General features: G+C 70.6%; 98 protein-coding genes and 5 pseudogenes (1 of these 103 running past the window's edge). 46 read left to right on the top strand and 57 right to left on the bottom strand.

Going from position 1 to position 113996, the window contains the following annotated elements; all coding sequences use genetic code 11:
• From AB0N16_RS31590 to AB0N16_RS31580, 3 genes are all read right to left on the bottom strand, one after another.
• Positions 1-631 carry the 5' portion of an alpha/beta fold hydrolase gene (locus AB0N16_RS31590; RefSeq protein ID WP_365802624.1) on the bottom strand. The gene continues 173 nt to the left of window position 1, outside the view, so only the first 631 of its 804 coding nucleotides appear in the window; its start codon is at positions 629-631; its stop codon lies beyond the left edge, outside the window.
• Between the two features lie 89 nt (positions 632-720).
• Complete coding sequence (locus AB0N16_RS31585) at positions 721-969, bottom strand: hypothetical protein (RefSeq protein ID WP_365802622.1); 249 nt, start codon at positions 967-969, stop codon at positions 721-723.
• On the bottom strand, positions 970-1107 hold the full coding sequence (locus AB0N16_RS31580) for a hypothetical protein (RefSeq protein ID WP_365802620.1): 138 nt from the start codon (positions 1105-1107) through the stop codon (positions 970-972).
• Between the two features lie 113 nt (positions 1108-1220).
• On the opposite strand from AB0N16_RS31580, the gene AB0N16_RS31575 reads away from it, so the two are divergent.
• Together AB0N16_RS31575 and AB0N16_RS31570 are read left to right on the top strand one after the other, a co-directional pair.
• A complete protein-coding gene (locus tag AB0N16_RS31575) occupies positions 1221-2315 on the top strand; it encodes a chemotaxis protein (protein WP_365802618.1) in 1095 nt (364 codons plus the stop codon).
• Positions 2316-2381: 66 nt separating this feature from the next.
• On the top strand, positions 2382-3395 hold the full coding sequence (locus AB0N16_RS31570; protein WP_365802616.1) for a Gfo/Idh/MocA family oxidoreductase: 1014 nt from the start codon (positions 2382-2384) through the stop codon (positions 3393-3395).
• A 4-nt stretch (positions 3396-3399) separates the two neighbouring features.
• Here the strand turns inward: AB0N16_RS31570 and AB0N16_RS31565 are convergent.
• A pseudogene (locus AB0N16_RS31565) lies at positions 3400-4752 on the bottom strand (phospholipase domain-containing protein).
• Positions 4753-4891: 139 nt separating this feature from the next.
• The gene (locus tag AB0N16_RS31560) at positions 4892-5305 is read right to left on the bottom strand and encodes an SsgA family sporulation/cell division regulator (RefSeq protein ID WP_351707504.1); all 414 of its coding nucleotides are present in this window, start codon (positions 5303-5305) and stop codon (positions 4892-4894) included.
• A 347-nt stretch (positions 5306-5652) separates the two neighbouring features.
• Here AB0N16_RS31560 and AB0N16_RS31555 point away from each other — a divergent pair, with 347 nt between their 5' ends.
• A complete protein-coding gene (locus AB0N16_RS31555; RefSeq protein WP_365802614.1) occupies positions 5653-7083 on the top strand; it encodes a SpoIIE family protein phosphatase in 1431 nt (476 codons plus the stop codon).
• A 53-nt stretch (positions 7084-7136) separates the two neighbouring features.
• Here AB0N16_RS31555 and AB0N16_RS31550 read toward each other — a convergent pair whose 3' ends face one another.
• On the bottom strand, positions 7137-8636 hold the full coding sequence (locus AB0N16_RS31550) for a hypothetical protein (protein WP_365802612.1): 1500 nt from the start codon (positions 8634-8636) through the stop codon (positions 7137-7139).
• 266 nt (positions 8637-8902) lie between these two features.
• On the opposite strand from AB0N16_RS31550, the gene AB0N16_RS31545 reads away from it, so the two are divergent.
• Together AB0N16_RS31545 and AB0N16_RS31540 are read left to right on the top strand one after the other, a co-directional pair.
• Entirely contained in the window at positions 8903-10042 is a 1140-nt protein-coding gene (locus AB0N16_RS31545; protein ID WP_365802610.1) for an aminoglycoside phosphotransferase family protein, read from the top strand.
• A gap of 302 nt (positions 10043-10344) precedes the next feature.
• Positions 10345-12282 (top strand): peptidoglycan recognition family protein, encoded by a 1938-nt coding sequence (locus AB0N16_RS31540; RefSeq protein ID WP_365802608.1) that lies wholly within the window; start codon positions 10345-10347, stop codon positions 12280-12282.
• Between the two features lie 6 nt (positions 12283-12288).
• Here AB0N16_RS31540 and AB0N16_RS31535 read toward each other — a convergent pair whose 3' ends face one another.
• The 9 genes from AB0N16_RS31535 to AB0N16_RS31495 form a co-directional block, all read right to left on the bottom strand.
• Positions 12289-12786: a hypothetical protein gene (locus tag AB0N16_RS31535; RefSeq protein ID WP_046731250.1), complete on the bottom strand. Its 498-nt coding sequence runs from the start codon at positions 12784-12786 to the stop codon at positions 12289-12291.
• A 72-nt stretch (positions 12787-12858) separates the two neighbouring features.
• Complete coding sequence (locus AB0N16_RS31530) at positions 12859-13581, bottom strand: hypothetical protein (RefSeq protein ID WP_365802606.1); 723 nt, start codon at positions 13579-13581, stop codon at positions 12859-12861.
• Positions 13582-13928: 347 nt separating this feature from the next.
• Positions 13929-16592 (bottom strand): AAA family ATPase, encoded by a 2664-nt coding sequence (locus AB0N16_RS31525; protein ID WP_365802604.1) that lies wholly within the window; start codon positions 16590-16592, stop codon positions 13929-13931.
• A 138-nt stretch (positions 16593-16730) separates the two neighbouring features.
• Complete coding sequence (locus AB0N16_RS31520) at positions 16731-17636, bottom strand: universal stress protein (RefSeq protein ID WP_365802602.1); 906 nt, start codon at positions 17634-17636, stop codon at positions 16731-16733.
• A gap of 151 nt (positions 17637-17787) precedes the next feature.
• Positions 17788-18030, bottom strand: coding sequence for a DUF397 domain-containing protein (locus AB0N16_RS31515; RefSeq protein WP_365802600.1), 243 nt, complete (start codon positions 18028-18030; stop codon positions 17788-17790).
• Positions 18031-18113: 83 nt separating this feature from the next.
• Positions 18114-19280, bottom strand: a complete 1167-nt coding sequence (locus tag AB0N16_RS31510) for a thiolase domain-containing protein (protein ID WP_365802598.1) — start codon at positions 19278-19280, stop codon at positions 18114-18116.
• On the bottom strand, positions 19277-20365 hold the full coding sequence (locus AB0N16_RS31505) for a thiolase domain-containing protein (RefSeq protein ID WP_365802596.1): 1089 nt from the start codon (positions 20363-20365) through the stop codon (positions 19277-19279). The genes AB0N16_RS31510 and AB0N16_RS31505 overlap by 4 nt, the downstream gene beginning before the upstream one ends.
• Positions 20362-21303, bottom strand: coding sequence for an OB-fold domain-containing protein (locus tag AB0N16_RS31500; protein WP_365802594.1), 942 nt, complete (start codon positions 21301-21303; stop codon positions 20362-20364). Before AB0N16_RS31500 ends, AB0N16_RS31505 begins: the two co-directional genes overlap by 4 nt.
• A gap of 130 nt (positions 21304-21433) precedes the next feature.
• Positions 21434-22234: a crotonase/enoyl-CoA hydratase family protein gene (locus AB0N16_RS31495; RefSeq protein WP_365802592.1), complete on the bottom strand. Its 801-nt coding sequence runs from the start codon at positions 22232-22234 to the stop codon at positions 21434-21436.
• Positions 22235-22421: 187 nt separating this feature from the next.
• Here AB0N16_RS31495 and AB0N16_RS31490 point away from each other — a divergent pair, with 187 nt between their 5' ends.
• Complete coding sequence (locus AB0N16_RS31490; protein WP_365802590.1) at positions 22422-24032, top strand: acyl-CoA synthetase; 1611 nt, start codon at positions 22422-22424, stop codon at positions 24030-24032.
• A 111-nt stretch (positions 24033-24143) separates the two neighbouring features.
• Positions 24144-25868: a sulfatase gene (locus AB0N16_RS31485; protein WP_365802588.1), complete on the top strand. Its 1725-nt coding sequence runs from the start codon at positions 24144-24146 to the stop codon at positions 25866-25868.
• Positions 25869-25921: 53 nt separating this feature from the next.
• Here the strand turns inward: AB0N16_RS31485 and AB0N16_RS31480 are convergent, their stop codons facing one another.
• The 3 genes from AB0N16_RS31480 to AB0N16_RS31470 all read right to left on the bottom strand — a co-directional run bounded on the left by AB0N16_RS31480 (position 25922) and on the right by AB0N16_RS31470 (position 29774).
• Positions 25922-26641 (bottom strand): class I SAM-dependent methyltransferase, encoded by a 720-nt coding sequence (locus tag AB0N16_RS31480; protein ID WP_365802587.1) that lies wholly within the window; start codon positions 26639-26641, stop codon positions 25922-25924.
• Positions 26642-26668: 27 nt separating this feature from the next.
• Positions 26669-28189 (bottom strand): metallophosphoesterase family protein, encoded by a 1521-nt coding sequence (locus AB0N16_RS31475; protein WP_365802585.1) that lies wholly within the window; start codon positions 28187-28189, stop codon positions 26669-26671.
• Positions 28190-28271: 82 nt separating this feature from the next.
• A complete protein-coding gene (locus tag AB0N16_RS31470) occupies positions 28272-29774 on the bottom strand; it encodes an acyl-CoA synthetase (RefSeq protein WP_365802583.1) in 1503 nt (500 codons plus the stop codon).
• Between the two features lie 591 nt (positions 29775-30365).
• Here AB0N16_RS31470 and AB0N16_RS31465 point away from each other — a divergent pair.
• The 3 genes from AB0N16_RS31465 to AB0N16_RS31455 all read left to right on the top strand — a co-directional run bounded on the left by AB0N16_RS31465 (position 30366) and on the right by AB0N16_RS31455 (position 35930).
• On the top strand, positions 30366-31844 hold the full coding sequence (locus AB0N16_RS31465; protein WP_365802581.1) for a cytochrome P450: 1479 nt from the start codon (positions 30366-30368) through the stop codon (positions 31842-31844).
• Positions 31819-32835 (top strand): (-)-alpha-amorphene synthase, encoded by a 1017-nt coding sequence (locus AB0N16_RS31460; protein ID WP_365802578.1) that lies wholly within the window; start codon positions 31819-31821, stop codon positions 32833-32835. The genes AB0N16_RS31465 and AB0N16_RS31460 overlap by 26 nt, the downstream gene beginning before the upstream one ends.
• A gap of 185 nt (positions 32836-33020) precedes the next feature.
• The gene (locus AB0N16_RS31455; protein ID WP_365802576.1) at positions 33021-35930 is read left to right on the top strand and encodes an AAA family ATPase; all 2910 of its coding nucleotides are present in this window, start codon (positions 33021-33023) and stop codon (positions 35928-35930) included.
• 17 nt (positions 35931-35947) lie between these two features.
• Here the strand turns inward: AB0N16_RS31455 and AB0N16_RS31450 are convergent, their stop codons facing one another.
• From AB0N16_RS31450 to AB0N16_RS31425, 6 genes are all read right to left on the bottom strand, one after another.
• Positions 35948-37501 carry an acyl-CoA synthetase gene (locus tag AB0N16_RS31450; protein ID WP_365802574.1) on the bottom strand — a complete coding sequence of 518 codons (1554 nt, stop codon included), beginning with the start codon at positions 37499-37501 and terminating at the stop codon, positions 35948-35950.
• Positions 37498-38607, bottom strand: coding sequence for a nitronate monooxygenase family protein (locus AB0N16_RS31445; protein ID WP_365802572.1), 1110 nt, complete (start codon positions 38605-38607; stop codon positions 37498-37500). The genes AB0N16_RS31450 and AB0N16_RS31445 overlap by 4 nt, the downstream gene beginning before the upstream one ends.
• A gap of 126 nt (positions 38608-38733) precedes the next feature.
• Positions 38734-40299 (bottom strand): NAD(P)/FAD-dependent oxidoreductase, encoded by a 1566-nt coding sequence (locus AB0N16_RS31440; RefSeq protein ID WP_365802570.1) that lies wholly within the window; start codon positions 40297-40299, stop codon positions 38734-38736.
• Between the two features lie 159 nt (positions 40300-40458).
• Positions 40459-42687: a serine/threonine-protein kinase gene (locus AB0N16_RS31435; protein WP_365802568.1), complete on the bottom strand. Its 2229-nt coding sequence runs from the start codon at positions 42685-42687 to the stop codon at positions 40459-40461.
• A 119-nt stretch (positions 42688-42806) separates the two neighbouring features.
• Positions 42807-43607: an oxygenase MpaB family protein gene (locus AB0N16_RS31430; RefSeq protein WP_365802866.1), complete on the bottom strand. Its 801-nt coding sequence runs from the start codon at positions 43605-43607 to the stop codon at positions 42807-42809.
• A gap of 693 nt (positions 43608-44300) precedes the next feature.
• The gene (locus tag AB0N16_RS31425) at positions 44301-45479 is read right to left on the bottom strand and encodes an acyl-CoA dehydrogenase family protein (RefSeq protein ID WP_365802566.1); all 1179 of its coding nucleotides are present in this window, start codon (positions 45477-45479) and stop codon (positions 44301-44303) included.
• Positions 45480-45684: 205 nt separating this feature from the next.
• Between AB0N16_RS31425 and AB0N16_RS31420 the strand changes: the two genes are divergently transcribed.
• On the top strand, positions 45685-45879 hold the full coding sequence (locus AB0N16_RS31420; protein ID WP_365802564.1) for a hypothetical protein: 195 nt from the start codon (positions 45685-45687) through the stop codon (positions 45877-45879).
• A 180-nt stretch (positions 45880-46059) separates the two neighbouring features.
• On the opposite strand, the gene AB0N16_RS31415 is transcribed toward AB0N16_RS31420, so the two are convergent.
• The 3 genes from AB0N16_RS31415 to AB0N16_RS31405 all read right to left on the bottom strand — a co-directional run bounded on the left by AB0N16_RS31415 (position 46060) and on the right by AB0N16_RS31405 (position 48774).
• Entirely contained in the window at positions 46060-46341 is a 282-nt protein-coding gene (locus AB0N16_RS31415; protein ID WP_365802864.1) for a hypothetical protein, read from the bottom strand.
• Between the two features lie 150 nt (positions 46342-46491).
• A complete protein-coding gene (locus tag AB0N16_RS31410) occupies positions 46492-47622 on the bottom strand; it encodes an ABC transporter permease (protein ID WP_365802562.1) in 1131 nt (376 codons plus the stop codon).
• A 366-nt stretch (positions 47623-47988) separates the two neighbouring features.
• The gene (locus tag AB0N16_RS31405) at positions 47989-48774 is read right to left on the bottom strand and encodes an SDR family oxidoreductase (RefSeq protein WP_365802560.1); all 786 of its coding nucleotides are present in this window, start codon (positions 48772-48774) and stop codon (positions 47989-47991) included.
• Positions 48775-49043: 269 nt separating this feature from the next.
• On the opposite strand from AB0N16_RS31405, the gene AB0N16_RS31400 reads away from it, so the two are divergent.
• Together AB0N16_RS31400 and AB0N16_RS31395 are read left to right on the top strand one after the other, a co-directional pair.
• Positions 49044-49709, top strand: a complete 666-nt coding sequence (locus AB0N16_RS31400) for a TetR/AcrR family transcriptional regulator (RefSeq protein ID WP_365802558.1) — start codon at positions 49044-49046, stop codon at positions 49707-49709.
• A gap of 41 nt (positions 49710-49750) precedes the next feature.
• A pseudogene (locus tag AB0N16_RS31395) lies at positions 49751-50023 on the top strand (alkene reductase); the annotation flags it as partial.
• Positions 50024-50081: 58 nt separating this feature from the next.
• Here the strand turns inward: AB0N16_RS31395 and AB0N16_RS31390 are convergent.
• Positions 50082-50213, bottom strand: a complete 132-nt coding sequence (locus AB0N16_RS31390; protein ID WP_365802556.1) for a hypothetical protein — start codon at positions 50211-50213, stop codon at positions 50082-50084.
• Positions 50214-50506: 293 nt separating this feature from the next.
• Positions 50507-50881 (bottom strand): ferredoxin, encoded by a 375-nt coding sequence (locus AB0N16_RS31385; RefSeq protein WP_365802554.1) that lies wholly within the window; start codon positions 50879-50881, stop codon positions 50507-50509.
• 136 nt (positions 50882-51017) lie between these two features.
• Here AB0N16_RS31385 and AB0N16_RS31380 point away from each other — a divergent pair, with 136 nt between their 5' ends.
• On the top strand, positions 51018-51380 hold the full coding sequence (locus AB0N16_RS31380; protein ID WP_365802552.1) for a DUF6479 family protein: 363 nt from the start codon (positions 51018-51020) through the stop codon (positions 51378-51380).
• Between the two features lie 2 nt (positions 51381-51382).
• On the opposite strand, the gene AB0N16_RS31375 is transcribed toward AB0N16_RS31380, so the two are convergent.
• Positions 51383-51838 (bottom strand): RpiB/LacA/LacB family sugar-phosphate isomerase, encoded by a 456-nt coding sequence (locus AB0N16_RS31375; protein WP_365802550.1) that lies wholly within the window; start codon positions 51836-51838, stop codon positions 51383-51385.
• Between AB0N16_RS31375 and AB0N16_RS31370 the strand changes: the two genes are divergently transcribed.
• Complete coding sequence (locus tag AB0N16_RS31370; RefSeq protein ID WP_365802548.1) at positions 51837-52055, top strand: hypothetical protein; 219 nt, start codon at positions 51837-51839, stop codon at positions 52053-52055. The genes AB0N16_RS31375 and AB0N16_RS31370 overlap by 2 nt on opposite strands.
• A gap of 206 nt (positions 52056-52261) precedes the next feature.
• Positions 52262-53284, top strand: a complete 1023-nt coding sequence (locus AB0N16_RS31365; RefSeq protein WP_365802546.1) for a DNA-directed RNA polymerase subunit alpha — start codon at positions 52262-52264, stop codon at positions 53282-53284.
• A 183-nt stretch (positions 53285-53467) separates the two neighbouring features.
• Here AB0N16_RS31365 and AB0N16_RS31360 read toward each other — a convergent pair whose 3' ends face one another.
• Complete coding sequence (locus AB0N16_RS31360; protein ID WP_365802544.1) at positions 53468-54388, bottom strand: 2-hydroxy-3-oxopropionate reductase; 921 nt, start codon at positions 54386-54388, stop codon at positions 53468-53470.
• 278 nt (positions 54389-54666) lie between these two features.
• On the opposite strand from AB0N16_RS31360, the gene AB0N16_RS31355 reads away from it, so the two are divergent.
• The 7 genes from AB0N16_RS31355 (at position 54667) to AB0N16_RS31325 (ending at position 63317) form a co-directional block, all read left to right on the top strand.
• Positions 54667-56109: an aldehyde dehydrogenase family protein gene (locus AB0N16_RS31355; protein WP_365802542.1), complete on the top strand. Its 1443-nt coding sequence runs from the start codon at positions 54667-54669 to the stop codon at positions 56107-56109.
• A 43-nt stretch (positions 56110-56152) separates the two neighbouring features.
• Complete coding sequence (gene iolD / locus AB0N16_RS31350) at positions 56153-58117, top strand: 3D-(3,5/4)-trihydroxycyclohexane-1,2-dione acylhydrolase (decyclizing) (protein WP_365802540.1); 1965 nt, start codon at positions 56153-56155, stop codon at positions 58115-58117.
• Positions 58114-58884, top strand: coding sequence for an aldolase/citrate lyase family protein (locus AB0N16_RS31345; RefSeq protein ID WP_365802538.1), 771 nt, complete (start codon positions 58114-58116; stop codon positions 58882-58884). The genes iolD and AB0N16_RS31345 overlap by 4 nt, the downstream gene beginning before the upstream one ends.
• 250 nt (positions 58885-59134) lie before the next feature.
• A complete protein-coding gene (locus AB0N16_RS31340; protein WP_365802536.1) occupies positions 59135-60352 on the top strand; it encodes a Gfo/Idh/MocA family oxidoreductase in 1218 nt (405 codons plus the stop codon).
• 4 nt (positions 60353-60356) lie between these two features.
• Positions 60357-61304: an NAD(P)-dependent oxidoreductase gene (locus tag AB0N16_RS31335; RefSeq protein WP_365802534.1), complete on the top strand. Its 948-nt coding sequence runs from the start codon at positions 60357-60359 to the stop codon at positions 61302-61304.
• Positions 61301-62188, top strand: coding sequence for a sugar phosphate isomerase/epimerase (locus AB0N16_RS31330; protein WP_365802532.1), 888 nt, complete (start codon positions 61301-61303; stop codon positions 62186-62188). The genes AB0N16_RS31335 and AB0N16_RS31330 overlap by 4 nt, the downstream gene beginning before the upstream one ends.
• Before the next feature lie 280 nt (positions 62189-62468).
• Positions 62469-63317 carry a TIM barrel protein gene (locus AB0N16_RS31325; protein ID WP_365802530.1) on the top strand — a complete coding sequence of 283 codons (849 nt, stop codon included), beginning with the start codon at positions 62469-62471 and terminating at the stop codon, positions 63315-63317.
• Positions 63318-63379: 62 nt separating this feature from the next.
• Here the strand turns inward: AB0N16_RS31325 and AB0N16_RS31320 are convergent.
• A pseudogene (locus AB0N16_RS31320) lies at positions 63380-63622 on the bottom strand (RNA-guided endonuclease TnpB family protein); the annotation flags it as partial.
• Between the two features lie 33 nt (positions 63623-63655).
• On the opposite strand from AB0N16_RS31320, the pseudogene AB0N16_RS31315 reads away from it, so the two are divergent.
• A pseudogene (locus tag AB0N16_RS31315) lies at positions 63656-63742 on the top strand (transposase); the annotation flags it as partial.
• 33 nt (positions 63743-63775) lie between these two features.
• Here the strand turns inward: AB0N16_RS31315 and AB0N16_RS31310 are convergent.
• Positions 63776-63961 (bottom strand): annotated as a pseudogene (locus tag AB0N16_RS31310) (zinc-binding dehydrogenase); the annotation flags it as partial.
• Positions 63962-64370: 409 nt separating this feature from the next.
• Here AB0N16_RS31310 and AB0N16_RS31305 point away from each other — a divergent pair.
• Complete coding sequence (locus tag AB0N16_RS31305; RefSeq protein WP_365802528.1) at positions 64371-64691, top strand: hypothetical protein; 321 nt, start codon at positions 64371-64373, stop codon at positions 64689-64691.
• 24 nt (positions 64692-64715) lie between these two features.
• Here the strand turns inward: AB0N16_RS31305 and AB0N16_RS31300 are convergent, their stop codons facing one another.
• Both AB0N16_RS31300 and AB0N16_RS31295 read right to left on the bottom strand, forming a co-directional pair.
• Positions 64716-65735: a Gfo/Idh/MocA family oxidoreductase gene (locus AB0N16_RS31300; RefSeq protein WP_365802526.1), complete on the bottom strand. Its 1020-nt coding sequence runs from the start codon at positions 65733-65735 to the stop codon at positions 64716-64718.
• Positions 65732-66082, bottom strand: a complete 351-nt coding sequence (locus AB0N16_RS31295; protein WP_365802524.1) for a hypothetical protein — start codon at positions 66080-66082, stop codon at positions 65732-65734. The genes AB0N16_RS31300 and AB0N16_RS31295 overlap by 4 nt, the downstream gene beginning before the upstream one ends.
• 83 nt (positions 66083-66165) lie before the next feature.
• Here AB0N16_RS31295 and AB0N16_RS31290 point away from each other — a divergent pair, with 83 nt between their 5' ends.
• From AB0N16_RS31290 to AB0N16_RS31280, 3 genes are all read left to right on the top strand, one after another.
• Entirely contained in the window at positions 66166-67236 is a 1071-nt protein-coding gene (locus tag AB0N16_RS31290) for a LacI family DNA-binding transcriptional regulator (RefSeq protein ID WP_365802522.1), read from the top strand.
• 600 nt (positions 67237-67836) lie between these two features.
• Positions 67837-69642 (top strand): RecQ family ATP-dependent DNA helicase, encoded by a 1806-nt coding sequence (locus AB0N16_RS31285; protein ID WP_365802520.1) that lies wholly within the window; start codon positions 67837-67839, stop codon positions 69640-69642.
• Between the two features lie 165 nt (positions 69643-69807).
• Positions 69808-69981, top strand: coding sequence for a hypothetical protein (locus tag AB0N16_RS31280; RefSeq protein ID WP_365802874.1), 174 nt, complete (start codon positions 69808-69810; stop codon positions 69979-69981).
• A 45-nt stretch (positions 69982-70026) separates the two neighbouring features.
• Here AB0N16_RS31280 and AB0N16_RS31275 read toward each other — a convergent pair whose 3' ends face one another.
• Positions 70027-70629, bottom strand: a complete 603-nt coding sequence (locus tag AB0N16_RS31275) for a DUF305 domain-containing protein (RefSeq protein WP_365802518.1) — start codon at positions 70627-70629, stop codon at positions 70027-70029.
• 81 nt (positions 70630-70710) lie between these two features.
• Positions 70711-71112 carry a DUF6153 family protein gene (locus AB0N16_RS31270; RefSeq protein WP_365802516.1) on the bottom strand — a complete coding sequence of 134 codons (402 nt, stop codon included), beginning with the start codon at positions 71110-71112 and terminating at the stop codon, positions 70711-70713.
• Between the two features lie 424 nt (positions 71113-71536).
• On the opposite strand from AB0N16_RS31270, the gene AB0N16_RS31265 reads away from it, so the two are divergent.
• Positions 71537-72349 (top strand): class I SAM-dependent methyltransferase, encoded by an 813-nt coding sequence (locus tag AB0N16_RS31265; protein ID WP_365802514.1) that lies wholly within the window; start codon positions 71537-71539, stop codon positions 72347-72349.
• A gap of 299 nt (positions 72350-72648) precedes the next feature.
• Entirely contained in the window at positions 72649-73428 is a 780-nt protein-coding gene (locus tag AB0N16_RS31260) for a hypothetical protein (protein WP_365802512.1), read from the top strand.
• A gap of 481 nt (positions 73429-73909) precedes the next feature.
• On the opposite strand, the gene AB0N16_RS31255 is transcribed toward AB0N16_RS31260, so the two are convergent.
• On the bottom strand, positions 73910-74617 hold the full coding sequence (locus AB0N16_RS31255; RefSeq protein ID WP_365802510.1) for an SDR family oxidoreductase: 708 nt from the start codon (positions 74615-74617) through the stop codon (positions 73910-73912).
• 1142 nt (positions 74618-75759) lie between these two features.
• Between AB0N16_RS31255 and AB0N16_RS31250 the strand changes: the two genes are divergently transcribed.
• Positions 75760-77274 (top strand): transposase, encoded by a 1515-nt coding sequence (locus tag AB0N16_RS31250; protein ID WP_365802508.1) that lies wholly within the window; start codon positions 75760-75762, stop codon positions 77272-77274.
• A 73-nt stretch (positions 77275-77347) separates the two neighbouring features.
• Here AB0N16_RS31250 and AB0N16_RS31245 read toward each other — a convergent pair whose 3' ends face one another.
• The gene (locus AB0N16_RS31245; RefSeq protein ID WP_365802506.1) at positions 77348-78661 is read right to left on the bottom strand and encodes a hypothetical protein; all 1314 of its coding nucleotides are present in this window, start codon (positions 78659-78661) and stop codon (positions 77348-77350) included.
• A gap of 186 nt (positions 78662-78847) precedes the next feature.
• Between AB0N16_RS31245 and AB0N16_RS31240 the strand changes: the two genes are divergently transcribed.
• On the top strand, positions 78848-79396 hold the full coding sequence (locus AB0N16_RS31240) for a transcriptional regulator (protein ID WP_365802862.1): 549 nt from the start codon (positions 78848-78850) through the stop codon (positions 79394-79396).
• A gap of 186 nt (positions 79397-79582) precedes the next feature.
• Positions 79583-80329 (top strand): phage Gp37/Gp68 family protein, encoded by a 747-nt coding sequence (locus AB0N16_RS31235; protein WP_365802504.1) that lies wholly within the window; start codon positions 79583-79585, stop codon positions 80327-80329.
• Between the two features lie 34 nt (positions 80330-80363).
• On the opposite strand, the gene tcmP (AB0N16_RS31230) is transcribed toward AB0N16_RS31235, so the two are convergent.
• Entirely contained in the window at positions 80364-81542 is a 1179-nt protein-coding gene (gene tcmP / locus AB0N16_RS31230) for a three-Cys-motif partner protein TcmP (protein ID WP_365802502.1), read from the bottom strand.
• Positions 81543-82137: 595 nt separating this feature from the next.
• Between tcmP (AB0N16_RS31230) and AB0N16_RS31225 the strand changes: the two genes are divergently transcribed.
• The 3 genes from AB0N16_RS31225 to tcmP (AB0N16_RS31215) all read left to right on the top strand — a co-directional run bounded on the left by AB0N16_RS31225 (position 82138) and on the right by tcmP (AB0N16_RS31215) (position 84730).
• Complete coding sequence (locus AB0N16_RS31225) at positions 82138-83400, top strand: hypothetical protein (protein ID WP_365802500.1); 1263 nt, start codon at positions 82138-82140, stop codon at positions 83398-83400.
• A 4-nt stretch (positions 83401-83404) separates the two neighbouring features.
• Complete coding sequence (locus AB0N16_RS31220; protein WP_365802498.1) at positions 83405-83950, top strand: GtrA family protein; 546 nt, start codon at positions 83405-83407, stop codon at positions 83948-83950.
• Positions 83951-84178: 228 nt separating this feature from the next.
• Positions 84179-84730, top strand: a complete 552-nt coding sequence (gene tcmP / locus AB0N16_RS31215; RefSeq protein WP_365802496.1) for a three-Cys-motif partner protein TcmP — start codon at positions 84179-84181, stop codon at positions 84728-84730.
• Positions 84731-84976: 246 nt separating this feature from the next.
• Here tcmP (AB0N16_RS31215) and AB0N16_RS31210 read toward each other — a convergent pair whose 3' ends face one another.
• A complete protein-coding gene (locus AB0N16_RS31210; RefSeq protein WP_365802494.1) occupies positions 84977-85831 on the bottom strand; it encodes a helix-turn-helix domain-containing protein in 855 nt (284 codons plus the stop codon).
• Positions 85832-85901: 70 nt separating this feature from the next.
• On the bottom strand, positions 85902-86693 hold the full coding sequence (locus tag AB0N16_RS31205) for a peptidoglycan-binding protein (protein ID WP_365802492.1): 792 nt from the start codon (positions 86691-86693) through the stop codon (positions 85902-85904).
• Between the two features lie 399 nt (positions 86694-87092).
• Between AB0N16_RS31205 and AB0N16_RS31200 the strand changes: the two genes are divergently transcribed.
• Positions 87093-87539: a peptidoglycan-binding domain-containing protein gene (locus AB0N16_RS31200; protein ID WP_365802490.1), complete on the top strand. Its 447-nt coding sequence runs from the start codon at positions 87093-87095 to the stop codon at positions 87537-87539.
• Between the two features lie 338 nt (positions 87540-87877).
• Here the strand turns inward: AB0N16_RS31200 and AB0N16_RS31195 are convergent, their stop codons facing one another.
• Genes AB0N16_RS31195 through AB0N16_RS31185 form a run of 3 tightly spaced genes read right to left on the bottom strand, consistent with a single transcriptional unit; the run spans position 87878 to position 91025 of the window.
• Positions 87878-88306 carry a MerR family transcriptional regulator gene (locus AB0N16_RS31195; RefSeq protein ID WP_365802488.1) on the bottom strand — a complete coding sequence of 143 codons (429 nt, stop codon included), beginning with the start codon at positions 88304-88306 and terminating at the stop codon, positions 87878-87880.
• Between the two features lie 17 nt (positions 88307-88323).
• The gene (locus tag AB0N16_RS31190) at positions 88324-89325 is read right to left on the bottom strand and encodes an NADP-dependent oxidoreductase (protein ID WP_365802486.1); all 1002 of its coding nucleotides are present in this window, start codon (positions 89323-89325) and stop codon (positions 88324-88326) included.
• A 41-nt stretch (positions 89326-89366) separates the two neighbouring features.
• Positions 89367-91025 carry a transposase gene (locus tag AB0N16_RS31185; RefSeq protein WP_365802484.1) on the bottom strand — a complete coding sequence of 553 codons (1659 nt, stop codon included), beginning with the start codon at positions 91023-91025 and terminating at the stop codon, positions 89367-89369.
• 366 nt (positions 91026-91391) lie between these two features.
• Here AB0N16_RS31185 and AB0N16_RS31180 point away from each other — a divergent pair, with 366 nt between their 5' ends.
• Positions 91392-91676, top strand: coding sequence for a hypothetical protein (locus tag AB0N16_RS31180; RefSeq protein WP_365802482.1), 285 nt, complete (start codon positions 91392-91394; stop codon positions 91674-91676).
• A gap of 58 nt (positions 91677-91734) precedes the next feature.
• Here the strand turns inward: AB0N16_RS31180 and AB0N16_RS31175 are convergent, their stop codons facing one another.
• From AB0N16_RS31175 to AB0N16_RS31155, 5 genes are all read right to left on the bottom strand, one after another.
• Positions 91735-91998, bottom strand: a complete 264-nt coding sequence (locus tag AB0N16_RS31175) for a hypothetical protein (protein ID WP_365802480.1) — start codon at positions 91996-91998, stop codon at positions 91735-91737.
• A 28-nt stretch (positions 91999-92026) separates the two neighbouring features.
• A complete protein-coding gene (locus AB0N16_RS31170; protein ID WP_365802478.1) occupies positions 92027-92263 on the bottom strand; it encodes a hypothetical protein in 237 nt (78 codons plus the stop codon).
• Between the two features lie 37 nt (positions 92264-92300).
• On the bottom strand, positions 92301-92750 hold the full coding sequence (locus tag AB0N16_RS31165) for a hypothetical protein (RefSeq protein ID WP_365802476.1): 450 nt from the start codon (positions 92748-92750) through the stop codon (positions 92301-92303).
• 678 nt (positions 92751-93428) lie between these two features.
• Positions 93429-94193, bottom strand: a complete 765-nt coding sequence (locus AB0N16_RS31160) for a hypothetical protein (protein WP_365802474.1) — start codon at positions 94191-94193, stop codon at positions 93429-93431.
• Positions 94194-94670: 477 nt separating this feature from the next.
• Positions 94671-95630: an ATP-grasp domain-containing protein gene (locus AB0N16_RS31155; RefSeq protein ID WP_365802472.1), complete on the bottom strand. Its 960-nt coding sequence runs from the start codon at positions 95628-95630 to the stop codon at positions 94671-94673.
• Positions 95631-95826: 196 nt separating this feature from the next.
• On the opposite strand from AB0N16_RS31155, the gene AB0N16_RS31150 reads away from it, so the two are divergent.
• Together AB0N16_RS31150 and AB0N16_RS31145 are read left to right on the top strand one after the other, a co-directional pair.
• Positions 95827-96672 (top strand): helix-turn-helix transcriptional regulator, encoded by an 846-nt coding sequence (locus AB0N16_RS31150; protein WP_365802470.1) that lies wholly within the window; start codon positions 95827-95829, stop codon positions 96670-96672.
• Positions 96673-97132: 460 nt separating this feature from the next.
• The gene (locus AB0N16_RS31145) at positions 97133-98242 is read left to right on the top strand and encodes a SpoIIE family protein phosphatase (protein ID WP_365802468.1); all 1110 of its coding nucleotides are present in this window, start codon (positions 97133-97135) and stop codon (positions 98240-98242) included.
• A 30-nt stretch (positions 98243-98272) separates the two neighbouring features.
• On the opposite strand, the gene AB0N16_RS31140 is transcribed toward AB0N16_RS31145, so the two are convergent.
• From AB0N16_RS31140 to AB0N16_RS31110, 7 genes are all read right to left on the bottom strand, one after another.
• Entirely contained in the window at positions 98273-98443 is a 171-nt protein-coding gene (locus tag AB0N16_RS31140) for a hypothetical protein (RefSeq protein WP_365802872.1), read from the bottom strand.
• A gap of 175 nt (positions 98444-98618) precedes the next feature.
• Positions 98619-100778 (bottom strand): beta-galactosidase, encoded by a 2160-nt coding sequence (locus AB0N16_RS31135; protein WP_365802466.1) that lies wholly within the window; start codon positions 100776-100778, stop codon positions 98619-98621.
• Between the two features lie 55 nt (positions 100779-100833).
• Positions 100834-101718: a carbohydrate ABC transporter permease gene (locus AB0N16_RS31130; RefSeq protein WP_365802860.1), complete on the bottom strand. Its 885-nt coding sequence runs from the start codon at positions 101716-101718 to the stop codon at positions 100834-100836.
• Between the two features lie 77 nt (positions 101719-101795).
• Complete coding sequence (locus AB0N16_RS31125) at positions 101796-102734, bottom strand: sugar ABC transporter permease (protein WP_365802464.1); 939 nt, start codon at positions 102732-102734, stop codon at positions 101796-101798.
• An 85-nt stretch (positions 102735-102819) separates the two neighbouring features.
• Positions 102820-104202: an extracellular solute-binding protein gene (locus AB0N16_RS31120; protein ID WP_365802462.1), complete on the bottom strand. Its 1383-nt coding sequence runs from the start codon at positions 104200-104202 to the stop codon at positions 102820-102822.
• 356 nt (positions 104203-104558) lie between these two features.
• Positions 104559-105623: a LacI family DNA-binding transcriptional regulator gene (locus AB0N16_RS31115; RefSeq protein ID WP_365802460.1), complete on the bottom strand. Its 1065-nt coding sequence runs from the start codon at positions 105621-105623 to the stop codon at positions 104559-104561.
• 216 nt (positions 105624-105839) lie between these two features.
• Entirely contained in the window at positions 105840-107228 is a 1389-nt protein-coding gene (locus AB0N16_RS31110) for a hypothetical protein (RefSeq protein WP_365802458.1), read from the bottom strand.
• A gap of 650 nt (positions 107229-107878) precedes the next feature.
• Between AB0N16_RS31110 and AB0N16_RS31105 the strand changes: the two genes are divergently transcribed.
• From AB0N16_RS31105 to AB0N16_RS31080, 6 genes are all read left to right on the top strand, one after another.
• Entirely contained in the window at positions 107879-109264 is a 1386-nt protein-coding gene (locus tag AB0N16_RS31105; protein ID WP_365802456.1) for an alpha/beta hydrolase-fold protein, read from the top strand.
• Positions 109265-109504: 240 nt separating this feature from the next.
• On the top strand, positions 109505-110656 hold the full coding sequence (locus tag AB0N16_RS31100) for a histidine kinase (protein ID WP_365802454.1): 1152 nt from the start codon (positions 109505-109507) through the stop codon (positions 110654-110656).
• On the top strand, positions 110644-111297 hold the full coding sequence (locus tag AB0N16_RS31095) for a response regulator transcription factor (RefSeq protein WP_365802452.1): 654 nt from the start codon (positions 110644-110646) through the stop codon (positions 111295-111297). Before AB0N16_RS31100 ends, AB0N16_RS31095 begins: the two co-directional genes overlap by 13 nt.
• A gap of 463 nt (positions 111298-111760) precedes the next feature.
• Positions 111761-112753 carry a dihydroxyacetone kinase subunit DhaK gene (gene dhaK / locus AB0N16_RS31090; RefSeq protein WP_365802451.1) on the top strand — a complete coding sequence of 331 codons (993 nt, stop codon included), beginning with the start codon at positions 111761-111763 and terminating at the stop codon, positions 112751-112753.
• A gap of 49 nt (positions 112754-112802) precedes the next feature.
• The gene (gene dhaL, locus AB0N16_RS31085; RefSeq protein ID WP_365802449.1) at positions 112803-113402 is read left to right on the top strand and encodes a dihydroxyacetone kinase subunit DhaL; all 600 of its coding nucleotides are present in this window, start codon (positions 112803-112805) and stop codon (positions 113400-113402) included.
• Positions 113395-113805, top strand: a complete 411-nt coding sequence (locus AB0N16_RS31080; protein WP_362564838.1) for a PTS fructose transporter subunit IIA — start codon at positions 113395-113397, stop codon at positions 113803-113805. The genes dhaL and AB0N16_RS31080 overlap by 8 nt, the downstream gene beginning before the upstream one ends.
• Positions 113806-113996: the final 191 nt, after the last annotated feature.

Below are 113996 nucleotides of genomic sequence, written 5' to 3'. Positions count from 1 at the left end.
TGTCCTGGTAGCCGTGCACCATCAGGGTGGGCGCGGTGATCTCCCCGGCCCGGTCGAGGACGTCGAAGGCCCGCATGGCGCCGTACAGCGTCATGACGACCTCGCGCGGAGTGTCCGCGGAGGCTCGGACGTACCCGCGTATCTCCGCGCGGGGGTACCCCGGGGCGAAGGCGCGCTGGATGTTGGCGGCGACGAACAGCTTGAACGGCACCAGGGTGGAGGCCGCCATCAGCAGGCCGCGGCCGCGGCTGTACGCCATCTTGCCGATGGAGTTGACCAGCACCATCCGCTCGACCCGCTCGGGATGGGTGAGCGCGAGGGTCTGGGAGATCATGCCGCCCATGGAGTGGCCGACGGGGACGAAACGATCCACCTCGAGATGGTCGAGCAGGGCGACGACGTCCTGGGCGAGTTCGGCGATCGTCCGCACGCCGGCCCCGGTGCTCTCGCCGTGACCGCGCAGGTCGAGGCGGATCACCCGGCGATCCTCGGCGAAGTGCGCCATCTGGTGGTCCCAGCGGTGCCGGTCGCCGGTCCAGCCGTGGATGAACACCAGGGGCGCGGCGGCGCCGTCCCGGGGACCCTCGTCGTCGTACGTCAGCGCCGCTCCGTCGACCTCGAGCTGCGGCATGGGGGCCTCCTGGGGCACGATCCGGTTACTGCCGGGTACGGTAACCGGCCGCTCCGCCCGCCGTCACCGGGAAGCCGGCCTCAACACGGTTACAGCGTGCGCCTGATGGCCGCCACGACCGCCTCCGCGTCGTCCGCGGACACCGCGAGCCGGGCGAAGGGCGCGGACGGCTCCAGGTCGACCAGGACGACCGGGCCGTGTTCGTGGACGGCGACGAAGTCCCGCCCGCGCGGGTGCTGCCAGGTACCGACACAGGACCGGTCGGGCAGGAAGTGGCCGGGGTGCGGTTCGCCGCGCAGCACCCGCCACCAGTCGGGCTCCACCGAGGCCCCGCGCACCTACGCGAGCGGCACCCTGACCCGGCGGCGGTGGGCGAGCAACCCCTCCCGTCCGCCCAGGCGGACGACGACCTCGTCGCCGTCGACGGTCAGCCGGGCCATCGCGTTCACCTCCGCCGCGCACCGGGCGAATCCCACCGAGTGAATCCCGGGCGAATCCCACCGGGCGAATCCCACCGGTGAATCCCGTGGACCCCATGGAGAGAATTACCCCAAATGCCCCAATCGCGAATCGGCCCTATGGTGCTGATATGGAGCACGCACTCAGTCCTTCGACCCTCGCCGAGCTGCGCCGCCCGCGCCCCTACCCCGCCGTCTCCGTGCTGACGCCGACGCACCGCCGCGAGCCCGACAACGCCCAGGATCCCGTCCGGCTGCGCAATGTCGTGGCCGAGGCGAAGAAGCAGCTGGAAACCGATCCGGCGGTCACCCGGGAGCGCCGTAGCGACCTCTTCGACCAGCTCGACCGGGCCCTCGCCGAGGTCGATCTGGCACATGCCGAAGACGGTCTGGTGATCTTCGCCGCGCCGGGTGAGCACCAGGTGTGGTCGCTGGCCCGCAGCGTGCCCGAGCGCGTGGTGCTCTCGGACACCTTCCTCACCCGCAACCTGGTCTCGGCCCAGGCGTCCGAGCGGCCGTTCTGGGTACTGTCGATCTCGGCCGACCGCATCACCCTGTGGAACGGCGGGGTCGACCGGGTCACCGAGAGCCAGGCCGGCGGCTTCCCGATGACCCGCAGCCAGGAGAACTTCGACGCCGAGCGGCTTCAGCGCATCGGCGACATGCCCAGCACCTTCCGCGACGAGGACACCAAGCGCTTCCTGCGGGACGCGGACACCATGATGGCCGCGCTGCTGCGTGAGCAGCCGCGGCGCCTGTACGTCACCGGTGAGCAGGCCGCTCTCTCCCTGTGGGAGGAGTTCGGCAACGTCGCCAGGGACAGCAACCTCGTACAGCACGGCGGCCTCGCGCACGCCGGTCCGGAAGCCGTGTGGCAGGTGATCCGGCCGCTGCTGGAGGCGGACTCCCGCCGCAACACCGCGTCGGTGACCCGCGAACTGGAATCCGCGCGCGGTCACAAGACGTTCGCGGCCGGTGTCGACGAGGTCTGGCAGAGCGCCCGCGAGGGCCGTGTCCGGCTCCTGGCCGTCGAGGAGAACTACCGCACCGCCGTCCGTGACGACGGCGACCACCTGATCCCGGCCGCGAGCGGCGACCTCGACGCCCGCGACGACATCGTGGACGAGATCGTCGAGCAGTGCCTGGAGACCGGTGCCGACGTCCGCTTCGTCCCGGACGGCACCCTGGGCGACGAGAACGGCATCGCCGGGGTGCTGCGGTACTGACGCATCCGCTCACTCGGCCGACGTCTAGGCTCTGCAGCGTGATCGTCGGCCGAGAGGGAGTGTGGCGTGGCTGAGCTGCTGGGCGTCGCGGTACTGGGTGCCGGGCACATGGGTGCCGACCACATACGGCGGCTCGATCAAGTAGTGAGCGGAGCGAGGGTGACGGCTGTCGCCGACCCGGACCTGGACCGCGCCAAGGAGGCGGCGGCCGGCCTTGACGGGGTCACCGTCCACGCGGAACCGCTGGCCGCCCTGGACGCGCCCGGTGTCGAGGCCGTGCTGATCGCCTCCCCCGGCCCGGCGCACGAGGAGCCGCTGCTCGCGGCCTTCACCCGCGGGCTGCCGGTGCTGTGCGAGAAGCCCATGGTGCCGGACTCCACAGGTGCCCTGCGGGTGGTGGAGGCCGAAGCCGGGCTCGGCCGCAGACTGGCCCAGATCGGGTTCATGCGCCGTTACGACGCCGAGTACCGGCGCCTCAAGACGCTGCTGGACGGCGGCGGCCTGGGTCGGCCGCTGATGCTGCACTGCACCCACCGCAATGTGTCCTCGCCGCCCGGCTTCACCAGCGCCATGCTGATCAACAGCTCGGTCTCGCACGAGATCGACGCGGCCCGCTGGCTGCTCGGCCAGGAGCTGACGGCGGTCACCGTGCTGCGGCCGCAGCCGTCCGCGGGCGCCCCGCAGGGACTGGTCGACCCGCAGCTGGTGCTCTTCGAGACCGACGGCGGCGCCCTCGTCGACGTCGAGGTCTTCGTCAACTGCGGCTTCGGCTACCAGGTGCGCTGCGAGGCGGTCTGCGAGCGGGGCAGCGCCCGGATCGGCGAGGACCACACCATGCTGGTCACCTCGGCGGGCGCCGCCCGCGAGGAGGTGCCCCAGGACTATCTGGTGCGGTTCGCCGACGCCTACGACCGCGAGGTGCAGTCCTGGGTGGACGCCACCCGGCAGGGCCGGGTCACCGGACCGAGCGTGTGGGACGGCTACGCGTCCTCCGTCGTCGCCGAGGCCGGGGTCCGGGCCCTGGAGTCCGGCGGCCGTACGACCGTCGAACTCGCCCCGCGCCCGGACCTGTACGCCTGAGGCGTCAGCCGCTGACGCTCGCGGAGCCCGTCTCCAGGTGGCCGGTGAACCGGCGCGACCAGGTCGCCTCGGAGGCCACCGTGACCGTGAAGTCGTACCAACCGCCCTGGTGGGCGACGGCGTTGAAGTAGTCCTCGACGGAGGCACCGGCGGCGACCTGATAGGTCCAGGGGCCGTCGGTGCGGTAGTTGTTCGACGTGATGGTGAACTTCACCGGCCCTGAGCCGAGTTGGTCATCCTGAACCAGACGGCGAGCTTGCCGGTGCCGGGCTCCACGGTGTAAAGGGTGCTCACCTCGGCCGACTTGCCGGCCTTGGTGGCGTCGCCCTGGAAGCGGCGCAGGAAGCGGTTGGGGCCGACCATGCTCAGGTCGTACTTGCCGCCGCCGTAACCCGTGCCGATGTTGAAGTAGTCGGAGGCGGTGCCACCCGCGGCCACCGTGTACTGCCAGGGCGTGGTGTCACGGTACGCGTTCGGGTGGAGGGAGAAGTGCGCCGCCCGGGTCGCCGGGGCGCCCTGGTTGGCCATGGTGAACCAGGCGCGGATCGTGCCGGACGTCCCGAACTCCAGGCGGTCCAGGTACCCGTTGGGCTGGTAGGGCAGCGCACGGGCCGGGCGGGTGCCGGGTTCCTGGGTCGGCAGGGCGTTGGTGGTGGGCACCGGGTGGGGCAGCGGACCGCAGGTGGAGTAGCCGATGGCGCCGGTCGGGGGCAGGGAGACGGCGCCGTGGACCGGGTTGGCGAAGTCGAAGACGCCGGTCAGGCCGCCGCTCACCGAGCGTCGCCAGGCGCTGATGTGGGGGCAGTTCGCGGGCTTGCCGAGAGCCGTTGTCCAGGTCTCCAGGAAGCGCAGCTCCGAGGTTGTCGGCGAGTGCGTAGTGGAAGGGGATGTCGGAGCGGTCCAGATAGCCGAGGGACCGTACGTTGCCGACTCCCGCGACCCAGTTGTCGAGGCGGCCCTTGTTCCAGGCGGAGTGCTGGGAGGACCACGAGTGCGGCAGGTCGCCGTTGCACTGGGCCAGGGTCTCGCCGTTCTGACCGCCCGCGTCGGGGGTCGCGCTCAGCCTCCAGGGATACTGGCGGCCCGAGCCGTTGGGCTGGTTGAAGACCGGGTAGCCGCCGCTCAGGGTGATACCGCTGCGGTCCGCGAAGCCGCGGACACCCTTGAGGCGCCCGAAGTAGTGGTCGAAGCTGCGGTTCTCCTGCATCAGGACGACCACGTGCTGTACGTCCGAGATCGTGCCGGTCGCCGTGGCCGGGGCCGCAGCCGCCGTCCATGGGCCGGCGGCGCTCACCGCCATGCCCGCCGCCACGGAAGCGCCCAGTCCCACGAAGCCTCTTCGGCTGATCAGTGTCATTCGCCCCGTCCTCGTTACGGGTGTGCCCGTGTGGCACACCGCGCGCAAGAGTGCACGGGGCGTTCATCAGGGTCCGCACCGGAGCGGTGAGAGGGAGTGAACAGAAGTCAAAGTACGCGTCGGTCGCGCCGGATCCCTCTCAGACACCCCCGAACAACGTGCTCAAACCCCGCTCCACGACCGCCTCGACGTCCTCCTCCCCCGGCGCCACCACCTCGTGGGTGCGCTGCAGGAAGCGGACGAGCGCCTGGGTGTCGAACTGGAGCAGGGCGAGCCCGTGCGGCGAGTGGAACTCCACGGCCGTGCGACCCCGGCCGCAGGGCCAGATGTGCACGTCCCCGCGCCCGGCGGGGACATCGAGACCCTGGTCCAGCAGCGAGCGCGCGAAGGTCCAGGTGACCTCCTCCCCGCCGAGGGTGACCTCGGCGGGGAAATCGACGAACACGGCCAGCGGATCACCGGAGGTGTACCGGAGCGTGGCGGGCACCGGGACCTCCTGGTCCTCGGCGGTGATCAGCCGGGCGCGGGCAGGTTGCTCGAAAGTGATGTCCATGCCTGTAGGACTCCACAGGTGCCCCTCGCATGACGCGAAATCCGGACAGAGTTGCCGCGGTTGGCCGAGACCGCGACACTGCGAACACAGACACGTCGAACAGTCGCCCGAGCGCGACACGAACACCCCTGAAAATAGGTCAAGTCGCGTAGTCCGGCTACGACTTGCCTCGCGGGCCGCGTACGTATTTCATAGCGGTCCACCAGCCCGTGAAGACTCTGGCATATGCCAGAAGCACCACCTTATCGTGTGTTGCCAAATCCCTTACGGGGCGTCGCAGGCTGTGCAACAGTCGTAACCGGTCCCCCGCCCGTCCTGGCCGTACCGTCCCCGCATCGGAGTGCGTCATGCCGTCCCATGTCTCCGCGGACCGCCCCGCCGCCCAGCCGCCCGGGCGCGGCTCGGTCGAGGCGTTGATATCGCAGACGCGGCGGCTCAGGGGCGATGTGGACGCCGTACGACGGGACACCCGGAGCGACGGTTCCGACCCCCGGGACCGCTGGCAGCGCGCACTGTACGACCTGGCACTGCATCAGCTCAACGATCTGGACGAGCACTTGGCGCAGCTGCGGGACGGCCCCGCGCCGTTGCCGCCCGGCCCGGACGCCGGGCCGGTGCATCCCTCGGCACCGGCCGGCATCCCGCACGGTTCGCTGCTCAGCCGGGTCGGCAGCGCGGAGTGGAACCTCCTGACAGACGAGGCCAGTTGGTCCGGCGAGCTCTACCAGATCCTCGGCCGCGACCCCGCCGCGCCCGCGCTCACCCTCGACGAACTGCCCGCCCTGGTCCTGGAGGAGGACCGGCCCGGACTGACCGCGATGGTCACCGACTGCCTGGTCGACGCCAAGCCGATCGACGGCGAGTTCCGCGTCCTGCGGCCCGACGGGAACGTGCGGACCGTGCACATGATGGGCGAGCCGGTACTCGGCGGCGACGGCAGCACCGCCTCGATGTGGGCCGTGCTGCGGGACGTCAGCGAACTCCGGCGCAGCCAGCGTACGGTGCGCGAGACCCGCGACTCGATGCGGTACCAGCGCCGTCCGGACCAGACCGAGCAGCGGCTCGCGGCCGAACTGCAGGAAGCCGTGCTGCCGCCGGGGCGCGGCGCGCTGCCGCTGCCGCGCCGCGGCCCGGGCACCCTCGATGCCGCCGCCCACTACCTGCCGTCCGCGGCCAGCGCCCTGCTCGGCGGCGACTGGTACGACGCGCTGGAGCTGCCCGACGGCGACACCCTGCTCAGCGTCGGCGACCTCACCGGGCACGGAGTCGCCGTCACCTCGGGCATGGCTATGCTGCTCGGCGCCGTACGCGGCATGGCGATGGCCGGCGCCCGGCCGGGGCAACTGATGTCCCTGCTGAACCAGTTGCTCGACGGCACCGTGCAACCCGCGCTGGGCAGCGCTGTCTGCTGCCGCTACCGCCCCGCGACCCGCACCCTGACCTGGGCGCAGGCAGGACACCCCGCCCCGCTGCTGTTCCGCGACGGGACGGGGTGCGTGCTGAGCGCGCCGGACGGCGTCCTGCTCGGCGCCACCTCGGGAGCCGGTTACGGGCAGGCCGAAGTGACCCTGGAACCGGGTGACCTGCTCCTGCTGCACACCGACGGGCTGTTGCCCGGGCACAGCGCGGCGGACTCCCTAGACCGGCTCCTCGGCCTCTCCCCACGGTTCGGGGCGGCACGCACCGCCCAGGACTGTGTCAGGGCCGTGATCGAGGAGTTCGGCGAGACCGGGCGCGAGGACGAGGCCTGCGTACTCATCGCCAAGGTGAGTGAATAGGGGCGGCTGCCGCCACCCGGATCAACCGGTGCGCTTGGTCGCGCACAGGCTCCCTATGCCTGCGCGCTGTTGTTCGTCCCCCTGCTCCTCGCCTTGGGCAGGGCGAGCTTGATCTCCTCCCGCAGGTCCTGGATCCTCGGATAGCTGGCGTATTCGGCGGTGAGCCGGTACATCTGGCGCAGCCGGTCCCAGGTGCGGTGGGAGGAGTTCGATCCCATCGACACCAGGGCCAACCGCGCGTAGTGGCCCGCCTGTTCGGGGTCGTCCGCGATGAAGCAGGCGGATGCCATGGAGAGGAAGTCAAAGATCTTCGACCGCTCCTGCTTGCTGTCGGCCCTGAGCATCAGGGCCTTCTCCGCGTAGTGCCGGGCGTGCACGGCCGCGCTCGGGTCATGGTCGGCCAGCGTGCGGTAGGCCAGGGCCTGCATGCCGTACAGGTCCGCCTCGTTGAACATCTGCATCCAGCTCGGCGGCGGCACATCGCCGCGGTCCGAGACGAAGAGGCTCTCCGCCTGACCGAGGGTACGGCGCATCGCCTGGCCCTTGCCCATCGACGCCTGCGCCCACGCCTCGACGGTGTGGAACATCGCCTGGGTGCGGGGCAGCACCTCGTGGCCTGAGCCGGACTGGGCGAGTTTCATCAGGTCGAGTGCCTCGTCGGGCCGGCCGATGTGCACCATCTGGCGAGCCGCTCTGGAGAGCGCCTCCCCGGCACGCGGCCGGTCACCGCCCTCACGGGCCGCGTGGGCGGCGATGACGAAGTACTTCTGGGCCGTGGGCTCCAGGCCGATGTCGTGCGACATCCAGCCCGCGAGCACGGCGAGGTTGGCGGCGACGCCCCACAGGCGCCGCTGGAGATGGTCGGGGTGCCGGTAGGCGAGCATGCCGCCCACCTCGTTGAGCTGTCCCACCACGGCCTTGCGCTGCAGCCCGCCGCCGCGGGCCGCGTCCCAGGCGCGGAACACCTCGACGGAGCGCTCCAGTTCCTCGATCTCCTCGGACCCGATGGGGGCGGCCTCGTAGCGGTCGAACCCGGCGGGGTCGGCGCGCAGAGGGTCGTCGAGGACGGGGGCGTCGGTCTTCAAGGTGGGGTCGGTGTGCAGCCAGTCGTACATGGCGCTGCTGAGTACGGATCCCGCGGTGAGCGCGGCACCCGCGCCCACCAAGCCGCGTCGGTTGAGCATGAGGTCCATTCCCGTGAATTCGGTGAGGACCGCGGCGGTTCGATCGGGCGCCCACGGCATGCCGTCGGGATGTTCCACGTTCCCGTCGTCCGGCCGTTTTCCCGTACGCCCGTGCCGTACCAGACCGAGGTCCTCGATGGTCACGACACGGCCGAGACGCTCGGTGAACAGGGCCGCCAGCACCCGCGGCACCGGATCGCGCGGGATCTCTCCCATGTCGATCCACCGCCGCACCCGGGAGGTGTCGGTCGCCAGCTGGGGGTGGCCCATGGCCGCCGCCTGCCGGTTGACCAGCCTCGCGAGTTCGCCCTTGGACCAGCCGGCCAGGCCGAACAGGTCCGAGAGGCGGGTGTTGGATTGTCCGTTCACGTCAAGCCCCCAGGTTCTCGGCTGAGTTGACAGTAGCCCCGTGACGATTGCCGGGCGACTATTCGCCACGGTTCGCCAGGGTGCGCCAGATGGTGTGCCACTGGGCAACGGGTGTCAGGTAGGAACGCGCCACCCCGACCCGGTCGCCACTCGACGGGCACACTCCCCAGGGTGTGTCCGGGCGGCCGGGCCGGGTGGGCGCCGAGGACCTCTCGCAGGACTTCTCAGGCAGGCACCGCAGGTACACGAAGGGATCTGTATCGCCCATGTACGCAGCATCGTCCTCCGTGTCCGCCCCGCCCCGGACGCTCCGCCCCCGCCCGGCGGGCAGCGGACCCTATCTCGACCCCGCACGCACCGGGGCCGCCGTACCGGTCGTGGGCCGGCAACGGCGCGCCGCGGGTCCGGGCACCCAACCGCTCAGCGGGAGACTCGACCTGTCCGGCCCCCAGGGCGCACAGCTGCGCACCGCGATCGCGTCGGTGCACCGGATCTGCCCGGAGTTCGCTCCGGTGCAGGTGCTGCGGCGCTCCGGGCGGTCCGTGATCCTCGTCGGGACGACGGGGCGCAGCACGGCCGTGGCCAAGTGTCTACTGGACCACTCCCCCGCCTGGGCGGAGCGGATCCGCCACGAAATAGCGGCATACCGCTCGTTCGTCCGGCACCGGCCGCCGATCCGGGTGCCGAGACTGATCGCGGCGGACCCGGACAACTGCACGCTGGTGATCGAGCGGATGCCCGGCCGGGTGGCGGCGGTACAGCGCCACCCGGCGGAGGCTCCGCCCCGGGCGGACATCCGGGCCGCCCTGGGCGCGATCTGCCGGCTCAACGCCTGGCGGCCCCCGGCGGGCACCTTCGACGCGCCGGTGGACTACGCGGCCCGCATCTCCCGGTACCACGAGCTGGGTCTGCTCACCGACCGGGACATGGGTGACTTGCAGAAGCTGCTGCACGGCATCGCGGTCGCGGCGGGCCGGCAAGGGATGGGCCAGTTCTGTCACGGCGACGCCCTGCTCTCGAACATCCTGCTGTCGCCGGCCGGTCCAGTGCTGGTGGACTGGGAGCACGCGGGCTGGTATCTGCCGGGGTACGACCTGGCGACGCTGTGGTCCGTTCTCGCGGACGCCCCGGTGGCGCGTCGTCAGATCAGCCAGATCGCCCAGTCGGCGGGGCCCGCGTCCCGGGACGCCTTCCTGGTGAACCTGATGCTGGTCCTCACCCGGGAGATCCGGACCTACGAGACCGCCGTGCAGCGTTCGATGCACGACGCGGCCCCGGCGGCACCGGGTACGGCCCACCCGGGTGCCGCGCCGACCGGCGAGGAACAGCGGCTGCTGCTCCGGCGGCTGCACGACGACTGCCAGCTGGCCCGTCGGGCCGTGCGCGCAGCGGTCGGCACTCGCTGACGGGGACGAGAATCCGCGGTGCGCTCAGGACGGCTGCGCGCCGCGGATTTCTCGGCTGACCGTACTGTTCACTGGTATACGCCACTGACGCCGCGCAGGCCGGGAGCCTCCGGCGCGAAACTCCCACGATCATCGTATGACATGGGAATTCTCCCTCCACTGGGCATGATTGACGGATCGTCGGCAAGCCGGTACCACTGAGCCACGCTCAGCCCCGCACGCCCCGTCGCGCTCGATCGCCCCAGGAGGCCGCATTGCGAGGATCCGTCACCGAGCCAGCGCCCACTCGCGGCGGCAGACACATGCGGAGGGCGGCGGCGGCCGTCGGGTCCGCGGCACTGCTCTTGCCGTTGCTGGGCGCCGCCCCGCCGCCCGGCGGGACAGCGTCGTCCACCGGACTGCTCCAGCGGGCGTTCGCGTCCGCCGCGACCGAGTACCACGTGCCGCAGAGCGTTCTGCTGGCCGTCTCCTATCTCCAGTCCCGCTGGGACACCCATGACGGCGCGCCGAGTGTGACGGGTGGCTACGGCCCGATGCACCTCACCGACGCGCACACCGCGCTGGCCACCACCGGCGAGCACTTCGCCGACGGCACCGAGGACGCCCGCGGCGACAGTGCCCGGCCGGCCCTGCACCCCGGCGTCAAGGTGCCGGCGGACTCCGCGCTCCCGGCCCGTCTCAAGACCCTCCTCCGGGCCGCCCGGCTGACCGGCATCCCGGCGGGGAAGCTGCGATCCGATCCGGCGTCGAACGTCGCCGGCGGCGCCGCCCTGCTCGCGGCCGCCCAGCGGTCCCTGCACCAGCCGCTCAGCGCCGACCCGGCCGACTGGTACGGCGCGGTCGCCCGCTTCTCCGGCGCCGACGACTCGGCGACCGCGGCGGCGTACGCGAACGACGTGTTCGACGTCCTCCACACGGGCCAGGTACGCACCACGGACGAGGGAGAGCGCGTCACCCTCGCCGCCCAGCCGGACCTGAAGGCCGACACCGCGCAACTGAAGCTGACCGGGCTGCGCACGGTGGCGGCGGACGACACGGAATGCCCGACAACGGTGTCGTGCGCATGGATCCCGGCGCCCTACGAGGAGTTCGGGGACAACGACTACGGCAACCACGACGTCGGCGACCGGCCCTCCTCGCAGAGCATCAAGTACATCGTCATCCATGACACGGAGGGCGCCTGGGACGGGACCATCAACCTGGTCCAGGACCCCACCTATGTGTCCTGGAACTACACCATCCGTTCCACCGACGGTCTGATCGCCCAGCACGTCAAGGCGAAGGACGTGGCCTGGCATGCGGGCAACTGGTACATCAACGCCAAGTCGATCGGCATCGAGCACGAGGGTTTCCTCGCCGCGCCGGACGCCTGGTACACGGAGGCGATGTACCGGTCGTCGGCCCGGCTGGTGAAGTACCTGACCACCGAGTACGGCATCCCGCTGGACCGGCAGCACATCCTCGGCCATGAGAACGTGCCGGGGCCGACCACCTCGACGATCCCCGGGATGCACACCGACCCCGGCCCGTACTGGGACTGGCGGCACTACTTCGAGCTGCTGGAGCACCCCTTCAAGCGCACGGCGGGCAAGAAGGGCGGTCTGGTGACGATCCTGCCGGACTACGCCACGAACCAGCCGACGTACACCGGCTGCGTCACCAGCGGCCAGCCGTGCACCGCACACGGTTCCGGCGAGGTACGGCTGTACTCCGACCATGACGAGAACTCGGCCCTGATCAAGGACATCGGCCTCGGCAGGGCACCGACGGTCGACGTGAACGATCTCTCCTCGCGGGTCTCCACCGGCCAGCAGTACGCGGTGGCGGACACCTGGGGCGACTGGACGGCGATCTGGTACCTGGGGCAGAAGGCCTGGTTCAGGAACCCGGCGAAGGCGCCGACGGCGGTGACCGCGACCGGGCTGGTGGTGACACCCAAGGCGGGCCTGACCAGCATCCCGGTGTACGGCCGTGCCTATCCGGAGGCGGCCGCGTACCCTTCCGGGGTACCCGCGCAGGCGGTGTCGGCGCTGCCGTACACCATCCCCGCGGGCCAGGAGTACGTGGTCGGTGACGTGGTGCCGGGCCAGTACTACTACGCGGTCACCTTCGACACCGCCTCGCACCGGGTCGTGGTCGGCAAGGACCTGTACTACGAGATCCAGTACGGCCACCGGGTCGGGTTCGTCCGCGCGGCCGACGTGACGGTGGCGCCCGCCGGCCGGTGGGGGCGGCGGTAAGCGATGTCAGCCCTGCTGGAACAGCTCCGCCGGGAGTGGTTTCAGCAGGGCGTACAGGTCGTCCGTGATCGGGCGGTCCCAGGCCGCGATGGTGACGAGGACGCCGTCGCTGCGGTCGAACTGGACGCAGGAGATCCGGCTCTCGGAGAGCTTGAGGCGGCGCACGATCAGCAGGTTGTCGCCCTGCAGCACCGGCATGTCCTCGGTGCCGACGACGGTGACGTCCTCGTCGTTCTCCAGCGCGAGCAGCAGCTGGCCGACCTCGAAGGGGACCTCGTCCTCCGCGACCTCGCGGGCCGGGGAGCCCTCGGGGAGGTTGCCGATGATCATCGCGGGGCCGCGGCCGCCGAAGAGGTCGTAGCGCAGGAAGACGCCCTGGCAGGTGCCGTCGGGGGCGGGCAGCAGCCCGGCGCCGAGGTTGCCGGGCCAGTCGCCCGGGTCCATGGCCAGAACGTCGAAGTCGGGGCCGGCGGGAGTGGCGCTGCGGCGACGGAGGAACGACATGCGGTCCATGGTACGGGGCCGCGGCGCTTTCCCCACCGCCGCGCCACCTCGATGGGTGCGCCCGGACATGCGTCATGAGAAGCGCACGTCGCTCAGGTCGATGCTCACCATGACGTGATCGTGGTCGGGGCGTCCGTCGGGCCCGCGCAGATACGCGCGACGCCTGGTCGGGAACTTGATGCCGTCCCCTTCCTCGAAGTCGGTGACGTACTGGGCGGCCGCGAAGCCGCCGGCGATGTCCACGTGGTAGTCGTGCCGTCTGAGGAGAAGGTCGTCCCCGAAGTAGAAGTCCTGGACCGTGCTGTGGCTTGCGATGGTGTCCGGGAAGGTGATCCGCAGACGGCGCCAGGCCTCGGTCGGCGATTCGGTCCACGGCTCCTTCTCCTCCACGGCCATGCCGTCCATGATCATGAAGAACGGTGTGGTCAGGTACGTCCACAGCGCGTAGCCGTTGAAGTAGGCACGGTCCAGCGGATCCCAGGGGGTGTCCAGGACGTGCCCCGAGAACGATGTGCGCGGGTCGAGACGCTCGGCGACGACCGTGCCGTCGCTCCGCATGATCGCTACCCGGCCGGGCGTGAAGTCGGTGTGCTGGTCGGGGGAGCCGAAGGGACTCACCGACGCGCGTTCCTCGTGCAGACCGATGGTCATTCGGCGCGGCTGGAGGTCCTGAGGCAGGCCCTTGGCCGCGAAGAGTTCGCCATCGCTGACGATGGTGGCCGTCGCGGTCGTCAGCTGCTCCCACCGCCGCACGCCGCCGTGGGCCTCGAGAACGTCGGACAGCAGGCCACTCATTCCTTCTCCTCGACCCGTCGACGGGCACCGTCGCGCTCCAGGCACGCGGGGCGGCACCCTCGAACACGACAACGTTCCAACGAAACGCACCCTCCCGCATCCCGGACCGTCCGTGGTCGGCGGACGGCCTCACCACGTGGGACCCGGACGGACCAAGCCCGCGATCGTGACGGCCCATGGCGCCTTCGCCGGCTCCAGCAGCCGGGCGCCCCGTCTCGTCGGGAGCGCCCGCGCCGGCACCGGTAGCGGCCTCGGTCCGGCCGTCGAACTCGCCGCCGGCCCCCGCGCGGCGGAGCCGCATGTCGGATGCGGCCCCGCGCGCCTGGGTGGGTCGTCGCTGACGGCTGCTACCGAGCCGCCGTCTCCACCGCTGCCAGTTGGGCTCGCGCCTCGTCGGCCAGGCCGTCCGCCCCGCACTGCTCGGCCGCCTCCAGGCCCTTGCGGAGGTGGGCGGGGTCGTGGAGCTCTGTGCCCAGGGCCACCAGCGCGCACGCCAGTTCATAGGCTGCCGGGGAGTGTTCCAGGTGGGTCACCGCCTCCTTGAGGTAGGTCAGGCGGGCGGCCCCCGTCGTGACCTCCGCCGCGGTGCGCAGGGCCTGGCCGATCGCCGAGGGGGCGCCGAACTGGCGGGCGCGGCCGACCGCTTCCAGGGCCGTGGCCAGGGCGCGGTCGGGTGTGTCGTGGCTCTCGGCGCGGGCCAGGTGGAGCTGCCAGGGGCACCACGCGGGGTTGCGGATACCGCGTGGTTCGAGACGGCGGCCCGCGGCCGCGAGCTCGGCCGCCGCGTCCTGGGTGAGGCCGCGCGCGAGGAGCAGTTCGCCGTAGACCGTCTGGGCGTCGGGGAAGACCACGGCCGCCGGGAAGGGCTCGTGGAAGGAGTGCTCCTCGGCGACCTGGGTGGCCTCGTCGGTGCGGCCGCGGGCGAGCAGGGTCTGGACGAGGGTGCCGACCGCGTACCAGTAAACGGGGGTGCCGGGGCCGACGCGTTCGGCGAGGCGCAGTCCGGAGCGGACCAGGTCCTCCGCCTCGGCGAGGCGTCCGCGCCGGTAGCGGACGTAACCGTGGAGGGTGTACGCGAAGGAGAGGTGTGCGCCGCGCCAGCCCTGGCGTTCGAAGTCGGCGGTGCCGGTGGCGAAGAGTTCCTCGGTGCGGTCGGGCCGGTCGGCGTACATGAAGGCGAGGGCGACCAGGACGGGCACCTCGAAACCGCGGTCCGACTCGGCCCAGCCCAGGCCGCCGGCGAGGGCGCGCTCGGCGTGGTGGAGCGCGACCTGCGCGGGCTCGCCGCGCTGGACCGCGTCCCAGGTACGCAGGCCGATGATGTACCGCTCGGTGAGGTCGCGGCCCTGGAGCCGGTCGGCGAGCCGGGCCAGCCGGCGGGAGCGGGAGGGGTGGTCGGGTTCGTCGGCGCGGAAGGCGTCCCACATGAACTGTTCGGAGAGCATCCGCAGCCGGACCCGGGCGTCGCCGGTCACCCGGATCTCCCGGGCAAGGGTCTCGGAGGCCTCGGCGAGCCGGTCGCTGTGGGCGAGCACCTGGGAGAGGCGGTAGACGATGTTCTGGCGCAGCCCGGGCTCGGCGATGGGTTCCGCGAGGGCCGCGCGCAGATGGTTGACGGTGGTGGCGGGTTCGGTGAGCAGGGAGGCGCTGCCGAGTTCGTAGAGGACGGCGGCGCGGTCCTTGGCGGACGGCGGCTCGCGCAGGGCCCGGGCGAGGTAGCGGCAGGCGGCGTCGGGAGCGCCGGCCCGCAGGGTCTCGCCGGCGGCGGCGCGCAGCCGCTGGACGACCCAGGGGTCGCCCTCGGGGTGGGTTTCCAAGAGGTGGCGGGCGGCGGTGGCGGCGCCCTGACCGTCGTCGGTGACGCACCAGGCGGCCTGGCCGTGCAGGGCGACCCGGACGCTGGGCGGGATGGCCCGGTAGACGGCGGTGGCGATCAGGGGGTGGACGAACTCCAGGGTGTCGGCGCCGGTGAGGACACGGACGCCGCGCAGGGCGTCGGCGGCGTCGGCGGCCTCCTCGTGGCCGAGGCCGGCGACGGCGGCGGCGAGCGCGGGATGGATCTCGGTGCCGAGGACGGCACAGGCCCAGGCGAACCGGACGGTGGAGGGGCCGAGGCGTTCCAGCCGGGCGATCAGCCCGCTGCCCTTGACGGCGGCGGCGAGGTCACGCAGCAGGGGCGCGCCGGCCTCGGTGGGGTCGAGGCCCCGGTCGTGGACCTTGGCGGTCAGTTCGACGGTCTCGAAGGGGTTGCCGGCGGTGACGGCCCAGCACTCGTGGCAGAAGGCGTCGTCGGCGTGCGCGCCAAGGCTCTCGCGGACCAGGCCGGCGACGGCGTCGGCGCTGAGCGGTTCCAGGTCGTGCGGGCGGCCGCCGGCCCGGCCGGGCAGTCCGCGCAACGACTCGGCGTGGTCCGGGAGTTCGTCCGGCCGGTAGGCGACGACGACGAGCAGCGGGAGTTGCTCGGCGCGGGGTGCGAACGCGGCGAGCCAGCCCAGGGATTCGGGGTCGGCCCAGTGCGCGTCGTCGAGGACGAGGACCATCGGCGCCTGGCGCACCACGAGGTGGGTGAGCACCCAGTCGAGGCCGTCGCGCAGGCCCTGCTGGTCGGGCGGGGCGCCCTCGGTGGGGGCGCACAGGCCCAGGGCGGGGCCGACGATGTCGTACCAACTGCCCAGTGAGGCGCGGAGTTCGGCCTCCGGTGCGCCGGCGAGGCGGGGTTGCAGGAGCTGGCGGGCGACGTGGAAGGCGACGCGCTGTTCCTGGTCGCCGCCGCGGGCGGAGAGCACCGTGCACCCCTGGGCGGCGGCGCGGCGGCGGACCTCGGCGAGGAGCGTGGTCTTGCCGATGCCGGCGCGGCCGGCGAAGGTGAGCAGCGCGCCGTGCGGCCGGTCGGCCGGTGCCGCGCCGTGCGCGCTCAGACCGGTGAGTTCGGCCAACGCCTCGTCGACGGCGGCGAGTTCACTCTCACGTTCGTAGAGCGTCCGTCGGCTCCGAAGGACCCGCTGTCCCATGACCACCCCCTGCCACGGTGATGCGCGAGCGCGGGGAGCGGGCGCGCACCGTGGCGTGCAGGCAGCTCAGCGTACGCCTGATGAGCGTGATCCGCTCCCTACTGACGGTTACTGAGCCAGGGGGCTTGACAGGGCACTTCAGGACTCTTCGGACGGTGGCGGCGGGATCACCGCGATCGGGCTCGCCGCGTGCAGCAGGACGGCCTGGGTGACCGAGCCGATCATGCGGGCCGGGGCGAGCAGGCGCCGTCGATGCCGCCCGACGACGACCAATTCGGCGGCCTTGGAGGCGGCGACCAGGGCGCCGGCCGCGTCTCCGGGCAGCGCGAGGAGCTCGATGGGCAGGTTCGGGTGCTCCTTGAGGTGCGGGGCGAGGAAGCCCTCGGCGAGGGTGCGGGTCTCCTGCTCGACCTCGTCCTGGTCGACGGTCGGCGGGGCGAGCTCTCCGGCCGTGGCCCAGAACTGGACCGGCCACGGGTAGGCGGCGATCACCTGGAGCCGGGCGCCGCGCCGGGCGGCCTCCCCGAAAGCGAACGCGAGGGTGGCGTCGTCGGGGCTGTCCACGTCCACGCCGACGACGACCCGGGGCCCGGGCCGCGTGGGGAACTCGTCGGGGACCTCGCGCCCCGGTCTGGGTACGACGACGACCGGGCACTGGGCGTCGCGGGCGGCGGCCATGCCGTTGGAGCCCAGGATCAGACTGGCGAAGCCGCCGCGGCCCCGGGAGCCGAGCACCAACAGCTGGGCGTCGGAGCCCAGTTCGGGCAGCAGTGCGGACGGAATGCCCTCCATGGCGACGTACTCCACGGCCGGTCCCCCGGCGTCGGCGGCCAGCCGGTCGCCGACCTCGTCGAGGACGGGGTCGCCGGCCGTGTCGGCTTCTCCCGCGACCATGACGTCCGGCTGCCCCCAGGCGGCGTACTGGCGCACATGCACCACCCGCAGCGGAGCGTCCCGTCGCCGGGCCGCGTCGAGGGCCCAGTCCAGGGCGCGCAGGCTGTCGTCCGAACCGTCCACCGCGGCGATGACCGGCGCAGTGCTCATCGTTGCCCACCTCCGGAATACGACCTTCCCTGTCCGGGGCCAGCCTGTCTCAGGCGGCGGCCCCGGAAGGGCGCTGCTGGTCACGTGTCCGGAAATCCTTGCGGAACGCCCCCCGGTTCGCCTCTCTGCCGCGGAAGCGTGGGGGGGATGCTCAGGTCAGGTCGAACTCGCCCTCCCGGGCCCCCGACACGAAGGCGCCCCATTCGGCGGGGGTGAAGATGAGGGAAGGGCTCTGCGGGCGGCCGCTGTTGCGCATCGCGATGAATCCCTCGACAAAGGCGATCTGGACATCCCCCAGGCCACGGCTGCTGGACTGCCACTCGGCCTCGCTGAGGTCCAGCTCCGGCTTGTCCCAGCCCAGTACCGACTGCTGCTGGATGGTGCTCTCGGCCACGTCCGTGCTCCTCCCGAATACGTCGTCCGCGGCCAGCCTAGCTTTCGGTTCCGGCACTCAACAGGCCACGTGACGGGGTCCTTTCAGGAGTCGGGGGCCGTGGCGCCGACCAGCCACATCGAGAAGAACTGGGAGCCGCCGCCGTAGGCGTGCCCGAGCACCTTGCGGGCGCCGTCCACCTGGTGTTCTCCGGCCTGGCCGCGGACCTGGAGGGCGGCCTCGGCGAAGCGGATCATGCCGGAGGCGCCGATCGGATTGGTGGAGAGCACTCCGCCCGACATGTTGACGGGGAGGTCCCCGTCGAGTTCGGTGACGCCCGATTCGGTGAGTTTCCAGCCCTCGCCCTCGGCGGCGAAGCCGAGGTTCTCCAGCCACATGGGCTCGTACCACGAGAACGGTACGTACATCTCGACGGCGTCGATGTCCCGGCGCGGGTCGGCTATCCCGGCCTGCCGGTAGACGTCGGCCGCGCAGTCCTTGCCGGCCTGCGGCGAGACGGCGTCCTTGCCGGCGAACAGGGTGGGTTCGCTGCGCATGGCGCCGCCCAGCATCCAGGCGGGCGGTTTCGGGGAGCGCGCGGCCCCTGCCCGGTCGGTGAGGACCATGGCGCAGGCGCCGTCGGAGGAGGGGCAGGTCTCCGAGTAGCGGATGGGGTCCCACAACATGGGGGACGCCTGGACCTTCTCCAGGGTGATGTCGTGTTCGTGGAGGTGGGCGTAGGGGTTCTTGAGCGCGTTGCGGCGGTCCTTGTAGGCGACCAGCGAGCCGACGGTGTCGGGGGCGCCGCTGCGCCGCATGTAGGCCCGCACGTGGGGGGCGAAGAAACCGCCCGCGCCCGCCAGCAGCGGCTGCTGGAAGGGGATCGGCAGGGACAGCCCCCACATGGCGTTGGACTCGGACTGTTTTTCGAAGGCGAGGGTCAGCACGGTGGGGTGGACGCGGGCGGCGACGAGGTTGGCCGCGACGAGCGCCGTGGAGCCGCCGACGGACCCCGCCGTGTGGACCCGCAACATGGGTTTGCCGACCGCCCCCAGCGCGTCCGCCAGGTAGAGCTCGGGCATCATCACGCCCTCGAAGAAGTCGGGCGCCTTGCCGATGACGACGGCGTCGATGTCGGCCCAGCTCAGCTCGGCGTCGTCGAGGGCGCGTCGCGCGGCCTCCCGGACCAGCCCGGCGATCGACACGTCCCGCCGGGCCGCCACGTGCTTGGTCTGGCCGACCCCTACGACGGCCACGGGCTCCTTGCTCATCGCGGATCCCCTTCCTGAGCGGGGCTCTTCAACGGGTCCCCTTCGAGTACGGCGACCAGGTTCTGCTGCAGACAGGGCCCGGAGGTGGCGTGGGCGAGGGCGCGGTCGGAGTCGCCGCGGTGGATGCGGGCGGCGGCCTCGCCGATACGGATCAGCCCGGCCGCCATGATCGGGTTGGCGGCGAGGGCCCCGCCGGAGGGGTTCACCCGTACGTCGTCGCCGAGCCGCAGCGCCCTGCGCAGGACGACTTCCTGCGAGCTGAACGGCGCGTGCAGCTCGGCGGTGTCGACGGGCCGTTCGAAGGCGCCGGCGCGCTCGGCGGCGAGCCGGGCGGACGGTGCGTCGGTCAGGTCGCGGACGCCGAGTCCGTGCGCCTCAATGCGGTGGTCGATGCCCCGGATCCAGGCCGGCCGGGAGCACAGCGCGCGGGCCCGTTCCCCGGCGGCGAGGATCACCGCGGCGGCCCCGTCCCCGATGGGCGGGCAGTCGCCGGTGCGCAGCGGCCGTACCTGGTAGGCCCCCTGCGGTACCGAACCCCGGAGCTGGGCGTGGGAGTTGGCGCCGGCGTCCGCGCGGCTGCGGGCGCCGACCGCGGCCAGCGCGGGCTCGTCGGTGTGGCCCGCGTCGATGAGGGCCTGCGCCTGGAGCGCGGCGAGGGCGACGGAGTCCGGCCAGAGGGGGGCCAGGTAGTAGGGGTCGAGCTGGCGGGTGAGCACGTCCCGGACGGAGCCGGGTGAGGACTTGCCGTACGAGTAGACGAGGGCGGTGTCGGCGTCCCCGGTGAGCAGCTTGGTCCACGCCTCGTACAGCGCCCAGGCGCCGTCCATCTCGACGTGCGACTCGGAGATCGGCGGCCAGGCACCGACGCCGTCGAGGGCGAGGGTGAAGGAGAAAGCGCGGCCGGCCAGGTAGTCGCTGGAGCCGGAGCAGGTGAAGCCGATGTCGGCGGTGCGCAGCCCGGTCTGTTCGAGGACGTCGTGCAGCACCGGCATGAGCATCTCCACCTCGGAGAGCTCCTCGCTGGTGCGCCGGTGGTCGGTCTGCGCGAAGGCGACGACCGCGATGTCCCGCGTCGGTGCGGTCACAGCAGCTCCTTGTACGTCTCGTAGTCCGCGTCCGGTTCGCCGGTCGGCCGGTAGTGGTCGGGGAAGCGGGCCCCCTCGGTCCACACGGGCTCGACCCTGAGGCCCATCCGCACCTGGTCGTAGGGGATGCCCCCGATCCGGCCGTGCAGGGCGAGGCCGGCGCCGTCGAGGGCGATGTGCCCGTAGACGTACGGCACCTCGATGTCGAGGTTCTTCGCCTTGATGTTGACGATGCAGAAGGTGGTGACCGTGCCCCGGGGACCCACTTCGACCTGTTCTGCTGTGGCCACCCCGCAGGTGGGGCAGGCACCCCTCGGCGGGACGTACACCTTTCGGCAGGAGGGGCAGCGCTCGCCGTAGGTACGCCGGGTGGACAGGGCGTTGATGTAGGCGGACTGGGCACGGCCCGGCGAGTAGGTGTAGTCGAGGCGGGCGTGGGCGACGATGCCGTGCACGGCGTCCTCGAACTCGCCGCTGTGGCCGGCCGGTTCGGTCGCTTCCCCGTCGTACGGTTCGAAGCAGGCGATGTCGGTGATGGCGCCCGACCGCTCCTCGGCCCAGCGGACGCGGACCCGCATGCCGGTGCGGACGGCCTCGGGGCTGGGGGCGTCGAGAGCGTGCAGCAGGGCGGTGCCGGCGCCGTCGAGACGGACCAGGACCCAGGCGAAGGGGGTACCGAGGGGCTGGCCGCGGCGGGGTTCGTGGTTCCAGGCCCAGGTGGTGACGGTGCCGGTGGGGGCGACCTCGACCAGGTCGCGGATCTCCTCGGCGGTGACCGGGTCGTACTCGACGGGCGGCACGAGGACGCGGCCGTCGCCGGTCTTCACACCGAGGACGACGCGTTCGCGCAGTCCGGTGAGGAAGGCGCTCTGGACCGGGCCGAGGGAGCGGGTGAAGGGGAACTCGACGACGAGGGGCGCTTTGAGGACTTCTGGCATAAGGGGCTTGCCTCCTTCAGAAGGTCGATGAATCGCGCCCCCTCAGGGGCACGGGGCGTAGACATCCGCGGCTCCGCCGGGTGGGCGCGACCAGCCACCACCGGCCCGTGGCGTCCGACGCACCTCCGGCTCACGCACGCTTGTAAACAGGCGGTCGCTTCTCGGCGAAGGCACGAGCACCTTCCGTCGCATCGGCCGTGTCGAAGATCGGCCACCCACGCTTCAGCTCCGCGGCCAGCCCGTCCGCCTCCGTCATCTCCGCCGTCTCGTACACCGACGCCTTGACGGCCTCGACCGCCAGCGGCCCACATGCGTTGATCTGTTCGGCGATCTCCAGGGCCTTGTCGAGGGCGCCGCCGTCCGGGACGACATGGCCGACGAGCCCGATGCCGGCGGCCTCGCGGGCGGTGTACGGCCGTCCGGTGAGCAGCATCTCCAGGGCGTGGGTGCGCGGGATCTGGCGTGGCAGCCGGACCGTGGAGCCGCCGATCGGGAAGAGCCCGCGTCTCACCTCGAAGAGCCCGAAGGTCGCGGACTCGCCCGCGACCCTGATGTCGGTGCCCTGGAGGATCTCGGTACCGCCGGCGACGCAGTGGCCCTCGACGGCGGCGATCACCGGTTTGCGCGGGCGATGATGGCGGAGCATCGCCTTCCAGTGCAGGTCCGGGTCGGCCTTCAGCCGGTCGCGGAGGTGCTCGCCCGCCATGCCCCGTCCGGCCAGCGCTTTGAGGTCCATCCCGGCGCAGAAGGCGCCGCCGGCTCCGGTGAGCACGATCGAGCGGACCGCGTCGTCCTCGTCGGCCTCGATCCAGCCGTCGTGGAGGCCGACGAGCATGGAGATCGAGAGCGCGTTCTTCGCCTCGGGCCTGTTCAGCGTGAGCACCAGTGTGGCGCCCTCGCGCCGTACGGTGAGGTGTTCCGTCCCATCCATGGACCGCTCCCCTCTGCCGGAACGAGAACAGGTTGCAGTAGGGCGGGAGGCACTTCAAGGGTTTTCTGACAGACAGTCAGATTTCTTCGCGCGAACCCTTCCCACTTGCCGCGCCCTTTGCTCTGATGACCGGCGAACCGACAAGTGCGCCATTCTTCGCCAGGGTTTGCCGGGGTCAGGAGGAGCGGTGGAGTACAACCTTGCCGATCTGTTCGAGTCGGTCGTCGACGTGGCCGCGGACCGCGAGGCACTCGTCTACCTCGACCACCCCGGCACGGGTGCGGAACGCCGGCTGACCTACGCGGAGCTGGACGCGGCCGCCAACCGCATCGGCCACCATCTGGCCGACAGCGGGATCCGCCCGGGCGAGCATCTCGGGCTGCACCTCTACAACGGGGTCGAGTACCTCCAGACGGTGCTCGGCTGCCTGAAGGCGCGCATCGTGCCGGTCAATGTCAACTACCGCTATGTCGAAGAGGAGCTGGCATACCTCTACCGGGACGCCGACCTGGTCGCGCTGGTCTTCGACGCGGAGTTCGGCGACCGGGTGGCGGCGGCGTTGCCGCGGGCGCCGAAGCTGCGGCACCTGGTGCGGGTGGGCGAGCCGGAGTCCGGCCCGAAGGCCGTGTCCTTCGCGGAGGCCGAGGCGGCGGGCTCGCCCGAGCGGGGCTTCCCGGCACGCTCGGCGGACGACCAGTTCATCATCTACACCGGCGGCACCACCGGGCTGCCCAAGGGAGTGATGTGGCGTCAGGAGGACCTGTTCTTCGCGGGGTTGGGCGGCGGCGCGCCGACCGGTGAACCGGTGAAGCGGCCGGAGGAGCTGGCCGAGCGGGTCGCGGCGGGCGGCACGGGGATCACCTTCTTCCCCACTCCCCCGCTGATGCACGGCACGTCGACCCTCACGACGTTCATCGGCTTCAACTTCGGGCAACGGGTGGTGATCCACCGCCGGTTCGTGCCCGAGGAGGTACTGCGGACCGTCGAGAAAGAGAGGGTCACCAGCATGTCGCTGGTCGGCGACGCGATGCTGCGCCCGCTGATCGACGCCCTGAAGGGACCGATGAAGGGCACCGACTGCTCCTCCATGTTCAGTGTCTCCTCCTCCGGCGCGATCCTCTCCGAGACCGTACGCCGGCAGTTCGGCGAACTCGTCCCGAACTGCATGCTGCTGAACAACTTCGGGTCCTCCGAGTCCGGCTTCAACGGAACCGCGACGAACGACTCCGGGGCCGGCAGCCAGTTCCGCGTCCGCGTGAACTCCCGTACGTGGGTGGTCGATCCGGCCACGCATGAGCCGGTCGCGGTGGGCGAGATCGGCCGGGTCGCGCAGAGCGGCCATGTCCCGCTCGGCTACTACAACGACCCGCGGAAAACGGCCGAGACGTTCTTCGAGAAGGACGGCCGGCGCTGGGTGCTCCTCGGCGACATGGGCACGGTCGACGAGGACGGGGTCGTCACGGTGCTCGGCCGGGGCTCGCAGTGCATCAACACCGGCGGCGAGAAGGTGTACCCGGAGGAGGTCGAGCAGGCGCTGAAGTCTCATCCGGACGTGTACGACGCGCTGGTGGCCGGGGTGCCGGACGCCAGGTGGGGCAGCCATGTGGCGGCCGTGGTACAGCTGCGCGAGGGCGCCGGCCGGCCCTCTCTCACGGACATCCAGACCCACTGCCGTACCCAGCTGGCCGGATACAAGATCCCCCGTCAGCTGGTGATCGCCGAGTCCATCCAGCGATCGCCGAGCGGCAAGGCGGACTACCGGTGGGCACGGGAGGTGGCGGTGGCCGCCGACCGGTAGGGCGCGCGGGTGTGCCACCGCGGCGGGGCGGCCCGGGAGCCGTACTCTGTGCGCACGATTCGATGTGGATCATGCGCACAGTGTTACGACGGCCGTTCGGAAGGACCTCCGGTGCCGCACCTCACGCCTCCTCAGCCGCCGGACGCCGAAGCCCCGTCGAAGGCCCCGCCCGCACAGCCCGGGTCCGGCGGTGACGTCGGCCGGCGGCGGAGCCACCCGCCTCTCGCCCGGGGGGTCGCGGTGGGGGCGACGGTCCTGGCCGGCGTTGTGCTGCTGGGCACGCTGGCGCTGCCGAACCGGCTCGACCTGCTCACGCCGCCGGCGTTCCTGCGGATCCCGGTCGAGGGGATCGTGCTCGCTGCCGTACTGCTGGTGCTGCCCCGGCGGGCGCGGCGGGTCACGGCGGTGGGGGCGGGCGTGCTGCTCGGTGTGCTGACGCTCGTGAAGTTCCTGGACATGGGGTTCTACTCGGTGTTGCAACGCCCCTTCGACCTGGTGCTCGACTGGATCCTGCTGGACGACGCGGCGGACTATGTGCGCGAGTCGTTCGGCCGGACCAGTGAGGTGCTCGCGATCGCCGGGGCGCTGCTGCTCGTGGTGGCCGTGCCGGCCCTCACCGTTCTCGCCACGCTGCGGCTCGCCGACCGGATGGCGCGCAGGCGCCCGCCCGCGGGCCGTATCACCCTGGTGCTGGCCGTCGCCTGGGTCACCTGTGCGACGTTCGGCCTCCAGGTGGGCGGTGCCCCCGTCGCCTCGACGCTGGCCGCGCAGCTGGTGGACGAGCGGGTGCGGGCGGTCCGTGCCGAGCTCGCCGACGCCCGGGTCTTCGATGCGGAGGCCGCCGTCGACGCCTTCGCCAGCACGCCACCGGACCGGCTGCTCACGGGCCTGCGCGGCAAGGACGTGCTGTTCACGTTCGTCGAGAGTTACGGCCGCACGGCGATCGAGGACCCGGCGATGGCCCGGCAGGTCGGCGCGGTCCTCACGGAGGGCACCGCGTCCCTGAAGGCGGCCGGTTTCGACGCGCGCAGCGGCTGGCTGCGGTCGCCGGTGATCGGGGCGGGCAGCTGGATGTGCCACGCCACGCTGCTGTCCGGTCTGTGGATCAACAACCAGCAGCGCTACCGCGACCTCGTCTCCGGCGACCGGATGACCCTCAACAAGTACTTCCGCAAGACCGGTGCGTGGCGCACGGTCGGGGTCGTCCCGGGCGTACGCCGGGCCTGGCCGGAGGCCGGGTTCTTCGGCCTGGACCGCTCCTACGACTCCACCCACCTGGGCTACCGTGGCCCGTACTTCAGCTGGAGCCCGGTCCCCGACCAGTTCACGCTGGAGGCCTTCGAACGCCTGGAGTTCGGCAGGAAGAACCGGCGCCCGATGATGGCGGAGATCGTCCTCGCCTCCAGCCACCAGCCCTGGGCGCCCCTGCCCCGCATGATCGGCTGGAAGGACCTGGGCGACGGCTCGGTCTTCGGGCCGATCCAGGGGGCGGGCAAGGACCCGGCGGAGGTCTGGAAGGACCCGGAGAGCGTACGCACGGAGTACCGGGTCTCCGTCGAGTACTCGCTGCGCGGTCTGATCGGGTTCATGCGGCGCTACGCCGACGAGAACACGGTCCTGGTGTTCCTCGGCGACCACCAGCCCCGCCCGGAGGTCGTCGCGGGCAGCCCGCGCCGGGACGTACCGATCACGATCGTCGCCCATGACCCGAAGGTCCTGGACCGGGTGGCCGGCTGGGGCTGGACGCCGGGTCTGAAGCCGGCCGGGGACGCCCCGATCTGGGCGATGAACCGATTCCGCGACCGCTTCCTGACGGCGTTCGGACCACGGAACTGAGGCCGGGTCGGGAGTCCGGGGAACGGACCCCACCCGTGGTGCGGGCGGCGGGGTCAGGCGCTCGCGACCGGCTTGGTCACCCGGAAGGCGAACTGGCCGCAGAACGTGAGCTTGCGCAGGTTCACCAGGGCCGTGTGCCGTCCGCTCTTGCGTGCCCAGGTGTCGATCTCCGTGTTGAGCGGCGACTCCGTCTGCCAGAACCGGCCGTACTCCTTCTTCCGCGAGGAGTGGTAGGTGCGCATGATCAGGGTCACGCCGTCGAGCGAGGGCCGGATCTCCTCCAGGGCGAGCCCGGCCTCCTCCACCAGCAGCCGGAAGCCGTAAGGGGTGTAGTTCCACAGGCTGAAGGAGTGGTAGGGCTCGAACTGGGAGGTGCTGCCGATGAACAGCCCACCCGGACGCAGCACCCGGCCCACCTCCGCGAGCAGTTCTCTGGGCCGGGCGACGTGTTCGAAGACCTGGTGCGAGTAGATCAGCGGCAGCGCGTCGGAGCGGAACGGCATGTTGACGCCGTCGAAGTACACCACCGGGTCGCCGCCGGGCGAACGCTGCGCGGCCTCCGGGGAGTCACGGATGTCGAGCCCCACCCACCGCACGTCCGGGGCGTGCCGGCGGAAGAGCCCGGCCGAGGTGCCACGCCCGCATCCGAGGTCGACCACCCGGTCCGGGGCCCGCGGCGAGCTCATGGCCTCGTCGAGGTAGTAGCGCGAGGTGACCTGGCGGGCGTGGTCGTCAGGGATGCAGTCGTGCATGAGTTCCCACAGGGTCGACATGCGTCCACGCTACGGAGGCGCCGTGTCTCAGGCCACATCCAGGCGGGGGTTCGGGTCGGCCGTCATCCCTTGGGGCGAACGGGGCGGCGCGGACGGCTGTGCCGGGCGGCGGATGCCGGACAGGTCGTGGACGGCCACGCAGTTGCGGTCGGCGACCGTGCGCCCGAGGGCGTGGTACGGCCACAGTCCCCCGGCCTGCCGTCGGCTGCGCTCGTTCCACTCCAGGGCCTCGGCGTGGCGGGCTCGGAAGAAGTTGAGGGCGTAGCCGCCGGAGTGGATCCGCAGCAGGAAGAACCCCCCGGGGTACTCCTTGGCGGCGCCGACCTCCTGCAGGGTCACCTGGGGGGCGAGAGGCGCACGGGTGCGCTTGTTGCGGTGGGTGTGTCCGGCGTGGTGCAGGAACACACCCGGGGCGGCGGCGTAGGCCCGCAGGATCGCTCGGGCCTGGCGGCGGCCGAGGCGCTGTGCGGGGCTCACCGGGAAGAGGGCGTCCCGGACGGTGAGCGGATGGTGTCCGAAGACCACGGTGGGCTGTTCCCGGTGGGCCCGCAACCGGCGGCGGAACCAGGACAGCTGCTCGGTGCCGAGACCGCCCGCGTCACCGCCGTTACCGCGCTTGTCGTAGGTGTCGAGCCCGATGATCCGCAGTCCGCCCACGTTGTGCTCGAAGTAGCCGGGACCGTCCGGCGTACCGAACGCGCGGCGGAAAGTGTCGTCCTCCGCCACGGTGCGATCGTGGTTGCCGCGGACCACGAAGTAGTCCCGCCGGTGGCTGCCGAAGCCGTCCAGGATCCGTCTGGCCTCGGCGAGGTCACTCGGCCCACCGCCCGCGGAGATGTCACCGGCGGCCAGCAGCAGGTCGGCCCCGCGGCCGCGGGCCTCGCCGACCACGGCGCGGCTCATCAGCTCCGGGTAGGCGGTGCGCCCGGCCCGCTGTGCCACCCCGCGCAGGAAGGGCACGCCGGCCACCAGACCGGCGACGGTCTCGCCGATGTGCAGGTCGTTGCAGAGGGCGAGGGAGAACAGGTGTCGGCCGGGCGGGGGCTGGGGGGTGGTGAAGGAGTAGGGGCCGCCGGGCGAGCCGAGGCCGTGCCGGGAGGTGCCGGCCGCGTTGCCGCGCACCAGGTGCAGCGCGGTGGGTGTGGCGGGCACGCCCCGGGAGCGGGCCTGGTAGTAGTACGTCTGGCCCGGCTCCAGGCCGGTGAGCTCGACATGGTGGTGGGCGGTGGGCCGGTCCTCGCCCACGGTGCGGTTCAGGCGGGCGGGATGGGTGCCGTAGACGACCTCGCCCTCCGTCACGGCGGGCAGCATACGGCCGGTGCCGTCGTCGGTGCCTGGCTGGGCGGTGTGCCAGGTGATGACGGCGCGGTCCTCGGTGAGGGTGACCAGTTCCAGGTGGACGGCCGCGAGGGAGCGGGGGTGACGGGGCGTCGGGGCGGTGGCGGACCTGAGCAGGGCGGGTGCGAGCAGGAAACCGGAGCGCAGCATCTCGCAGGGGCCGGGGATGCCCGCGAGTGCGCCGAGGGGGACGGGGAGGCAGCAGCGCATGTCTGTTATGTGCACACCCCCCGTGAACGGCGGACGTGGTACCGGAAGCCGCGCCAGGTATGGAACCAGACTTCTTGGGTCGTCACGAGGCGTCACCGAACCGCTCCCGCAGCTCCCGCTTGAGGATCTTCCCGCTGGCGTTGCGGGGCAGCGCGTCCACGAACAGCACCCGCTTGGGGGCCTTGAAGGCGGGGATCTTCTCCTTCACATGGGCGATCAGCTCCGCCTCGCCGACCTCGCCGCGCGCCACGACGACCGCCGTGACCGCCTCGATCCACCGCTCGTCGGGCAGGCCGATCACGGCGGCCTCGGCGACGGCCTCATGGGTGTAGAGCGCGTCCTCGACCTGTCGGGAAGCGACCAGCACGCCACCGGAGTTGATGACGTCCTTCACCCGGTCGACGATGGTGAAGTAGCCGTGGGCGTCGCGCACCGCGAGGTCACCGGAGTGGAACCAGCCGTCCCGGAAGGCCTCCTGGGTCTCCTCGGGCTTCCCCCAGTACCCCTCGCACAACTGCGGTGAACGGTAGACGATTTCACCGGGCGTGCCGTCGGGCACGTCCTCACCGTCCTCGTCGACCACCCGCGCCTCCACGAACAGCACCGTGCGGCCGCAGGAGTCCAGCCGCCCCTTGTGCTCCTCGGGCGCCAGTACGGTGGCCAGCGGCCCGATCTCGCTCTGCCCGAAGCAGTTGAACAGGGCCAGTTTCGGCAGCCGTTCACGCAGCCGTTCCAGGACGGGCACCGGCATGATCGACGCCCCGTAGTAGGCCTTGCGCAGTCCGCTCAGGTCGCGTGATGCGAAGTCGGGCCGGTTGGACAGCCCGATCCACACGGTGGGCGGCGCGAAGAGGCTGTCCACGCGCCCGGCTTCGATCAGGTCGAAGAGGGTGTCGCCGTCCGGGCCGTCCAGGACGATGTTGGTGGCGCCGACCGCCAGGTAGGGCAGCAGGAACACGTGCATCTGGGCGGAGTGGTACAGCGGCAGCGCGTGCGCGGGCCGGTCACCGGCGCTCAGGTCGAGGGCGGCGATCGCGCTCAGGTACTCGTGCACCAGCGCCCGGTGGGTCATCATCGCGCCCTTGGGCAGCGCCGTGGTCCCCGAGGTGTACAGCAACTGCACCAGGTCCTCGGTACGCGGTTCGGGGCCGTCGTATGGCGACGCGTCCGTGAGCCGGGCGAGGAGTGAGCCGTCGGCGTCCCGCAGCGGCAGCACCCTCGCCCCGTCCGGGAGCCGGCCGGCGAGGTCCGGGTCGGCGAGCACCAGTGAGCTGCCCGACTGGCCGACGATGTAGGCGAGGTCGTCGCCGGTCAGGTTCTGGTTGACCGGCACGTGCACCAGGCCGGCTCGGGCGCAGGCGAGGAACGTGATCAGGTAGGCATCCGAGTTGTGCCCGTAGGTGCCGACCCGGTCGCCGCGGGTGAGGCCCTGGTCGAGTAGGACGCTCGCCGCCCGGGACACGGCGTCGTCGAGTTCCCCGTACGTCCACCGGCGCTCGCCGTACTCCAGCGCCACCCGTGCGGGGGTGCGCCGGGCGCTGCGCCGCAGCACCCCGTCAACCGTGCTGCCCTGTCCCTGCGTCATGACTCATGATCCTCGGCCCGTCCCCGGGAGAGGTCAAGCACCACGGAACCGCACCGGCCCACCCTCGCGCTCAACCACTTTGTCCCGCAACGACGTTGGGAGACACAGATGCGCACCACCCGCCTGAGACGGCTGCTCGTCGCAGCCGTCGCCCTGCTCACCCCGTCGGCCGCGTCACGGGCCGCCGCGGCCGAGCGGGCCGCCCGTCCTCGAATCCGAACTCGCCGCACCACAGCGACCAGACCCGGCTGTTCTCGGCCGGGAAATGGGTGACGGCGCGATTCTGCGAGAAGGACGTCCTTTCGTTCCCGGCGTTGAAATCCGTCCGGGTGCACGAAAGCTGAGTGCGTGCGGTCCCGTTCCTCATGGGGTGGGACCGCACCTGAGTGACACAAGGAAATCCCGGTCGGCGCGCGAGGCATCAACAGTCGTTCAGACGATCGGGATTCTGCTTCCACGTGCTCCCGTGCGCCCCTCTGGAGAAAGGTTTCGGCAAACCGAGAAACGTGAAACCTGGGCAGGACTCGTCTCGGACGTTCACCCCGAGGCAGGTTCACTCATTTCGCGTATAGCACCGGGCAGGAGGTTTCCATGAACCGTGCTGTGCCTGAACAAAAACGAACATGGACGACAGGTACTGCTCCCGGCATATTCCCTCTCCTCGGCCACGGTATCGCCTTCTACCGTCGGCCGCTCGCGTTTCTGAATTCTTTGCCCGCACACGGGGATCTGGTCGAGATACGACTGGGCCCCCAACGTGCCTGGATGGTGTGCCACCCGGAGCTGACCCACGAGGTGCTCATGGATCCGCACACCTTCGACAAGGGGGGCCCGCTCTACGACAGGCTCGGCAGTCTGATGGGCGACGGCCTCGTCACCTGCCGCCAGCCGACCCACCGCGACAAACGCAGACTGCTGCAACCCGCCTTCCGTCCCTCCCACGTCGCCACCTACACGGACCTCGTCACCGAGGAGGCCGAGTCGGTGTGCGAGACCTGGCAGGCGGGCGAGACCGTGCCCGTCACCGAGGCGATGATGACCCTCACGACCCGCGTGATCAGCCGGGTCCTGTTCTCCGACTCACTGGACGACACGACCACCGCCGACGTGCGGGACTGCCTCGCGGACGTCGTCCGCGGCCTGTTCCTCCGCACGGTCGTCCCGGTCGACGTCCTCTTCCGCGTCCCGGCCCCCGCCAACCGCCGCTATCGGCGCGCCCTCTCCCGCCTGCACGCGATCATCGACACGGCGATCGCCAGACGCCGGCTAGGAGCCGACCGCGACGACGTGCTCGGCGCGCTGCTGGCGGCCGCGCGCGGCGCCGGCGGAGGGGTGGTGATCACCGAACAGGAGATCCACGACCACCTGATCACGCTGCTGCTCACCGGCGCCGAGACCTCGGCACTGGCTCTGGCCGCGGCCTTCGGCCTGCTGGCCCGCAACCCGGAGGCGGAGCGCCGTCTGCACGCCGAGCTCGACGCCGTCCTCCCCGACGGCCGCCGGCCCGGCCCCGACGATCTGCCGCACCTCGTGTACACCCGGTGCGTCGTCTCCGAGACGCTGCGCCACTCCTCGCCCGGCTGGCTCTTCACCCGCGTCACCACCAGGGCGACGGAACTGGCCGGGTGCCGGCTGCCCGCGGGCGCCACCGTGCTCTACAGCCCCTACCTCCTGCATCACGATCCGTCGTGGTTCCCCGACCCCGAGCGCTTCGACCCCGACCGCTGGCTGCCGGGGCAGCCCACCGCCGCACAGCGCCGCGCGACGATGCCGTTCTCCGCGGGCAACCGCAAGTGCCTCGGCGACGAGTTCGCCATGGTGGAGGTCACCCTGGCGCTCGCGACCATCGCCGGCCGCCGGCGCCTGCGCCATCTGCCCGGCGCCGCCGAACGGACACCACGCCCCGCGATCACGCTGGGGCCGCGTTCCCTGGTCATGGCGTGCGAAGCCCGTTCCCGCATGCCGTCGGCCGCGACGCCCCGCGCCGACTCCCCCGCACCCCGAGCCGTGGCCACCCCTCGCGACTCGGGCTCCCGAACGGCAGGTGATCACGTTGTCGGCAACACATGAGGACATCCCGGTCGGTGTCCTGGACGACACCCCGGTCGCCACTCTCCGCGACCTGATCGACACCCACCTCCACATGCCCTTTCCCTTCCGGCGCCACCCCCATGAAGCCGAGGCCGCCGCCGGCGTCGACGCCTGGCTGAGCAGGTGGGGTCTGACCGGCGAACCTGGTGTGGCGGCGATGATCGCCTACACCCGGCCGGCCGAACTCGCGTCCTACACGAGCCCGGCGGTGGACTGCGATCTCCTCCAGATCGTGGCCCATCAGATCGCCTATCAGTTCGTTTTCGACGACTGTGCCGAGGCCGTCGGTCGGCGCTCTCCGGGAAGGCTGCTGCCCATGCTGTGCGAGAGCATTGCGATCTTGCGGGACGGCCAGCCGCCCAGCACTCCCCTCGGGGCGGCCCTGGCCGATCTTTACCGGCAGGTCCGGGAACGGTGCACAGCCGCACAGGCCGCGCGGTGGGCCTGGAAGAGCCGTGAGTACGTGCACGGGCTCCTGTACGAAGCGGTGGCACAGGCCCAGCCCTACCTCGTAGGGGCCGGGGACTGCACCTCGATACGATCGCTGACCGCGGGAGTCGAGCCGTTCTACCCGCTGTGCGAGGCCGCCCAGTCACACGAACTGTCCGCTGCCGAACTCCATCACCCCGGCGTACAGCGGCTGGGTCGGCTGTCGGCCGACGCGGCGGTGTGGATACCCGACCTGTTCTCCGCGGTGAAGGAACAGCGCTCGGGCGGCCTGATCAATCTGGCCCTGGCCCACCAGCGCGAACACCGGTGTTCTCTGCAGGCCGCCGTCGTCCTGGCCATCCAGCAGATCAACGCCACGATCGAGGAGTTCCAGAGGCTCTACGCGGAGGTCGAGCCGGAGCTGAGCCTCTCGGGCGTCGGCTACGTGGAGGGCATGACCGGCTGGATGCGCGGGTGTTACCACTGGTCCCGGACGGTACCGCGCTACGCGGACGTGGTGTCGGTGTCCGCTGTCTCGTAGGGCACCTGACGTGCCCCTCCGCCGACGTCACCGGGACCTGGCCATCCGGGGCCTATACCCGGAGATCGGAGATTATCCCTCCCTCCGTTCATGATTCACCCTATGGTGCTCAATCCGGCCTCCCGCATCTGGTCTGGGCGTACGCTCGGCTCCCCTGGGCCGAACGACAGAAAGCGGTACGGCACATGGCGACGGAGTCGCGGCAATCGATCACCGACCGCCGGACGTTGATCGAGCGTCAACGGGAACTGGAAGCCCTCGACGCCGCGTTCCGGGAGCTTCGGGGCACCACAGAGGGCCTGTCCCGCGCGAGGCGCAGGGGACTGCTCGCCCTGACCGGGCGGGCCGGGCTGGGCAAGACCGCACTCATCACGGAGGCCCGTGCCCGGGCCGCGGCATCCGGACTCACCGTGCTGTCGGGCAGGGGCGGCGAGTCGGAGCAGGGTTCTGCGTTCCGCGTCGTACGTCAGTTGATGCAGCCCTCGCTTGCGAGGATGGACGAGGCGCAACGCCACGCGCTCCTCGGCAGCTGGTACGACATCGTCGCCGCCGTACTCGGCCTCGAAGCCAAGGGAGCCACCCCCGCACCGGATCCGACCGGGGTGCGCGAAGGCCTCGACTGGGTCATGACGCGGCTCACGGTGCAGCAGGCACCCGTCGTCCTGCTCCTGGACGACCTGCACTGGGCGGACGCCGAATCCCTGAGCTGGCTCGCCTCCTTCGCCTCCCGGATCGAGGACCTTCCGCTGCTGATCGTGGTCGCCTACCGGCCCGACGAGCTGCCGCCCGAAGCGGGCGAACTACGCGGCCTCGTCGCGGACCACGGGGACCGCCCGCATGACTTGGCCCCGCTGACCGCCGACGGCGTGGCCCAGATCGTCAGGAGCGAGATCGGGGAGACGGCCGAGGACCAGTTCTGCAAGGAGTGCTGGTTGGCCACCACCGGAAGCCCCTTCGAAGCGGTGGAACTGGCCATCCGGCTCGCGGAGCGGAACCTGGGCGGCACCGCCGACGACCTGCCGGCGATGCGTGAACTCGCCGCGGCGATCACGGGCCCGGGACTGATTGCGCGTCTGGAACGGCTCGGCACCGCGACCGTCCGCTTCGCGCACACCGCGGCCGTGCTGGGGTCGCCCTTCGCACCGCAGCTCGCCGCGACCATCGCCGTGCTCGGCGAACAGGCCGCGGCAGAGGCGACCCGGAAACTGCGGGCGGCCCGGATCCTGGCGGAGGGCCACGGCCCCGAGGGCGAGCTGGAGTTCGTCCATCCGCTGATCACCACGACGATCTACGAGTCCATCAGCACGGACTTCCGGGCCGGTCTGCACGACGCCGCCGCGCAGGCGGTGCTGGCCGCGGGATACGGTCCCGCCGTTGCCGCCCGCCACCTGCTGGAGGTCCCCTGCGACGGCAGTACCGAGACGGTCGAGTGTCTGCGCGAAGCCGCTCGCGAATACCTGCGCGCCGGGGCCACCGAGGCGGCCGGGCGGCTGCTGACCCGCGCGCTCCAGGAACCGCCGCTTCCCAAGGACCGTGCCGCGATCCTGCACGAACTCGCGTGCGCCACCTTCCTGATGGAACCCACGGCCACGGTGAGGCATCTGCGCCAGGCGCTGGCTGAACCCGACGTCGACCCCGATCTGCGCGCCTCCGTCGTCTTCCGGCTGACGCAGGCTCTCGCCCACACCGATCAGATGGCCGAGGCCGTGCGAGTGGCCACCGAGGAGGCGAAGCACGCCCCGAATCCTCGCGTCAAACTGCGGATGCAGGCCGATCAGTTCGTCTGGGGCATGTTCCGTACCGAAGACCGGGACTCGCCCGCGCGCTCCCGGACATTGGCGCGGCTGGCCGAGCACCTGCCAGGCCGCAGTCTTGAGGAGCGCTACATCCTGGGCCTGCGGGCTTGGGACGCCGTCATGCGCGGCGAACCGCGGAAGACCGCCCTCGGGTATGCCGAAAAGGCCCTGCACGGCGGCATGAGCTGGACCGACGAGAACCGGGGCTTCGAGGTACCCGCTTCGGTCGCGCTGGTCTTCATGTACGGCGACCGGCCGCGACAGGCAGAGGAGTTGTTCGAGACGGGGATCGCCGAGTGCGTGGCCAAGGGATGGTGCGGCTCCCATCTGGCCCTCGGCCAGAGTCTCGCCGGCTACATCCGCTACCGCCGCGGCTGCCTGGCCGAGGCCGAGGACCTCGAACTGCAGGGGCTGCGGATCGCCGACCGGGTGGAAGGGGCGGTGCCCGCCCAGTGGTTCGCCGTCGGGATCCTGGTCCAGACCCTGCTCGCCCGCGGGCGCGTGACCGAGGCGCGTGCCCTCGCCGACAGATACCACTTCGGCGAGGCGACCCCGAACGCCGTCATCTATCCCGACCCGCGCACCGTGTACGCGGAACTACTCCTGGCGGAGGGGCGGCACGCCGAGGCGGTCCGGCTGCTGTCCTCGGTCGGGGAGTGGCTGGACGGACGGGCCTGGCGCAACCCCTCCTGGTGCCCCTGGCAGCTGCGGCTCGCCTCCGCACTCGCCCCCACCGCCCCCCAGGAGGCGATCGGTCACGCCCAGGACGCCGTGCGGCGCGCCCGGGAGTTCGGGGCCGCCTCCGCCATCGGCCAGGCTCTGCACACCCTCGCCGAGGTGACCGGCGGTCCCGCGGCCGTCGATCTGTACGCGGAGGCCGTCGACCACCTGGAACAGTCGCCCGCCGCCTACGAACTCGCCCGCGCCCAGGTCGGCCACGGTGCCGCGCTGTCCCGCAACGGGCGGCTCCAGGAGGCCGCCGACCGGCTTTACCAGGGGCTGGAAGGAGCCGTCCACTGCGGGGCCGAGGCGCTCGCCGCCCGGGCCAGGGGGGAGCTGTCGACGGCCGGGATGCGCCCGCTGCCGTTGCGCTATGTGCAGGCGGACACGCTGACCGCCCAGGAACTCCGGACCGCCGAACTGACCGTCAAGGGACACCCGGTGGCCGTGGTCGCCAAGGAACTGCGCCTCACCGAGCAGGGCGTACGGCAGCTGCTGTCCCGCGTCTACCGCAAGATCGGCACCGATGCCGCCGGCCTCGCCGGCTTCCTGGAGGACCGTCCGCGCCGGCACCACTGAGGCCGACGGCAGGGTGCTCACACCGGGCGGGTGCGGCCCTCCCAGTACGGGTCGCGCAGCCGCCGCTTGTACAGCTTGCCGTTGGGGTCGCGGGGCATCTCGGTGATGAAGTCGACGGTCTTGGGCCGCTTGTACCCGGCGAGCTGTTCCGCGCAGTGGGCGAGCAGGGCGGCGGCGAGGTCGGGGCCCGGTTCGTATCCCGGAGCGGGTTCGACGACGGCCTTGACCTCCTCGCCCCAGTCGTCGTGCGGGATGCCGAAGGCGGCGGCGTCGGCGACGGCGGGGTGGGAGAGGAGCGCGGACTCGATCTCGGCGGGGTAGATGTTGACCCCGCCGGAGATGATCATGTCGATCTTCCGGTCCCGGAGGAAGAGATAGCCGTCCTCGTCGAGGTAGCCGAGGTCACCGACGGTGAAGAAGTCCCCGATGCGGTTCTTCTCCGTCTTGGCCTTGTCCTTGTGGTACGAGAAGCCGCCGGTGTTCATCTTCATGTAGACGGTGCCCAGTTCACCGGGCGGCAGCCGGTTGCCGTCGTCGTCGAAGACCGCGAGTTCGCTGATCGGCCAGGCCTTGCCTACCGTACCGGGTTTCTTCAGCCAGTCCTCGGCGGTCGCGAAGGCGCCGCCGCCCTCGCTGGCCGCGTAGTACTCCTCGACGCTGGGCCCCCACCAGTCGAGCATCGCCCGCTTGACGTGGTCCGGGCAGGGGGCGGCGCCGTGGATGGCGTGCCGCATGGAGGAGACGTCATAGCGTGCGCGCACCTGCTCGGGGAGGGCGAGCAGGCGGTGGAACTGGGTGGGGACCATATGGGTGTGGCTGCAGTGGTGTGTGTCGATCAGGCGGAGCATCTCCTCGGGGGTCCACTTGTCCATCAGGACCAGGCGGTGGCCTATGTGGAGGGACGCGCCCGCGAACTGCAGTACGGCCGTGTGGTAGAGCGGCGAACAGACCAGGTGGACGTTGTCGCCGAAGGGCTGGATGCCGAAGATGCCGAGGAAGCCGCCGAGGTAGGCCGCCTCGGGGAGCCTGCCGGGCAGCGGGCGGCGGATGCCGCGGGGGCGGCCGGTGGTGCCCGAGGTGTAGTTCATGACCCAGCCGAGCTCGCGGTCCGCGGGCGCCGACTCGGGCTGTCCGTCGAGGAGTTCGGCATACGGCCGGAAGCCCTCGACCGCGCCGACGGCGTACCGGTGGGTGACCGGGAGGCCGGCCTCGTCGGCGGCGTGGCGGGCGGGGCCGGCGAAGCGTTCGTGGGCGAGCAGCACCTTGGCACCGGAGTCGGAGACGATCCAGGCGATCTCCGGGCCGACGAAGTGGTGGTTGACGGGCACCAGGTAGAAGCCGGCCTGGGTGGCGGCCAGGTACGCGGTGAAGAACTCGGGTCCGTTGGGCAGCACGACCGCGAAGGCGTCGCCGCGTTCCAGGCCCGCGGCGCGCAGTCCGTGGACGAGTCTGTTGGCGTCGGCGTGCAGGCGGCCGGCGGTCCATTCCTCGCCGTCGGGTGCGACGAGCACCGTGCGGTCGGGTTCGCTGGTGGACTGGGCCCAGAATCCGGCGGGGGGCGTGCTGGTCACTTGGCGCTCCTTCCGGCGATGCGGTTGATGCGGTCGACGGCCTGCTCGAAGCCGCGGGTGAGGTCGTCGAAGACGGCCTGGACGCTGCGTTCGCTGGTCATGCGGCCGACGATCTGTCCGACGGGAGTGCCGAGCAGGGGTTCGACCTCGTATTTCTGGATGCGGGTGACGGCCTCGGCGACCAGCAGGCCCTGCAGCGGCATGGGGAGGGTGCCGGGGCCGTTCGGGTCGTCCCAGGCGTCGGTCCACTCGGTGCGCAGCTGACGTGCCGGTTTCCCGGTCAGGGCGCGGGAGCGGACGGTGTCTCCGGAGCCGGCGGCGAGCAGTTTGCGCGTCACGGCCGGCGAGGAGAGATCGGCCTCTGTGGCGGTCAGCCATATGGAGCCCAGCCACACACCCTGGGCGCCGAGACTGAGTGCGGCCGCCACCTGCCGGCCGCTGCCGATGCCCCCCGCCGCCAGCACGGGCAGCGGGGCGACGGCGTCGACGATCTCCGGGGTGAGCACCATGGTGGCGATCTCGCCGGTGTGGCCGCCGGCCTCGTAGCCCTGTGCCACCACGACGTCGATGCCCGCGTCCCGGTGCTTGACGGCGTGCCGGGCGCTGCCCGCGAGCGCGGCGACCAGGACGTCCTGGTCGTGGGCGCGGTCGATCACGTCGGCGGGCGGGGAGCCGAGGGCGTTGGCGAGCAGCCGGATCGGGTAGTCGAAGGCGACGTCGAGCTGGGTGCGGGCGACCTGCTCCATCCAGCCGGTGATCCGCCATCCGGACGCATCGCCCTCGGCCAGCTCGGGCACCCCGTACTTGGCGAGGGTGTCCCGCACGAACTGCCGGTGCCCGTCCGGGATCATCGCCTCGACGTCGGCCTCGCTGACGTTCTCCACCTTCTTGGCGGGCATCACGACATCGAGTCCGTACGGCTTCCCGTCGACATGCTCCTCGATCCAGTCGAGGTCGCGTCTGAGGTCGTCGGGGGCGGTGTAGCGGACCGCGCCGAGCACCCCGAACCCACCGGCCCGGCTGATGGCCGCGGCGACGGCGGGGAACGGCGTGAAGCCGAAGACGGCGTGCTCGACTCCCAGGGTCTTGCTCAGCTCCGTCTGCATGGGCGCAGGATGCCGCAGTCGACCGGCCGACGGAAGAGGTTTTCTGATGCTCCGTCAGATTTCCGCTGTGTCAGATTTCCGCTCCGCCGGATCGTCCGGCGCTCACCGGGCCGGGCGAGCCGCCTGTCACTCCCCCTCCAGCACCGCCATCGCCGCGTTGTGCCCGGGTACCCCGCTCACCCCTCCCCCGCGCACCGCGCCCGCCCCGCACAGCAGGACGTTGGCGTGCCGGGTCTCCACGCCCCAGCGGCCGTTGCCGTCCTGGGCGTAGGGCCAGGAAAGGTCGCGGTGGAAGATGTTGCCGCCGGGGAGGCGCAGGTCGCGTTCGAGGTCCAGAGGGGTCTTCGCCTCGATGCAGGGGCGGCCATCCGCGTCGAGCGCGAGACAGTCGACGAGGGGCTCGGCGAGATGGGCGTCGAGCTGGGCGACGGTGGACTTGAGGAGCTCGGCGCGGACGGCGTCGTTGTCGGCGGCGAAGAGCCGGGCGGGGGTGTGCAGGCCGAAGAGGGTGAGCGTCTGGTAGCCGCGTTCGACCAGGTCACGGCCGAGGATCGTGGGGTCGGTCAGGGAATGGCAGTAGATCTCCGAGGGCGGGGCGGCGGGGAGCCGGCCGGCCGCCGCCTGGGCGTGGGCGGTGGCCAGCTGCTCGTAGCCCTCGGCGATGTGGAAGGTGCCGGAGAACGCCTCGCGCGGGTCGACGGCGGTGTCGCGCAGCCGGGGCAGCCGCTTCAGCAGCATGTTCACCTTGAGCTGGGCGCCTTCGGCGGGTTCCGGGGCCGGGTCGCCGGTGAGAGCGGCGAGTTCCTGCGGGGCGGCGTTGACCAGGACGTGCCGGGCGGCGACGACGCCCTCGCCGTCGGCGGTGCGGTAGGCGACCTCGGCGGACCTGCCGTCCGTCTCGATCCGTACCGCCTCGTGTCCGGTGGCCAGCACCGCGCCCGCCGAGCGTGCGGCGGCGGCCAGTGCGTCGGTGAGGGCGCCCATGCCGCCGACCGGCACGTCCCAGGCGCCCGTGCCGCCGCCGATGACGTGGTAGAGGAAGCAGCGGTTCTGCCGCAGCGAGGGGTCATGGGCGTCGGCGAACGTGCCGATCAGCGCGTCCGTGAGGACGACCCCGCGCACCAGGTCGTCCGTGAAGTTCTCCTCGATGGTGACCCCGATGGGCTCCTCGAACAGGGCCCGCCAGGCCGCCTCGTCGTCGATCCGGCGGCGCAGCTCCTCGCGCGAGGGCAGCGGCCCGGTGAGCGTCGGGAAGACGCGCTCGGCGACCCGGCCGGTCATGCCGTAGAGCCGCTGCCAGGCCTGGTACTCCTGCTTGCCCCCGGTCAGCCGTTCGAACGCCTCGCGGATACGCCGCTCGCCGCCGCCGACCAGCAGTCCGGTCGCCCGGCCGTTGCGCTCCACGGGCGTGTACGAGGAGATGGTGCGGCCGCGGACCCGGAAGTTCAGGCCCAGGTCGCGGACGATCTTCCTGGGCAGCAGGCTGACCAGGTAGGAGTAGCGCGACAGCTTGGCGTCGACGCCGGTGAAGGGGCGGGTCGATACGGCGGCGCCACCGGTGCGGCCCAGCCGCTCCAGCACCAGTACGGTGCGCCCGGCCCGGGCCAGATAGGCCGCCGCGACCAGGCCGTTGTGGCCGCCGCCGACGATGATGGCGTCGTAGGTCCTGGATGGTTCGGTGGCAGGGGGCATGGTTCTTCGTAACACATGATGATCTAGCCGAGTAAGAGGCGTGCCGGTTCGCTCCGCGGGGAGGGCCGTTCGGACAGTGCCGGTTGTGCGTGGCTGGTCCCGCTCGCACGGCGGAGCCGCATGTCGGCACCGCCCCGTGCCCCTGACGGAGCGCCCGTTTCACGGCCGTCCGCCTGATGCGTGCTGTTGCCGTAGTACTGCCACACGTCGGTACAGCTCCACCGCCTCGGCTCCTCGGCCCAATTGTTCAAGACAGTGCGCCTCGTCGTTGCGGCTGGCCAGGGTGTCCGGGTGGTCCGGGCCGAGGACTCGCTCCCGGGCGGTGGCCACCCGCCGGTACTCCGTCAGTGCGTCCGCCCAGCGGCCCAGCCAGCCCAGGCTCACCGCGACCTCGCGGCGGCTGACCAGGGTGTGGGGGTGGTCGGGGCCGAGGACCCGTTCGCGGATGGCGCACACGTCCCGGGATTCCGCGAGGGCCTCCTCCCAGCGGGCGAGGCGGCCGAGGTTCACGCCGAGGCCGTGGCGGGCGCGCAGGGTCTCGGGATGGGCGGGGCCCTGGACGCGGGCGCGGTCGTCGATCAGGGCGCGGTAGAGGGTGAGCGCGTCGGCGCTGCGGCCGAGGCGGCCGAGGCTGATGCCCACCTCGTAGCGGGCGGCGAGGGTGTCGGGGTGGTCGGGGCCGAGGGCGCGGGAGCGTGCCTCGGCGACCTCGCGGTAGGTCCCCAGGGCCTCTTCCCAGCGCCCCAACTGGCCCAGAGCGTAGGCGACTTCGTAGAAAGTGACCAGGGTGTCGGGGTGTTGCGGGCCTAGGACGCGGGTGCGGGCGAGGGCCACGTCGTAGGCCATGCGGTACGAGTCCTCCAGGCGGCCCAGCCTGCTGAGGTTGAAGGCGAGGTTGTGGCGACAGCGCAGGGTGTCGGGATGGTCCGGGCCCATCAGCCGCTGCCGGGCGGCCAGTACGGCCGTGTACGCCTGGTGGGCTTCGAAGTGGCGGCCCAACTGGCCCAGGACGTAGGCCGTTTCCTGGCGGACGGCGAGCGTGTCGGGGTGGTCGGCGCCGAGCAGGCGTTCTCGGGCGCGGGCGACCTCGGTGTACTCGTGCAGGGCTTCGGCGGCGCGGCCGGTGCGGCTCAGGGTGAAGGCGATCTCGTAACGGCTGGCGAGGGTGTCCGGGTGGTCGGGGCCAAGGAGGCGGACGCGCTCGGCGGCGACCGCGCGGTGCACCTCACCGGCCTCGGTCCAGCGCCCGAGCCGCCCGAGCCTGAGCCCGGCGTTGTGCCGGCCGGCGAGCGCGGCGACGGTCTCGGGGGCGGGGGCCGCCGGAAGGGGGTCGGGGGCACCGGCGGCGGGGCGGGCGATCCACTCCCCGGTGAGCCCGGCCGCGGGGTCGGGCGGGGTGGTGCGCAGGCCGGCGCCGGTGGCCTTGTGGCCGGTGGTCATGCCTCGGGTCCAGGACGGTAGCCGGGGCTCGTGGAACACCGCTTCCGGGGCCCGGAGTCGGGGCTGCGCGGTGATGACGGTGGGGACGTACGTGGGCGTCGTACGCCCGGAGGCGATCCGGCGGCCCAGCTCCATGGCGTCGTAGGGGCGTTGCTCGGGCCGTTTGGCCAGCAGGTCCAGGACGACCTTCTCCAACCAGCCCGGCAGTTCGGCGCGGTGGTCGCGGGGTGGAGCGGGTGGGGTGTCGCGGTGGCCGATGAGGATCGCCCAGGCGTCGTCGAGGTCGAACGGCGGTGCCCCGGTGGCGATCTCGTACAGCACGCAGCCCAGGGAGTACAGGTCGCTGCGCTGGTCGACCTCGGTGCCGCCGATCTGTTCCGGTGACATGTAGTGCGGGGTGCCCATGGCGATCCCGGTGCCGGTCAGCCGGGAGGTGAGGCCGATGTCGTGGCCGAGGCGGGCGATGCCGAAGTCGCAGAGCTTCACCGTGCCGTCGGTGAGCCGCATGATGTTGGCGGGTTTCAGGTCCCGGTGCACGATGCCCTGCCGGTGGGTGTAGGCGAGGGCGGCGGCGACCTGCTCGGCGATGTCGACGACGTCGCCGACGGGCAGCGGGTGGTGCTTGTTGTCCTCCATGAGCTGGCTGAGGTTGTGGCCGTCCAGCAGCTCCATCACGAGGTAGAGGATGCCGTCGTGCTCGCCGAAGTCGTGGACGACGGTCACCCCGCGGTGGGAGAGGGCGGCGGCCACTCTCGCCTCACGGCGGAACCGTTCGCGCAGGACGCGGGTGAACGCCTGGTCGTGGTGCGGGCCCAGCGGTTTGAGGCACTTCACGGCCACCTGCCGGCCGAGGGACTCGTCGCGGGCCCGCCACACCTCGCCCATCCCGCCGCGTCCGATCAGGTCGAGCAGCCGGTACCGCCCCTGGACCAGCCTGGTGTCAGCCATCGCGCGCCGTCGCCCCCCGTCGCTACAGCCCCGCCCTCCCCAGGGGGTCGCCGTCAAGGTGCGGCCGCGCCGAACCGGCCCGTTCCATGACACACCCCCTGGTCGTCCAGTATGGCGGCCTAATGCCCGACTTTGTACGGTGCCGGGCGCGCGTGCGGGCCGAGCCTCGCCATGGCGCCCAGGATGTGTTTGGGCGGGAGTTGCCAGCGCAGACGTGCGGGAACGCAACGCAGCAGGGTGCCGGTGGCGCGCAGTCGCCGGGTCACGACGGCGGGTTCGGGGGCCGGTCTGCCGTACAGCTCGTGGGCGTACGGCGGCAGAGAGGCGTACGCCAGGTGGGCCACGCGCCGCCACAGCACCTCGCGCGCCGGTATCAGGAGCGGGTGCGTCGGTGGGCGGAGCAGGAAGTCGTCCACCGCGCGTGCGTCGGCTCCGACGGCGAGCAGTGGCCGTACCTTCCGGAAGTAGGCGGCCATGCCCGCCCGGTCGGCCGGTACGGCTGCGGGGTCGAGGCCCACCAGGCGGGCGCTGACCCGGTGCTCGGCGAGGTAGCGGTCGGCCTGGGCGTCGGTGAGGGGGAAGCCGGAGCGGCGCAGGACGTGCAGATACGAGTCGATCTCGGCGCAGTGCACCCACAGCAGCAGCTCGGGGTCGTTTACGCCGTACTGCTCGCCGGTGTCCGGGTCGGTCGCGGTCAGCATGCCGTGGATCTTCCGCACCCGGGCCCCGGCCCGTTCGGCGGCCTCCGTCGTGCCGTAGGTCGTCGTGCCGACGAAGTTCGCGGTCCGCATCAGCCGGCCCCAGGCGTCCCGGTCGAACGCGGTGGAGTTCTCCATCACGCCGCGCACCGCACGCGGGAGCAGGGCCTGGAGGTAGAGCGCGCGGATGCCGGCGACCCACATCATCGGGTCACCGTGCATCTGCCAGGTCACGGAGTCCGGGGTGAACAGCCCGGGGTCGCCGCCCGCGACCGCAGATGTGAACACAGCCGCCAGGTTTCTCTTGAGCACGATGTTGACCTGCACTTCTGCCAGTCGTCCTCAGCAGGATGCGGAGCTGACCGCCGAGGGTTCTCGGTACATCGGCACCTCATTCTCCCACTCCGGCCCTGTCCATGGCCTCCGCCAGGGTGCGCAGGGTCGCGATGCCCGGTTCGACGTGAAGAGCCGGCCGCCGCGATCTCGCCCGCCAGGCGCATGTTGGCCGGGCCGGCGGCCGCGAGGTAGACCGGTACGTGCTTGCGCCGAGGGCGCATGCCCAGCCGGAGGGCCTTGCCGGGGCCGTCGGGAAGCGGCAGGCGGTAGCGCTCACCGTCGCAGGCGACGCCCTTCCGCCGCAGGGCCATCCGCGGCGACGCCCTTCCGCCGCAGGGCCATCCGCGGCGACGCCCTTCCGCCGCAGGGCCATCCGTGAGGCTGGAGCAGGCGCCCGGCGGACGGGTGAACAGACCGCACGCCTGCCTGCTTGCCCGCAGGCCTGAAAAGCCCTGGACGGGCTCGTTCCCGTCCGGGCCGGTGGCGCGGACCTCGCATCGGCCGGACTTCGGGATGCGGAACGGAGGCGGTCCCGCGACGCGGCGCTCGGGCCATGACGTCCGTGGTCACCCCCGCAGGCTAACGCCGGACCCGCGGCATCCCCAGCCCGATCCACGAGATGATCTCCCGCTGGATCTCGTTGTTGCCGCCGCCGAAAGTGAAGATGACCGCCGAGCGGTAGCCGCGTTCCAGGTCGCCGTGGAGGACCGCGCCGGCCGACCCCTCCTTCAGCGGGCCCGCCGCTCCGGCGATCTCCATCAGCCAGGCGTAGGCGTCGCGGCGGGCCTCGGAGCCGTAGACCTTGACGGCGGAGGCGTCCTGCGGGGTGAGGCTGCCCTCCTGGACGGCGGTCACCATCTGCCAGTTGAGCAGCTTCATGGCGTCGAGGCGGGTGTGGGTGCGGGCGAGGTTGCGGCGCACCCAGGGCAGGTCGACGACGCGGCGGCCGTCGGCGAGCTTGGTCTCCATGGCCCAGCGCTGGACGTCGTGCAGGGCACGGATCGCCATGGTGCCGTGGGCGGCGAGGGTGACCCGCTCGTGGTTGAGCTGGTTGGTGATCAGCCGCCAGCCCTGGTTCTCCTCGCCGACCCGGCGGGAGACGGGGACGCGGATGTTCTCGTAGTAGCTGGCGGTGGTGTCGTGCGAGGCGAGGGTGTTGATCACGGTGCAGGAGTAGCCGGGGTCGGAGGTCGGTACCAGGAGCATGGTGATGCCCTTGTGCGGCGGGGCCTCGGGGTCGGTGCGGGTGGCCAGCCAGACCCAGTCGGCGGTGTCGCCGTTGGTGGTCCAGATCTTCTGGCCGTCGACCACGTACTGGTCGCCGTCGCGTACGGCCCGGGTCTTCAGGGCGGCCAGGTCGGTGCCGGCGTCGGGCTCGCTGTAGCCGATGGCGAAGTCGATCTCGCCGGAGAGGATGCGGGGCAGGAAGTACGCCTTCTGCTCGTCGGTGCCGTACCGCATGATCGTCGGGCCGACCGTGTTCAGCGCCATCAGTGGGAGGGGTACGCCCGCCTGGGCGGCCTCGTCGAAGAAGATGAACTGTTCCATGGCGGTCAGGCCACGGCCGCCGTACTCCTTCGGCCAGCCGACGCCGAGCCAGCCGTCCGTGCCCAGCCGGCGGACGGTCTCCCGGTAGAAGCGTTTCTGCGCGGCCGGGTCGGCGTAGCGGGCGTAGGCGTTGTCCGGCACCAGGCCGGCGAAGTAGGCGCGCAGTTCGGTGCGCAGCCGTTGCTGCTCGGGCGTGTGGTCGAGGTGCACGGCGCCTCCAGGCTCCCGACGGGCGGTCCTGACGGCGCACACCGTAGAACGTGTTCCAGAAATTGGGAATGGCGACGCGGGTCCGTGACCCGGTCCGTTCCGGTTGGCACGCGCAGATCAGCCAGAGCGGCAGCAGCAACGCCATGGTGAGGGCTGAAGTGCGAGGGTGCCCTCGCAGGCCGCGGTGAGCAGACAGGACAGGGCGATGACGTCCTGGGCTCCGGACCGGTCCGCGATCACTCCGCTGACCGGCATGAAGACCAGGGCGGGGGGCGATCCGGGCCGCCAGGACGTGCGACAGGTCCGTGACGGAGCCGGTGAGACCGAGGACGGCGAAGGAGACGGCGACCATCGAGACGGCCGTCGCGGCAGGGGCGAGGAGACGGTCGAGGAGCAGTAGGCGGAAGCCCGGGCGCGTGCTCGGTGGTCGCCGCCAGCCAGACGGCGATCACCGGCAGGGACAGCACCTGGGAGAGGAAGACGACCCGCGCGGCCGGTACGGTCCGCGAGGCCCTGGCGCCGCAGTAGTCCGCCGCGCCCCAGCCGAGCGCCGCCACGGCGGCCAGCAGAGTGGTGACCATCAAGCACCCGTCCGGCTCAGCAGCACGTCGCGTCTGGCGTCGGCCAGGTAGCGGGCCGCCTGGCGGGACGCGCACACGGCGTCCTCCGCGAGCTTCAGCGTCTCCGTCACCAGGTCGCGCAGGGCTCCGCGCACCTTGGCCAGGGAGGAGGCGGCGTTCGGGGCGACATCACCGTAGAGCACCCACCACCAGGCGTTGGTCCCGGAGTTGGCGACGACGTCGGGTACGACGACACGGCCGCGGGCGCGGAGCCGCTCCTCCGCGCCCGCTGTCACGGGCAGGTTCGCCGCCTCCTCCCTGTTCGATCAACTGCACAGGTCACGCGAGGAACCGATGATCCAGCCGGAGACCACAGGCGACACGTCGGCACCGGCGGACGGCGAACAACCACGGCGCGGCCGGGCGGTCTCCGACGGCAGGGTGGCAGGCCGTCAGCGTGCGACCGCGAGGTCCGCGGCACCGGCCGGCTTACGGCGGGCGGCGACGCGGTCCAGGACGTACTGGAGGGTGAGACAGCCCAGGCCCCAGGCGGCCAGGGTCGTGACGGCACCGGTGAGATGCGCGTCGTGGAAGTAGGCGGCGCCCCGGAGCCCGCGTACCGCCGCGGCCGGCGGCAGGACCGAGGCCAGCGGGGAGAGCCACGCGGGCAGGAAGGTGGTCGGCAGGATGCCGCCGGAGGTGGCGTTGCCGAGGATCAGCAGGACCACGGAGGCGACCGGCATGCCGAGCGGCCCGAACACGCGCAGCAGCACGCCGGCGGCCGCGGCGGCCGCCCACGCCAGCAGGCCCACCACGAGGGTCACCACCGCGAACGGGGCGGGCAACGCGTTCAGGGCGGTGTGCCCGATCAGTGCCACCGTCACGCCGGAGGCGGCGGCGAAGACCAGCATCGAGGCGACCCGGACGGCCAACCGCAGGCGTGGCGCTATCTGGTAGGAGGAGACGGCGAAGAGGAAACCGGCGAGCACCACGCCGAAGGCGGCATAGAACACCGACAGGCCGCGGGAGTCGGCCGCCGCCAGGGGCAGGACGTCCTTCACCGGAAGCGGCTTGCCGACCGCCGCGGTCATCGCCGTGGCAAGACTCGACACCGTGGACGGTCCCTGTGCGCCGGCGACCAGCAGTCGCGTGCCCCGGCCGTCGGCGACCAGGGCGGCCGGAACCCGGTCGTGGACGACGGCCCGGCGGGCGGCCGCGGCGTCCGCGTACCGGTAGAAGGTGTAGCCGTCCGGGGCCGCGTTGTTGAGGGCGAGTTCGGTGCGCGCGGCCACCTTGTCGGAGGCGGCGATGCCCACGGGCTGGTGGCGGGCCGCCGGGGCGTGGAAGGCCGCGAGGTACACGGCGACGAACACGGTGCCTATCGCCAGCGCGGTGATCACCGGGACGAGTATCGCCTTCCGGGTGCCGGCGGCCGCCGCGAGCACCGGGGCGGGCAGTCCGGGTTCGGAGTCGACCAGCGCGTGCCTGGCGTGCCGTGCGTGATCGGCGGCGGGGTCGGCATCCGGGGGGTACGGGATCGGCTGGGGCGCTGCGCTGACAGAGGGCTGTATGCCGTGGTGCATGGGGCGAGGGCTTTCGGTTCGGGCGGGGCGCGGGGCCCTCGTGGATTTCCGGTCGGGCGGGGTGCGGGGCCCCTGTGGTTTTCCGGTCGGGCGGGGTGCGGGCGGGGTGCGGGGCCCACGTGGTTTTCCGGGTCACGCTGGGCGCGGGGCCCACGTGGTTTCCGGGACGCGCTGGGCGCGGGGCCCACGTGGATTTCCGGGACGCGCTGGGCGCGGGGCCCACGCGGATTTCCGGGTCACGCTGGGCGCGGGGCCCACGCGGTTTCCGGGACGCGCTGGGCGCGGGGCCTTCGTGGCTTGTCGTGGGTGGACGACCCGCTTCTTCGCCTGTCCGCTTTGCGGCTGTCCGATTCTTCGGCTGTCCGCCTAGAACATCCCGCCGTCGAGCCGCAGCGTGCGGCCCGTCATGTAGGCCGCGTCGGCGGAGGCGAGGAAGGCGTATCCGGCGGCGACCTCCGAAGGCTCCGCCAGCCGCCGCAGCGCGACGCCGACCTTCAGCCACTCGGAGAGGTCCTGCTTCCCGGCCAGATCGGGGTGCAGATAGCTCGCGCCGTTCTCGCGGGCCATGTCCGTGGCGGTGCCGCCCGGGGCGATGGCGTTGATGGTGATGCCCTTCCGGCCGAGTTCCGCGGACAGGTTCAGGACCATCGACTCCACCGCCGCCTTGCTCGCGGCGTACAGCGTGTGCCCGAAGAACGCCTTGGACGCACTCACCGACGAGGTCAGCACGATCCGGCCGCCCTCGCCCATATGGGCGACAGCGTGCTGGACGGCGAACAACTGCCCGCGGGTGTTGACCGCGAAGACACGGTCGAAGTCGGCCGGCGTGACCTTCTCCAGCGCGTCGAAGTGCTCGATACCGGCGCAGGACGCGAGCACGTCCAGCCGGCCGAACTCGGCGACCGCCCGCTCGACGAGTGCTCCGGTCTGCTCCGGAACGGCGACGTCGGCCTGGACGGCGATGGCGCGACCACCGCCGTCACCCAGCTCGGCGACGAGGGTGTCCGCGGCCTCCTGGTTGCCCCGGTAGCCGATCGCCACCGCCGCGCCCTCCTGGACCAGTCGCCTGGCGACGGCGGCGCCGATGCCACGGCTGCCGCCGGTGACGACCGCCACCTTGCCTTCAAAACGTGCCTTCTGCGCGGATGACACCACTGCTCTTCTCCAGGTCTCCAGGGAAACGTCGGGGGCTGTGTCTCTGTGGGCGACGGCCACGGCGCCCGGACCCGGCGGGGCACACACCGCGCCCGGGACATAGGTGTGCGGACGTCGCCGGTCTACGACGGGTAGGCCCACCGTAGCACCAACCGCAGGAAATCCTTCGCTTAGAGGCCTTCGGGAATTCGACTGACGTAATCTCGACCCCGTCGACCCGCGGTGATCACGGCCGGTCGGCGCGGCCGAGAAAGGACGGGCTCACGGTGGCTTCCCGCACCCCTGGCGACAGCGGCAGACCACGGCTGCGGGCGGACGCGGCCCGCAACCGGGCGCAGATCCTCGCCGCCGCCCGCACCGCCTTCCGCGAACTGGGCACCGCCGCCCCCCTGGACGAGATCGCCCGCCGCGCCGGCGTGAACATCGCCACGCTCTACCGGCGCTTCCCCGATCGTGAAGCCCTCGTCCAGCAGGTCGTCCTCGACGGGTTCGCCACGGTGGCCGACGCCGCCCGCCGCGCGCTGGACTCCGCACCGCAGGACCCCCTGGGGTCCGTCGAGGGGTTCCTGCTCCACCTGGTCGGCGAACGGGACACGCTGGTCCTCCCCCTGATCGGCGGGCCGGTCGCCACCAGCCCCGAAGCGGTCGAACTCCAGGGCCGGATCGCACCCCTCCTCGAAGAGGTGCTCGCCCTAGCCCGCTCCCGGGGCGCGATCCGGCCCGATGTGACGCACATGGACCTGATCACCACCGGGGCGCTGGTCTGCCGCCCCATGCCGTACCTGCCCGCGGAACAGGCCAAGGCCCTGGCCACCCGCCATGTGCGCATCTTCGTGGACGGCCTGCGCCCGAACGACCCCCGCCCGCTGCCGCCCTCCCCGACCCACCGGGAGGTCGCCGCCCACCTGCACATGGGGGCGGAGAGCGACTGAGCCCCGGCGCGGCAGGTCGGCGGGACGGAACTTCGCCGACACCCGAGGTCGGCGATCTGACCCTGCGCCTGCGCAAGGCCTGGCCCACCACCTACATCCTCAACCCGTTCACCGACACGGAGCCCCCCGGCCCGGACGCACTGACCCTGGTCGACGACGGCACGGCCGACCTCATCGCCTACGGCGCCCTCTTCCTCGCCAACCCCGACCTGCCCGTGCGCCTCGCCCCGGGCGGCCCCTACAACACCCCCGACCGGGCCACCACCTTCGGCGGCGACCACACCGGCTACACCGACCACCCCGCCCTCGGCTGACCGCAAGCCCGGAACCACGACCGGCACACCTCGGCGCCCATCGACCGCGCCTCTCGAGCTACGTCTTGATGAGGTATACGAAATATGCGAGGCGCCCCAGGACCACAACGAAGAGCGCTGCGGGCGGGGCGAGAAACCAGATGCTCAACCAGCGCTTGGCGACCGGGATCAGCGTGATCAGAACGGTCACGGGTGCCAGGAGACAGACGATGTAGCCGGCGACGACGTCGAAGGGAAACGCCTTGGGCGACAGGTAGGCACCCAGGTGAAGAAACCGGTGACGAAGTTCAGGAACCCCAGCACGGGGATGAAGACAACGGCACCCAGGACGGTGGTGACGGTCAGCCGTCGGGGTACGGGTGTCTCCGGCGATGACATCTCGCCCCCCTGACAGTGACACCCCGCGCGCAGACTAAGCCGTCACAGGGGCAGCTGACGGGGTTCCGCCGAACTGGTGACCGATCCGTTCCCGGAGGCCACCGTTCAGGCCAGGACCGCCATGAAGTCCGTGCAGGCCCGGGCGCACGCCCGGCAGGCGGCCGCGCTCTCCTCGGCACCGGGGCGGGTGTCGAAGGCCTGCGCGCACTGGAGGCAGATCGTCCGGCACCACTCCAGCTGGACGCGCAGACCGCCCTCGTCCCGGGTGTTCTCCTCGGTCAGCGCCCGGCAGGTCGCGTCGCACACCTCGGCGCACATGATGCCCGTACGGCGCACCCGCTCCAGCTCGACCGTCCCGTCGGGATCGAACACGCCGGCGCGCAGCGCACACATCCGAGCACACTCCGTACAGGCCTGAGCGCAGGCGAAACGATCCTCGAGGTATCCGTAGAGCTCCTGTTGAGAAGTCGTCGACGTCATGCACCCCGGGTTGCCGAGGTGCGGTCCCGACAAACCCGTCGCCGGAAACGGGTCCGGTGCCTGCTGTCGCCGCCGTGTACGGACGGCCACCGAACGCGTCCGGTTCGTCCCGTTCTGGGTGGGGTATTCCCTTGCTATGACGGTATCAATGGAGCTGGCCGCTCCCAGCGGCCTGTTGAGTCTCGGGCTGTTCGTGGTGGCGGTGGCCGTATTGGCGATGCTCGCCGGGGGCTTCTGGCTGGGCAACCGTGTCAAGTACCGCGAGTCGCTCCGGCCGCGCCCCGATGAGCAGCCGAAGCTACCGCCGGAGGGCGCGGTCCATGAGATCCGGGAGAACCGCGAGTCGGAGGAGATTCCGCGGATACCCAAGGGCGGACGTCCACTCACCCCCTACGAGCTGAGCAATCAGCAGACCAGGCCGAGTACGTCGACGGACCGGCCGCGCTGGAGCAAGGGCAGCAGCGGCTCGTTCGGGGGTGGCGGGCTCGGCGCCCACTGACCCTACACAGTGCCCCGGCCCGCGTCGAGACGTCCGACGTGGGCCACGTTCCCGAGATCCTCGGCGTCCTGGCTCGGCGTTGCAGCGAACCAGGCGTCGAGGATCTCCTTGAGCACCGGCTGCGAGGTCAGGCGCAGGCTCAGGGCCAGGACGTTGGCGTCGTTCCAGCGGCGGGCGCCGTCGGCTGTGTACGCGTCCGTACACAGGGCGGCGCGGACGCCGGGCACCTTGTTCGCGGCGATCGAGGCGCCGGTGCCGGTCCAGCAGCAGACGATCGCCTGGTCGGCGCCGCCGGCGGCGACCTCGCGGGCGGCCGCCTCCGAGCAGACCGCCCACTGCGGGTCGGCCCCTGGCTCCAGCGCGCCGTACGTGCGCACCTCGTGACCCCGGCGCCGCAACTCCTCGACGAGGAGGCGCGCGACGGGTTCGTCCATGTCGGAGGAGACGGTGATCATCATGGTTCTCTCTCTTCTCCCCCGTCCGGAGGGCCAAACGCTCCGTGCCGACAACACCGTCCGCGTCATCGTGGAGCACACGTCGACACTGAGCCGGTTGTCGAAGCCGCAGAAGGCCGGATCCTTCGCCGCGGAGGGGGCCGCGGCGGCGAACGGGGCGGCGGCGGACGACGTCCTCGCGGGAGCGGGAGCCGCAGCGGCGACAGCGGTCCCTGCCTGACCCTCCTGCAGACCCGGGAGCTGGACCCGGGCAGAGCGGCGACGGGCGTGGGCCGACGGGCCGGAAATGAGGCCGGAAGCCTTTTCGCTGGGACGGAGTCGGGCGGGTCCGTCCCTCTTCGCAGGCTTCATCGCCCGTGCCGCCGTACCCTTCGTGATGACTACGGCGTCACATAGCGGGCGCCAGACCACTGGAGGCAACACCTCGTGCTGATTGCTCAGCGTCCGTCCCTGACCGAAGAAGTCGTCGACGAGTTCCGCTCCCGGTTCGTGATCGAGCCGCTGGAGCCGGGCTTCGGCTACACCCTCGGCAACTCCCTCCGCCGCACCCTTCTCTCGTCGATCCCCGGAGCTGCTGTCACCAGCATCCGTATCGACGGTGTGCTGCACGAGTTCACCACCGTGCCGGGCCTCAAGGAGGACCTCACCGACCTGATCCTCAACATCAAGCAGCTCGTCGTGAGCAGCGAGCACGATGAGCCGGTCGTGATGTACCTGCGCAAGCAGGGCCCGGATCTGGTCACCGCCGCCGACATCGCGCCCCCGGCCGGTGTCGAGGTGCACAACCCCGACCTGGTCCTCGCCACGCTCAACGGCAAGGGCAAGCTGGAGATGGAGCTGACGGTCGAGCGCGGCCGCGGCTACGTCTCCGCCGTGCAGAACAAGCAGGCCGGTCAGGAGATCGGCCGTATCCCGGTCGACTCCATCTACTCGCCGGTGCTCAAGGTCACGTACAAGGTCGAGGCGACCCGTGTCGAGCAGCGCACCGACTTCGACAAGCTGATCGTCGACGTCGAGAGCAAGCAGGCCATGCGGCCGCGTGACGCCATGGCGTCGGCCGGTAAGACCCTGGTCGAGCTGTTCGGTCTCGCCCGCGAGCTGAACATCGACGCCGAGGGCATCGACATGGGCCCCTCCCCCACCGACGCCGCCCTCGCCGCCGACCTGGTACTGCCGATCGAGGAGCTCGACCTCACCGTCCGGTCGTACAACTGCCTCAAGCGTGAGGGCGTCCACTCCGTGGGTGAACTCGTGGCGCGCTCCGAGGCCGACCTGCTGGACATCCGCAACTTCGGTGCGAAGTCCATCGACGAGGTCAAGGCGAAGCTGGCCGGCATGGGCCTGGCGCTGAAGGACAGCCCGCCCGGATTCGACCCGACCGCCGCCGCCGACGCCTTTGGCGCGGGCAATGACGGGGACACGGGCTTCGTGGAGACCGAGCAGTACTGAATGCCGCGTCACGGCCGGGTCACGGGGAGCCGGTGCTGAGGAGACGGCACAGCGGACCCCGAGAGGAGGTGTTTCGGCAGGGGTGACGCGACGGACCCCGCATCACGGACCAGCCGCCCGGCCGGCCCGGTGTTTTCCCGTGCGCCTGGCCCGGTGTTTTCCCGTGCGCCTCCCCGCCGCAGGTCATTCGCTCCGTTCCCGGCCGGAGAGGCGTTCGACGCCTCGCAGGAGTGCCGAGTGGTCCAGGCCGCCGTCGCCGTTGGCCCGGCAGGACGCGAGGAGCTGAGTGACCAGGGAGGCCACGGGGAGGACCGCACCGGTGTCACGGGCGGAGTCCGTGAGGATGCCGAGGTCCTTGTGGTGCAGGTCGATCCGGAAGCCTGGGGCGAAGTCCCGTCCGATCATGCTGTCCTTCTTGCGGTTCAGGACCGCCGAGCCGGCCAGCCCTCCGCCGAGAACGGTGAGGGCGGCCGGCAGATCGGCTCCCGCCTTCTCCAGGAAGACGACGGCTTCGGCCAGAGCCTGGATGTTCGCCGCGACAATGAGCTGGTTGGCGGCCTTGACGGTCTGACCGGCACCGTTCGGGCCGACGTGCACGATCGTGCGGCCCAGGGCGTGGAACAGCGGTGAGGCCTCCTCGAAGTCCACGGCCTCACCGCCGACCATGATGGACAGCACCGCCTCGACCGCACCCGCCTCGCCGCCGGAGACCGGCGCGTCCAGGACCCGTACTCCTCGCTCGCGGCCCGCCTCGGCGAGCTCGACGGCGGTGCGCGGGCTGACCGTGCTCATGTCGATGAGAAGCGTCCCGGGCCGGATGTGCGCCAGTACACCGCCCTCGCCGAGGACGACCTCGGTGACCTCCGTGTCGGCCGGGAGCATGGTGATCACGACCTCGGCGTCCGTGACCGCTTCCGCGACACTTCCCGCACCATGGCCGCCCGCGGCGGCAAGACGGTCGACCGCAGCGCGGCTGCGGTTGTGACCGGTGACCTCGTGCCCGGCCCGTACGAGGTTGGCTGCCATGGGGCCGCCCATGATGCCGAGGCCGATGAATGCGACGGAACGGGGCCGTCCCGCTCGCGAAGTCTCCGTGGTGCTCATGTGTCGTTGTGCTGCCTTCCAGGCTGCGGGGTGGCTGTGTGCTCGTGGCGACGCCTGTTTCGACCGTAGGTCAAGCGCTCCGCTCCTCTCGTGATGATGGGAAAAAGATGCCTCCGATGATGGCGAAATGATGTATTCGAGGGCTTCAGTAACTCCTTGGCGTCGACCTAGCGTTGCGAGCACGTAAACGGCCTGGCCGTTGGCTGTGCGACACCCCTGGCATTCGCGGAGGTGCCGATCACGGCCGTGTTCTGACGGCTTCCTGAAGGGAGAGGGCAATGGCGCCCGTGGAGTTGCTGATCGGCAGCCGGTGGCAGGCGGCCAGGGGAACCGGACAGACTCGGGAGGTCACCTCGCCGTTCGACGGTTCGACGGTGGGCACGGTGGCGCTCGCCGGGACCGCGGACGTCGAGGCGGCACTCGCCGCCGCGGAGCGGGGCGCGGCCCTCTGGCGCCGTACGCCCGCCCACGAGCGGATGCGCATCCTGCTGCGGGCCGCGGAACTCGCCGACGAGCGGGCCCCGAAGACCGCGCGGACCATCAGCGCGGAGTCCGGCAAGACCATCACCGAGGCCACCGGTGAGGCGTCCCGCTCCGGTGACCTGATCCGGCTGGCCGCCTTCGAGGGGACCCAGCTCTACGGCGAGACGCTCCCGCTCGACGCCAACCGCGGCACGGGACAGGACAAGATCGGCTTCACGCTGCGTCAGCCCTGCGGGATCGTCGTGGCGATCACGCCGTTCAACTACCCGGCGCTGCTGGTCCTGCACAAGCTCGCCCCGGCCCTGGCGGCGGGCAACGCGGTGATTCTCAAGCCGGCCACCAGCACGCCCCTGACCGCCCTCGAACTCGCCGAGTGCTTCGTGGACGCGGGGCTGCCGGAGGGCGTGCTATCCGTGCTCGTCGGCTCCGGCTCGGTGCTCGGTGACGCCCTCGTCGCCGACCCCCGGGTCCGCAAGATCTCCTTCACCGGCTCGACGGCCACCGGTGAGCACATCTCCCGGGTCGCCGGGGTGAAGAAGCTGTCCCTGGAGCTGGGCGCGTCCTGCCCGGTCGTGGTGCTGCCGGACGCCGACATCGAGGCCGCGGCGAGCGCGGTCGCGGCAGGCGGATACGTCAACGCCGGACAGGTGTGCATCTCCGTCCAGCGGGTCATCACCCATCCCGCGGTGACCGGGGACTTCCTCGATGCCCTCGTCCCCAAGGTCCAGGCCATCCGCACCGGTGACCCCGCCTCCCCGGACACCACGATGGGCGCCCTCATCACCACCGCGGAGGCGGAGCGCGTCGAGCGGGCCATCGCCCAGGCCGGCGCGGACGGGGCACGTGTGCTGACCGGCGGCGCACGCGACGGGGCGGTGGTGCAGCCGGCCGTCGTCGCCGGCGTCGACCCCCGGTCGCCGTTCAGCCAGCAGGAGTTGTTCGGCCCCGCGGTCGCCGTCAGCTCGGCCGCCGACTGGGAGTCCGCCCTCGCGCAGGCCAACGGAACCGCCTATGGGCTGGGCGCCGGCATCTTCACCTCCGACGTTGCCGGCGCGGTCCGCGCCATCCGGGAGATCGACGCCGGTTCCGTCCACATCAACTGGACGCCCCTGTGGCGCGCCGACCTCATGCCGTACGGCGGCCTCAAGGGCAGCGGCTACGGCAAGGAGGGCCCCCGCGCCGCGGTCAGTGAGATGACCGAGGTCAAGACGATCGTGCTGCACGGCCGTCCCTGGTGACCCGGCCGCGTCCCCGTACACATCCCCGATCAGGAGCCGACTCATGACCGACCGGACGCAACAGGGCACGGTGCGCCTCACCGTCGCCCAGGCCGTCGTCACCTACCTCTCCCGGCAGTACTCCGTGGCCGACGGCCACCGCCGCCGCCTCATACCGGCCGCGCTCGGCATCTTCGGCCACGGCAACGTGGCCGGGCTGGGCCAGGCCCTCGACCAGCTCAGCGACCAGCTCCCCTTCGTTCAGGGCCGTAACGAGCAGGCCCTCGTCCACATCGCGACCGCCTACGGCAAGGCGACCAGGCGGCACGCCACCCTCGCCGTGACCGCCTCCATCGGCCCCGGCGCCCTGAACATGGTGACCGGTGCGGGGCTGGCCACCGTCAACCGGCTGCCCGTCCTGCTGCTGCCGGGCGACACCTACGCGACCCGCCACCAGGGGCCCGTGCTCCAGCAGTTGCAGCACCCGATCGAGGCCGACGCCTCGGTCAACGACGCCTTCCGGCCCGTCTCGCGCTTCTTCGACCGCATCACCCGGCCCGAGCAGCTGCTGACCGCGCTGCCCGCGGCGATGCGAGCACTCACCGACGTGGACACCGGCGCCGTCGTCGTCTCCCTGCCGCAGGACATCCAGTCCCACGCCTACGACTACCCGGTGGAGTTCTTCGCCGAGCGGGACTGGCCGATCCGCCGCCCGGCGCCGGACGCCGACGAGGTCGCGGCGGTGGCACGGCTGCTCGCCGAGGCCGAGAAGCCGCTGATCATCGCCGGTGGCGGAGTCGTGTACGCCGGTGCCGGCGAGGAGTTGGAGGCGCTCGCCGACGCCGCGGGTATCCCCGTCGCCGAGACGTTCGCGGGCAAGGGCGCGGTGCAGCGCCGGGCCTGGTGGCAACTGGGCGGGATCGGCCTCGAAGGCACCCAGGCCGTCAACGCCCTCGCCCAGGAGGCCGACTTCGTGCTCACCGTGGGCTCGCGCCTGACAGACTTCGCGACCGCCTCGCACTCCCTCTTCCAGAACCCCGACGTGCGCTTCGCGAGCATCAACGTCAACGTGCACGACGCGGGCCGCCTGGGCGCCACCGGCATCGTCGCCGACGCCAAGCGGGCGCTCGCCGAGCTGACGGACGCCGTACGCGCGAACGGCACCACCGCGTCTGCGGGTTGGCAGCAGACGGTGCGCGCGCTGGACGAGCGGTGGCAGGCCGAGCGGGCCGCCGCCCTCGACCCGGACACGCCCTTCGACCTGGCGTCGCTGCCCTCGGACACCGACGTCGTGAGCGACACCGACGCGGTGCTCACCCAGGGCCAGTTGATCGGTCTGCTGCAGGAGCACGCCCGGTCCGGTGACACGATCATCGCCGCCGCCGGCGGTCCGCCCGGCGATCTGCAGAAGGTGTGGGACGCCACCGAAGGCCGCTTCGCGCACCTGGAGTTCGGCTTCTCCTGCATGGGTTACGAACTGCCCGCCGCGATCGGCGTCCGCTTCGCCGAGCCGGACCCGTCGAAGCGGGTGCTGTCCCTGCTGGGCGACGGAACCTTCCTCATGGCGCCGACGGAGCTGGTCACGGCCGCTCAGGAGAAGCTGCCGCTCACGATCGTGATCCCGGAGAACCACGGGTACCAGGTCATCCACCGCCTCCAGATGGGGCGCAGCGGACGGGAGTTCGGCAACGAGTTCCGCTACCGGGACGGCAGCCTGGAGATCGGGTCCGGCAAGCCCGCCCGCTTGGAGGGCGACTACCTCCAGATCGACCTCGTCAAGACGGCTGAGGGCCTCGGCGCCCGCGCGATCCGCGCCACCACCGCCGACGAGGTGCGCACCGCTCTCGCCGAGACCCGGGACCACGACGGACCCGTCGTCATCGTCGTCCCCGTGATCCCGCACGCCGACCTCCCCGGCGCCGGCGTGTGGTGGGACGTGGCCCCGGCCGAGATCTCCGAGCAGGAGACCGTCGCCCAGCTGCGCCGCGCATACGAAGAAGGCCTGACGTCTCAGAGGTGGTACGGATGAATCGCTCACCGTTGGATCACGGCCGCCTGCGCGCCCGGCTCGCCGCCGGCGAGGTCGCCCTGGGCACCTTCATCGGCAGTGCCTCCCCGATCACGGCCGAGGTGTGCGCCGCCGCCGGTGCCGACTGGGTGCTGCTCGACCTCGAACACGGCGCCGGGGGCGAGGAACAGGTCCGTACGACCGTTCCGGCCGCCGCCGCCTACGGCGTACCGACCGTCGTACGCGTCGAGTCCGCCGCCCGCATCCGCATCGGCCGCGTTCTCGATCTCGGCGTCGCCGGGGTCATGCTGCCGCGCATCGACACGGCGGCCGAGGCCCGGGAAGCGCTACGGCACCTGAGGTACCCGCCCGCGGGGGATCGGGGCGTGGCCACCTACAACCGGGCCTGCCGCTTCGGACTCGACCCCGCGGCCCTGGACCGGGAGGGCGAGATCCTCGGCATCGTCCAGATCGAGTCGGCGAGCGCCCTGGGCGAGGTCGAGGAGATCGCGGCCCTTGACGGCGCCGACGTGCTGTTCGTCGGCCCCCGCGACCTCAGCCACGATCTCGGCGTGCCCGGCGACTTCACCGCCCCGGTCTACCGGGAAGCGCTGGAACGCGTCCGCAAGGCCGCCGCCGACCACGGCAAGGCCTGCGGGCTCCTCGTACCCGACGGCCCGGCCGCGGCCGCCAAGCGGACCGAGGGCTGGACGTTCATCGGCATCGGCTCCGACTCGACCCTGCTCGCCACCGCTGTTTCCACCGCCCTCGACGAGGCCCGGGCCTAGAAGGGGCGTTTCTGGATCGGTTCGGCCACGCGGGCGACAGCACGCGCTCTCCCAGAGGACGCATCCCAGCCGTGTTGTCGTCGGTCACCGACTCCCCCGCGCTCGGCTCACCAGTGCGGGGGCACCCCATCGCGTCGACTCCCCCTCCGGCGTGCGACTGCACGCACCAGACCCGCTCAGGCCGACTGCCACGTACGGCGCCTCTCCGCCGGCCTGATCCGGCAGACACCCCAGAACTTCAGGAGTCTCCATGACCCCCACCACCCCGGGCGCCGCCCGCGAGATCGGCGTCGGACTGATCAGCGTCGGCTGGATGGGCAAGCTGCACAGCCGTGCCTACCAGGCGCTGCCCTCCGTCTATCCCGAGCTGGGCATCAAGCCCCGCCTCGTGCACGCCGCCGACACCGCCGAGGACCGCGCCGCGTACGCTCGTGACGTCCTCGGCTACGAGAAGGCCTCGACCGACTACCGTGCCGTCCTCGACGACCCGGACGTCGAGGTCGTCTCGATCTGCGCGCCGAACCTCCTGCACCACGAGATCGGCATCGCCGCCGCCAAGGCCGGCAAGCCGTTCTGGATCGAGAAGCCCGTCGGACGCAGCGCCGAGGAGACCGGCGAGGTCGCCACCGCGGCCCGGGCCGCCGGCGTGGTCACCTCCATCGGCTACAACTACCGGCACGCCCCCGCCGTCGAGCGGGCCCGGCAACTGATCGCCGAGGGCAGACTCGGACGGATCACCAACGTCCGCGCCACCTTCTTCTCCGGCTACGCCTCCGAGCCCAGGGGCGCCCTGTCCTGGCGTTTCAAGCGGGACCTGGCCGGTCACGGCGCGCTCGGCGACCTGATGAGCCACGTCGTCGACCTCGTCAGCTACGTCGTGGCCCCGATCAGCGAGGTCTCCGCGCTCACCAGCACCGTCTACACCGAACGCCCGCTGCTGCCCATGGGCTCCGGTACGCACTTCGCGGTGATCGAGGACGGTGAGATGGCGCAGGTCGAGAACGACGACTACACCGCCGCCCTCGTCCGCTTCTCCGGCGGCGCCGTCGGCACCCTGGAGGCGTCCCGCGTCATCGTCGGCCCGCAGTGCGGCATCGGCTTCGAGATCTACGGCACCGACGGCTCAGTCACCTGGAACTTCGAGCGCATGAACGAACTGCGCGTCGCCCTCGAGCGCAGCGGCCCCGACCAGGGCTACACCACCGTCCTCGGCAACAGCCACATGGGCGACTACGCCAGCTTCCAGCCAGGCCCCGGCAACAGCATGGGCTACGACGATCTGAAGGTGATCGAGGCCAAGAAGTTCCTGGCCGCCGTGGCCGGCGTCGAGAACCAGCACTCGACCATCGAGGACGCGCACGCCGTCGCCGAGGTGATCGCGGCGGCCGCCGCCTCCGCGGAGAGCGGCTCCTGGCAGTCGGTGCTCGCGGTACCCGGCGCGACCTTCGGTCATCCGGTGCGGAGTTGATCGTATGAGCCAGCATGTCGTGGTGGCCCTCGGCCCGGTCGACGCCGACACCGTGACTCCCGTCCTCGGCGACGGGGTCACCTTCGTCAGCGACCCCACCCCCGAGGACCTCGCGGTCGCCGAAGGCGCCATCGTCCGCGCCGACCGGCATGTCGACGAGGACTTCCTCCGGCAGACCCCGCGGCTGCGGGTCATCGCCCGCACCGGCGTCGGCGTCGACCTGGTCGATGTGGCGGCGGCCTCCGCCCGTGGCATCCCCGTGGCCATCACCCCCCACAGCGGCAGCCGCGCCGTCGCCGAGGGCGTCTTCGCCATGGCCCTGCACCTGACCAAGCGTCTGACACCCCTGACCGAGTTGGTGCGCGAGGGCCGCTGGGCCGAGCGGGGCACCGTACCGGTCGGCGACCTGGACGGCGCCACCCTCGGGATCGTCGGCTACGGCCGCATCGGCCGCCGGGTCGGCGAACTCGCCGCCGCGTTCGGGATGCGGACCCTGGCCCACGACCCGTTCAGCCCTCCGCCGTCCGAGGTCGCCTGCGCCGAACTGGGCACACTCGCCGAGGCCGCCGACGTCCTGACCCTGCACACCCCGCTCACCGAGGGCACCCGGCACCTGGTGAACGAACGGCTACTGGCCCGTATCAAGCCCGGGGCGATCCTCATCAACTGCGGCCGGGGCGGCCTGCTCGACCCGGACGCCGCCCTGGCCGCCCTGGAATCGGGCAGGCTGGCCGGCGTCGGCCTGGACGTGTTCGATCCCGAGCCCGCCCTCTACCACCCGCTCTTCGACCACCCGAACGTCGTCCTCACCCCGCACCTGATGGGTATGACACGCCGGGCGATGACCCTGACCTTCGTCGACGCGGCGCGTGGCGTCGCGGACGTCCTCGCGGGCCGGCCGCCGGCCGCGGTCGCCGACCCCGAATGGAACCACCGAAAGGCCACAGCATGACCACCCCACCGCTGAACCGGATCGCCGGCGCGCCCATCTCCTGGGGGGTGTGCGAAGTGCCCGGCTGGGGCTACCAGCTGACGCCCGAACGGGTGCTGAAGGAGATGCGCGAGGTCGGCCTGGCCGCCACCGAGATCGGTCCCGACGGTTTCCTGCCCGCGGAACCGGACGCCATGGCCCAGGTCCTCGCCGACCACGACCTGCACGCCGTCGGCGGCTTCACCCCACTGCTGCTGCACGTCCCAGGACACGACCCCCTGCCCGAGGCGGAACAGCTCCTGGAGAGCTACGCCGCCTCGGACGCGGAGGTCCTCGTCCTCTCCGCCATCACCGGCCAGGACGGCTACGACTCCCGGCCCGAACTCGACGCCGACGGCTGGCGGTTGCTGCTGTCCAACCTCGACCGGCTGACCACGCTGGCCGCCGAACGCGGCGTACGGGCCGTCCTGCACCCGCACGTCGGCACGATGATCGAGAACGGTGATGAGGTCCGCCGCGTCCTGGAACACTCGGCGATCTCCCTCTGCCTCGACACCGGACACCTGCTCATCGGCGGTACCGACCCCGCCGAACTGACCCGGCAGGCACCCGAGCGCATCGCCCACACCCACATGAAGGACGTGGACGCCGCCCTCGCCACCAAGGTCAGGTCCGGCCGCCTCACCTACACCGAGGCCGTGCGCGAAGGCATGTACCGCCCGCTCGGCGCCGGCGACGTCGACGTCCGGGCCATCGTCACCCACCTCGGCGCCCACGGATACGACGGCTGGTACGTCCTGGAACAGGACACCATTCTCACCGCGGAACCCAAGGAGAAGGCGCCGGTCGACGACGTGTGGGCCAGCGCCGAGTATCTGCGCTCTGTGCTACGAGGCGTCGCATAACCGCATACAGACCACCGCCCGCCCGGAGTCGGGGGACGCCTGCCGCACGGGCGGTCCCCCCTCTCCGGGCATCTTTCCGCCGGAGGCGTCAATGATGTTGTTTTGACGGCTTCCTGACGATTGACCTCGGGGACAGTCCAACGAAGGATCCCAGGGAAGGCCGGCACCCTGCGTTCTCGGATTTCCACCCATTACGCAGAGCCCTTTCCGACGGCTCGAACCATTTTGTTTGATGCATCAATACAGGTAGGAAATCCCGGAAAGATTAGGGACACGGAAAATGGATACTGAGGATCTGCTGGCCACGTGCTGGACCACCGCAGGCGATGCCGACCCCATCGGGAATGACCAGCGAAGTCCGCTGAGTTTGCGGGAACGGGCCGAAGCGGCGAGTGCCGCCGGGTTCAAGGGCTTCGGGCTGCTGCACGCGGACCTGCTGGTCGCCGAGCGGGAACACGGACTCGCGGGCATCCGGTCGATCTTCGAGGACAACGGCCTGGCCCACATCGAACTGGAGGCCCTGGCGGGCTGGTGGGCCGACGGGCCCCGGCGGGCCGCGTCGGACGCCGTCCGCCACGACCTGCTCAGGGCCGCCGAGGCGCTCGGCGCCCACCACATCAAGATCCACGGCGACGTCGAGGACGGACCGTTGCACCTCGACCTCTGGGCCGAGGAGTTCGCCGCGCTGGCGGCCCAGGCGGACGCCGTGGGCGCCCGAATCGGGATCGAGTTCCTGCCCTGGTCCAACGTCAAGACCGTGCACGACGGACTCCGGCTCGCCGAGGCCGCCGGCCACCCGGCGGGCGGCGTCCTCATCGACGCCTGGCACACCGAGCGCGCCCACACGCCCCCCACCGACCTGGCCCGGGTGCCGGGCTCGCGGATCGTGGGCGTGGAGCTCAATGACGCCGACAGTCAGGTCGTCGGCACCCTCTTCGAGGACACCGTGCGGCGACGCCGCCTGTGCGGAGAGGGCTCCTTCGACCTGCCGGGAATCATCGCCGCGCTGCGCACGGCGGGCTGGCATGGTCCCTGGGGCGTGGAGATCCTCTCGGACGCGCACCGCGCGCTGCCGGTACGGGAGGCCACCGACGCCGCCTACCGGACCGCCGCGGCGCTACTGGATTGACGTGCTCCCTGGCCTGAAGGCCAGGGATTCCGGTCTGGGTCGGCTGACCCTTCCGGGGGCGTGCCGTTCTCCTGGAGGGAGAAGGCGTTGGTGTTGAGGCGGACCGACTGCCGGGTGTCCTTCTTCGACTCGTAGCGGGGCGGACCGGCCTTCCGGCACTGCCGCTTGCCCTTGAGGCTGTCGAAAAAGTTCTTGTAGGCGGTGTCCAGGTCCCGCAGGGACCGCTGCAGGACAACGGCGGACACGTCGGCGAGCCAAGCGCGTTCCTCGATGCGTTTGGCCTGGGTGATGCGAGGCCGGGAGACGAGATGCTGACACGCTGCGAAGAGATCACGCGCAAGGTGTGCGAGGACTTCGAGGCGAAGCTGAAGGAGTTCAACGGCGAACGCGATCACGTTCACCTGTTGGTGCACTACCCGCCCAAGGGCCGGGACGGCTCCTGGCCGGCGTAGATCACATGAGACGCCGACGAAGCCGACGTGCCCGCCGGCACGGGTCGAGCCGATCGCCTGCGGCATCGACTGCTGGGCGCCCACAGCCTCGATGACCGAGTGCGCGCCCACGCCACCGGTCAGCTCCTTGATCCGGGCAACGCCCTCGTCGCCGCGCTCGGTGACGATGTCGGTGGCACCGAATTCGCGGGCCTTTTCTGCACCAAGTCCGGCAGGGCTTATCGCTCACGCAGCGGGTCGTGGTTCGTCGGCGAGAGGGGCGACTCCGAGTCGAACTCGAAAGTCTCTATGGCGGCGTCGGCAGGGAAACTCGGGATGGTCGTGCCAGATTCCAGTGAAGGCAACCAAAAGGTTCCATGAGGCGGCTGCGTGCAGTTCGGTCGCTGCCGCCTGCTCGGGCAGGGAGGACCTATGGAAGCGGACTGCCCCGATCTGCTTGTTTGCAGCCAGTAGCAGGGCGGTGGCAGCGCGACGGCCTTCGCCTTGGCACAAGGCCGCGCATCTATTCGCCTAGCTCGGTGCCAACTATCGCAGCTCGGAGCAATCCCCCATCTGGAGGATGCCGGCCCCTCTGCGCCACCACTGTTGCCGGGGGTGCCCGTTGACGAGCATCGAGCAGGTCGCGCCTCTCGCGACGTTCGGCGCGGTGTGGGCGGTGCTCGCGATCGGTCACAACCTCGCGGACCACGTGATCGGGCAGACCGACCACCAGGCCGAGGGCAAGGCGGCGCCGTCGGCGGCCGAGGTCGCCGACGGGGTGAGCCCGAGGCTGGGTTGGGGCGTGTGTCTGGGACACGTAGTCCAGTACCACCTGGTGATGGCCGTGATGCTGGGGAAATGCCACCGCGACGTTCCTGGGCGCGGCTCGGAAGCGGCGAAACGGCCCGAGCCGGTCGAAGACCGGACCCGGGCCGCAGGTTGAGAGACCGGCTGTCTCTGTTGCTGCTCAGCCGGCGGGCGGGAGCAGGGTGCGTGGCCGGACGGGGAAGCCGGCCGCCTGGTAACACCCGTCGATGAGGCGCATGGTGGTCAGCGCGTCCTCCGCATCGAGCGCCAGCGGTGCACCGTCCCGCAGGCGGGCCGCGAAAGCCTCCAACTGGAAGGTGTACGACGACCTGCGGCCGAGTTCCTCGGTACGCTCGCCGACGGGCGTGCGGACCACCACGCGGTCGTCCAGGTGCGGTTGCACGAAGTTCATCGCCGTGGCCTCACCGCGCGTGCCCACCACACGGCAGGTCATCTGCCACTTGTCGTACGCCATATGGCAGTTGGCTACGCCGGTGACCCCGCTCGGGAACTCCAGATCGGCATACAGCCACTCGTCGACGCCCGCCGCCTTGGCTCGCTCGCCACCGCGCGCGGCGACGAGCCTGGGCGCACCACCGGCCCAGGGAGCGAGCATCCGCAGCGCGTGCAGGCTGTAGCACCCGAGGTCCATGAGCGCACCGCCGGCCAGCGGCAGCGACCAGCGCACGTCGGTGTCCGCGGGCGCGGGCATCGCGACCATGGCCTCGACATGCCGTAGGTCGCCCAACTCCCCGCTGTCCAAGAGCTCGTGCAGGCGCCGGGTGACCGGGTGGAACAGATAGTGGAAGCCCTCCATGAACACGGTGCCCGCCTTGGCCACGGCGTCGCGGACCTCGGTCGCCTCCTCGGTGTTGCTCGCGGACGGCTTCTCGGAGAGAACGTGCTTGCCGGCGGCGAGGGCGGCCAGGTTCCACGGGCCGTGCAGGCTGTTGGCCAACGGGTTGTACACGACCTCGATCTCGGGATCGGCGACCAGTTCGGCGTACGAGTCGGCGACGCGCTCGACACCATGGGCGGAGGCGAAGTCCGCGGCCCGGCCCCGGTCGCGGGCGGCCACCGCGACCAGGCGGTGACCGCCCGCACGGGCGGGCCCGACGATCGAGAGTCCGGCGATGCGGGCGGCGCCCAGGACTCCGATCCGCAGGGGTTCGTTCGTCATCCCTTGCGCACCTCGTCGAGTCGTACGGGCCGGTGCTCGTGGAGCGAGAGGGTGCTCGCCTCGGCACCCTTCAGGACGACGATCCCCGGTCCGTCCAGCAGCGCCCGCGCCAACTCGTCCTGGACGCTGCGACGGCTCTCCGGGGTCGCCGCCAGCGAGCGGAGCCGCCCACTGTCGTACAGCGGAACGTTCTCTTCGACCCGCTCCGCCGAGGGATGGTCCGCGGGGGCGGCGCACTGCTCCACGAGGAGGCGGAACGCTTCGAAATCGCAGTCCGCCTCGGTCGGCCAGGTCCGCGCTCCCGCGACTGTGGGAGACCTCCGGGGGTCCTTTCGCAGTCCGTGCATTTCTGCCAGTCTTGAGAACCCGAAGCCATCATTCAATGCTTGCCAGTACATCAAAAGTCCATCAGAACGTCTTGGGATCAGTCATGAGGCACCCCTACCCGATCAGGGAAATCGCCCGTCAGGCAGGGCTGAGCACTGCCACGGTCGACCGCGTACTCAATCAGCGGGGCAATGTGCGGGAGAGCACCGTCAGGGAGGTGCAGGAAGCCATCAAGGACCTGGACCGTCAGCAGGCCCAGGTCCGCATCGGGGGCCGCACCTTCATGATCGACATCGTGATGCAGACACCGGCGCGGTTCTCCACCGCCGTGCGCGAGGCGCTGGAGGCCGAACTGCCCTCTCTCCACCCTGCCATCGTGCGGTCACGCTTCCACTTCCGGGAGACCTGCCCCGCCGCCGAGCTGATCGGGACCCTGGACAAGATCGCCAAGCGGGGTTCCCAGGGCGTGCTCCTCAAGGCCCCCGACCTGCCGGAGATCGCCGCCGCCGTCGGGCGGCTGGTCGCGGCCGGCATCCCGGTCGTCACCCTGGTGACCGACCTCCCGCACAGCGCACGCCTGGCCTACGTCGGCATCGACAACCGTGCGGCCGGCGCCACCGCCGCGTACCTGCTCGGGCAGTGGCTCGGCGACCGGCCCGGCAACGTGCTCACCACCATCAGCCGCGGCTCCTTCCGTGGCGAGGAGGAGCGCGAAATGGGCTTCCGCAGCGCCATGCGCCTCGACCAGCCCCGGCGGACGCTGGTGGAGGTCACCGACAGCGACGGCCTGGATGCCACCCAGTACGACCTCGTGCTCGACGCACTCAAGCACGACGAGGACATCGTCGCCGTGTACTCCGTGGGCGGAGGCAACCTCGCCACCCTGGAGGCCTTCGAGGCCCTCGGACGGGAGTGCGCGGTGTTCATCGCCCATGACCTCGACCACGACAACACCCGCCTGCTGCACGAGCGCCGGTTGTCCGCGGTCCTGCACCACGACCTGCGCCAGGACATGCGCCGCGCCTGCCAGCTCATCATGCGGGCCCACAAGGCACTCCCCGAAGACGGCCCCGCCCTGCCCTCGACGATCCAGGTCGTCACTCCGTTGAACATGCCGCCGGGCGGCCCGCCCATGCCGGTCCTCGACCTGAACTCACGTACGGCCGGCCCGTGAACGGCTCCGCATCTCGCCGACGTCGGCGGGTCGGTGTGTTCGGCGACGCGGACAGGCCTGCGTGCGTTGCGCCCTTGACCACGCCGCCGAGCACGGAAGCTGCCTGTCGTACCTCCTGGAAAGGCGCTCTGTCGATCACCGCCCCGACCTTTACACGACCCGGGAACCAGAGACGCCGACGTCGCCTTCGACGCGATCGCCTTCGTCCCGCACAACAGCAAGGTCACCACGCGGGCATGCCAACTGAAAGACAGCGGCACGTGAGGGGCAGGGACAAGGGGGTGGTGCTGCTGACCGCGGAAAACTCCTGGGCCGCCCCACACCCGGCCCCCCTCCGCATCAGCGGCCGGTGGCCGATCCTCAACCCTCTGGACAGCGCGCCGGTGTCTGCCTGGTTGTCTGCCCCTGGCAGCGCGCTCCGCAGGATTGGTGTGCGGTCCGCCGGGGCGGTCGCCGGGGGCGCGGCAGAACGACGGGTGGGAAAGGCCGGAAGGAATCCTTCGGCGAACGGTCATGGCGACCGCATCACGTGGAGGCGATATCCCGGCGAACCGGGGTAGCCGCCAGACACACGGCGACGCCCACCCCTCAAGGAGAACCATGTTCGCACTCACGTCCCGTCGTCTGCGCGGCATCGCCCGTCGGGTCTTCGGCTGGCAGCAGTTGCGTCCGGCCCAACTGAGTGCGATGAAGGCCGTGATGAAGGGGCGTGACGTACTCGCCGTCATGCCGACCGGCGCGGGCAAGTCCGCCGTGTACCAGGTGCCTGCGGTCCTGCTCGGCGGTCCGGTCGTGGTCGTCTCGCCGCTGATCGCGCTTCAGCGGGACCAGATGCAAAGCCTGCTCGGATCCGGCGCGCTGCGCGCCGCCGCCATCAACTCCGCGCAGCGCCGAAGCGACAACGAGACGGCATGGGCCCGCATCAGTGCCTCCTCGGTCGACGTGGTCTTCCTCGCTCCTGAACAGCTTGCCAAGCCGGATGTCACGGACCGGCTCGCTGCCGTCCGGCCCCGCCTGCTCGTGGTGGACGAGGCGCACTGCGTGTCGTCCTGGGGGCACGACTTCCGGCCGGACTACCTGCGGCTGCGCCACGCGCGCGAGCGGCTCGGCAACCCGCCGGTGCTCGCCCTGACCGCGAACGCGGCGGCCCCGGTACGCCGGGACATCGCCGAACGTCTCGGCATGAACGACCCGGTGGAGATAGTGGCCGGCTTCGACCGCCCCAACATCCACCTGGACGTGACCACCTTCCAGGACGGAGCCGCCAAGGAGCGGTTCGTCGTGGAGCGGGCCGCCGTCGAGGAGAAGCCGGGAATCGTGTACGCGGGCACGCGGCGCGCAGCGGACAGCTACGCCGAGCAGTTGAGCGACCTCGGACTGTCCGCCGCGAGCTACCACGCGGGCCGGTCCGCCGCCGAACGCGGCCGAACCCAGGACCGGTTCAGCTCCGGTGAACTCGACGTGGTCGTGGCGACCTCGGCGTTCGGGATGGGCATCGACAAGGCGAACGTGCGCTTCGTGCTGCACGCGTCCGTCCCCGGCTCGCTCGACGCCTACTACCAGGAGATCGGCCGGGCCGGCCGCGACGGGGCACCGGCCCGGGCGATCCTCGCCTATCGTCCGCAGGATCTTGGCCTGCAACGGTTCTTCGCCGCCGGCGCTCCCGACGCCGACGCGCTGCGCCGCGTCGCCGAGCGGCTGCGCGGCGAGGAGGGCCCGGTGGGCGCGACCCGGCTCCGGACCGACTGCGAACTCGGCGCGACGGCACTGTCCGCCGTGCTGAACCTGCTGGAGGAGGCCGGGGCCGTCCGTACCGGCCGGGACGGCAGCCGCTTCACCGGCGTGGCCGGCGCCGACGGAGCCTTGGCGGATGACGACGTCGACGCCGCGGTGCAGAGCGCCCTCGACGTCTACGCCACGCACCGCAAGCTCGAACAGTCCCGGGTCGACATGATGCGCGGGTACTCCGAGACGACCGACTGCCGGCGGCGGTTCCTCCTCGGATACTTCGGTGAGTCCGTCCCCGTCCCGTGCGGGGCGTGCGACAACTGCACGGGCCCGGCGGCCCAGCCTGCGAGCGGGCCGAGGCGCGAGCGGTCCGGGGACGCCGGACGGCCTGACAAGGCGGCCACGCAGCCACGCCGGTGGCTCCGGGCCGGTGCGCGGGCGGGCGGCTCCGCGGGTGCCGTCCGCGCGGCGGAGCCGGTCGCACGCCCCACGGCGGACGACCACGCCTACCTGCCGGGCGTCCGCGTGCGCCATGACCAGTGGGGCCAGGGCGAGGTCATGAGCGAGGGCGACGGCAAGGTCACCATCCTGTTCGAGTCAGTCGGCTATCGCACCCTGTCGCTGGCCGTGGTGACGGACAAACGGTTGCTCGCCACGTTGCCCGACTCCCCGCGCTGACGCCGGACCCGCGAGCCCCCGGACGTCGAGAGGCGGCGCTGCCGTAGCGGGCGGCGGGCTAGTGGCGGCCCGCGCCCGTCCGCTCACTCGGCATCGACCTGTCCTGCCAACCTGCCCACGGGCGCCGGCTGACGTTCCCGTAGCGTCCTTCCATGGTCGCTCTCGATGCCTCGTCCGCCTCTGCCCGCCGCCGGCGGAACCGCCGCCCGTGGTGGCGTGGGCGCGCGCCGAGCGCGCCCTGGGCACGGCTCGACGATCCGGCTGGCCCCGCCGCTGACCGTCACGACGGAGGAACTGCGGTCGGCGCTGGGCGTGCCGGAGAAGGTGCTCGCGGTCTGAGCGAGGGGTCGGCCGCGCCGGCGGGCGCGGCCGGCCCCGCTCTGATCAGCCCTTCCCGAGCAGCTTGTTCATTTCCCCGATCTCGGCGTTCTGCGCGGTGACGATGTCGCCGGCCATGCTCGTGGCCGGGGCGTAGTCACCCTTGGACTTCTCCGTGGTGGCCATCTCGACGGCGCCCCGATGGTGCTCGACCATCATGGTCAGGAACATCGTGTCGAAGTCCGTCCCCTTGGCCTTCTTCAGCGCGGTCATGTCCTTGTCGTCCATCATCCCGGCCATGTCGGCGTGGCCGCTGTGGTCCATGCCCGCCATGGGCACGTCCTCGCCCCAGGCCTTGAGCCAGCCGGACATGGTCCTGATCTCCGGGTCCTGGGCGTCCTCGATCCGCGCGGCGAGGTCCTTGACCCGCGCCGAGGATGCCCGGCCGGCGGCGAGTTCCGCCATCTCCAGGGCCTGCCGGTGGTGCGGGATCATGCTCTGCGCGAAGGACACATCCTGGGCGTTGTGCGCGCCGGCCGTGGTGGCCGACGCCGACTGCGTGGCGGGTGCGGAGTGCGCGGTGTCATCGCCACTGCCGCACGCGGTGAGAGCGAGTGCGGCGGTCGCGGTCAGCGCGACGAGAACAGCGCGGGTACGCATGGTGGTCATGCCAGATCTCCTGCGGTGGGTGTGAGTGGGCACGCGGCAGCACGACCGCGGCGCTGTACGCGCACGGCCGGCTCGGTGCCTCTAGATCCGCAGCAGCTGTAGTTCGGCCAGATCGGGAGGCGCACGGGCGCCGTCCGGTGCCGTGGCCGGGCAGGAGCCGGCCGTGTGGGCCGCCGCGGGGACGGGTACCGGGTCCGGGACGAGCGCGGGCAGCGCCGGTCCGCCGCTCACCGCGCCCGAGGCGCAGACCGCGTCGGCGTGATGCGCGTGGTCGCTACCGCAGTGGCCGTCGCCGCCGGGACAGCCGTCGTACGCGGTGGCCATGACGGTCATGTGCGAGACCCGTTCGTGCCCGCCGTGCCCCAGGACACCGCCGGGCGCCAGGGCGTGCATGCCGAGCAGCCCTGCCAGCAGCCCCAGCACGAGCAGGGCTCGCCACCGCCGGTACGGCGGTGGCGGGGCGGGCTGCTCGGCGGGGCGCATCGAGACCATCCTATGCACGGCCTGAGAACGGACCGGCACGGGCACCCCCCGAAGCGCCGCGCTGATACCCCGTCACCGGACCGGCGTCGCACGGCGACTGTGCCGGTCGTGCCGAGCCCGGCAGACGTCGGCTTGGGTACCGGCAGCACCGCGCCGCGCACGCACCGGTTCCCTCGGAGCTGCTCTGCGTGCGCGTGCCGCCCGCCCTGGTCCCGCCGATCGCCGACGGCGTCCCGCCCACGGCTGGTGAGGCCGATCGGGTCAGGCGCGGCGCGCCTCGGGTGTGCGGGCGGTCGTCGGTGGAGGATCGGTGATGCGGCCGCCCTGGGACGGGCCGCACCACCCCGTGAGGAGGCCCGGCCGTGAAACTCCGCGACGATCCGCTGTACCGACCGCTCGGGCTCGGCGGCACTCCGGTGACGGCATGACCACCGCTCCGGGCGGCGGCCACTACGGCGAGGCCGTCTTCCGTCCCGAACAGGCGGGCGAGGGTGAGCGCATCGACGTCGGCGCCCTCGTCTACGACGACCTCACCATGGCGCGGCTGCGCGCGCTCGGGGCCGGCCCGGGCTGGCGTTGCCTCGACGTGGGGGCCGGCACGGGCACGGTCTCCCGCAGGCTCCTGGACGAGGCCGGGGTGGAGAGCGTGCTCGCCGTGGACCGGGACGTACGTTTCCTCACCGAGCGGCCCGGGCTCGACGTGCTGGAGGCCGACATCACCGCCGCCCCGGACTCGATCCGCGGCCGGTTCCGGCTCGTCCACGCACGCTTCGTGCTGATGCACCTGTCCGAGCACGACCGTCTGATCACCGCGTTGGCCGGACTCGTGGAACCGGGCGGGGTGCTGGTGCTGAGCGACGCGGTCGATCTGACGAGCGACCGGACGCCCGGCACCCCGTACTCCACGGTGATGCGGGCGATGTGGCAGGGACTGCGGGCGACCATCGGCACCGACGTCTCCTGGGTGCCGTCCTACCCGCAACTGCTGCGGGGGGCGGGGCTGGTGTCCGTCGCCGCCGAGATCCATGTGCCGCCGCTGCTGCCGGGCAGTCCCATCAGCCGCTTCTGGGCGGACACCTGGGAGCGGAGCCGGGCGGCGATGCTCGCCACCGGCCTGGTCGACGACGCGGCCGTCGACGCGGCGGTCCGCTACCTGGAGTCCGACGAGTGCGCCGCGCTGTCCGCCGGCATGCTGACCGCCTGGGGACGCAAACCCGAGGCGGAGACTGCGCGCTGACGCGCCGCGAACAGCGGGCTCCCGCTTCCGCCGGGGCGCCACCCGCTCAGACTTGCCAACGCCCTGCGCCCGCTCCCGGAGCATGGCGTCGAGCTGCGGGACCTCCCGCGGTTTGCCTGCGGCGGTGACTCGGCGTACCCGGTCGTATCCAAGGGCCGCATCTGCGCAGAAACAACACACAGGCTGCACACTGCCCAGCCAAAGGCTCGCTACCGTTCTGGCCGTTCGATCCCATGTGTGATCGAGATCAGGCCACGGCCGAGGACGCCGCTGGCGCAGTCGAGTCAGGAAGACCGCGGATGGACTACTGCTCCTCGTGCCGTCGGCACCTCAACGGCGCCCTGGCGTGCCCCGGTTGCGGCGCCTACGCCCCGGACATCGCGCCCCGCGCGGTCCCGACGCCCTGGCAGGCCCCGGCCGACAGCGCCTGGCACGACGGCACGGACTACCCGGAAGGCGCGGACGAGGTGGTGGAGTCCGCCGAGGATTCGTACGACGACTCCCCCGCCGTGGCTGCCGGGCCGCTCGGCCGGGCGGCCCGGCGCCGTCAGCGGGTCCGCTGGAAGAAGACCCAGCGGCGGGCCTTGGTGGCCACCGCGGTCGCCCTGGTCGGCGGCGGTCTGACCGTCGCCTCGCTGGACCGGCAGTCCACGGACCGGGCGCAGGCGGCCAGCGCCCCGGACACCACCACCATGGGAGTCGCGGACGAGGAGGCAACCGAGCCCACGCCGTCGGCGTCGACACCGACCGGCCGCCACCGGGCCCCTGACCCCACCCCCTCCGCCCGGTCGACGGCCACCGCCAACGCGCCGCACGAGCAGACCGTCGGCACGCCCCAGGCCACCTCGACACCCCGTCGCCGGCTCACCGTCATATCGGTGCCGTCCACGACGTCGTCCGCCGCCCAGCCCCAGGCCGCGGCCGCGGGCACGGCCTCCGGTAGCACCGCCACCCCGTCGGAGCCGACGGCCACGCCCACACCCACCGCCGATGACAGCACGCCGGCGCAGCCGGCGAGTCCCGCCCCGACCGCGACCGCGCCCTCGCAGCTCTGTCTGCTGGTCATCTGCATCGGCTGAGGGCAGGCACCGCCTCACCGCCTCACCGCCTCACCGCCTCACCGCCTCACCGCCTCACCGCCTCACCGCCTCACCGCCTCACCGCCTCACCGGGCGTCTCACTCCTCGATCCGGTCCACCAGTCCCCAGGCCAGGGCGCGTTCGGCGGGACGGGCCGACCGTCGAGGGCCACGTACAGGGTGCGTCGGCGGCCGATCCGGCGTGGGATGTTCACGGCGACGCGACGCGACGCGACCCGGCCGGCGCGTCGCTGGCCGGACACCTGCCGCGCCCGTGTCGGCCCGTGTCGCCGAGGACTGGGCCCGCGGCGGTGCCCCGTTCTGACCGGTCACCCCGACGGGCCCCCGCTGCTGCCGCCCGGTGTGGCGGCCACCTTCGCGGCCTGGCTGGCCGCTCACATCACCGCCGCCGGTGCCGCGGGGTTCGACGGTGCCTCCCTGCTCGCCGAGCGGCACCGCGCCCCGGCTAATTCAGCTGTGACTCACCAGGCCAGCGGGCCGTTGACGTCGAAGTAGCCGCCGGTCGGTCCGTCCGGGCCGAGCTGCGCCATCCGGACGATGATCTCGGCGCCCTCCGCCACGGTCTGCGTGCCCGTGTTGCCGTTCAGGTCGGTCTTGGTGAAGCCGGGCTCGACCGAGTTGATCCGCATGGCCGGGAACGCCTTCGCGAACTGCACGGTGAGCATGTTCACGGCGGTCTTGGAGGTCGGGTACGCGATGCCCGGGTAGAAGTGAGCGGGGTGGTCGGGGTCGGAGAGGGCCGTCAGCGAGGCCAGACCGCTGCTGACGTTGACCACGACCGGTGCCGCCGAGCGTCGCAGCAGCGGCAGGAAGGCGTGCAGGACGCGGACCACACCGAAGACGTTGGTCTCGAAGGTGTTCCGCATCTGGTCGGCGGTCACGGTCTCGGCGGTGGGCACGCTGTTGTCCGCGGTCCGGGTCTCGATCCCGGCGTTGTTGATCAGGACGTCCAGTCCGCCGTCGGCCTCGACGGTCTTGGCCGCGGCGTCGACGGAGGCGTCGTCGGTGACGTCGATGAGGACGAACCGGGCGCCCAGTTCCTCGGCGGCCCGGCGTCCGCGCCCGGCGTCCCGGGCTCCGATATACACGGTGTGACCTGCGGCGATGAGCTGGCGGGCGGTTTCGTAGCCGATGCCCTTGTTGGCTCCGGTGATCAGTGTTGTCGTCATGCGTCCAGCCTGCGCCCCGGCCGCCCGGTCAGCCAGCAGATCCTTCTTCCTGGGACTGCCGGTACCACCGACGCACCCCTCTGACCTGGGCTTACTGAGGCCGAAACGGCTGTGACCTGCTAGGTCGGGTTGCAGAGGCGATCGAAGGCAGTCAGAGGAAAACACTCTGATTCGACCCCGGTTCGACCCGGGTCGCCCAGAGGCAGTCAGAGGCATCAGCCTCCCAAACTGCCCCTTGAGCGACCGGCGTTGGCCAGTACGATCCAGGGTGGCAACTCTGACAGGCCTCCCGGTCGTCTCCGGTCGAGCCGCGATGGGGACGCCTGCCTCCGACCGGTGCCGGAGCGCACGAAAGCCCCCAGGACGGCAGTCCTGGAGGCTTCGCTGGCACCGATTGGAGGTCGGTTCCGGACACCACCTCTGATTTAGAGGTCCTCGGTGGCATCCATGTCCTTGGGACGACCCCAGAATGCCAGACTCCACAGCCCACCCGCACGACTCCCCGTCGGCTTCACGTCCGGACTTTTCCCACCAGAGGCAACCACAGGCAGCCACACCACGCGGCATGGACTCGCCTCCCTCCCCAAGCCCGCCGCCGACCTGGTCCTGCTCGGCGACCTCACCGGCCGCTACGCGGCAGGCAGCTACAGCAGGCTCAGTGCCGACGGCCGCAGGGTGACCTTGCGCGGCGACCGCCAAGGCATATCGGAGCACGGTCACCGGATCACCGCGGCAATCGCCTGCCACGTGGCTCGCGTCGGCGGAAGCGTCGAGCAGCTGACCCGGCTGCTGCTACACCCCGACCACGAGGGCGGCCGCCACGCCCGGAACATCGCCCTGTGCTCCGGACCGTCCCGCGCATCGGACTACATCCACCGGGTGTGGGCCAGCGCCGTCACAGCCGTCAGCACCAGCATGGTGCTCGGTTCCCGTGACCACGCCTATGAGTTCCTGGCCGCGCTGCGGGACCGGATCGAGACCACACAGTGGCGCGGGGAGCGGGGCCGTACCGCGCTGCGGGTCCTGCGGGCGCACCTGAACTTCGCCGAGTCCGCCGGCGGCCCGCTGCACCACGCCAGCGAGCGGCAGTCCGCCGAGGAGGCCTGGGGCGTCCGGGTCTTTCGCCTGCTCAACTGGCCACCGTGTGTGTGCTGCAGTTCGTGCTGGGTCTGTCGGAGCGGCAGGCTGCCGAGGCGGTCCGCTGCCGCATCGACTTCAAGTACGCGCTGGCCATGGAGCTGGATGACCTCGGCTTCCACCACAGTGTGCTGGCCGACTTCCGCGACCGTCTCGCCGAAGGCGACCGTGCCGACCGCCTCCTCGACCTTGCTCTGGCCCGCCTCAGGGAGGCCGGGCTGGTGCGCGAGCGCACCACGCAGCGCACCGATTCGACCCATGTCCTGGCCGCGGTCCGTGACCTGACCCGCCTGGAGCTGATCACCGAGGCGGTACGCGCCGCGCTGGAAGAAGTCGCCAGCATCTCCCCTCACCTGCTGGACCAGCTGGTCGACGAGGACTGGGGACGCCGCTACGGACGTCCGGTCCGCCTGGGTAAGAACCCCACCAAGCCCAAGACCAGGATCCTCGCGACTGGCAACGACGCCGTCCGGCTCCTGGAACATCTCCACCGTCACGGAGCAGACTGCACGTCCGGCCCTCAAGTCCGGGCCCTGCGCCAGATCATGGTCCAGAACTACCACCATGACACCGCAGGCAGGCTGTGCTGGCGCACCGCCGAGAAAGAGGAGGGGCCCGGGCTGCCGCCCTCGTCCCTGGCGATCGTCTCCCCGTATGACACCTCGGCCCGCTACGCCCGGCACGGACACATCATCAGCTGGAAGGGATTCTCCGCTCACCTGACGGAGACGTGTGCTCCCGACGGCCCCAACGTGATCACGGACGTGGTCACCACCGCGGCCACCACGCACGACAGCCAGGTCCTGCCCGGCATCCACACCCGCCTCGCGCGCCGCGGGCTGCTGCCCGCCGAGCACCTGGTCGACGCCGGCTACACCTCGCTGCCCCACCTGGAAGAAGCCGCCCGTGAACACCAGGTCACCGTGTCCGGGCCGCTCCGGAGCAACGCCACCCGCCAACACCGCCAAAACGAGGGCTTCGCCCGGGACGACTTCCACATCGACTACGACAATCAGCAGGTCACCTGCCCCCGGGGACAGGTCAGTGCGGGCTGGCACGGCCCCTACCCGACCTCCTCGCCCACCGCGGCCCCGCTGATCGTGGCCCGGTTCACCAAGAGCCAGTGCCGACCGTGTCCGGTCCGCACCCGGTGCACCACCACCGCCGACAGCGCCCGGACCGTTGGCTTTCCCCCACGAGAACTCCGCGACCTGCAACTCCGTGTCCGCACCCGAGCAACAGACGCCCGAGTGGAAGGCCCGCTACGCGGTCCGCTCGGGCGTGGAGGGCACGGTCAACGAGTTCGCCACGGACACGGCATGCGCCGCTGCCGCTACCGAGGACAGCCAAAAGCCCACATCCAGCATGTCCTGACGGCTATTGCCGTCAACCTCGAGCGTCTCAGCAGACTGTCGCCGGCCGAGGAAACACCCCGGCCCCGCCGGCCGACCGCCTTCCAGGACTACCTCGACCAGCGCGAGATAGCCCGGCCGAAGTCCTGGCGAACCCTGGGCAGCTGACCTCGGCAATTCCAAGATCCCCGACAGAGTCAAGGTTACTGGTGGCCGGGCGAGTTCGTTACCGCGGCGCGGCTCATTGCTGGGCCTTGATGTCCCACAAGGTCCGCTCGACGGGGCCGGTGGAGAGATTGACGAGACCGTACCGGCTCACCAGTTCCCGTTGGTCCTCCCCGGACAATGGCCTGCTGCCATTGTCGTCCTTGCGTGTAATGGCCGACCACACAGCTGCACCATGCGTGCCGAAGGACCAGTAGACGGTGACGAAGCGCGGTTGCCTGATGGTTTCGTCGATCTCGTTGTTCTCGTGCACCCGGGCACGGTAAAGGAGGGAGTCGGTGCCGTTCTTCTGCTGGTCCTTCACCCATTTCGGCGCGTCACCACCCCAGGAGGTCGTCACGAACTGGAGTGGTGGATCCAGCACGACCTGGTCCTTGCGCGCAAGGCTCGCGCTGGCGTAGAAGGCCAACTGGTCATACCGCGTGTCGATGGGTAGTTCCACCACCAGGCGCGTGGTGAAGGAGTCGCTCGGCTCGATCCAGTTTCCGGGCTGCATCCAGGGTTTTGCCTCCACCAACTGGCCAGTCTGGTGGATCTCCCTGCGGGAGAGCGGGTTCGCCTCCCCCGAGGACTGGGCAAACTGTTCGGCATCGCTTCGCCACTGCGGACGGAGTCGGTCGTGGGGGCTCAGCCCCACCTGTTCCCCCATGGCGTGGACTTCCGTGCCGAGCACGTAGAACCCCACGTCGGCGTGGTTCTGGAGTGTGATGTCAACCGGTACGGTGAACGCCTTGCGGTCCTTGCGTAACACAGCCTTCCCAACAGACAAGGTGATGACAGGCCTGGCCTCACGCCGGTACGGCAGATAAAGGTTCTGGTAGCCGAAATTGGTGACAGCGAGGGCCGAGGAGACCAGCAGCGCAGCGGCCACCCGCTTCGGGGCGGGGACCGTGACCGACGTCCGCCACACGGCGTAGAGAGCCCAAGCCGCCCCCGCCGTGAGTACGGCGAAGAGCACCTTGAAAAGCAGCAGATCGCCGTTCTTCACCGTCCTGAGCAGCAGCAAGGCGTCGGCCAGGAACGCCGCAAACACACCGATCAGTACGACCAGACCAGAGTGCTGGAAGCTGTGCCCGATCCAGTAGTCCAGGACTGCGCCGGCAGCCAAGAGCGTGGTGAACGCGATCGTGATGAGGACGGCACCGGTGAGGCGACCGGGGAAGGTCAGAGCATGGACGAAGTTGCCAATACCGAACCAGCTCAGCAGCACCATCGTCGCGAGGAGGACCAGCAGGATCCCTGCCATGTCGAGCCGGGTCCGCCGGGTATTCAGCGAGGGCCGGAGCACTTTCGGGCGCAAGCCGTTGTGCGGCTTGGGGGGAGTCCGCACTCGATCACCTCCTGAGGTCGCGGGTCGTGCCCTGCGCGTGCGCAGGACGGGTATCTCCACGCGCTGGGCGGGGAAGACGTGACGTGCGTGGGCGGGCCGGCCGCCGGAGATCCGCTGTCGTGCAGGGGGCTCGAACATCATCATCCCGCGGTGAGCCACCGAGTCGCCATCGGTGTGCGCCCGGAGGTGGGAAACCGACGGAATTTCGTGGCCGGGTCTGCCCACCCCACCCACGCCCTGGACGCGCTCGCCGGGTACGTCGCGACCCCGATCACGGCACGGCGTGGCCGGCTCGCCCGCCTGCACTACCTCACCCGCACCGACCACGCCCGGGCCGCCGCCCGCCAGGCCGGCCTGACCGCCACTCCCCGCACGATCCGGGCCTGGCTCGCCGGCACCCGCTCCCCGTCCCGTGCGAACCTCGCCGCGATCGAGCAGGCCTACCGCGCCGTACGACGCGAGAACGCCGCCCGCTACCTCCTTGCCCGCCTCAACCGCGACGGGCGCGGCACCCGCGTGGAGTTCCACCCGCTCAACCAGTCGCAGGTCTCCCGCACGCGCCAGAGGCCCGTCGAGTTCCGGACCCTGAACGTACGGCGGTGGGGCCGGATCGTCGGCGCGTGGGCCGCTGGCGACGAGCAGGAGCTGGCCGACGCGTGGATCGACCAGGTCGTCGACTTCGGTTCCCAGTGGGGCCAGTACGAGTACGTCACCAACATCGGGTTCGCCGCATGACGGCGCCTTTACAGCGGGCCCATCGCCCCACTGGATGGGAACCTCTGTTCTATCGATGGGGTGATGGAAGCCGCACGGAAGCCGGATGGTTGGATGCCGGTACCGGTCGTGAGCCGTCTCGTTGGGCACGACAAGTCACAGCGGTACGGGCGGACAGGCCCGGTTCGAGGGGATGGAGAGCCGGCCGTGGGTGATCGCAGTTCGATCGAGTGGACCGAGGCGACGTGGAACCCGACCACAGGATGTGACCGCGTTTCCGAAGGCTGCGACAACTGCTACGCGTTGACGCTGGCGAAGCGCTTGAAGGCGATGGGCTCGCCGAAGTACCAGGCCGACGGCGACCCGCGGACGTCCGGGCCCGGTTTCGGGCTGACGGTGCATCCAGACGCGCTGACGGTGCCGTACGGATGGAAGAGCCCACGCACCGTGTTCGTGAACTCGATGAGCGACCTGTTCCACGCCAGGGTCCCGCTCGACTATGTGCGCCGCGTCTTCGACGTGATCGCTGACACTCCGCAGCACACCTACCAGGTCCTGACCAAACGGGCGCGGCGCCTGAGGCAGGTAGCCGATCGCCTGGAGTGGCCGGCGAACCTGTGGATGGGCGTCTCGGTGGAGAGCGCGAAGGAACTGCCGCGTGTGGACGACCTGCGGCAGGTGCCGGCGGCGGTGAAATTCCTGTCGTGTGAGCCGCTGTTGGGTCCCCTGGACGGCCTGGAACTGACAGCGATCGACTGGGTCATCGCGGGAGGCGAATCCGGACCGGGGCATCGGCCGCTGAACGAAGCATGGGTGACCCAGATCCGCGATACCTGCCAGCAAGCGCAGGTGGCGTTCTTCTTCAAGCAGTGGGGCGGCCGAACACCGAAGGCAGGCGGCCGTGAGCTTGACGGCCGGACCTGGGACCAGATGCCGCTGCCAGTTGCCGTGTGAGCGGTCCGGGCACAGCGCTGCCCGGACCGGCCCGTCATGCGGCGGCACTCCTGGGATGGACCGTGATCTCCCGGGTCCTCTTCACACCCGCACCGTCGCTCGGCGTCTTGCCCTGCTTGTGCAGGTGCTGTACAGCTTGGCGCGCCGCCGGTTCGGTCACCTGCCCGTAGAAGTCCCCGAAGATCTCCAGCGTGTAGTCCACGAGTTTGACCGGCCGTCGGCTGCGCAGCAGAACCTTCTCCAGGTTGTCTGCGATCTTGGGAATCGCCCCGAGCGCGATCTCCTTCGGGTCCGGGCGCATGGGCCACAGCGCCAGCTTCCCCTCGCTCTCCTCGCGCGCGTCCAGCGTCTTCCACCATTCGTCCCGGGCCCGGGCGACTGAATCGCCGAACACCCACAGGCCGTACTGACTGCGCGTGGCGAAGACCAGCCGGTAGACAGCACGCTTGTGCGCATCGTGGGAGACCGGTACCGACTGCACGAACATGCCGGTGCGCTGGGCAAGCAGACGGGAGTACTCAGCTGCCACGGCCTCGATGGCGTCCTCAGCGGCACCCTCTTTCGCCGTGGGGGCAGCGGCTTCGGCGAAGTACCCCCGCCACCAGGTGCCGCCGCACACGTCGTCGAAGCGCTGTAGCGACCTCTCGTTGCCTTTCGGGGAGCGGACGTGACCACCCAGGCGCCACACGGCCATCATGCTGAAGTTCATCAGCAGCTCGGTCGGCGGCTTCTTCTGCGGCCGCTGCCGTGCCAGCACATCCACGAGCCGACGCTTAGGCAGAACCAGCCCGCACGGGTCCAGGAAGAGGAACAGCGGCGCGCGCGCAGCCCGCTGAACCACGCTGTCGAGAACTGTGTCGACCTCGCCGCGGCGGGCATGGGCCAGCACCTTGCTGGCCTTGTAGTGCTCGACAACCTGGTTCAACCGCTCGAACGACTTCTGCTGTGCCTCCGTAAAGAAGCATTCCATGGTGATTCCATGCCGGGCACGGAAGTAGGAGGCCACCCGCAGGGCGATCTCCGCTGAGGCAGGATCGCCGTTCTCGTATCGGCCCTCACCTGCGTACCCGTCCAGATAGACCACGCGCTTGTCCTGCGACTGAAACCCCGTCATGCCGCCGAACTGAGGCAAATAGCGCTTCAGCAACTCGTGCTTGAACACGCTCGGCAGAGCCTTGTCTTTCCAGTAATCCCCGCCCGTTCCGCTGGACATAGAGCCCCCACTCCATCACGGCTCAACTAACCGTCTGTAATGCATGGTCAGCCACTCACCCGAACCCGACAAGAGGTTCATCACGCCACCCGCGCCCCTCAGCAGCAGCGGCTACGGCGCAAAAGATCACGGAGCCCCTGCCTCCGGTTCCCGACGTAGCCCGTTCGAGTGAGCGCTTACCTCAGTGCCCGGCACCGGCGCAGAAGGCAACAGCCCATCGAGATCTGACCTATCGCGCCGTCTCACCCGGAGCTGTCCTTTGAGAGCCCTCCGCGGCCCCAACCCTCGATGGTGACTGGCCGTCAGTAGCGCCGCAATCGCCCAGTGGGCCACCCAGCGTCATCGCACACTGCGCAGCCAATTGAGTTGGCGCCGCCGGGACCTAAGATCCTAATAGCGGCGCGGGAATTCAAATTGCCCAACTATACCTGTTATGTTCGTCTCCGGCATGCCGCTCCCCCCCCCCGCGAGGTCTGCATTGTCTACACCGCCGCCAGTCTCCGCTGCGTCAGTGCTGCCATGGAGAATTCTGCGACACCTCGCGCCACCGTGCGTCACGGGCTATGGACGAAAGCTTTTTCCGCTGCTCGCACCCGTGATCTTCATCGCGCTCCAATGTCTCGTTGGCCCGCGGTGGACAGGCATCACCGGCGATTCCTATGAGTACGCACGTATCAGTCTGCAGATACTGGGAAAGCCCCACGCTCAGGCCGAACAGGAGGCGTGGAAGTGGTGGTGTGCAAGCAAGGCCTCCGAAGAGGCCCGGACTGCTCGAGTCGACCCCATCCGCTTTCGTGAGCCTTCACCACAAACGGCCTCCTACCGGAGGTGTGCACAGCAGTATGCAGCCTACGCAGCGACCACTCCGACGCAAAGGACTCGTTACCAGGCCATCTTTAACGGCCGCCCTGGTTACCCAGCTCTCGCCTCCCCAGCCATTGCGGCATTCGGGGTGGGCGGCGGGCTGTGGGTGACGGACGTATTCATCACAGCCGCAGCCGCGTTACTCACCGGGCTTCTGCTGCATGCCGCAGGGAGTGGCACACTGGGCATGCTGCTCGGTCAAGGGGTATATCTGCTGAGCCCACTCGGGGTATGGAGTATGCGGCCGCTCGCTGACGGCACGCTCAATGCCACGGTGATCGCCGTGCTGCTGGCAACCTGGTGCCTCCTTGGCCGACGCCACGTGGTACTCGCCAGCGGTGCACTGGCCGCCGGACTAACCGCGGCTTGCGCCGTGAAATACTCTTCTGGTCTTCTGCTGGGTCTTTGCCTGATCTCAGTCGTGGTCCTGTGCTGGATCTTTGTCCCAAACACCCGCCATGCTGGCACCGTAATACTGGCCGCGCTCGCATCCACGGCAGCCGCCGCCACGTTGTCCCTCATGCGGTTGCTGGGACTGCCGGGCACGAGGGACACCCTCCAAGACACGTTCACTCGTCACTTCCACCGGCCCGATGTGGCGAATCCCTGGACACTGCTTGCTGAGCTGAACGTTCATTACTGGTGGGAGTGGCTTCAGCAGCAGGCGGCGTTGCCCTTGTTCCTGGTGCTGACAGGTGTTGCGGGATGGGCCCTACTGCGCTGGGCTCCAGTACTCGGCTACTTGGCCGTAGCCGCGGCGGCAATGGGGGTTTTGACCGTGGTGTCGCATCCGCTAGGTACCGACGGAGACAGACTGGGCGTCCTGATCTGGACACCGGTGGTATTTGGCCTCCCTTTTGCGATCACACGACTGCCGGGACTGCGTACCAAACCAAGCACGGGGACGGCCTGCCCAAGCTACCAGAAATCAGTGATGGTGAGCACGAAACAACAAGCCTCTGACGCCACTGCGGAACCTCAACAGGCACCTTAGAGCCATGAAGAATACAAACAATCGCGGCGCCAAGCCGACGGGACTATGGGGGCGGGTCAAGTACTTCTTCCCCGAGATTACAAAATTCAGTGCCGTCGGCGGGGCAGGCGTCCTAGTCAACATCTCAGTCTTCAACCTAGTCCGGCATGTCATCAACCTGCGCGTGGTCAGAGCCGGCATCATCGCAACCGTCGTCGCCATTGCCATCAACTACTTGGGCTTTCGCTACTTCACCTATCGGGACCGCGACAAGACCAGCCGTGCCCGCGAGCTAAGCCTCTTCCTAACGTTCAGCGGAGCCGGACTGGTGATCGAGAACGGTGTGCTCTATGTGGCAACCTATGCCTTCGGCTGGGACAGTCCGTTGCAGAGCAACATCTTCAAATTCGCCGGCATCGGGCTGGCTACCCTCTTCCGCTTCTGGTCCTACCGCACCTGGGTCTTCAAGGCCGCAGCGCTGCCAATCCACGATGTGCTGCACCAGGCGCCGCCGCTCCTGACCGCTCATGAACCGGGAGCCGACTCGGCATCGGGTGACCAAACTCGATAGCCCCTCTTTCGTCCTGTTTTTGTAGGGGGTTGTCGGCGAATGGGCTGTCTGTCGTTGTCGTCTCTCGGATGAAGCTGCGCGGCATGTCGGTGTGGGTGTGCGGGTTGTGGACAGTCCGGGTGCAGGGGTCCTGGCGTGGCGCCACGGTGCCACTCGGCGTCACAGGACAATAAGTCCCGCAGCGGTGACGCTGGGTGTCCAACCGGTGTGGGGTCAGGGGGAGAAGCCATGCGGCGAGCGGAGGAACTGAAGGAGCGGACGGTCTGGAAGAGCGATCCGCACACTCAGGTCAAGCACCTCGTGTATCGGCACTACCTGCAGTGCTGGATGGGCAAGAGCTGTCAGACGTTTCCCGAGGCCACGATTGTGGACGCCTTCGCCGGCCCTGGCGTGTACACCGACAGCCCGCCCGGCTCGCCCGTCGTGATCGCCAGAACCTTCCTCGAGCACACCGCCTACCAGCGCTTCAACCGGCTCAACCTCATATGCCTCGAAGAACGCCCTGACCGGGTGGAGGAACTGCATCGGCAGTTCGCCAAGCTGCCCAAGGCGCCGAAGCTGCACATCAGCATCCAGCCGCCCGGCAAGTTCGCCGAGCAGCAGCCCCGACTGTCCGCCCTCGCGCGCCGGCCGCGCGGAGACCCCCGTCCTGTGGGTGGTCGATCCGTTCGACCTGAAGAGCGCGCCGTACTCGCTGATCCGGCAGTGCCTTGCCGCACCACGAGACGAGGTGCTGTTCACCCTCTTCACGAACGAACTGCACCGCTTCTGCCAGCGTGAAGGCTATGACGAGGCCATGATGCCGTACTTCGGCGGCACCCACTGGCAGGCGGCCGTACCCGAGAAGCGGGGACAACACGCCAGACCTGAAGCGGCCGCACCTGACCGCGCTCCCCGGAGGTCCGCCCCTGTCGGTGGACTGAACTCAGTCCGGCTGTCGCCCAACCCGTGATCATTTTCACGCACGGCGAGTCGCCCTCACTGTCGCGCAACCCCGGCGTGAGAAGACCACTGACGGAGTGAAGCTCAGGAACCTGCGTTGAAGCACTCCCGGCCCGGTCGGCCAGCTGAGGGGTAGTAGCAGCACCGCAGTCCCGTGGCGTGCGCAGCCGCGATCATGGTGGTGGTGACCATCCCTCCAGCCGTAGGCAGGGCAGTTGGAGTGGTGGCGGCCTGGGCATGTCCGTCAGGGCTGGTGACCTCGATGCGGAAATCGCGGTGTGTGGGCCAGCTGCGTACCCACCCGGCCTGACAGCTCGGGCTGAGACGGATCTCCAGCCGGGTGCCGTCGGCCGCCGTCCGCGAACCCACCGTTACGGGATCTTCGCACGCCGTTGTCATCGGATCGCGGCCCTCGCAGGAGCGCAGACGACAGATAGGCGGCCGGGCGTCGGACGCCCGGCCGGTCCCGTAGGAAGCATGAATGATCGCGGCGGGTACGAGCATCGCCGTACCCAGGAGCAGAACTGCCGCCGTGGTGGCCCGAGGCCGCACGGTGATCAGTGTGGAAACAGCGAGCAGCGCTCGACGCATGGGGCTGCGCGGGGCCTTGGGCTCCTTGTCGTGGCTCCCGTCAGCATGAGCGGTGCTCTGGTCCGGCTTGGGTTCGGCGGGGGATGAGGTGTTCCCGCCTCGGTTCCATTCCGCCTCCGCACGTTCCCACCGCGCCAGGACGGCTTCCTCGTCTACCTGCGCCGCCCGGCACAGCGCCTGCACGGCATGCCTGGGAGGAAAATGCTTGGCGTTGAGATACCGCTCCCAGGACGATTTGCTGATGGCGGTCTTTTGCCCCAGCTCCGTCAGGCTCAACCGGCTGCGGTCCTTGAGGTGACGCAGGTCGTTGACCAGATCCCGGTACGCGGCTGGCAAATTCTGTGGCAACGTCCGCCAGTGGGACCTGCCGGGTAAGTGCCCCATAGCTGGGATCTTCCTTTCTCGACGTGGTTCACGGTCATTCCACGTGGCGCAGCAAAGACCAGGTCTGCTCACCGACGATTCCGTCCGGGGAGACATGGTCCTGCTGCTGCAGCGTCTTCACCTGTGCTTCGGTTCGCTCGCCGTAGTAGCCGTCCACGTCGCCCGGGGACAGGTGATGGCGGCGCAGGAGGCACTGGACTTCCGCCACATCGGGGCCCGTGTTGTTCAATGCGACGAGGCGGGAGTTGGTGGTGCTGTTGCCGGCGAGCATCAGGTCTCCGTGCCTCACGTAGGCGCAGCTGTACCTGCCCACTCCAGTGGCGCTGCCCGAGGGACGGCTGGCGGCGTTCGGGCGGTCGGCGATCAGCCACCCGGAAACGACGGCGGAGACCAACAGGGCGCCTCCGACGATGGAGAGGGCCACCCAGTGCATTCTCTCCGGCCTTTGATCGTGATCTCGGCTTTCGCCCAGGCCCACGCGAGCGGCAGAGGCAGGGCCGGAGGGGGCGGCGGCCTGCTGATGGGCTGTCTCGGCGACACGATCACGATGCGGGCGTTCTGGCATAGCGCCAGATTCCTGTGCTGCGTGTCGCAGGGCCAGCAACCGTGAAGCGTCAGCATCGGTCAGACCGGCGAGGGCTTCAACCGCCGCAGCGGGGGGCAGTGCCTTGCCGTTGAGGTACCGCTCCCACGACGAGCCACTGAAAGGCGTCTTGGCCTGGAGCAACTGCAAGGTGAGACCGCTATGATCCTTCAACCGCCGCAACTCCTGCACGAGTCGTCGGCCGTTGGGATCCAAAGTCTCGGGCAGCTGTCTCCATCTCATGGCATTACCCCTGAGCACGATTCTCCTGGATGCCGAGCCTTCTCTGCGACCCCGCTTGCCTCAAGGCGGTGTCCCGCCACATGAATCAGGCCAACAACGTCACGCCCGCCGACGACGCAGCAGGATTTCCCGGGAAGCCGTTTCCATTCACACATCGCTGCACGTCACGGCCTGGGTCGTCCCGGGATATCGCGAGACGCCCGCTACCTGTGGCGATCGGCACAGCTGCTTCGAGAAGCTCGCTCAGGCCGCACCACATCGAGGGCCCTGGCTCCCGGCGCACCGCGCCCAGTCAGGCTGCCTCAACGCATGGGGGAGCGGGCCGCATCAGCCGTCAGGGAATTCCCGGAGTCGGCGTTTTGGACTCCGAGTCGGGAATTCGTCAAGGGAGGAAGCTTCGTGATTCGTCAGAGCATCGCGGCTGCGGCCGCAGCCGTCTTAATGGCCCTTGGATCAGTAACCGCTGCGGAGGCAGCCACGCCGGCTCTCCACGCCGCACCAGCCTCCGCCCAGGCGTACTCCTGCAGCTACTACTGGACCGTGGACACCTACTACTACGAGTTCGCGGGGCACTCAACGACGTGGTCGGCAGTCCCGTCGACCACGTCAGTGAGCAGCGCGGGTATCGAGGCCCAGTGCCTACTGAAGGACTACGCGAACAGCCACGACTTTCCCTCGTTCAACCCCGGCACCATCGACGGGGTCTTCGGCAGCCACTCCCAGACAGCGATGAAGGCGTTCCAGCGCTACATGAACTCGGCCTTCAGCGCAGGGCTGACCGTCGACGGGCTCCCGGGCCCGCAGTCCTGGTGGTGGCTCCGCTACTACGGAGGCCTCGAGGGCTGACCGGTGAGCCTGGCCGCTTCGCGGTCTGGTGGCGTTATCAGCGCAATTGGCCCCACTTTTCCGGCCCGGCACGGTCCCAGGGCAAATCGGACGCAGCCAGTCCATCCGCCTGACCTTCCGTCGATCACGATGGCCGTCGATATTCGAACGTCATCGTGATCGCGGTGCCGAGGTCCGAGCGGCTCGCGGCCGCCGTGCCGTACCACCCGAGCTGAGCTTGAGTTTTAACCCCCGGGGGTTCGAAGACGCGGCGGCATTGCCCTTGCGGGACGGCCGCGTGCGACGTCGTGCACGAGCGGCAGACTGAGACCACGAACGTCGGCCCGGCAGGTCGCAGATCAGCACTCAAGCTCAGGTGCGGGCACGCTGTCGTTGTGGGGGGTCGGCGAGCCCGGGGCACATTGCGCGCCTCCTGCAGCTGCGGCGAGTTCCTGCCGTAAGCGTGTGAGGCGGGCGATCTCCGCGTCCAGGGCCGCCAAGCGATCGGCCACGACGTCACTGAACTCGCCGGGGCTGCTGGCACAGGATGCCGACGACTGGTCCTGGACGAGGAGGTCCAGGCGGTGGGTGCGGCGGCGGAGGTCCTCCAGGGTGAGGCCCAGGGCCAGAAGGCTGCGAATGACGCGGACGCGGGCCACCTCGGCGGAGCCGTACTCACGTTGACCGGACGCGGTGCGTGGCGGCGGTCGAAGCAGGCCGCGGGCCTCATACAGGCGCAGAGCGCGCGGTGTGGTGCCGGCTGCCGCCGCTGCCTCGCCGATCCGCATGCCTGCTCCGCCCTGTCCTACAACTCCACGATTGCCGCCCCGAAGGAGCGCCCAGCGATCAGTGCGGGCAACGCCCCCGGGGCGTGATCCATTCCGCGGACCGGGGTGTACGGGAAATGGATGTCACCCGCCCGCAGCCAGTCTCCGAAGCAGGCCTCCCACTCCGCCTCGACATCAGGGTGGTGCACGCCGCTGTAGCCGGCGATGGTGATGCCCCGGGTCAGCAATCGGTAGGTGTCGAGCACAGTCGGTGCGCTCCCGCCCGCCCGTTCCGGGGACAGCTGGCCGTCCAACGCGCCGACCAGGGCGAACCGTGCGCCCCGGTTCGCCGCGTGCACGGCGGCCGTCAACTGTTCGCCGCCTACGGTGTCCAGGACGACGTCGATGCCGTCCGGCGCCGCCTCGGCGAGTTGCCTGCCGACGGGGGCCGCTCCGCGCAGCACGAGGGCGTCGTAGCCGAGCTCCCGCTCCAGTCGCTGAGCCTTGTCCGGTGAGCCGGTGCTGCCCACCACTCGGACGGCGCCCAGCAGCCGGGCGATCTGGCCCGCCATGGTGCCCACAGCACCCGCGGCGCCGGTCACGAACACGGTGTGACCCTCCTTGACCTCGGCCAGCCGGGTCAGCGCGCCGTAGGCCGCGGAGCCCTGGGCGAGATAGGCCACGGGGTCGGGCAGGGTGCTGTCCAGCAGCCGGCACTCGGCGGCGGCAGGCGTCGCGTACTCCCGCCAGCCCTGAAGGTGCAGCACCAGCTGCCCCTTACGCAGCGGGCCATCGACCACCTCGCCGATCGCGGGGCCGAACAGGGCGTCGCCGGGGTGCAGCGGCGGCAGCGGGACATCGCGTGTCTCGCCCCCGATGAGGGTGCGCAAGCCCGGGAAGACGAGGAAATGGGTGTTGCGGACGAGTATCTGGCCGACCTCAGGTCGGGGGATGGACGCCTGTTCCAGAATGAAGTCGTCCGGGGTCGGCAAGCCATCGGGGCGGCGGGCCAGGCGTACGAGACGGTGAGTCGCGTTCATGGCCGGACGCTAAACCCTGACCCATGGGTCAGGGGCAAGGCTCAGCACCAGGAAGGTTTCCGCACACCGGCTGGACGGCTCTCCTGCCAGCCTGTGTCCCAAAACTCCTGTGCACCAGCGTAAGCAACACGCAACACCAGTACGCCAAGGGCGCAAACGTAGGGATGGCTCCCGGGGTTCGAACCCCGGAGGTTAAAACTCAAGCTGAGCTTGTTCTTTATCGACCAAGATCTACCGGGTCTGCCGATGGCCTTGAGGGTCTCGGGGCGCTTGACGGTCTTGCCCACGTCGTAGCGGGGTGCGGGACGGCGGTTCTTGGTTCCGAGCGGCCGTCCGGGACCGGCTCCACGAGGTTGGGGAACACGGGCCGGGCAGAGCAGGGGGGCTCTGATGTTCCTGAACCCTCGGCGGACCCGGGCCGGGGTGAGGCGTTCGGGCCTGGTCGGCTTTTCCCAGGGCCGGCGGAGGTCGGCGGCCAGCGGCCGGGCGAGCCTGAGCTGGGTGTGTGCGACGACCAGGAGCCAGGTCCAGCGGTCTGCCGCCTCGGGCGTACGCAGTTTCGGGGTGGTCCAGCCGAGCGTCTGCTTTCCGAACCGGAAGGTGTGCTCCAGGTCGAACCTCCTTAAGAACCCCTGCCACCAGCGGTCCACGTCCGCCGGGGCGGCGCCAGTCTTCGAGGACCACAGCCAGACCGGTGGTGCCTCCCGCTCCTTGGAGAGGTGCTCGACTTTGAGACGGACCAAGGTGCCCTCGATGACGGGGAGTTCGCCGTCGTACTCCAGCCAGGCCGAGCGGTGGGTCAGCCGAGGGTGGACCCGGTCCCATGCCTGCGTTTCGGCCTTGCCGTAGTTCACGGTGTCGGTGGCCGTGGTGACTTCTGGTTCGGGCCAGGTCTCGGGTTTGGCGAAGCGGAACTCCTTGCCGTGCTTCGGCGGTCGCCCACCCTGGGGACAGGCCAGGGCGTACTCCTTGGGCGAGGGCTTCGGCAGCCGCATCACCCGGTCACTGCGGATCCACCCGACCAACTCGACAGGAAGATCCCGCAGGACCCAGGCCAGGCGGGTGACGTCGTAACCCGCGTCCATGACGATCGTGATGTCCGGGTCGCCGGGCGCCACTGACCGGCTGAGATGAGCCGCTCGGCCACGGCCCGGAGTTGGGTGGCGGTGATGGCGGTCGCATCGTCTTCGGGTCCGAGCCGGACCACGTCCAGGATCGACGTCCACGAGGTGGCTCCCGGTTCGAGGACGGCGACGAAGGAGTACGGCCAACCCGGGATGAACTGGGAGGCGGACTTCGCTCGGGCCGTAGACGTGGCAGAACAGCCGGTCTGCCGAGCACGGTGCGTCCGAGCGCAGCCACGGCGACACGTCGACCGCGAGCACCAGTCGCCCGCCGTCGAAACGCGGCAGCGGCAGCCCGGCCAGCACCGTCCGGAGACGGTCGACGTCCATCCCACGGTTAAGGGCGCCATACAACGCGCCGTGCCCACGCCGGTGCTCGGCCACCAGCGTCAGATCCACCGGCGTTTTCACCGGGCCGTCGGCACACAGCACCGCGTCCACCAACTCGAACAACTCGTCGCGCCGGGCACTGAGACACGCGTAGAAGGCGCCCCGGAAGCGTGACGCTTCCGCGAACGCTTCCGGGCGGACATCATCAGGCGGCAGACTCGCCACCACGGCCTTCGTCTCGGTCATGCGCGCTCCTTGGTCGGAGCACAGGATCAGACGAAGGCCGCTCCAACGTCCGGCAAACTCCCTGGTGAGAGACCCCGTTCGAGACGTTGTCCGAGCCCGGAAGAAAAAGAACAAGCTGAGTGCGTGTTTCTGATCCCTCCGATGATCATTCGGGTGTCGCTGCGGTCAGACGCTGGGGAGATTGGCTGGCGTCGTGGAACGGGCGGCTGGTGATAGTCGGCGCCGCGGGGGCCACCGTGGCCCATACGACGAATCGAACCGCAGGTGGTGGGGCAGGGCCGTTCGGGTGAGTCGGCTGGTGATGATCGTGGATGCCGGGGTGGCGGTTGACTGGCTCTGGGCTCCCGATCGTCCAAGGAGGACTACATGCTCAGCAGGACCATGCTCGCCGCCGCCGCGCTCGCCATCACGGCGCTCACCGTGCCCGCCGCAGTGCCTGATGCCGAAGCAGTACCGGTGATGCGCGCCGACGTCCTGTATCTGTCCAACCTGGACAAGGGGAGGGTGGTCGAGGCCGCTGTGGGCGAGACGGTATCCGTCCACCTTCGGCCGGCCACCGTCGCTGGCGGGCTTACCGCGCGCTACGACCACATCCTTAGTTCCGACCCAGCCACTGAGGGCCACTACCGTCGGCGAGTTCAAGGTTTCTAGTGCGGGGACGGGCGATCCAGTCCAGCGTCGCTTCTCTGAAATACCGATCGCAGCCTGATCAGCCATCTGCAGATGGTCCGTTCGCCTCCTCTATGCGTACGGCGATCTGACCGAAGGTCGGCATGCCCAGGCTGACGCTGGTGGACCGGCGGGCTGCTTCGGCATCCAGCTGGGCCAGCTTGTCCTGAGCGCCGGCGAGGCTGACCTGTAGTCCCTCGACCTCGCCCAGCCATCCTTCGCGCTCGGCCTCGGCGATCCGTGCGATGAGGTTGTCGCGGATCTCGACGAGCCGTGCTCGTTGAGCTGGGTCCGGCCTGAGCATCGAGCACCGGATGCAGGCTTCTCTGAACTTACTGCCGAGCCTTGCTCGTGGCCACGATGTCGATGGCGACTCGAAGCGGTGTCTCCGCATTCCCCAGTAGCGCCCGTGTGATTGCGATCGCCTGGATGATGCTCATGCCATGCTCGACCAGGAGCGTCTGGACGGCCTCCATTCCGTCGCTCTCAAGGACTGGTCGGGACTGCTCGACCAGCGCGGTCCAGCGTGCGGCCTCCTCAGGGCTTAGCCCGTTGACGTGGTCAAACACGACTTCTTCCTCCCCGTGATGGGCCGATGGGTTGTATTCACGTCTCGTCAGAGCCCAGTGCTGCACTCAGGACTTTGGCAGCGTCAGCGTATTGAAGGCGGTCGAACTGAAATGGGCCGAACGCCGAATAGTCGCGTGTCTTGCGGTGGGGTTGCTCGAAGGAGTCCCAGGTCACGTGGTCAGGGGTCACTGTGATGCTGGCCATCAGCGGCCAGCATCCCCACTCACCGCATTCACAGCCGAGCACGGGCGTCTTCGGCCCCATCGCGCCGGTGGATCGTCCATGGAAATGGTCGTCCATCGGGCCGAACCGGAAGAACTGCGGGATAAGGCCTCCGTAGGCGTCGCCGGCTGGTTGCATCCCAGCTTCCGTCTCGAACTGGTCGATCAAGTCGGTGAGAGGGGTGCCGCCGATGCACGGGACGACTTCGAGCACGCCCCGATCAGCGTGGCGTCGGCAGACGAAGATGATCCCCTGGTTGTTCATCTTCTGATTCTGGCAGCTCATGCCATCCCCGTTCCTCCTGATTACTGGGCAGTCATGGCCGCGGTGGCGAGGCCGGGGAGACCGAGTGTGGAGTGGGGATATCGAGGTCGACCACGGCCCAATGGTCACGGCGTTGGTCGATCTGAGCCAGCGCTCAGTCAAACGCGTGAATCGCCATCCAGCGCACCCAGCATGGGAGAAGTCCACCATGATCATCGGAGCATCCGTGGCCACCCGGGCCGCTGACCTGATCAGCATGGGTAGGCGGCTCCGGACTTACCCAATCCACAAAATAACCCCTGACCTGCAAGAACAGCGCAACGATGGTTGCCCTAGAGTGGGGCGGCGTACCTCCTCGGGAGGGTCTCCCGTGGCGACCCTCCTGCCGTACGCCAACGCCGGCCCGGACAGTGCCAGGCCGCCCCCGTACAGACCCGGCTGAGGGGCGGCTGGCGACGGCGCGAGGAGATGGCGCCCTGGTTGATCTCGGGGACCAGACCGTACGCGAGTACGCACGAGGCGCCGATCCGGCAGCGGCTGTCGGCCGTCTGTTGACGCGGGGTGGTGGCCTACGACCGGGGCCACCAGCCGTGAACGCGGTCGCCGCCTTCACCGATTCCGCCTCGGCTCGGTTCTTGCCGCTGGCAGCCTTGTTCGAGCGGGCCTCCGCTGGAGCGGTCAGGCAGATCGTGGGAGGGCTGTCAGCGCTGTGATGTGGTGGTAGGCGCGCTCGACCGCGTTACGGCTGTCATGGCTGAGGACGATCTCGTAGCTGGGTGCCGCCGAGGGGGCCATGAAGGGGTTCGGGCTGGGGCGTGTGTCGAGGCACCTGACCGTCGGCAGGTCCTGAAGGCGGTCCACGGGCACGGCGCTCAGCCCTCCTGGCTGCGGGGCTTGCAGGCGGATGCGTGCGATGCGCAGGCCGACGCTGCCGCCGTGCTCTGGCCGGTCAGGGCGTGAGTGTCTCAGAGCGGTGTCGATCGGGTCCACGCCGGTGATCTTCCAGACCGTTTCGTCCGCGCGGGAGCGGTGGGTGGCGACGCCGGCGGAGAGCAGGAGGGGGCCGCGGTCGGGTGCGAAGACGAGTTGGCTGGTGATGGTGCCGTCGTCGACGCCGAGGACGTCGAGGGCGCGGCGCGCCTCGATGGACAGACGGCGGGCCAGGAGATTGTGGCGGTGCAGGAGGCCGTGTCGGTGCGGTTGTCCGGGCGCGGCGGTGCGGTGTGCCCAGATGCCGGTGACCGTGTGCTGGGGGCCGCCGGGGCCGGGGTGGGTGGTGGAGTCGACCAGGTACTCGTGGCCCTGTACCAGTTCCTGGAGGACGAGGTCTTTCGTGCCGGTGTGGCGGTGGGCAGCGTCTTGGATCCGTGGCCAGGCCCGGGCGATCTGATCGCTGCTGTGGCAGTGGGCTAGTTCGGCGGCCGTGCCGAGCACGGCGGGCATGAGTCGGCAGGCGCGGGCCGGGACGCAGCTGGCCCAGGAGAGGGCTTCGGCGAGGCGGCTGGTGCGCAGGGTGTGGGGGTGGCGGTCCCGGTGCGGGCGAGGGCTTTGGCCTGGGCGCCGACGTTGGTGCGCAGGCTGGTCGAGCTGGGGACGCCGGTGGCGGGATGCAGGTGCCAGGCGATCCGTTCGGCGAGTTCGACGCCGGCCGGGCTTGCCGCCAGGACCGTCCCCACTGCGGCCGCTCTGAGTCGCTTGAGTGTGCGGCGCAGGTCGCCGTCGTAGGTGATGACGTGGGCGTAGCCGTCGCCGGCCGCAACGCCGCGGTGGGAGGGCGGCGGTGACCGGGTTGACCGCGATGGGTGTGGTCGCGGTCGTGGAGGGCGTGGGCGTGCCGGGAGCCGGCCTGGGGGGCGATGACGGCGACTGCGGGGCTCCCCGACGCCGGTAGTCCCCTGCCCGGGACGGCGGAGCTGGAGGTCACGTGGTGCAGGTCGTGGTGTGGGCGGGGCGGGAGATGTGCACCGAGAGGTGGTCGGTGACCAGGACGCGGCGCCGGGTGCAGGCTTCGGCGGTGGGGCCGGTGACGATCCAGTGCGCGATGCGGTCGTCGATGCTGGCGTGGGGCGGTGCGGACACGTGGGTGCCGGTAGCACGAGTCCACACGAACCGTTCCAGCCAGACCTGTTCGCGCAGGGTTCCGCGCAGAGCGAGGTGTTCGATGCGGCCTGTGTGTTCGGGGTAGAGGAAGCCGATCGCGGCGGCGTCAGCGCGGCTGGGGGTCAGATCGGGTGTGCCGCCTGCGGCGAGGGTGGCGAGGGCCTTGCGGAGGTTGATGCCGGTGGTCTCTTCGACGAGGAGGGGGATGCGGTCGCCCGCGGGGCGTCCGTTGACCTCGATGATCCGGGGTCCGTCGGGGCTGAGCCGGAGTTCGATGTGCAGGGCGGCCCGGGTGGCGCCCAGGGAGCGTACTGCTGCGGTGACGATGAAGGCGAGGACGGGGTCGGTGAGGAGGGGGTCGGCTGCGTCGACGCTGTGTGCTACTTCCTGGCACTGTGGTTCGGGGCCCAGGGACTTGCGGGTGACGGCGGCGAACGGGAGGTGTTCGGGGTTGTCGAGGACGACGGCCTCTACGCTGATTTCGGGGCCGGGTATGTACTCCTCGACCAGGGCGCCGGGCACGGCCCAGTCTTCGAGGCCGAGGATGCTGTCCGTCAGGGCGCGGTCGACGGCGGCGCGGACGTCGTCGTCGGTGTCGGCTCGCAGGACGCCGGCGCTTCCCACGTGGCCTCGGGGCTTGATGACGACGGGGTAGCCCAGCTTGTCGGCGATCTTCACGGCTTGGTCTGGGTCTTCGGCGAGGTAGGACAGCGCTGAGGGAACTCCGTGCTCGGCCAGGAGGCGCCTCGTGGTGGCTTTGTGCCGGCATGCCAAGTTCACCGAGACGTGGGACACGTACGCGCACCCGCCGGTCGCCGTTCACGGTGTCACGGTGACCACCTTCGGGGGACTCTTCGCCTCCGCAGAGGCGGTCCAAGTTCAACGCGCTGACCAGGGTAAGGGTGGTGTGGCGGACCCGACAGCCTATGACTGCCGGTACCAGGCACGTCCGCGGCCGGCGGTGTTGACTGGGGGCATGACGGCGACGGAACTCGGGCGGGCGCTGCGGCGCTGGCGCGACCGGGTGGCCCCGGACGCGGCGGGACTGCCGGCCGGTGGCCAGCGGCGCGCGGCGGGTCTGCGGCGCGAGGAGCTGGCGCTGCTGGCCGGGATCTCGGTCGACTACGTCACGCGCCTCGAACAGGGCCGGGCGACGAACCCGTCCGTGCAGGTCGTCGAAGCGCTCGCCCGGGCGCTGCGGCTGTCCGCGGACGAGCGGACGTACCTGTTCGGACTGGCGGGGCTGGTGCCGCCGGGCCCGGACATGGTGCCCGGGTACCTCACGCCCAGCGTCCAGCGGCTGCTGGACCGGCTGGTCGGCACCCCGGTGGCGGTCTCGGACGCGGCCATGACCCTGCTGGTGGCCAACCCGATGTACGGGGCGCTGATGGGCGATCCGTCCGGCCTGCGCGGCTTCCAGCGCAACGGCGTGTGGCGCAACTTCCTCGGCTGGCCGACCCGGGTGCGGCACTCCCCCCAGGAACGGCGCGCCTTCGAGGCCGGCTTGGTCGCCGAGCTGCGCTCGACGGCCGCCCGCTACCCCGCCGACCGTCACCTACAGCGCTTGATCACGGAGTTGCGCACCGAGAGCAAGCGGTTCGCCGAGCTGTGGGACGCGGGTGTCGTCGGCCGGCTGGAGGCGTCACGCAAGACCATCGAGCATCCGCAGGTGGGCCTGCTCACGCTGGACTGCGACCAGCTCCGGGTCGAAGAGCACGACCTGCACATCCTCGTGTACTCGGCCGAGCCGGGCACCGAGGCCGCCGAGAAACTGGAGCTGATCTCGGTGCTCGGCACCCAGAGCCTGGCCGAGCGGCACTGACGCAGCTGCTGCTTCGAATCCGAGGGTTGAGGACTCGCGTTCGTGTCCTACGACCGTCAGGGCCGGCGCCCAGCCCTCGCCGGGTGCGCCGACCATCTGGCCCACGGGGGCCCTGGCGCCGTCGAACAGGACGGGATCGTGCTCCTTGGTCACCCCGCTCATCATCGTCAACGGGCGCTGTTCGATGCCGGGTTGGTCCATGGCGACGATGAAGGCGGAGATGCCCCTGTGGCGTGGGGCGTCCCGGCGAGGCCTGGGCGAAGTCATCCATCACCGAGTGCCGTGCTTGCATAAGATGAGAATGCCAATACCGTGAGGGAGAATGTCTCTGCTGGAGAGCAGATACGAGGCTGAAGCGCCCGCGAGGAGCGCGGGGCTGTCCCGCCACCTTCCTGATGCGAGCCATGACCAGCTGCTCGTATCGTGAGAAGACAGACAGCGGCGCGGTAAGCAGGGAATCATGGCAGAACCGGCCGTCGACTACGCGGCGGTGTTCCAGGCTCTTCCCGGGGCGGCGGCGCTGGTGACTCCGCAGCTGATCCTCGCGGACGCCAACGCGGAGTTCCTACGCCTCCGGGGCCTCCCCCGCGAGCGGGTGATCGGTAGCTTCATACCCGAGGACCGCCCCGAAAACGACTCCGCCGAGCCTCTCCTGCTCAGGGTTCTGGCGTCACTTCGCCGGGTCGCGGCCACCGGTGAGCGCAGCATCGTAGCGCTGCAGCGCTACGACATGAAGGACCCCGACCAGCCGGGGATATGGCACGAGCGGTATTTCAACGTGACCAACACTCCCGTGTTCGGAGCTGACGGGCGGGTGACGCTGCTGCTGCAGCGACTGGAGGACGTCACCGAGCTCATCCGCGCCCGTGAAGTCGCGCTGACCTTGCAAGAGGCCATGTTGCCCGCCCCTCGCCCGCACGGCCGGCACCCAACGGCCGTTCGCTACCGGCCGGCCGCCGAAGCGCTCAACGTGGCCGGCGACTGGTACGACCTGGTCGACCTGCCCGGCGATCGCATCGCCGTCGCCGTCGGCGACGTCGTCGGTCACGGCCTGTCCGCGGCCGGTGTCATGGGACAACTGCGCAGCGCCCTCACCGCCGCCTGTCTCGTCCCCGAAGGCCCCGCCCGCGCCCTGGAAGTCCTCGGGCTGTACGCCCGCACCCTCGACGGTGCCGAGAACACCACCGTGGCCACGGCGTTCATCGACTGGGAGAACGACACCATCACCTACAGCAGCGCCGGCCACCCTCCGCCGGCGCTCCTGCAGAGGGACGGGACGGTCGATTTCCTGGACCAGGCAACCGACCCGCCACTGGCCGCCCGTCCTCAACACGGCCCCCGGACCCAGGCTGTCACGCCCTTCCGTGAGGGCGCTGACCTCGTGCTGTACACCGACGGTCTGATCGAACGCCGCGACGAGGACATCGACGCGGGCCTCGCCCGACTCGCCGACGCCCTGGGCCGCCACCAGGCGGACGATCCCGAAGCTCTCGCCGACGCCGTACTCACCGACCTGCTCCCAGCCGGTGATGCCACCGACGACACCGCGCTGGTCATCGTGCGTCTGTGAACCGGCGCCTGTCGCGTCACCGAACGGCGTCTACCGGACCAGTTCCCAGTCCTGGGAGCCGTCCGTGGTCGCCGTCTGCAAGGTGAGCTGCCCTCCTGGGGTTGCTCCGGTCAGGTACAGGCTCGTGTTCTTGACCGCCTGCAGCTTGTAGAGGCCGTCGCCGGTCTTGACGAGGTTCCAGGCCCTTGAGGCACGCCTCACCGCCGAGCTGGTAGATGGTCCCGCCCGTCGGGGCGTACGCCTGGGCGCCGCCGGACGCCGGGATCGCCAGCAGTGCGGCGGCCGCGACGGCGGCTCCCAGCAGGTTTTCTCTTTTTCTGCACAGCCTCTCCTTTGAGGTGGGTGGTCCTCGGGGTGACACCGACGGGCCTTGGTCCTAGGCCCTCGCTCCGTCAGAAGCGGCGGCGACGAGCACCTTCACGTCCCAGGCACCCAGTTCAAGGGCTGTGCCCGCCGGGACGGGAGTGCCGTCGAGAACATCGGTCAGCTCGACGGGAGCCGCGACCCGCGCTGGCGCCCAGCTCCAGTTGTGGATCACGTGCACCCTGCGGCCGTCCGAGGCCGTGCCCGTGGTGGCGGTGACGGACGCCGGAAGGCGCTGCCATCCGCTGCGCGCGGCGGGCGCCAGCCAGTCGGCGAGGGCCCGGGCGAGACCGCGCCCCGGAGCGGTGCCGACGCAGGTGACGCGCCCCTCGCCATGGCGGCGGGTGGTGATCGCCGGCCACCTGCCGAAGTGGGGATGGTCGTACCGGGCGAGTACCTCGGCGTCGTGCACGGTCAGGCCGTCCGCCCAGTGCGTGGCCGTCGCGTCCGCGGGGAGGTCGAGCGGGCCGCCGGGGGTGGCGGTGACCGTGATCCCGGCGGTCAGGTTGCTGAACTCGTCGTACGTCACGCCCGCCGCGGCGGCGAGACCACCGGGGGCCGGCTCCGGCCGGGCCCGTGCCTCGTGGTCGGCGTAGGCCGTCCGCGGGCCGAGGACGAGATGGCCGCCGGCATGGGCGTAGGCGGCCAGCCAGTCCACGGTGGTGTCGTGGGCGAGGTACAGGGCGGGCACCACCAGGACCGGGTGGCGCCGGGCCGCTTCGGCGGGGGCCATGCCCTCCCGGTCGCCGTCCGGGTCGTGGAGCTGCCGGACGTGCACGATGCGGACCTGACGGCCGGCGTCGAAGGCCCCTCGGTAGAACGGGTCGAAGATGCGGTGGTACGAGGCCGGGTCCGGGTCGCCGTCGGCGGTCGCCAGGGGCGGGTACTTCTGCATCAGCCACTTGCTCGGCGTCGAGTAGACCATCGTGATGTCGGCGTCCGGCTTCAGCCCCGCGACGAGCGGGCCGGCCTTCTCGAACTCCGCGCCCAGTCTGGCGATTTCGGCGTACGTTCGGCCCGGGCGGCCGCTGTGCGGGAGGACGCCACCCCAGTAGGTCTCGGCGCCGAAGCGCAGGGTCTGCCACTGCCAGTACTCGATCATCCGGGCGCCGCGCGCCACATGGGACCAGGCCGCCTGGCGCCACTGGCCGTCGAATCCGGGGCGGTTGTCCCAGGGGAAGCCGATGGAGTTCGCGTTGGTCTCGGTGACCAGGAACGGCTCCTGGCGTGAGGAGAACATCCAGTCCGCGGTCTGGTACATCGACCAGACTCCGGTCGTCTTCCAGATCTGTTGGTGCTCGTCGGGCGTGGGGTCGGGGAGCAGCAGGCCGTCCTGCATGTCGTAGTACGGGTTGCCGGACGCGATGTCGAGGCGGTCGGACAACTCGTCGTCCTCCACGCCGTTACGCGTGTAGGAGATGCAGGTGGTGACGAACTGCTCCGGGCGGGCGTACTCGCGCACGATGTCGGCCTGCCAGCCGATGAACTCGGTGACCTGGCAGGCCTGGAACTCCCGCCAGGCGACGTCGTACTGGGGCTGCTCGTTGCCGTCCGGGGTCCACAGGTCGGCCCAGGTGGACAGGCGGTGCGACCAGTAGACCAGGCCCCACTCGCGGTTGAGGGTCTCGACGTCCCGGTACTTGTGGCGCAGGTGGTCGACGAATCGCTCGAACACGCCCCGGTTGTGCAGCAGATGCAGCCCCGGCTCGTTGTCCACCTGCCATCCGATGACCGCGGGGTGGTCGTGGTACCGCTCGGCGATCTTCCGGATCACCCGCTCGGCGTGGAACCGGAACGCCGGGTGGGTGATGTCCACCTCCTGGCGGGCACCCCAGCCGATCCGCTCGCCCGTGCGCCGCTCGCCGGTGATCTCCGGGTACTGCCGGGCCAGCCACGGCGGCACGGCGTAGGTCGGCGTGCCGAGGATCACGGAGATGCCGCGCTCATGGGCGCCGTCGAGCACGGGTCGCAGCCAGTCGAGGTCGAACCGTCCGCTCTCCGGCTCCCACGTCGACCAGACCGACTCTCCGACGCGGATGACGGTGAAGTGCGCGTCGGCCATCAGGTCGAGGTCGGACTTGAGCTGTTCGTCGGGCCGCGTGCCGCCGTAGGCCGGCGTGTACTCGTGGTAGTAGGCGGCGCCGAACAGGACACGGGCGGGCAGGACCGCCATGAAGGGGCCTCCAAGAGGGGGATGGGAGAAAGAGCAGGGGTGTGGTCGCCGGCGCTTACTGCTTGACACCGCCGGCGGCCAGGCCGCTCTGCCAGTACCGCTGGAGCATCAGGAAGGCCACGACGAGGGGGACGACCGAGATCAGCGAGCCGGTCACGACGAGCGCGAGCATGTCGCTGCTGGCGCCGGCCCCGCCGTTCTGGGCCTGGGCCGCCCAGGAGGAGAGCCCGACCGTGACGGGGTACAGCTTCGGGTCGTTGAGCATGATCAGCGGCAGGAAGTAGTTGTTCCAGGTCGCCACGAGCGTGAAGAGGACGACCGTCACGAGACCCGGTGCCAGCAGCCGCAGGGCGATCCGGACGAAGATCCGCAGCTCTCCGGCGCCGTCGATCCGGGCGGCCTCCAAGAGGCTGTCGGGTACGGCGTCCTGGGCGTAGATGCGCATCAGGTAGAGGCCGAACGGGCTGACGAGCGAGGGCAGGACGATCGCCCAGGGGGTGTTGACCAGTCCCACCTTCGCGAAGAGCAGGTAGGTCGGGATCGCCAGCGCCGTGGTCGGGATCATGATGGCGCCGAGGACCAGGTTGAAGGCGGAACTGTTGCCCCGGAACCGGTACTTGGCGAAGCCGTACCCGGCCGCGGTGGCCAGCAGGGCGGCGCCGAGCGCGCTGCCGACCGAGTACAGGACCGTGTTGAGCAGCCAGTGCAGGAAGACGCCGTCTTCGTAGGTGAGGGTCTGCCTGATGTTCGCCGGCAGTCGCGGGCTGTGCGAGAACCACAGGCCGAAGCTGTTGAACAGGTCCTGGGTGCTCTTGGTCGAGGCGACGACGAGCCAGAACAGCGGCAGGAGGAAGTAGGCGAGCACGGCCAGCATGACGATCGTCAGCGGGGTGCTGCGGCGTCGGACCGGGGAGCGGCGCCCGCGCGGGGCCTTGGACACACGGAGGGACGCGGTGGCCCGGGAGGCCGCCGTGGCCGGGGTCGCGGGGGCACGGGTCGAGGACTGGGAGACGACCGTCACGACGTCCTCCTGCGGTTCGCGGAGATCAGCACGGCGTAGGAGAAGACCACGATGACCAGGCCGAGCAGGAAGGAGACCGCGGCCGCGTAGTTCACCTGCTGTCCGGTGAAGGCGAGGGTGTAGGCGTAGAGGTTCGCGGTGTACGAACTGTCGATCACGTCGGGGGCGATGGTCTGCAGCAGTTTCGGTTCGTTGAACAGCTGGAAGCTGCCGATCACCGAGAAGAGCAGGGTCAGCAGGAGCGCCGGCCGGAGCGCGGGCAGCTTGACCGACCAGGCGATGCGCCAGGCCCCGGCGCCGTCCACGGCGGCCGCCTCGTACAGCTCACCCGGGATGGTCCGCAGCGCGGCATAGAGGATGATCATGTTGTAGCCGACGAACTCCCAGGTCACCACGTTCGCCAGGCTGCCCAGCATCCAGGTGTCGCTGAGGAAGTGCGGGACCGGCACGTCGAGCTTGCGGCCCAGTTGCGCGAAGGGGCCGAAGTCGGGGCCGTAGAGGTAGCCCCACATGAGGGTGGCGACGACGCTCGGTACCGCGTACGGGACGAAGATGCCGAGTCTGATGACCTTGGCGAGCCGTAGCAGGCCGCTGTCGAGCGCGAGTGCGAAGAGCAGCGCCAGCAGGAGCATCACGGGGACCTGGATCGCGAAGAACGCCGCGACCCGCAGCAGGCCTTCCCTCAGGAGCGGGTCCTTCAGGGCGGTCACGTAGTTGTCCAGCCCGACGAACGTCGTCCCGCCGATGAGCCGTTCCTGGAACAGGCTGAGATAGGCGGCGTAGCCGAGCGGGGTCAGGAACAGCAGCACGAACAGCACCATGAACGGTGCGATGAACAACGGGCCTGCCGCACCGTGGCGCAGGCCACCGAGCCGGCGGCGCTGCGGCCCTGCTCGGCGCGGGTCCTCGGTGGAGGCCGCGGTCATGGCGGTCATCAACGGGCCTTTCTGGATGGCGGGAGGGCCGGCCGGGGGTCCCGGGGCCCGGGCGGTGAGCGCCGGGGCCGGAACCCGCCTGCGGTCACGCGGACTTGACGGTGAAGCCTTGGCCCTTGGCGTAGGTGGTGAGCCGCTGCTGCCAGGCGTCGAGTGCGGCACCGCTGTCGGTCTTGCCGGCGAGGGACTTTCCGACGGTCTCGGTCCAGTCGGTGGCGGCCTGGTCGAGGAACGGTGGCCACTGGAAGCCGTCGCTGACCGTGTCGCTGATGTCGGCGAAGACCTGGTTCACCTTCTGGCCGCCGTAGAAGGAGGGCGTGGCGCCGCTGAAGGACGCGTCGGCGAGCAGGGCCTTGGTCGCGGGGAAGAACGACTGCTCGGTCGCGAACATCTTGGCGGTCGCGGGGTCGCTGTTCAGGAACTGGGCGAACTGCGCGGCGGCGACGGGGTTCTTGGTCGAGCGGATGACCGCGCTGGTCGAGCCGCCCCAGTTCCCGGACGCGGGGCTCGACGCGTCCCACTGCGGCAGCGGAGCGGCCCGCCACTTGCCCGCCGTGGCCTTGGCGGAACCGGAGAGGAACGCCGGGCCCCACGCGGCGGTGATCCAGGTGGCGTACCTGCCCTTGTTGAGCCCGGCGTACCAGCCGTCGGTGAAGTCCGGGTCGGTGCTGATGACGCCTTCCTTCGCGAGGCCGCCCCAGTAGGTGCCGAGCTTCTTGGAGATCGCGTCGTTCACGTCGATGGTGATGTCGCTCTTGCCGGACAGGGCGTAGGGGTGGGCGCCCGCCTGCCACAGCAGGCCGTGCCAGGCCGCGGCCTCGTTCGCCGCGAGGTTGGTCAGGTAGACGTCCGGGTCGGCCTTGTGCAGCTTGCGCGCGGCCGCGGCGAACTCGTCCCAGGTCGTCGGCGGCTTGATGCCGTGCTGGTGGAAGATGTCCTGCCGGTACAGCATGCCGAGCGGGCCGGTGTCCTGCGGGATCGCCCAGATCTCGCCGCCGGAGCCGCTGACCTGCGCCCAGGTCCAGTCCACGAACTTGCTCTTCAGGCCGGCGGCGCCGTAGGGGTTCAGGTCCAGCAGGCTGTCCGTGATGGTGAACGTGGGGATCGCCTGGTACTCCACCTGCGCCAGGTCCGGGGCGCCCTTGCCGGCCTTGATCGCCGTACGCAGTTTGGTGTAGTGGGCCACGCCCTGACCGGCGTTGACGACCTTGACCTTGATGGCCGGGTACTTCTGCTCGAAGAGGGCGACCTCCTTGTCGATGTTCGGGACCCAGGTCCAGAAGGTGAGCTCGGTCGGCGTCTTCATCGCCTTGTCGATGTCGGCCTGGGAGACGGGCTTGGCGGAGTTGCCGCCGCTGCCGTTGCCGCCACTGCAGGCGGACAGCGCGACGCCGAAGGTCGCCGCCCCCACGGCGGCGAGGAATCCGCGACGGCTCGGAGAGGAGGACGTGACGAAGGATCTGGGCATGGTGAACTCCCGCCGGTTGGGCGAAGGTGAGGGCATGCCTGCGGCGGCATGCCGGGCGACGGAACGCGAGAAGACGACGACCTGGACTTCGGGGTCGGTGCGGGGAAGGGCACGTCGTCATCGGCTGCTCCCGGCTCGCGGTGCGGATGGCGGACCACGAGGGGAGGACGGTCGGAGCAGGCGCCGGTGCGGCGGCCACTGGCGAGAAGGAGATCGTGCGGTGCCCGAGTCCCTGCGGGCGGCTGAGCCGGCGTGGCAGGGAGGGGTGAACCGGGCAGCGGCCCGTGCGGCGGCTGCGTGTGGGGGACAGGTCCGGCCCGGAATCCGTGGTCAGGGCCGACCGGGTCTGAAGTTGCTCAGGAACGGTCGGATGGACCTCCACTCGGCGGCGCGGTCGACGCGCGAAGGACGAGTTCGACGGGCGGATCGTTTGCCGGGGGCAGGTCGGCGCCGGGCTTCTCGATGGCGTGGACGAGAAGTCTCAGCCCTTCCCGGGCCACGGCGTCGAACGGCTGACGCACGGTGGTCAGCGGAGGGGTCACGAACGCGGCCACCGGGATGTCGTCGAATCCGACGACGCTGACGTCGTCCGGCACGGTGCGGCCGGCCTCCGTCAGTGCGCGGATGAGGCCGATGGCCATGTCGTCGTTGGCGGCGAACACCGCGGTCACGCCGGGGTCGGCGGCCAGTTCCCGGCCGGCCGCGTAGCCCGATGCCGCGGACCAGTCGCCCTCGACGACCGACGGCTCGTCGCAGCCTCGTGCCGCCAGTGCCTCACGCCACCCCCGCAGGCGGTCGCGGGCGGCATACCAGCGCTGCGGACCCGCGAGGTGGTGGACGGTCCGGTGTCCGAGGTCGAGGAGATGCTCGGTGGCGGCGCGTGCCAGCAGGTCGGCGCCGACACCGGCGGCCACGGTACCGGGGGCCGTCGTGGCCACGGGCGCACCCAGGACCAGCACCGGTACGCGCACGTCGGTGGGGACCGCTCCCCCGTCCCCCTCCTCGTCGATCGGCTCGGAGATGACGATGCCGTCCACGCCCTGTTCGAGGAGCGAGTCGACGGCTCCGCGGACGCCGCTCGGATCGCCTTCCAGGGTGTTGACGACGCGGAGCGCGTATCCGGTGTCCCGGGCGGCCCGCTCGATGCCGATGAGGAGTGACGCGGGTCCGTACAGTGCCGTCCCGAGCGTCACCACGCCGATGGAGCGAGTCCGGCCGGAGGCCAGCGCCCGGGCCGCGTGGTTCAACCGGTAGCCGAGTGCGTCGGCCGCGTCGAGAACGCGCTTGCGCACCTCTGCCGAGACGTACGCCTCGTCGTTGAAGACCCGCGACACCGTCTTCTGCGACACGCCGGCCAGTTGGGCCACATCCACGCTCCGGGGCGCACCGGAAACGCCGGCCCGTCCTGTAGATCGCGTCATGATGTCTCCCGATGGCCGCGTTCCGCGCCGGTTGCTCCGACGATCTGACTGCGCAGCCATGTCTACGCAGTCAGAAGATGTCCGTCAAGAGTGCGGAACATATTCGCAACAGGACGCTCCCGGGTCCGGCACCGCTCCGGGAGCGTCCATCGGCCTCGTCACCTGCGCAGACGGACTCCGTCCGTCTCATCGCCCCGCAACTTGCGACTCCGCCTCTCAGTTCAGGGACTTGCCGAGGCGTTCGATCCGTGCGGCGACCTTCTCGGCGGTGCCCTCGACATAGAAGCCATCGCGTGCCTCGTAGGTGAAGTTGTCGTAGTTCCAGCGGTCGGGCATGTTCTTGGCGCCGCCCTCGAACATCGACATGACGAAGGTGCTGGCGAACGGGGACGCCTTGCGAATGGCGTCCGCCGTGCTGGTGGACAGTTCCGGCTCCACGCCGGCGAACAGGCCGTTGCCCACCTGGAAGACCCAGATCGGCACCTCGACGGTGTCGGTGGGGGTGTAGGTGGTGGTCTTCACCGGGCCCGTGGGATGGTCGGTCTCCATCTCGGTGGTGGTGACCTGGTCGGTGAGCAGACGCACCGTGACGTTCTTTCCGCTCTCGTACCTGGTGATGGCCTGGGACACCCGCACGATCTCGTTGCCCAGGCGCTCGCCCTGTGCGGTCAGCAGGGCGAAGCCGGCGTCGTGCAGGTCGACGCCGTAGGTCCACGCCTTGTTCCTGTCGATCGTGTACCGCTTCGAGCGGTAGGCCGGGAACTGGTCACCGCAGGCACCGACGAGCCAGAAACCGATGGCGCCCGGGAACTCGCTCTCCACGTGCGCGGTGGCGGCGCCGGCCAGGTCGGCGGTGATCGGCAGGTTGCCGTCGCTCATGACGGAGTCCTGCATCACACAGGACTGCACGTTGTAGTTGGTCAGGACGGCGATCGGGTCGCCGTCGAGATCGTTGAACCGGGCGACGTACACGCCGTGGTCGGAGTTGCCCCGCTCGTTGACGCCCAGCCAGTAGCCGTCCGCGGTGAGCACGTTGCGGTTGACGTTGATGTCGGCCTCACCGCGGCCGTAGCCGACCTGGGCGTCCTGAAGGTTCCTGACCGCGTCGGCGACCGCGCTCTTGGTGGCGCTGACGATGTTCTGCACGTACGTCGCGGCGCCCGCCGACGAGCCACTGTCCGCGACGTGCGGTGCGGAGAAGCAGTGCGTGACGGTGACCATGATGTTCGCGGCCGTGATGCCGGTGGCCGCGGTGATGGCCGCGCGCATCAGCCCGATCGCCTCGCCACTGATCGAGGTGAGGTCCAGCACGGCCAGGGCGATTCGGCGGGTGCCGGACTCGACCAGCAGGACACGTGCGTACAGGTCGTCGTGCACCGAGGTGAAGTTGTCCAGGGGCAGGATCGAGGCGCCGGGCGTGAACGCGGCCTTGCCGGCGCCCACCTTCAGCCCGGTCGCCGTCTTCGTGGCGGCCCCGGCGGCCGTCGCGCCGCCCATGACGGCCGTGGCCGCCACCGCGAGGGTCGTCGCCGCGACGAACGAACGGCGGCTCACGTCCCCGGAGGAGCCGGCTTGGTCCATCTCGTTCTCGTTTCGCTCAGACATCGCAGTCCTCCAGGGGAAAAGGCCGGATCCGTAACCGGCTGCCGGCGGTTTCGGTCAGTCGACCCGACGTGCGTCGGGAGCGGCGCCATAACACCGAGGAAGCATCACAGCGCCTCCAGTTATCGGCAATTCGCAGGACGCAAGCTCAGCTTTCACGACGAGTATCGACGGCTCGATTTCGCAGGGGCCTTCCGGTCACACGGAATGCAGTGTGAACTCACAGGTTGAATTCCCCGTTCCTGAGCGTGCCGGGTGCCTTGACGACCCGAGCCCGGGGGAACGGCCTGACCGCCGCAGCACGACGACCGTGCTCGCGGACGCTCCCCGGCAACTCCGAACGACATGTCGAGATTCCTACGCACGGTGCCTCTTCAGCCCATGCGAGCGCCAGGAATGGAACAGAAGGCACATTCGGTTCGCGGCAGGCGTGGAACAGATCGCGAAAGATGAGATTGCGTACCACGAAGTGTGGGTACGACCAGGCTATATATGCGTAACCTGTGAAAAATGAGAGGCGCCCCAGCTGTGCGGCTGAGACCACACAGCTCTTTCCAAGCAGGACTTCTTAGCGTTGCGGACGTTGTCCGGGCGGCCTGGTCGGGCCGATGGATTGTGGCGATCAGTCGTCACTGGAAAAGGAGTCTGCTTTGGTGGAAAGGCGTACGTTCATAGCGGGAGCCGCGGCGGCCGGTGCGGTGGCCGTCGTGGGGGGAACGGCTCTCGGTGCGGCGGCCGAACCGAACCAGACGGCCTCCACGGCCGGCCACATCCGAGGCGCGACCGCGATCACGAAGGTGTTCGGAGACGGTCAGAAGCTCATCGCCGTGGCCGTCGAGTACGACCGCGACATCGACGGGTCCGCCCTCTCCACCTCCACGTTCGCCGTCACCGGCCGGACGGTCACCAAGGTCTACACGAACGGGGCGGCCGCGTTGGCCGAGCGGGGCAGGGACGGCCGGTTCGTCGTCGTCGAGCTCTCGCCCGACGACGACTCGGCAGCGCTGTGGGTGACCCAGCAGGGCGGTGGCGGCACCTCGACGGGCTCTCCGAGCCCCAGCCCCAGCGACTCGAGCGGCTCAGGCGGCCCGGGGGCCGGCGGTCCGAAGGTCGGCGACAGCACACCAGGCGGCACGATCGTGGCGGCGACGGCCTCGGTGGTCCAGAAGGACACCGTCAGGACCACGCACGGCGCCCGCTATGCGGCCACCGGCACGACACTGACGACCAGTGCCGTCGTGAACCTCGTCGTGGACGACTTCCAGCAGTTCACCTTCGACGACCCCGCCACCGGGCAGACCCTCAGGTACAACCTCTTCATCCCGAAGGACTACGACCCGCGCAAGCGGTACCCACTCGTGCTGTTCATGCACGACGCGAGCGTCGTCAACGTGGCCACCGAGGGCCCGCTGGTCCAGGGCCTGGGGGCCGTGTGCTGGGCCGGCGCCGAGGACCAGGCGAAGCACGAGAGTTTCGTACTCGCCCCCGAGTACGGCTCCGTCGTCGTCGACGACGACTACGAACCCTCGACGCTGTTCGACGCCACGGCCAACCTCGTCCAGGCGGTGACCGAGCAGTACTCCATCGACGAGAACCGCCGCTACACGACCGGCCAGTCGATGGGCGCGATGATGTCGCTGGGCCTGAACATCAGGTACCCGGACCTGTTCGCCGCCGCGTTCATCGTCGCCGGCCAGTGGCCCGCCGACCAGGCGGCACCGCTGGCCGGCAAGAAGCTGTGGATCGTCGTCTCCCAGGACGACGACAAGTCCTATACCGGTGAGAACGCCATCACCAAGGCTATCGAGGACGCGGGCACCCAGGTCGCCACCGCGGTGTGGGACGGTCAGTCCACCGCGGCCCAGTTCGCCGCCGACGTCCGCAACCTCAAGGCCCAGAAGGCACCGGTCAACTACGCCTCCTTCCTCACCGGCACGACCGTCAGCTCCGGCTCCGGCACCAGCGCGCACATGGGCACGTGGCACATCGCGTACACCATTCCGGGTATCCGGGACTGGCTCATGAGGCAGTCCAAGTAGGACACCTCCGCAGGAGGCGGGTTCGGTGCCCACACGGCCCGGGCCCGCCCGTTCGGTCCGTCGAGTCGGCCCGAGGGTGTAGCCCCCTAGGCCCTCGGACTCGGGGCAGTCCGGTCACGGTGGTGCCCGGGCCTGCGGCGGCCCGGGCGCTGGCCGCCCCTGCCCCGTACGGCTGCGAAGGCGCCCGCCCCACCCCCACCAATACTTGCGTAACTCAAGTACATCATCTAGCGTCCTGCCATGTGGAAAACGGTGCAGCGCGCCGGAAGGGCCACCGCTCACCTCTTTCTGACAGCGCTCATGGCGTTCGGCATGTGGATCTTCATCACGGTGCTGCTGATCACGGCCGTCGGTACGTTGGCACTGGCCGGTATCTGGCTGCTGCCCGAGACGGTGCTGGTCGTCCGGCGGATCGCGGGGGCCAAGCGGGACCTCACCGCTGCCTGGACCGGCGTCAAGATCCCCGAGGTGTACCCGCCCCTGACCGGCACAGTGCGCGAGCGGGTGGTCACCGCGGTACGGGATCCCGGTACCCGCAGGGATCTGCGTTGGATGGTCGCCCACTGGTTCTACGGCGCGCTGCTCGCCCTCGCCCTGCCGCTGTGGCCGGTCGGGCTGCTCGTCGACGGCGCGTGGTGCGGGCTGCTGCGCCGCGAGGCCGTCGTCCTGCCGCTGATCGTGCGGCTCGCGGACCTGGAGGCCGACTGGTCGACGGCTCTGCTCAAACCGTCCCCGCAGGCTCTGCTGACTGCCCAGGTGGAGCGGCTGGCCCGGACCCGGGCCGACGCGATCGCCGCGCACGGTGCCGAACTGCGCCGTATCGAACGCGATCTGCACGACGGGGCGCAAGCGCAGCTGGTGGCGCTGTCCATGCGGATCGGGCTCGCCAAACGCGCCTACGGCCCTGACCCGGAGGCCGCGCTCACGCTGCTGGACGAGGCCCAGGACCAGGCCGAGAAGGCGCTGGCGGAGCTGCGGAACGTCGTCCGCGGCATCCATCCGCCGATCCTGACCGACCGAGGCCTCGTGGGCGCGCTGCGGGCGTTGGCGGCGACCAGCGGACTCGAGGTCGCCCTGGACGACGGCGGTCTGGAGCGAGGGGTGCGGGCGCCTGCGGCCGTGGAGGCGGCGGCCTATTTCGTGGCGGCCGAGGCGCTGACCAACGTGGCCAAGTACAGCGGGGTGTCCTGGGCGGAGGTCCGGCTGGTCCGGGAGCGGCGGGGGCTGCGCGTGCGGGTCCGGGACGAGGGTCGTGGCGGTGCCGTCGAGACCGGTGGCTCAGGGCTGCTCGGCATGCGGCGGCGGGTCGCCGCGCTCGACGGAACCATGGAAGTGTCCAGCCCGGTCGGGGGGCCGACCGTGATCGAAGTGGAGTTGCCGTGCGTGTGGTGATCGCCGAGGACAACGCCCTCCTGCGGGAAGGGCTGGTCCTGTTGCTGACCTCGGCCGGCCATGACGTCCTGGCCGTCGCGGGCAGCGGCCCCGAGATCATGCCCGCGCTCCTTGAGCACCGCCCGGACGTAGCCGTGCTCGACGTACGGATGCCCCCGGGATTCCGTGACGAGGGGCTGCGGGCGGCGCTGGAGGCCCGTGAGCGGCTGCCCGGATTGCCGGTGCTGGTCCTCTCGCAGTACGTCGAGGAGTCGTACGCCGCCGAACTGCTGGGCGGCGGCACCCATGGGATCGGCTATCTCCTGAAGGACCGGGTCGGCCGGGTCGACGAGTTCCTCGACGCGCTGGAGCGGGTGGCCGCCGGCGGCACCGCGCTGGACCCCGAGGTGGTCTCCGAACTCCTCACCCGCCGCAAGGACTCGCCACTCGACTCGCTCACCCCGCGCGAGCGCGAGGTGCTGGCGCTGATGGCCGAGGGCCACGACAACGCGACCATCGCCAGGACCCTCGTCGTCACCGAGCGCGCGGTCCACAAGCACATCGGCAACGTCTTCCTCAAGCTCGGCCTGCCGCCGAGCGACAGCGGCCACCGCCGGGTCCTGGCGGTCCTCGCCTATCTGGCCCACGCACCACAGAGGTGAGCCGCACCGAGGCAGCGGCGGTACGGGGCATTCCCTCAGGTCAGCGGCGTACAGCTGCTCTGTCACCAGCAGACCGAGAATCACCAGCAGACCGAGCACCTGCCTGGCATGCCTCTCCCCGACGACCACGACCGCGTCTCCACCCCGCCCGGCCACCACAGGGTGTTGCCCTGACGCCTCAAGGGGCCCGCCGCGTCCACTACGACCGATCAGGGAGCCGCGACGCACATGACCTTCGCTCCCGTGAGGTCGATACTGGTGAGCAAGAGTCCGCCCGGGGCCCCTGGCCGCACCCTCAGGGGATCCGATGACCCGCCGTCCACGTCAGCGTTCCGTCAGCATCAGTCCCGCCAGAAGGCGCCGCAGGCCGCCTCCGACCGCCAAGATCGGCAACTGGCCAGAATCGCCCTGAACAGGAAAACACCAGCCAGAGAGTCACCTGCTAACTTCTCAGGAGATAGGCATGAAAATGCTGATCAACGTCCCGGAAACCGTGGTGGCGGATGCGCTGCGGGGCCTGGCGGCCGCCCATCCCGATCTCACCGTCGACGTGGAGAACCGGGTGATCGTACGGCGGGACGCCCCCGTCGCCGGGCAGGTCGGGCTGGTGTCCGGCGGGGGTTCCGGGCACGAGCCGCTGCACGGCGGATTCGTGGGCCCGGGGATGCTGTCGGCGGCCTGTCCCGGTGAGGTGTTCACCTCCCCCGTCCCGGACCAGATGGCGCGGGCGGCCGCGGCCGTGGACAGCGGGGCCGGCGTCCTGTTCATCGTGAAGAACTACACGGGCGACGTGCTCAACTTCGACATGGCCGCCGAACTCGCCGAGGACGAGGGCATCCAGGTGGGAAAGGTGCTCGTCAACGACGACGTCGCCGTCACCGACAGCCTGTACACCGCCGGCCGGCGCGGCACCGGCGCCACCCTGTTCGTGGAGAAGATCGCGGGCGCCGCGGCGGCCGAGGGTCAGCCGCTGGAGCGGGTGGAGGCCATCGGACGCCAGGTGAACGAGAACTCCCGCAGCTTCGGTGTCGCCCTGAGCGCCGTCACCACCCCGGCCAAGGGCACCCCCACCTTCGATCTGCCGCCCGGCGAACTGGAGTTGGGCATCGGGATTCACGGCGAGCCGGGCCGCGAGCGGCGGGCCATGATGACCTCGGGCGAGATCGCCGACTTCTCGGTCAACGCCATCCTGGAGGACATGCCCCCGCGCAACCCGGTGCTGGTCCTGGTCAACGGCATGGGCGCGACCCCGCTGCTGGAGCTGTACGGCTTCAACGCGGAGGTCCAGCGGGTGCTCACCGAGCGCGGTGTCACCGTCGCCCGCACGCTGGTCGGCAACTACGTCACCTCCCTCGACATGGCCGGCGCCTCCATCACCCTCTGCCAGGTCGACGAGGAGCTGCTGAGGCTGTGGGACGCACCGGTGAAGACGCCGGCCCTGCGCTGGGGAATGTGAGCGAGAGACCGCAGCGACCCGCGCCCGTACCACAACGCAAGGAGATCCAGTGCTCGACGCCGACTTCTTCCGCCGCTGGATGGCGGCGACCGCCTCATCCGTCGACCGCGAGGCGGAGCGGCTCACCGCCCTCGACTCCCCCATCGGGGACGCCGACCACGGGAGCAACCTCCAGCGCGGGTTCAGGGCGGTGGTGGCCGCGCTGACGGAGGAGGCGCCCGACACCCCGGGTGCCGTGCTGACGCTCGCCGGGCGCCGGCTGATCTCCACGGTCGGCGGCGCGTCGGGGCCGCTGTACGGGACGCTGCTGCGCAGCACCGGCAAGGCGCTGGGCGACGCGGCCGAGGTCAGCGAGGCGCAGCTCGCCGAGGCCCTGCGGGCCGGGGTGGACAAGGTCATGGCGCTCGGCGGGGCCGCGCCCGGCGACAAGACGATGATCGACGCCCTGGTGCCGGCCGTCGACGCGCTCGGCGACGGCTTCGGCGCGGCACGGGCCGCCGCCGAGGAGGGCGCCCTGGCGACCACCCCGCTGCAGGCCCGCAAGGGCCGGGCCAGCTATCTCGGAGAGCGCAGCATCGGTCACCAGGATCCGGGCGCCACCTCGTCGGCGCTGCTCGTCGCGGGACTTCAGGAGGCTGCCGATGAGTGACGACAAGCCGGTCGGGATCGTGCTGGTGTCGCACAGCGCGGAGGTCGCCGCCTCCGTCGCCGAACTGGCCAAGGGCCTGGCGGGCGGCGGCACGGCGGTGCCGGTCGCCGCGGCGGGCGGCACCGAGGGCGGCGGGCTCGGCACCAGTGCGGAGCTGATCGCCGCCGCCGCCGCGTCTGTGGACCGGGGGGCGGGGGTCGCCGTCCTCACCGACCTGGGCAGCGCGGTGCTCACCGTCAAGGCGCTGCTAGCCGAGGGCGACGAACTCCCGGACGGCACCCGCCTGGTGGACGCGCCGTTCGTAGAGGGCGCGGTCGCCGCGGTCGTGACGGCGGCCACCGGCGCCGACCTCGGCGCGGTGGAGGCGGCCGCGGCGGAGGCGTACTCCTACCGCAAGGTCTGACCATCCCCTGAGGGTGTCCGGCGGCTCTTGGCAGCAGTGTCGCCGCCGGTCGCCCGCTCCAGCTCCCGCGCCTCCCCGCCCCGTCCGGCCGGAAAGCGCCCCTTCTCGCGGCCGACCCGATCCGCCGGCCCGGCGGCTCGGGGGGGCGGCTGCGCCGGGCCCGGCGCGGGGTGGGCGACCGTCCCGGGCCC

It is taken from the genome of Streptomyces sp. NPDC051105 (assembly GCF_040682795.1).
GTDB lineage: Bacteria > Actinomycetota > Actinomycetes > Streptomycetales > Streptomycetaceae > Streptomyces.
The sequence above is the reverse complement of the archived record's forward strand: the minus strand, read 5'-3'. Positions and strand labels throughout refer to the sequence as shown.

Coding starts and splice junctions, on each gene's coding strand:
- AB0N16_RS31575 (WP_365802618.1), top strand. CDS start 1,221: ATGGAGCACGCACTCAGTCCTTCGACCCTCGCCGAGCTGCGCCGCCCG.
- AB0N16_RS31560 (WP_351707504.1), bottom strand. CDS start 5,305: ATGGACATCACTTTCGAGCAACCTGCCCGCGCCCGGCTGATCACCGCC.
- AB0N16_RS31555 (WP_365802614.1), top strand. CDS start 5,653: ATGCCGTCCCATGTCTCCGCGGACCGCCCCGCCGCCCAGCCGCCCGGG.
- AB0N16_RS31545 (WP_365802610.1), top strand. CDS start 8,903: ATGTACGCAGCATCGTCCTCCGTGTCCGCCCCGCCCCGGACGCTCCGC.
- AB0N16_RS31540 (WP_365802608.1), top strand. CDS start 10,345: ATGCGGAGGGCGGCGGCGGCCGTCGGGTCCGCGGCACTGCTCTTGCCG.
- AB0N16_RS31535 (WP_046731250.1), bottom strand. CDS start 12,786: ATGTCGTTCCTCCGTCGCCGCAGCGCCACTCCCGCCGGCCCCGACTTC.
- AB0N16_RS31530 (WP_365802606.1), bottom strand. CDS start 13,581: ATGAGTGGCCTGCTGTCCGACGTTCTCGAGGCCCACGGCGGCGTGCGG.
- AB0N16_RS31525 (WP_365802604.1), bottom strand. CDS start 16,592: ATGGGACAGCGGGTCCTTCGGAGCCGACGGACGCTCTACGAACGTGAG.
- AB0N16_RS31520 (WP_365802602.1), bottom strand. CDS start 17,636: ATGAGCACTGCGCCGGTCATCGCCGCGGTGGACGGTTCGGACGACAGC.
- AB0N16_RS31510 (WP_365802598.1), bottom strand. CDS start 19,280: ATGAGCAAGGAGCCCGTGGCCGTCGTAGGGGTCGGCCAGACCAAGCAC.
- AB0N16_RS31500 (WP_365802594.1), bottom strand. CDS start 21,303: ATGCCAGAAGTCCTCAAAGCGCCCCTCGTCGTCGAGTTCCCCTTCACC.
- AB0N16_RS31495 (WP_365802592.1), bottom strand. CDS start 22,234: ATGGATGGGACGGAACACCTCACCGTACGGCGCGAGGGCGCCACACTG.
- AB0N16_RS31480 (WP_365802587.1), bottom strand. CDS start 26,641: ATGTCGACCCTGTGGGAACTCATGCACGACTGCATCCCTGACGACCAC.
- AB0N16_RS31475 (WP_365802585.1), bottom strand. CDS start 28,189: ATGCGCTGCTGCCTCCCCGTCCCCCTCGGCGCACTCGCGGGCATCCCC.
- AB0N16_RS31470 (WP_365802583.1), bottom strand. CDS start 29,774: ATGACGCAGGGACAGGGCAGCACGGTTGACGGGGTGCTGCGGCGCAGC.
- AB0N16_RS31465 (WP_365802581.1), top strand. CDS start 30,366: ATGAACCGTGCTGTGCCTGAACAAAAACGAACATGGACGACAGGTACT.
- AB0N16_RS31455 (WP_365802576.1), top strand. CDS start 33,021: ATGGCGACGGAGTCGCGGCAATCGATCACCGACCGCCGGACGTTGATC.
- AB0N16_RS31445 (WP_365802572.1), bottom strand. CDS start 38,607: ATGCAGACGGAGCTGAGCAAGACCCTGGGAGTCGAGCACGCCGTCTTC.
- AB0N16_RS31440 (WP_365802570.1), bottom strand. CDS start 40,299: ATGCCCCCTGCCACCGAACCATCCAGGACCTACGACGCCATCATCGTC.
- AB0N16_RS31435 (WP_365802568.1), bottom strand. CDS start 42,687: ATGGCTGACACCAGGCTGGTCCAGGGGCGGTACCGGCTGCTCGACCTG.
- AB0N16_RS31430 (WP_365802866.1), bottom strand. CDS start 43,607: ATGCACGGTGACCCGATGATGTGGGTCGCCGGCATCCGCGCGCTCTAC.
- AB0N16_RS31420 (WP_365802564.1), top strand. CDS start 45,685: ATGACGTCCTGGGCTCCGGACCGGTCCGCGATCACTCCGCTGACCGGC.
- AB0N16_RS31410 (WP_365802562.1), bottom strand. CDS start 47,622: ATGCACCACGGCATACAGCCCTCTGTCAGCGCAGCGCCCCAGCCGATC.
- AB0N16_RS31385 (WP_365802554.1), bottom strand. CDS start 50,881: ATGACGTCGACGACTTCTCAACAGGAGCTCTACGGATACCTCGAGGAT.
- AB0N16_RS31380 (WP_365802552.1), top strand. CDS start 51,018: ATGACGGTATCAATGGAGCTGGCCGCTCCCAGCGGCCTGTTGAGTCTC.
- AB0N16_RS31370 (WP_365802548.1), top strand. CDS start 51,837: ATGGTTCTCTCTCTTCTCCCCCGTCCGGAGGGCCAAACGCTCCGTGCC.
- AB0N16_RS31375 (WP_365802550.1), bottom strand. CDS start 51,838: ATGATGATCACCGTCTCCTCCGACATGGACGAACCCGTCGCGCGCCTC.
- AB0N16_RS31360 (WP_365802544.1), bottom strand. CDS start 54,388: ATGAGCACCACGGAGACTTCGCGAGCGGGACGGCCCCGTTCCGTCGCA.
- AB0N16_RS31355 (WP_365802542.1), top strand. CDS start 54,667: ATGGCGCCCGTGGAGTTGCTGATCGGCAGCCGGTGGCAGGCGGCCAGG.
- iolD (WP_365802540.1), top strand. CDS start 56,153: ATGACCGACCGGACGCAACAGGGCACGGTGCGCCTCACCGTCGCCCAG.
- AB0N16_RS31345 (WP_365802538.1), top strand. CDS start 58,114: ATGAATCGCTCACCGTTGGATCACGGCCGCCTGCGCGCCCGGCTCGCC.
- AB0N16_RS31340 (WP_365802536.1), top strand. CDS start 59,135: ATGACCCCCACCACCCCGGGCGCCGCCCGCGAGATCGGCGTCGGACTG.
- AB0N16_RS31335 (WP_365802534.1), top strand. CDS start 60,357: ATGAGCCAGCATGTCGTGGTGGCCCTCGGCCCGGTCGACGCCGACACC.
- AB0N16_RS31330 (WP_365802532.1), top strand. CDS start 61,301: ATGACCACCCCACCGCTGAACCGGATCGCCGGCGCGCCCATCTCCTGG.
- AB0N16_RS31325 (WP_365802530.1), top strand. CDS start 62,469: ATGGATACTGAGGATCTGCTGGCCACGTGCTGGACCACCGCAGGCGAT.
- AB0N16_RS31300 (WP_365802526.1), bottom strand. CDS start 65,735: ATGACGAACGAACCCCTGCGGATCGGAGTCCTGGGCGCCGCCCGCATC.
- AB0N16_RS31295 (WP_365802524.1), bottom strand. CDS start 66,082: ATGCACGGACTGCGAAAGGACCCCCGGAGGTCTCCCACAGTCGCGGGA.
- AB0N16_RS31290 (WP_365802522.1), top strand. CDS start 66,166: ATGAGGCACCCCTACCCGATCAGGGAAATCGCCCGTCAGGCAGGGCTG.
- AB0N16_RS31285 (WP_365802520.1), top strand. CDS start 67,837: ATGTTCGCACTCACGTCCCGTCGTCTGCGCGGCATCGCCCGTCGGGTC.
- AB0N16_RS31280 (WP_365802874.1), top strand. CDS start 69,808: ATGCCTCGTCCGCCTCTGCCCGCCGCCGGCGGAACCGCCGCCCGTGGT.
- AB0N16_RS31275 (WP_365802518.1), bottom strand. CDS start 70,629: ATGACCACCATGCGTACCCGCGCTGTTCTCGTCGCGCTGACCGCGACC.
- AB0N16_RS31270 (WP_365802516.1), bottom strand. CDS start 71,112: ATGCGCCCCGCCGAGCAGCCCGCCCCGCCACCGCCGTACCGGCGGTGG.
- AB0N16_RS31265 (WP_365802514.1), top strand. CDS start 71,537: ATGACCACCGCTCCGGGCGGCGGCCACTACGGCGAGGCCGTCTTCCGT.
- AB0N16_RS31260 (WP_365802512.1), top strand. CDS start 72,649: ATGGACTACTGCTCCTCGTGCCGTCGGCACCTCAACGGCGCCCTGGCG.
- AB0N16_RS31255 (WP_365802510.1), bottom strand. CDS start 74,617: ATGACGACAACACTGATCACCGGAGCCAACAAGGGCATCGGCTACGAA.
- tcmP (WP_365802502.1), bottom strand. CDS start 81,542: ATGTCCAGCGGAACGGGCGGGGATTACTGGAAAGACAAGGCTCTGCCG.
- AB0N16_RS31220 (WP_365802498.1), top strand. CDS start 83,405: ATGAAGAATACAAACAATCGCGGCGCCAAGCCGACGGGACTATGGGGG.
- tcmP (WP_365802496.1), top strand. CDS start 84,179: ATGCGGCGAGCGGAGGAACTGAAGGAGCGGACGGTCTGGAAGAGCGAT.
- AB0N16_RS31205 (WP_365802492.1), bottom strand. CDS start 86,693: ATGAGATGGAGACAGCTGCCCGAGACTTTGGATCCCAACGGCCGACGA.
- AB0N16_RS31195 (WP_365802488.1), bottom strand. CDS start 88,306: ATGCGGATCGGCGAGGCAGCGGCGGCAGCCGGCACCACACCGCGCGCT.
- AB0N16_RS31190 (WP_365802486.1), bottom strand. CDS start 89,325: ATGAACGCGACTCACCGTCTCGTACGCCTGGCCCGCCGCCCCGATGGC.
- AB0N16_RS31185 (WP_365802484.1), bottom strand. CDS start 91,025: ATGACCGAGACGAAGGCCGTGGTGGCGAGTCTGCCGCCTGATGATGTC.
- AB0N16_RS31180 (WP_365802482.1), top strand. CDS start 91,392: ATGCTCAGCAGGACCATGCTCGCCGCCGCCGCGCTCGCCATCACGGCG.
- AB0N16_RS31175 (WP_365802480.1), bottom strand. CDS start 91,998: ATGCTCAGGCCGGACCCAGCTCAACGAGCACGGCTCGTCGAGATCCGC.
- AB0N16_RS31165 (WP_365802476.1), bottom strand. CDS start 92,750: ATGAACAACCAGGGGATCATCTTCGTCTGCCGACGCCACGCTGATCGG.
- AB0N16_RS31160 (WP_365802474.1), bottom strand. CDS start 94,193: ATGCCCGCCGTGCTCGGCACGGCCGCCGAACTAGCCCACTGCCACAGC.
- AB0N16_RS31150 (WP_365802470.1), top strand. CDS start 95,827: ATGACGGCGACGGAACTCGGGCGGGCGCTGCGGCGCTGGCGCGACCGG.
- AB0N16_RS31145 (WP_365802468.1), top strand. CDS start 97,133: ATGGCAGAACCGGCCGTCGACTACGCGGCGGTGTTCCAGGCTCTTCCC.
- AB0N16_RS31135 (WP_365802466.1), bottom strand. CDS start 100,778: ATGGCGGTCCTGCCCGCCCGTGTCCTGTTCGGCGCCGCCTACTACCAC.
- AB0N16_RS31125 (WP_365802464.1), bottom strand. CDS start 102,734: ATGACCGCCATGACCGCGGCCTCCACCGAGGACCCGCGCCGAGCAGGG.
- AB0N16_RS31120 (WP_365802462.1), bottom strand. CDS start 104,202: ATGCCCAGATCCTTCGTCACGTCCTCCTCTCCGAGCCGTCGCGGATTC.
- AB0N16_RS31115 (WP_365802460.1), bottom strand. CDS start 105,623: ATGACGCGATCTACAGGACGGGCCGGCGTTTCCGGTGCGCCCCGGAGC.
- AB0N16_RS31110 (WP_365802458.1), bottom strand. CDS start 107,228: ATGTCTGAGCGAAACGAGAACGAGATGGACCAAGCCGGCTCCTCCGGG.
- AB0N16_RS31100 (WP_365802454.1), top strand. CDS start 109,505: ATGTGGAAAACGGTGCAGCGCGCCGGAAGGGCCACCGCTCACCTCTTT.
- dhaK (WP_365802451.1), top strand. CDS start 111,761: ATGAAAATGCTGATCAACGTCCCGGAAACCGTGGTGGCGGATGCGCTG.
- AB0N16_RS31080 (WP_362564838.1), top strand. CDS start 113,395: ATGAGTGACGACAAGCCGGTCGGGATCGTGCTGGTGTCGCACAGCGCG.